We start from the raw sequence: 115,343 nt of genomic DNA on the forward strand, positions 1-115,343 counted from the left end.
GCCGAGAGCGGAGCCGCCTTCGGCAAGGACAACCGCCTCACCAGCCTCGGCGGCCGCTCCTTCACCTACGACCAAGACGGCCAACTGCAGTCCGACGGCCTGCGCGACTACACCTGGAACGCCCGCGACGGCGAGTGCGAGCACCTGGTGGGCACCCGACACCCCCGAGCCGCAGTAGACGCCGACTTGCGCGCGGGAGGTCGCGCCCAGCGCCTCGAAGCGGCCGGCCAGCTCCGCGGCGGGCAGGAAGCCGCCGGTCGCGGTGACGTTCTCCGCGGTGGGGGCGCTGATCGCGCCCGGGATGTGGCCGCCCACCCGGTCGATCGGCTCGACCTCGCCCCGGTAGCGCTCGGCCGCGCGGGCGTCGAGGAGCCGGCCGGTACGGGCCAGCGCCGCCGCGTCGTCCGCGGTGAGCAGCGGCAGCGCTCCGGGGGCCGGGACGAAGTCGCCCCCGGCCGGGGTGACGCGAGCGGTGGACAGCGCGCCGCCGGCCGCGGTCCAGGCGGCGAGGCCGCCGTCGAGGACGCGTACGTCGGGGTGCCCCGCCCAGCGCAGCAGCCACCAGGCGCGGGCCGCCGCCCAGCCCTGACCGCCGTCGTACACGACGACCGGGCGGGCCGCGCTCACCCCCGCGCGGCGCATGGCCGCGCCGAAGGCGGCCGGGTCGGGCAGCGGGTGCCGGCCGGCCGGTCCGGGCGGGCCCGCGAGTTCGGTGTCGAGGTCGACGTAGGCCGCGCCGGGGAGGTGCCCGGCCTCGTACGCGGGCCTTCCGGGAGGACCCCCGTGCTGCCAGCGGACGTCCAGCAGGAGCGCGCTCGAGTCGCTCTTGAGTTCGGATGCGGTGATGATGGCGTTCATGGGGCCTATCTTTGCGTAGTGGCGCAGGTGCTGAGTGTGTTGCCGGGTATCCACCATTTGGCGGAGCGGCAATGAACAGCAATGAGGCCGAAACGGATGCGAAATGTGAAACCGGACATTCTCCTGCGGCGACGCGGGAAATGCGGCGCGGCCGGGGGGCGCGGCGCGGCCGGTGGTGCGAGCATCTGCACGGATGCCCCGCCCCGCAGATCGGGGCGTGGTCCGCACGACCACCCCGATGGTCCGAGGAGAGAGTGACGATGACCGAGGCAGCGACTCGGCGCACACCGGGCACACCCTGCTGGGTGAGCCTGATGGTGCACGGACTGTCCGCCACCCAAGACTTCTACCACGCGCTGTTCGGCTGGGAGTTCCAGCCGGGGCCGGAGCATCTCGGCCCGTACGTACGCGCGTTGCTCGACGGCCGAGAGGTCGCCGGGATCGGTGAGCTGGCCCCCGACCGACACCTCTCGGTCGCCTGGACCACGTATCTGGCGACCGACGACGCGGACGCCAGCGCGGAGCGGATCAGGTCGTGCGGGGGCACCGTCGGCGTCGGCCCGCTCGACGCCGACAACGCGGGGCGGATGGCTCTCGCGTCCGATCCGCAGGGGGCGTTGTTCGGCGTCTGGCAGGCGTGCGGGCACGGCGGCACGAAGGTGTTCGGCGAGCCCGGCTCGCCGGTCTGGAACGAGTTGGTGGCCCGCGAGACCTCGATGGTCGGCAAGTTCTACGAGGCGGTGTTCGGCTATGAGTCGGAGACCGTCGTGTCGGCCGACTCCGACCACCTCACGCTGCGCCTCGACGGCCGGCCGGTGGCCGCGATCCACGGGGTGGGCCGGGCGCTGCCGCGCGACCGGGGCGCGCACTGGATGACGTACTTCGAGGTCGCGGACACCGACGCGGCGGCCCGGCGGGTCGTCGAGCTGGGCGGTCAGGTGCTGCGGGCGCCGCGCGACGAGGCGACGGGGCGGCAGGCCGTCGTCGCGGACCCGGAAGGCGCGGTCTTCAGCGTGGTGCGGTCGAGTCCCCGGCCGGACTGACCCGCGCGTCGACCGGCAGGACGTCGGGTGACAGCGCGGCGGCGCGGGCCGCCGCCGCGGTCATCCGGCGGCGGTGGTGACGGCGGCACAGGACTTCGTAGCCGATGTCTGCCCCGAGGTCGGCCGCGCCGGCGTCGAACGAGTTGACGTCGCCCACCACGACCTGGGCCCCCTCGACGACCATCCGCCCGCCGGCCGTCCGCGCGTTGTGGGTCGCACGGGCGCCGCACCAGCAGAGCGCCTCGACCTGGAGCACCTCGACCCGGTCGGCGAGTTCGACCAGCCGCTGGGAGCCGGGGAAGAGCTAGCTGCGGAAGTCGGTGGTGATGCCGAAGGCGAAGACGTCGAGGTCCACGTCGTCCACGATCCGGGCCAACTGGTCGATCTGCTCGGGGGCGAGGAACCGGGCCTCGTCCGCGATGACGTAGTCGGCCCGGCCGCCGGCGGTGAGATGGCCGACGAGGTGCGCGTAGAAGTCGAACGCGTCGTCCGCCTCGATCGCCTCGGTGACCAGGCCGAGCCGGGAGGAGAGCTTGCCCGCGCCCGCCCGGTCGTTCCGGGTGAAGATCATCCCTTGCAGGCCGCGCGCCGAGCGATTGTGCTCGATTTGCAGAGCGAGAGTGCTCTTTCCGCAGTCCATCGTTCCGGAGAAGAACACAAGCTCAGGCATGAGAGCCGCGGGGCCTTTCGTACGGCGGGTGAGGCGGGCAACGGTGGTGCGCGGGGGCGGTCGGGACGGGTGGGGGCGGAGCGTCAGGAGCGTACTTCGAGGAGCGGCACGAGCTGCTCGCCGGGGACCATCGAGCCGTGCAGCCCGACCATGCTGGACTCCCCCGGCTCGGTGCGGCTCGCGATCACCGCGATGTCGTCGCGGGCCACCGCGATGACGTCGCCGATCCGCCCGAGCACCCGCGCGTCGACCCGCGGGCCGAACCAGCCCAGGTCGACGGCGTCCTCGCGGGTGGCCACCCACATCTGCTCGCCGAGCACCTCGCTCCAGACGGTGAAGACATCGGCGGCGGCCCCCGGGACCGCGTAGACGTGCCGCGCGCGGGCCTCGCCGCCGAGCAGCGCTACGCCCGCGCCCAGTTCCCAGTCGTCGTCGTAGTCGATCCGGGAATCGGGGTCGAACGGTATGTCGATCATGCCGTGGTCGGCGGTGATGTAGAGCGCGGAGCGCGGCGGGAGCTGCTCGGCGAGGCGCTGTGCGAGCCGGTCGACCATCATCAACTGGCCGCGCCAGGCGTCCGAGTCCACGCCGTAGCGGTGGCCCATCGAGTCGAGTTCGCTGTAGTACGTGTACACCAGCGTGCGGTCGGCGGCGCCGAGCCGGTCGGCGGCCAGGTCCATCCGCTCGTCGCCGGTCAGCCGCCCGTGGAAGGCGCCGCCGGACAGCGCGACCTTGGTCAGCGGGGTGTGCTGGAAGGTCGGCGCGGAAACCTGGCAGGCCGCGACCCCGGCGGCGTCGGCCAGTTGGAAGACGGTGGGGTGCGGCTGCCAGACGTGCGGGTCGGTCCAGGGCTGCCAGCGGAGCTGGTTCATCAGCCGTCCGGTGGCCGGGTCGCGGACGGTGTAGCCGGCCAGGCCGTGGCTGCCGGGCGGCAGGCCGGTGCCGACGGAGGCGAGGGAGGTCGCCGTGGTCGACGGGAAGCCCGCCGTCATCGGGCGGCCCGTGCCGTTCATCGACGTGTGCATGAGCGAGGTCAGGAAGGGGGCCTCGTCGGGGTGCGCGCGCAGCAACTCCCAGCCCATGCCGTCCACCAGGAAGACGCACACCCGGTCGGCCGGCGCGAGCTCCAGGCCGGTGGCGGGCATGCCGGGCAGCGCGAGCCCGGCGGCGGCGGCCGGGATCAGGTCGCTGAGCGAGCCGCTGCCGTAGCTCGGCACGGGTGCGGTGCGCGGGTCGAGCGGGGCCGGGTCGTGCGATCCGGGGCCGACGGTGAGGGGCTGGGCCATCGGTCAGCGGCCGGTGGCCGCGGTGGCCTCGGAGAGGGCCTGCGAGAAGGCGAGGGTCTGCCGGACGCTGTCCGGCCCGTCGCCCGCCTCGCTGACGCGCAGCGAGAGGTCGTCGGCGGTCGAGGAGCCGGTGTAGCCGTGGTCGGCCTCGCAGTTGGGGTCGCCGCAGGCGGCGGGCTCCAGGTCGAGGCGGCTGACGGCGCCCCAGCCGATGGTCAGCACCACTTCGCGGGGCAGCGTGCCCGGGGTGTACGACTCGGGGTTGGCGACGACCCGGCTCAGCACGACCGAGGAGATCCGCCCCAGCTTCACGGACTCGGTGGAGGTGGTGGCGTACGGCGAGGGCGAGGTGTCGTCGGCCGCCTGCTCGTCGGTGTGGCTGACGATGAAGCGGTTCTCGGTGATCACCAGGACCGTGACATGGCGGCGGACCTCGTTGGAGTCGAAGGTCGTCTCCTGATGAACCAGGTACGAACTGACCGGCTCACCTCCCACGGCGGCCTCCACCGCCTCGGCCACGAGGGTGGGGTAGTAGCCACTGCGCTCGATAGCCGCGCGCAGCCCCTGGGTCGTCGTACCGGTCTTCGCCATGACTCCCATCCTACGGGGCTTATGGGGCAGAGCCTCCGGGTGTGGAGACGGAACGCTGAGCGGGACGCTGCGCGGGGCTTGGCCGGGACATAGGGGGTGTGATGGAGCGGGTCGGGGCTGGGGGTGGTGGTCTGGGCAGCCGCGAGCGGCGGGCAGCGGGCGCGGGCAGCCCGGCGGGGCGGCGTTCCGGGCCGGCGGGGGCGGTTCCGGGCGACTGCCCGGCGGGGGCGGGGGCCTTACGGGCCGACGCGAGCGGCGGACGCGGGCGCGGGCAGCGGCGGACGCGGGCGCGGGCAGCGGAGGACGGGCGCGGGCAGGCGGCCGGAGCGCGGCCGAGCGCCAAGGCGTCAGTAAGCCGGCAGGCGGCGGGGGCCGAGGTCGTCGCGGGCCGGGGGGCGGGCCAGTCGGACCGAGGCGCCGAGCACGGCGACGCCGTGCGGTGCGACGACCACCGGTTCGAGGTCAACGGTGACCACCTCGGGGTGGTCGTCGACCAGCCGGGAAACCCGCAGCAGCAGTTCTTCCAGCGCCGCCGTGTCGACGGGCTGCGAGCCGCGCCAGCCGAAGAGCAGCGGGGCAGTGCGGATGGAGCGGATCAGCTCGGCCGCGTCCCGGTCGGTGGCCGGGACCAGCCGGTGCGCCGTGTCGCCGAGGAGTTCCGAGGGGGCTCCCGCGAGGCCGAAGGACAGCACCGCGCCGACGGCGGGGTCGATCGCGGCCCGTACGACGGTGTCGACGCCGCGCGGGGCCATCGCCTGGACGACCGGCCGCAGCTCCTCGGGCTTGCCGAGGTGCTCGGTCAATTCCAGGTACGCGCGGCGCAGTTCCGCCTCGCTGGAGAGGTCCAGCCGGACGCCGCCGAGGTCGGCGCGGTGGCGCAGGTGCGGAGCGGTGGTCTTGAGGGCGACCGGGTAGCCGAGGCGCGCGGCGGCGCGGGCGGCCGTGTCGGCGTCGGGGGCGGGCAGTGCGGTCCGTACCGCGATGCCGTAGCGGCCGAGCAGGGCGGCCGTCTCCTCGGTGGACAGCGGGACCGTGCGGCGGCCGGTGCCGTCGGCGGGCAGATCGCTGTCGGCCGTGGCGGGCTCGCCGTGCACGCCGAGCATCGCGATGATGTCCGCCGCCGCGGCCTGCTCCTCGATGTCCTCGTACTCGGGTACCCGCCCCGGTTCGGCGGAGTGCCTGCGCCACTGGGCGTAGCGGACGGCCTCGGCGAGTGCCCGTACGGCTCGCTCGGCGGCCGGATAGGCGGGGATCGGCGGCAGGAACGCGCCGCGCCGCGCGGGCGGGACCTGCGGCATGGGCGGGAACGCCGGATTCGGAGGCATCGGCGGCAGACGCGGCATCGGCGGCGTGACGGGCTGCGGCCTCGCGGCCGGAGTGCGGTCGGCGGGGCCGGGGTTCGCGTCCCGGGTGGGTGCCGGCTCCGGAGCGCGCGCGGGTTCCGGGACCTCGGGGGCCGCCGCCGGGGCGGCGAGCGCTTCCGCGAGGCCGTCGATGGCCAAGTGCACGACGGTCACCGGCTTCGCGGACCAGGCCGCGGCTGCGCGCAGGGCGGCGGCGAGGACATCGGGCGTGCCGGTCGCCGCCGCGCTGCCCTCGGCGACCATCGGGATGGCGTTGACGACTACGGCGTCGCAGGCGGTGTTCGCGAGGGCCTCGAAGAGCGCCGCGCGGAAGTCGTCGGGGGTGGCCGCCACGTCCAGGACGTGCGGCGGCAGCGGCCGCAGCCCGTCCGTGAGGCACGCGTCGTAGGTGAGCAGGCCGAGCGACTCGGAGTTGCCGAGGATCGCGACGCGCGGCCCGGCCGGCAGCGGCTGGCAGCCGAGCAGCAGTCCCGCGTCGACGAGGGCGGTGACGGTGTCCACCCGGATGACGCCGGCCTGCCGGAACAGCGCGGAGACGGTGGCGTCCGGGATCCGGTTGGCGGGCACCGCGTGCCCGGCCGGGGCGCTGCCGCTGTGCCGGGCGCCCTTGACGACGACGACCGGTTTGACGGCTGAGGTGCGCCGGGCGAGCCGGGTGAACTTCCTCGGGTTGCCGATGGATTCGAGGTACATCAGGACGACATCGGTGTGCGGATCCTCGTACCAGTACTGAAGGAGGTCGTTGCCGGAGACGTCGGAGCGGTTGCCTGCGGAGACGAATGTCGAGATGCCTGCGATGCCGGCGAGGCCCGCGTCGTCGGCGTCGTCGGCGAGGCCGACGGGGGCTGCGGGGGCAACGGGGGCCGGGTCGCCCGCAGCGCCTAGGTCGCCCGCGCCACCTGGGTCGGCCAAGGCACCCGCACCGGCCGGGTCGCGCGCAGCGCCCGGGTCGCCCGCAGCGCCCGGGTCGCCCGCAGCGCCCGGGTCGCCCGCGCCACCTGGGTCGGCCGGGGCTCCCCCGCCGGACGTCCCGGCCGCGCCGCCCGCATCCCCCAGATCACCCGCGCCGGACGTGCCGCCCGCACCGGCCGGATCGCCCGCATCCCCCAGGTCCCCCGCGCCGGCCGAGGCGTACGCGCTGCCCCAGCCGACAGCCACCGCTTCCCCGGTGCCCGCCGTCCCCGTAGCGCCCCCGGCCCTCGTGCTCCCCGTGGCTCCCGCAACCCCCGTGAGTCCTACTGCCCCCTTGAGCCCCACCACCCCCACGGTGCCCACGCTCCCGCTGGAGCCACCAGAACCCCCGGGGCCGCGTCGTTGGAGGCCGCTGAGCAGGGCGATGCCGATCGCGCCGGACTGGGTGAAGAGTCCGATGCGTCCGGCCGTCGGCATCTCGGGCGACAGTGAGGCGTTGAGCCGGGCCCCGGCCGCCGTGTTGATGACGCCGAAGGCGTTGGGGCCGATGATCCGCATGCCGTACGAGCGGGCCTGGCGGAGCAGTTCGCGCTGGCGGGCGCGGCCCTCGGGGCCGGATTCGGCGTAGCCGGTGGAGACGATGACCAGGCCCTGGACGCCGTGCTCGCCGCAGTCGGCGACGACGGCTGGCACCTGTTCGGCGGGGACGGCGATGACGGCGAGGTCGACCGGTTCGGTGATCTCGCGGACCGAGCGGTAGGCCCGCGCCCCTTCCGGGTCGAGCCGGGTCAGCCCTTCGGGGAAGGCCCGGTTGACGGCGTGCGCAGCGCCGGTGAAGCCGGAGCCGAGGACGTTGCCGAGCATGCTGCGGCCGACGCCGCCGGGGGCCCGTCCGACGCCGATGACCGCCACCGAGCCGGGCGCGAGCAGCCGCTGGACCGAGCGGGCCTCGGCGCGCTGCTCACGGGCGCGCATCACGGCGAGGGACTGATCGGTCGGTTCGAGGTCGAATTCGAGGTGGACGACGCCGTCCTCGAAGCTGCGCTTCTGGGTGTACCCGGCGTCCGTGAACACCTTGATCATCTTGCTGTTGGCGGGCAGCACCTCGGCGACGAAGCGCCGGATGCCGCGCTCGCGGGCGACGGCCGCGATGTGTTCGAGGCTGGCGGACGCGACGCCGCGGCCCTGGTGGGCGTCCTGCACCAGGAAGGCGACCTCGGCGTGGTCGGCGGGCGCGGGGGCGGGGCGTCCGTTGCCGTCGATGCGGTCGAAGCGGACGGTCGCGATGAACTCGCCGCTGATGGTCACCGCGAGCCCGACCCGGTCGACGTAGTCGTGGTGGGTGAAGCGGTGCACGTCGCGGTCGGAGAGCCGGGGGTACGGTGCGAAGAAGCGGTAGTACTTCGACTCGTCCGACACCTGTTCGTAGAAGCTGACCAGCCGTTGGGCGTCGTCGGCCGTGATGGGCCTGATCCGCGCGGTGCCGCCGTCGCGCAGCACGACGTCGGCTTCCCAGTGAGTCGGATAGACGTGCTCCGCCGGGGTCTGCATGGTGCCAGGGTACGGGCCGAGGCCGCGCGGGCCGGGCTCGCGGAGCCGGGTACGGCGGGGCAGGGTGGGGGCCGAGGCCCCTGCCGAAGCACCGCGTCGGCCGTGAGAAGCTGGTCTAGACAACTGATACGACCTGAAGGGTTACACCATGGTTGAGCGCCGCGTCACCGTCGGCTGGGCCGAGGGCCTGCACGCCCGGCCCGCCTCGATCTTCGTCCGCGCGGCCATGGCCGCCGGCGTCCCCGTGAAGATCGCCAAGGCCGCCGACGGCACCCCGGTCAACGCCGCGTCGATGCTCGCGGTGCTCGGCCTGGGCGCCCAGGGCGGCGAGGAGATCGTTCTCTCCACCGAGACCGAGGGCGCGGACGCCGCGCTCGACCGGCTGGCGAAGCTGGTCTCCGAGGGGCTGGAGGAGCTTCCGGAGACCGTCTGAACCACGGGCCTCCCCGAACACATCGTCTTCGAACACGGCGTCTTCAAACACAGCGTCATCCGCGGCGGGACCGCGGCAACCGGTTGAGCAGTCATCGCATCCGGTCGCCGCGGTCCCGTCGTTCGCGCGGACGGAGACCTTCGCGCGGACGAAGACCGAGGCGGCCCGTCGCTTCTCCGCCGGCCTCGCGGCGGTCTCGTTCTTCAGCCGGCCCTCGCGCCGGTCGCGATCCGGGCCCCGCCTTCCGGATCTCCCGACGTGCTCTTCCGCGCGGCCCGATTCCCCGCCCGGCCCGCTTTATCGCCGGAGCCGCCACCGCCGCCGCCATCGCATTCCGTATTGCGCGCGCGGGAATTGCCGAAAGAATTCCCCTCCCGCTGTATACGGGACCGCTGTTAAATTCGGCCGCGTCCTGTGTGTGCGGAAGGTTTCAAAGAACTCACCGCCGCCCGCCGGGGCCGGTACGCGGCGAGCGAGCGCTCCAGCCGCGCGCTGACGACCGCGCGGGCCCGCGCCGCGTCGCCCCGGGTCACCGCGTCGACCAGCGCGCCGTGCTCGTCCCAGGTCCCGACGGCTCGCGCCGGCGGCTCCGGCGGGTACATCCAGTCGGCCTTGCGCCGCAGTTGGGTGAGCAGCGCGGCCAGGCCGGGACTGCCGGACGCCCCGGCCAGGGTCTCGTGGAACCAGCCGTCCAGGGACCGCAGATCGCTCAGCTGCCCCAGCCGCGCCCGTTCCCTGCCCAGCCGGACCAGCCCGCGCAGCACCTTGAGGTGCGCCTCGGTGCGCCGCTGAGCGGCCCGTGCGGCCCCCAGCGGCTCCAGCAGCGCGCGGACGTCCAGCAGGTCGGCGGCCTCGCGTTCGGTCGGCTCGGCGACGCAGGCGCCCACATGCCGACGGGACGTCACGAAGCCCTCGGTCTCCAGGACGCGCAGCGCTTCGCGCACCGGGACCCGCGAGACGCCGTAGCGCCGGGCGAGCAGTTCCTCGACGAGACGGCTGCCGGGGGGCAGGGTTCCGGAAACGATATCGTCGCGGATCGCGCCGCACACCGAGTGTGCGGAAATACCGCGGCCGGCCATCGCGAACCTCCGTCTTAATCCCCGCGAAACGCGGTTGATCAGCGCCAGTTCACCGACTCTATGACACGCGGCGGGAAATTCCGATAGCGCAGTGGAATTGACGGCTCCATGGAGAAACGCCGAAGCCCCGGCCGGGGCCGGGGCTTCGGTGTCGCGATCGCTGTCGCGGACTCTTCGGTCGGACGAGTCCGACGGTCGTACAAGTCATGCGGGCCGTACGGTCAGACGCTGACGCCGTGCGAGCGGAGGTAGCCGATCGGGTCGATGTCCGAGCCGTACTCCGCACCGGTGCGGGCCTCGAAGTGCAGGTGCGGCCCTGTGGTGTTGCCGGTGTTGCCGGACAGGGCTATCTGCTGGCCGGCGGTGACGCTCTGGCCGACCGTGACGCTGCTGGACGACAGGTGGCCGTACTGCGTGTACGAGCCGTCGTTCATCTTGATGACGACGTTGTTGCCGTACGCGCCGCCCCAGCCGGCCTCGACGACGGTGCCCGCGCCGACGGCGTGCACAGCGGTGCCCGACGCGGCGTGGAAGTCGATGCCGGTGTGGCTGCCGGAGGACCATGCGCCGCCGGATGCCTTGTACTGGGTGGAGACGTACGAGCCGGAGATCGGCGAGACGTAACCGCTGCCGTTGGGCTTGATCGCCGTACGGCCCTCGGAGCGAGCGGCGCGGGGCTCGGCCTGACGCGCCTTCTCAGCCTTGGCCTCGCGGGCTTCCTTGGCCTTCTCCGCCTTCTCGGCGGCGGCCCTGCGCTTGGCCTCGGCGGCCTTCTTCGCGTCGGCCGCCTGCTTCATGGCGTCGGCCTCGGCCTTTTCGCGGGCCTGGGTCACGTCCGCGGCACTGTGCTGGACGGTGGCCTGGTCGTCGAGGTTCTGAGCCAGCGTGCCGTCGATGACGATGGCCTGCTGGAGGCCCGTCTGCTCGACCTTCGGCACGGAGTTCTCGGCCGCGATGGCCGGAGAGGCGACGGCGCCGACGACGCCGGCTACGGCGAGGGTCGCGATGCCCGCGGCGTTCGCACCGGTTCGCACGGCGCGGTTCGGGCGGCGGTGCTTGCCGTTGGCACGGATGAATGCCATGAAGTGGCGGTTCCTTTCCTTCCTTCTCGCCTACCGGGTTAGCTGACGGGTTCGGAGCAGGAAGGTCTCCTACGGGCCCCTCCGGAGAGGCGCCCGATTCACCCCAGGGACTGATTGGGTCCCCGGCTCCCCAGGCTCGCGCCTTCGGGGGACTCGGCGATGACTGCCCGGTGCCGCTGATGCGACGGGGGTCTGACGGGCAGCCGCACCGACGCTAAACGGGACATCTTTCAAACGGCAAACAAATCCGGGTTTTTGTCGCGCACGCCACACATGTTTGACACAACCGACCCCAACAAAGCGGACAAAAGCCCGGATCCCGGCAAGCCGAGGGCTCGCCGGGATCCGGGGGCGCGACGGCTTCACAGCCGCACTTTCACCGCTTTACGGTGATTCGCACCCTTAGCCGGTGACCACCCGCACATCGCCGATGCCGAGCTGCTTCACCGGCTCCTCGATCACCGAGGCGTCGCCGACCAGGATCGTCACCAGCCGGTCCACCGGGAACGCGTTGACCACGGCCGCGGTCGCCTCGACCGTGCCGGTCTCCACCAGGCGCGCGTACAGCTGCGCCTGGAAGTCGTCCGGGAGCTGCTGCTCGACCTGGTCCGCGAAGGTGTTCGCGACGGCCGCCGCGGTCTCGTACTTGAGCGGGGCGACGCCGACGAGGTTCTGCACCGCGATGTCCCGCTCGTCGTCGGTCAGCCCGTCGGCGGCGAGTCGGCGCAGCACCTGCCAGGCGTCCGCGAGCGCCGGTCCGGTGACCTCGGTAGCCACCGAGCCGCTGATCGCGAGCATCGCCGCGCCGCTGCCGTCCGGCGCCGAGCGCAGCACCTGGCCGTACGCCCGTACGCCGTAGGTGTAGCCCTTCTCCTCGCGCAGCACCCGGTCCAGCCGGGAGGTGAGGGTGCCGCCCAGGCAGTAGGTGCCGAGCACCTGGGCCGGCCAGACGCGGTCGTGCCGGTCCGCGCCGATGCGGCCGATCAGCAGTTGCGTCTGGACCGCTCCGGGACGGTCCACGATGACCACCCGGCCGGTGTCGTCGGCGGTGACCGGCGGGGCCGGGCGGGGCTCGGCGGTGTCCCCGGTCCACTCGCCCAGGGTGTCAGCGAGCGTCACGTCCAGATCCACACCCGTGAGGTCGCCGACGATCACGGCGGTCGCGGTGGCGGGCCGCACATGCGCGTCGTAGAAGGCGCGCACCGCACGCGCGTCGATCCGCTCGACGGTCTGCTGGGCGCCCTGCCGGGGGCGGGACATCCGGGACGTCTCGGGGAACAGCTCGGCGGACAGCGCCATCGCGGCCCGCCGGGCGGGGCTGGCCAGCTCGTGCGGGATCTCGTCGAGCCGGTTGCCGACCAGCCGCTCGATCTCGCTTTCGGCGAAGGCGGGGGCGCGCAGGGCGTCGGCGAGCAGGCCGAGCGCCTTGTTCAGCCGGGAGACCGGGACCTCCAGGGAGACCCGGACCGCCGGATGGTCGGCGTAGGCGTCGAGCGTCGCGCCGCAGCGCTCCAGCTCGGCGGCGAACTCCTCGGCGGAGTGCTTGTCGGTGCCCTCCGTGAAGGCGCGGGACATGATCGTGGCCACGCCGTCCAGGCCCTGCGGCTCGGCGTCGAGCGGCGCGGCGAGGCTGATCTCGACGGCGGCGACCTGCTGGCCGGGGCGGTGGCTGCGCAGCACGGTCAGGCCGTTGGGCAGGGTGCCGCGCTCGGGGGCGGGGAAGGCCCACGGGGTGGGCGCGCCGGCCTGCGGGCGCGGGTGGAACGTCATCGTGTCGCTGCCGGGCACGCCGGCCGCGCTGGTGCTGGTGCTGGTCGTAACGTCGCTCACTGACCCGCCTCTTCCTGCTCGTTCTCGTTCCCGTTCCCGTCGGAGGCGGCGTCGGCCTCGGCGGCGCCGGTCGGCTCGTACGCGAGCACCGCGCGGTTGTCCGGGCGCAGCCGGGCGGCGGCGACGGCCTGTACCTCGTCCGCGGTGATGTCCAGGACCCGGCCCACGGCGGACAGCGCGAGCTGCGGGTCGCCGAACAGCACGGTGTAGCGGCACAGTTCGTCGGCGCGGCCGGCGACCGTGGCGAGCCGGTCCAGCCACTCGCGCTCCAACTGCGCCTGGGCCCGCTCCATCTCCTCGGGGGTCGGTCCGTCGGCCGCGAACCGGGCCAGCTCCTCGTCGACCGCCGTCTCGATGTCGGCCACCTCGACGCCGCCGGACGCCTTGACGTCCAGCCAGCCGAGCGAGGGGGCGCCGGCCAGCCGCAGCAGGCCGAAGCCGGCGGCGACGGCCGAGCGGTCGCGGCGCACCAGCCGGTTGTGCAGCCGGGAGGACTCGCCGCCGCCGAGCACGGTCAGCGCCAGGTCCGCGGCGTCGGCCTCGCGGGTGCCGTCCTGCGGCAGCCGGTAGGCGGACATCAGGGCGCGGGCCGGGACGTCCTCGCGCAGCTCCTCGCGGAGCTCCTCGCCGATGACGTCCGGGAGCGAGCCGTCGCGCGGCGGCTGCTTGCCGTCGTGCGAGGGGATGGTGCCGAAGTACTTCTCGACCCAGGCGAGGGCCTGCCCGGGGTCGATGTCGCCGACGACCGAGAGGACCGCGTTGTTGGGCGCGTAGTACGTACGGAAGAAGCTCCGCGCGTCCTCCAGGGAGGCCGCGTCCAGGTCGGCCATCGAGCCGATCGGGGTGTGGTGGTAAGGGTGGCCCTCCGGGTAGGAGAGAGCGGTCATCTTCTCGAACGCCGTGCCGTAGGGCACGTTGTCGTAGCGCTGGCGGCGCTCGTTCTTGACGACGTCCCGCTGGTTCTCCATGCCCTCGTCGTCGAGCGAGGTGAGCAGGCTGCCCATCCGGTCGGCTTCGAGCCACAGCGCCAGCTCCAGCTGGTGCGCGGGCATGGTCTCGAAGTAGTTGGTGCGCTCGAAGCTGGTGGTGCCGTTGAGCGAGCCGCCCGCACCCTGCACCAGTTCGAAGTGGCCGTTGCCCGGCACGCTCGCGGAGCCCTGGAACATCAGGTGCTCGAAGAGGTGAGCCAGACCGGTACGGCCCTTGACCTCGTGGCGGGAGCCGACGTCGTACCAGAGGCAGACGGCGGCGACCGGGGTCAGGTGGTCCTCGGAGAGCACCACGCGCAGACCGTTGGCGAGCCGGTGCTCGGTCGCTGTCAGGCCGCCGGAACCGGCCTGTTGCGTGGCCGTGTGACCCATGGGCATGTACGTCCCTTCGATCGCGTGCTGAGAAGTCCTGTCACTGTATGCAAGCGTGCCGACATCTGGCGAAGTTCCCGTACGGTACGGGGCGTAGACCGCCTGCCGCCCCGCGCCGCCCGCCGTCCCCGGGGACGGCGCACGGTGCTGCCCGCGAGGGCTTGTCGCCGGGTCGCGGTCCGCCCTGTCAGTGCGGCGGTCCACAATGGTCCCCGTCAGTTCCCCGCCTCGGTAATTGAAGGAGCCGCAGCAGCGATGGCCCGCCGCAGCACGAAGACCCCGCCGCCGGAAGACTTCGAGGAGCGCATCCTCGACATCGACGTCGTCGACGAGATGCAGGGCTCCTTCCTCGAGTACGCCTATTCGGTCATCTACTCGCGGGCTCTGCCCGACGCCCGTGACGGTATGAAACCCGTGCACCGGCGCATCGTCTACCAGATGAGCGAGATGGGGCTGCGGCCCGAGCGCGGCTATGTGAAGTGCGCCCGCGTCGTCGGCGAGGTGATGGGCAAGCTCCACCCGCACGGCGACTCCTCGATCTACGACGCGCTGGTCAGGATGGCCCAGCCGTTCTCGATGCGGCTGCCGCTGGTCGACGGGCACGGCAACTTCGGCTCGCTCGGCAACGACGACCCTCCGGCCGCGATGCGTTACACCGAGTGCAGGCCGGCCGCCGCCGCCGCGCTGATGGTCGAGTCGATCGACGAGGACACCGTCGACTTCGCGCCGAACTACGACGGCCAGGAACAGGAGCCCCTGGCGCTCCCCGCCGCGTACCCCAACCTGCTGGTCAACGGCGCCTCCGGGATCGCGGTCGGCATGGCGACGAACATGCCGCCGCACAACCTGGGCGAGGTGATCGCCGCCGCCCGGCACCTGATCAAGCACCCGGCCGCCGACCTCGAAACGCTGATGCGCTTCATCCCCGGCCCCGACCTGCCGACGGGCGGCCGGATCGTCGGTCTGACCGGCATCCGGGACGCGTACGAGAACGGCCGCGGCACCTTCAAGATCCGCTCCACCGTCTCGGTCGAGACCGTCTCCGCGCGCCGCAAGGGCCTGATCGTCACCGAACTGCCCTTCACCGTCGGCCCGGAGAAGGTGATCGCGAAGATCAAGGACCTGGTCGGCGCGAAGCGCCTCCAGGGCATCGCGGACGTCAAGGACCTCACCGACCGCTCGCACGGCCTGCGGCTCGTCATCGAGATCAAGAACGGCTTCAACCCGGAAGCGGTGCTGGAGCAGCTCTTCAAGCTGACGCCGATGGAGGAGACCTTCGGCATCAACAACGTGGCGCTGGTCGACGGCCAGCCGCTCACGCTGGGCCTCAAGGAGTTGCTGGAGGTCTACCTCGACCACCGTTTCACCGTGGTGCGGCGGCGCAGCGAGTTCCGCCGCGGCAAGCGCCGGGACCGGCTGCATCTGGTCGAGGGGCTGCTGACCGCGCTCATCGACATCGACGAGGTCATCCGGCTGATCCGGTCGAGTGACAACTCCGCCGAGGCCAAGCTGGCCCTCGTCGAGCGCTTCTCGCTCTCCGACATCCAGACCCAGTACATCCTCGACACTCCGCTGCGCCGGCTGACCCGCTTCGACCGCATCGAGCTGGAGTCGGAGCGCGACAGGCTGAGCGCGGAGATCGCCGAGCTCACCCGGATCCTGGAATCCGACGCGGAGCTGCGCAAGATGGTCTCCACCGAGCTGGGCGCGGTGGCCAAGCAGTTCGGCACCGACCGGCGCACGGTGCTGCTGGAGTCCGGCGGCTCCTCGGTCTCCGCCGTCCCGTTGGAGGTTCCGGACGACCCGTGCCGGGTGCTGCTCTCCTCCACGGGCATGCTGGCGCGCACGGCCAACGGCGCGGCGTTCCCGGCCGACGGGGAGACCAAGCGCGTCAAGCACGACGTGATCGTCTCCGCGGTGCCGGCCACAGCCCGCGCCGAGGTGGGCGCGGTGCTCTCGACCGGCCGGCTGCTGCGGCTCCCGGTGATCGACCTGCCCAAACTCCCCGAGACGCACGCCGCTCCCAACCTGTCGGGCGGCGCGGCGGTCTCCGAGTTCCTCTCACTGGCCGACGGCGAGCGGCTGATCTGCCTGATCACCCTGGACGAGTCCTCGCCGGGGCTGGCGATCGGCACTGAGCAGGGCATCGTCAAGCGGGTGGTCCCCGACTACCCCGCCAATAAGGACGAGTTGGAGGTCATCGGCCTGCGGGACGGTGACCGCATCGTCGGCGCGGTCGAGCTGCGCACCGGCGAGGAGGACCTGGTCTTCATCACGGACGACGCGCAGCTGCTGCGCTACCCGGCAGGACAGGTACGGCCGCAGGGCCGCCCGGCCGGCGGCATGACGGGCATCAAGCTGACCGACGGCGCGAAGGTGATCTCCTTCGCGGCGGTGGACCCGGCGTCGGACGCGGTGGTCTTCACCGTCTCCGGCTCGCACGGCACCCTCGACGACTCGACCCAGACGGCCAAGCTCACCCCCTTCGACCAGTACCCGCGCAAGGGCCGGGCGACGGGCGGCGTGCGCTGTCAGCGCTTCCTGAAGGGCGAGGACTGCCTGATCTTCGCCTGGGCGGGCGCCACTCCGGCCCGCGCGGCGAACGCGAACGGCGTCCCGGCCGAACTGCCGGTCCCCGACCCGCGCCGCGACGGCTCGGGCATCCCGCTGGACGCGCCGGTCTCGGTGATCGCCGGGCCGGTCTGACCGGTAGGGCATGCCGGTGCGCTGCGCCGGCGCCGGTCCGACCGGTACGGAAGCGAGGGCGGGCCGGGCGAGCGGCTCGCCGTATGAGCTGTGGTCGTACGGACTATGGCTCGGCCGGGGAGAGGTGCGCGACGGCGGGATGCTGTCGCGAGCCTCTCCCCGACCGCTCACGGCACCGGCTGCGGCGGGGGCGGTCCCGTGTAGCGCGCGGCGGGGCGGATGATCTTGCTGTCCTCGGCCTGTTCGAGGATGTTGGCGCACCAGCCGACCACCCGGGCCGCCGCGAAGGTCGGTGTGAACATCTCGCGGGGCACCCCGCACAGCTCCATGACCACGCCCGCGTAGAACTCCACGTTGGTGTGCAGTTCGCGGCCCGGCTTGAGTTCGGCGAGGATCGCCTCGACGCCGGGATCAGGCGCCGTACGCCTTGGCGAGGCCGTCGTCGCCGCTGTTGCGCACATGCGACTGGGTGACCGAGGAATTGGTGACGCCCTTGCGGAAGTTGAGGCCGTCCGCGGTGACATCGCGCATCCGGGTTCCGGTGATCCTCAGGTTGTCGAACGGCCCGTCCAGCCAGAAGGCGCGCTTGGTGTGCTCGATCCACAGGTTCGAGACGGTCGAGTCGCTCAGCGCGCCGCCGACCCCGTTGACCTGGTCGCTGTCCACCCGTTCGGTGGTCTCGCCGAAGACCGCGAAGTCCGAGAGATGGACGTTCCTGCTGCCACCGCCCTCCTCCGCGTACTTGCCGTAGAAGCCGCGCCCTTGCCGGTCACCGTCGGGTACCAGAGGCCCGCGCCGTTGCGCATTCTGCGTATTTCCGCATATTTCTGCGTCTTTCCGCCGAACCCATGCGCCCCGGCGCCGACGCGCACGGTTGCGACCACCCCGCGGGTTAGGCTCGCCTTCGTGAGCACGTGTGCGACCACCTCCCGGGAACTGTCCGAATCGCTGGCCGGCACGGCGGCCGTCGCCCGGACCTGGCTCCTGATCGAACAGTCCGGCCCCTGGGGCGCCAAGGCGCTCACCTCCAGCCACCTGGACCCCGCCGTCGGCCGGGCCCTGGAAGCCGCCGCGGACGGCACCGGCGTACGCGTCGCGCTGATCCGCCGCCCCGGCCGACACGCCGACCGCCGCACCCCGGCCCGGCACCGCGCCTTCCTCGCGCACACCCTCCCCGGCCGCTCCTGGATCCGTACGACCGTGCTCCGCGACCCCGGCGAGCTGCCGGCGCTCGACTTCACCGCGCTCGGCGCGGGCCGGCACGGCGGCCTGTGGAGCGCCTACACCGGCGACCCGCTCGCCCTGGTGTGCACCAACGGCAAGCGCGACCGCTGCTGCGCGCTGCTCGGCCGGCCGCTCGCCGCCGAGCTCGCGACCGGCGGCGGCGCGGAGGTGTGGGAGGTCACCCACCTCGGCGGCCACCGCTTCTCCCCCACTCTGCTCGTCCTGCCGCACGGCTACGCGTACGGCCGCGCCGACGCGCGCGGCGTCAAGAACGCCCTCGACGCCGCTCGTCAGGGCCGGGTCGTCATAGACGGCTGCCGGGGGCGCTCCGCATGGGACCGCCCCGCGCAGGCGGCCGAGCTGGCCGTCCGGGAGCTGACGGGCGAGGACCGGGAGGAGGCGGTGCGGGTGGCGGTGTCGGTTCCGGCGTCCGGCCCGGTGTCCGGCCCGGTGTCCGGCCCGGTGTCCGGCCCGGTGTCCCTTACGGGGCCTGACCCTGTGGCCGGCGCGCCGTCCGTCCCGCCGTCTGCCGCGCCGTCCGTCCCGATGTCCGCCGCGCGGCCCGTCGGGGTGGCTGGGGTGCTGCCCTCGGCGTCCTCCGCCGCGCCCGCCTGGACCGTCACCGTCGAGCACACCGACGGGCGCGCCTGGCACGTCACCGTCGCCCAGGGCGCCGCCGAGCCGCCCCGGCCGGAGAGCTGCGGCGCGGCTCTGGGCACCCCGGCGCGGATGGACGTCCTCACGGTCCGGGCGACGGCCGGGACGTCGGCGGGCTCATCGGCCGACAGCCCGTCCTGACCCGCTCCTTCCGATCTACCCGCCCTGATCCCCTTCCGGCCCCCCGTCCCGCCCCTGCCCCGATCCGCTCGGCCGCGCCCCCTGTCGTGCGCGTTCCACCCGCGCTACGACAGCGGGGGCACCAGGAGAACGGGGCGGAACCGCAGGAGCGCCGACACGGCTCGTGACAGACAGCTCGTGACAGAAAGTCGGAATGTCGCTCCACTCCCTTTACCCTTCGTTCACATGAGCGAATCGGAATCCACCGTTCCCAGCCGGGACGGTGCGTGGCGCGGCGACGAAAGAGGCAGCAGGATGCGCATCGGCTGGCCCCGTCGTGTGTTCTCGCAGGTCCTGCTGATGCAGCTGGCCATCGCCACCGGCGTCACCGCGCTGGCCACCGGTCTGTTCCTCGCCCCGCTCAGCGCCCAGCTCGACGACGAGGCCATGCGCCGGGCGCTCGCGATCGCACAGACCACCGCCGCGCGGCCCCGGCTCGCCGAGACCCTGCGGGGCTCCAGCCCCACCCCCGAGGGGCCCGTCCAGGCCGAGGCGGAGCGGATCCGCCGCACCACCGGCGCCGAGTACGTCGTGATCATGGACGAGCACGGCGTCCGCTGGTCGCACACCGACCCCGGCCAGATCGGCCGGATCGTCTCCACCGACCCCACCGACGCCCTGGCCGGCCGGCAGATCATGCAGATCGACAACGGCACGCTGGGCCGCTCGGCCCGGGGCAAGGTCCCGCTGCGCGACGACCACGAGCGGATCGTCGGCGCGGTCTCCGTCGGCATCGCCTACGAGAGCGTCCGAGACCGGCTGCTCTCCGCCGTCCCCGGCCTGCTCGCCTACGCGGGCGGCGCGCTCGCGGTGGGCGCGCTCGCCGCCTACCTGGTCTCCAGGCGGCTCCAGCGCCGGACCCACGACCTGGCCTTCTCAGATATCTCCGCGCTGCTGGCCGAGCGCGAGGCGATGCTGCACGGCATCCGCGAAGGCGTCGTCGCGCTCGACCGGCGCGGCCGCATCCGGCTGATGAACGATGAGGCGCAGCGGCTGCTGGACCTGCGCGCCGAGGACACCGGACGGCGGCTGGACGAGGTGCTGCCGCCGGGGCGCACCACCGACGTGCTGACGGGGCGGGTGACCGGCGCGGATCTGCTGACCGTCAGCGGCAGCCGGGTGCTGGTCGCCAACCGGCTGCCGACCGATGACGGCGGCGCCGTCGCCACCCTCAGGGACCGTACCGAGCTGGAGCGCCTCGGCCGCGAGCTGGACGGCACCCGCGGGCTGATCGACGCCCTGCGCGCCCAGGACCACGAACACGCCAACCGGCTGCACACCTTGCTGGGACTGCTCGAACTGGGCCTGTACGAGGAGGCGTCGGAGTTCATCACCGAGACCGTCGGCGTACACCGGGCCACCGCTGAACAGGTCGCCGAGCGCGTCCATGACCCGCTGCTCGCCGCCCTGCTGGTCGGCAAGGCCGCCGTCGCCGCCGAGCGCGGGGTCGCGCTGCGGATCGGTACGGACACGCTGCTGCCCGACCGGGTGGTGGACCCGCGCGAGCTGGTCACCATGATCGGCAATCTGGTGGACAACGCGCTGGACGCGGCGGCCGGTTCCGCCGAGCCGCAGGTCGAGGTCGAACTGCGGGCGGAGGGGCGCACGGCGGTGCTGCGGGTCCGCGACAGCGGCCCGGGAGTCCCGGCCGACCACCGCGAACTCGTCTTCGCCGAAGGCTGGTCCACCAAGGAGCCGCCGGCGCACGGGCAGCGCGGCATCGGGCTGGCCCTGGTGCGGCGGCTCGCCGAGCGTCAGGGCGGCAGCGTGCGGGTCGGCGACCGGGAGGGCGGCGGCGCGGAGTTCACCGTCGTCCTGCCAGAGACGCTGGCCGAGGCCGCGACGGGGGGTGGGGGCGGGGGTGAGGACGGGTCCGGGGCCGGCAGCCTGACGGCGATACTGGACGGCACTCCGCCCGAAGCCCTCCCCGCAGCACGGGCCGAGCCCCGCACCGACCGACGGACGGACCGGCCGACCGGGCCTCTCGACGAGCCGCCGCTCACCACCCCGGGAGAATCACGATGATCCAGGTACTGGTCGTGGACGACGACGTACGGGTGGCCGAGATCAACGCCGCGTACGTCGCCAAGGTCGCGGGGTTCCGGGTCGCCGCCCGCGCGCACTCCGCCGCCGAGGCGCTGGCTGTGATCGAACGCGAGCCGGTCGACCTCGTGCTGCTCGACCACTACCTCCCGGACGAGACCGGGCTGGCCCTCGTCCAACGGCTGCGCCGACAGGGCCACCACACCGACGTGATCATGGTGACGGCCGCCCGCGACATCGCCACCGTCCAGGCCGCGATGCGCTACGGCGCACTCCAGTACCTGGTCAAGCCGTTCACCTTCGCCGGCCTGCGCTCCAAGCTGGAGGGCTACGCGACGTTGCGGCGCACCCTCGACGGCGGCGGCGAGGCCGAACAGTCCGAGGTGGACCGGATCTTCGGGGCGCTCGGCGGCTCGAACGCCGAACCCGCGGAGCTGCCCAAGGGCCACTCCGCGCTCACCGCCGACCTCGTGCGCCAGGTGCTGCGCGCCGCCGAGGGCCCGCTGTCCGCCCAGGAGGTCGCCGAGTTGTCCGGGCTCAGCAGGCAGACGGCCCAGCGCTATCTGAAGCTGCTGGAGCGGGCGGGGCGCATCCGGCTCTCACTCAAGTACGGCGACACCGGCCGCCCCGAACACCGCTACGTCTGGGGCGCGTCGGGCAGATGACGCCGCTGGGACCGGCGGGCACAGGCCCGGCCGGCGGGCCCAGCGGGGTCAGGCCGCCTCGTCGGATCAGGCCGCGCCGGCTCCCGTCAGCGCCCGCACCTCGGTCTCCGCGTGCTTGGCCACGTCCGCCCGCTCCCGCGAGGTGACCGTGCCCAGCCACCCGGCGAAGAAGCCGAGCGGCACGGAGACCAGCCCCGGGTTCTGGAGCGGGAAGAGGTGGAAGTCCAGGCCGGGGAAGATCGCCTCAGGGGCCCCGGAGACCACGGGTGAGAAGACCACCAGCAGCACGGCCGGGATGAGCCCGCCGTAGACCGCCCACACCGCGCCGCGCGTGGTGAAGCGCCGCCAGAACAGCGAGTAGAGCAGCGCGGGCAGATTCGCCGAGGCGGCGACCGCGAAGGCCAGGCCGACCAGGAACGCCACATTGAGGTTCTGCGCGAGCAGCCCCAGACCGATCGCGGCCCCGCCGATCCCCACTGCCGAGACCCGCGCGACTGCGACCTCGCTGCGCGGCTCGCGGTCCGTACGGCGGTGGAACGAGGCGTACAGGTCGTGCGCGACCGAAGCCGACGAGGCGAGGGTGATCCCGGCGACGACCGCGAGGATGGTCGCGAAGGCGACCGCCGCGACGACCGCGAACAGCACGGTCCCGCCGGTCGATCCGGCGCCGCCGCCGAGGTCGAGGGCGAGCAGCGGCACCGCCGTGTTCCCGGCCGCGTTGGAATTGCGCACCGTGTCGGAGCCGAGGATCGCGGCGGCGCCGAAGCCGAGCACGATCGTCATCAGGTAGAAGCTGCCGATCAGGCCGATCGACCAGACCGCCGAGCGGCGGGCGGCGCGCGCGGTGGGCACCGTGTCGAAGCGGGACAGGATGTGCGGCAGCCCGGCGGTGCCCAGGACGAGCGCGAGGCCCAGGCTGATGAAGTCCAGCCGGGCCGTCCAGTCGCCGCCGTACCGCAGCCCGGGTGCGAGGAAGGCCCGCCCGTGGCCGCTGCGGTCGGCAGCCGCGCTGAGCAGGGCGTTGAAGTCGCCGTGGAAGCGCAGCAGGACGAGCACGGTGAGCGTGACCGCGCCGCCCATCAGCAGCACGGCCTTGACGATCTGGATCCAGGTCGTCGCCCGCATGCCGCCGAAGGCGACGTAGACGACCATCAGCGCGCCGACCCCGATCCCCGTCCAGGTGCGGGCGCTCGGGCCGGAACCGCCGAGCAGCAGGGCCACCAGACTGCCCGCGCCGACCATCGGCGCGACCAGATACAGGACCGAGACGACGACCGACGAGGACCCGACCGCGATCCGGACGGGACGCTCCCGCATCCGGGCCGCGACGACGTCGGCCAGGGTGTACCGGCCGCAGTTGCGGACGAGTTCGGCCACCAGCATGAGGACGACGAGCCAAGCGACCAGGAAGCCGACGGAGTACAGCAGCCCGTCGTATCCGAAGAGCGCGATGAGCCCGGAGATGCCGAGGAAGGAGGCGGCGGACATGTAGTCGCCCGCGATGGCGAATCCATTCTCCATCGGGGAGAACAGCCGCCCGCCCGCGTAGAACTCCTCCGGCGAGCCGTGCCGGTTCCGGCTCACCCAGGTGGTGATCCCCAGGGTGACGGCGATGAACGCGCTGAACAGCAGCAGCGCCAGGGTCTGGTGGTCACCGGTCAACGGAGTTGCTCCCCTGTCGTCGGCGCGCTCGCCCGCGCGGTCGTCTGCTGAGCCGCCGCCTGGTGAGCCGCGAGCCGCGCCGACTGCTGGGCCGACTGACGCGTGTGCATGGTCACGACCCATCGGAGATCGAGCGCCGCCCGGTCCCGACGCAGCCGCGCGTGGCGCGCGTACGCCCAGGTGAGCAGGAAGGTGGTGGCGAACTGGCCGAGCCCGGCGAGCATCGCGACGTTCACCACGCCGGTCACCGGACGGGCCATCAGGCCCGGAGCGGTGGTCGCCGCGATGACGTACGCGAGGTACCACGCGAGGAAGCCGATGACGGTGGGGACGACGAAGCGGCGGTAGCGGCGGCGCACTTCCTGGAAGGCGGCGCTGTTGTGCACTTCGAGGTAGATATCGGCGGCGGAGTCCGGGGCGGAGGGCGCGGGAGCGTGCGCGCCAGTGTGCGTACGGACGTTCGCGCCGGAGTTCGCCGGGGAGTTCGGGCCGGCGGCCGGTCCGGTGTGAGCGGCCGGGCCGGCGTGAGGAGCGGGCTCCATACGGGCGGCACCGCCCCCGGCGGCGGCCCGGTACACGGCAGGCGCATCCGACCAGGAGGCCCCTGCGACGGGCTCGGAGGCCCGCGAGGTCCCGGACGGCTCCGCAGCGGCGTCACGGCGCCGTTGGGGCGCGGGCAGGGGGGCCACCACGAGGCCCGGCACCGGGGCAGTCGCCCAACCCGGCACCGGAGGAGCCCCGGACGGGGCGGACGGCGCGACCGCTGCGGATTCACCCGAATCCGCCACCTGCGACGACTGCTCCACCGGTGACGGCTGCGGTACCTGCCGCGTCCTCGGCAGCAGCGGCTGCTGCTGCGACTGCTCCGATTGCGGTGGTTGTGGCGGCTGAGCCCCTTCGTCGGCGGGCTCACCGACGGACTCGCCCAGCCCCGAGGCGATCACGTCGTACCAGGGATCGTCCAGCCGAACCGTTCCGGCATCACGCCCGTCGTGCTTCTCCACCGAACTCTCCTTGTTCCGCGGCCTCATTGGCCGCGTGCTCAAGGATGGACAGAGCGGGAAGATCCAGGACTCTTCAATACCTCGGCTTCACCCCATTAGGTGACGGACGTACCGGGCGGTTGTGCGAGGCCGTGCAGATACGCGTAACGCATCGCCTGGGAGCGGTCGCGGACACCGGTCTTGGCGAAGAGTTTGTTGATGTGCGTCTTCACGGTGGCGACGCTGACATGCAGCGCCCGCGCGATCTCCGGGTTGGACAGTCCCTCGGCGACCAGCGACAACACCTGCGCCTCGCGCGCGGAGAGCCCGTCCGGCAACTCTCCCGGCAACCGCCCGGCGGACGGCGCGGACGGACTTGCGGCCAGTGCGTTCACTCCGGCCGGGGCGTCCGGACCGGAGAGCCGCTCCAGCAGCAGCCGTTGGATCCTCGGCGACAGCCCGCCCTCGCCCGACATCACGGCCGCCACGGCCCGTACGATCTCGTCGCCGCCGGCGTCCTTGGTCAAATAGCCGCGCGCACCGGCCCGCAGCGCGGGGAAGATGGAGTCGTCGTCGGCGTAGGTGGTCAGCACCACGACCTGGGTGGCCGGGTACTCGGACCGGATCCGGCGGGTCGCCTCGACGCCGTCGCAGCGCGGCATCCTGAGGTCCATCAGCACCACGTCCGGGGCGCGTTCGGCGACGAGCCGCACCGCCTCCTCGCCGTCCGCCGCCGCCCCGACGACCTCGATGCCCGGCAACAGCCCCAGCAGCATCACAATCCCCTCGCGGACCACGGTCTGGTCATCGGCCACGACCACACGCGCCGTCTTCGCCACCGTCATGCCGGCACCCGCAAGCGCACCACGAGACCCTCCTCGGCAGGGCCGGACTCCAGCGATCCACCGAGCAGTTCGGCGCGCTCCCGCATCCCCAGCAGACCGTACCCGGCTCCGGACGATCCGAGATCACCCGGCGTTCCGTCACCGCCCCAGTCCCGCACCTCCAGGCTCACTTCGCCGTCCAGGTAGTCGAGCCGCAGTTCGGTGCGGGCTCCCGGCGCGTGTTTGCGGACGTTCGTCAGCGCCTCCTGCGCGACCCGCCGCACCGCGAGCCCCGCCTCCGGCGGCACCCGACGAGGCTCCCCCACCGCCGCGAAGGCCACCCCCTGGGACTCGGTCAACTCCCGGAGGAATTCCTCGACCGGGGTCATCTCACCACGCAGCGCGGACAGCGCCTGCCGGGTCTCGGCCAGCCCCTCGCGCGCCATCCCGCGCGCCGCGACCACCCGCTCCAGGATCTTGTCCCGATCCGCGCCCCGCTCGATGAGCAGCCGCGCCGCCTCCAGGTGCACCATCTGCGCGGACAGGCTGTGCGCGAGCACGTCGTGGATCTCGCGGGCGATCCTGGCGCGCTCCGCGAGCGCCGCCGACTCGGCCTCGGCGGTGCGCGCGGCCCGCTCCTGGACCAGCATCCGCATCGTGTTCCCGCGCGCCTCCGCGTCGAGCCGCAGGACGTATCCGGCCAGCGCCAGTCCGGCGGTGGTCGTCAGCGTCGTCAGCCAGGCGTCCGTGTCGACCAGTGCGTAGGCCGACAGCGCCACCAGCGTGCAGGGAATCGCCGCGGCGATCGGCAATCGCTCCATCGCCGTGATCGCCAGCGCGCACCAGAGCACGGTCGCCACGAGTACCGCGTCCGCCTGCTGCGCGGCCAGCGCCGCGCCCATCAGCAGCGCCAGCAGCGTCACCGAGGGCCACAGCCGGTGTTCCACCGTGAACCGGTAGAAGCCCCAGGCCGCCGCCGCGCAGCCGATGATCACCAGCGCGGAGACCGCAGCGTGCCACCCCTGGAACGCCACGCCGGACAGCGCGCTCCACAGCACCCCGCCCAGCAGCAGGACCCGCACGGCCCAGCTGATCGCGCGTCGGGAGCGCGCCATTCCCGCCCGGGAGAGCGCCTCCCGGGAAGGCCACTCGGTCCAGATGCTCGTGGGCACGTACGGTCCCTCCGCCTCTGCCATCCCGGCTCAGCCGACGGCACTGACACGGTACGACGGCGTGGCCGAGCGGGCCCGCCGGAGCAGCAGGCCGGTGCGCACCAGCAGTGTCGCGGCCAGTGCGAGCAACATCCCACCGCGGCCCTGCTGAATCCCCGCCAGCACGCCGAGCCCGTACGTCCCCGCCCGCACCGCTATCCCGCCGAGCCAGACCGCCGCGGTCGCTCTGGTCCCCCGCGACCACACGGCGCCGTCCGGCGTGGTCCACACCCTGGCGCTCCACGCCCAGGCCGCCCCCATCGCCACGCCCGTCAGCACCTCGGCGGCCAGCAGCCCGACCGCCCACGCCTGCTGCCCCGGGTCGATCAGCCCCGGCTCCCGGACCGCCAGGAAGACGAGGACGGCCGGCAGCACCCACCAGCGCTTGTCGTCGGCCACCAGCTGCGGCTTGAACTGCCGCGCGAGCACCAGCCCCACCACTGCGACGATCACCAGGACATCGGTCATACCGGACATGAGCTGGGCCTCCACAGCGCGACGAACAGCGAGAGCGAACTACGCATTCGACGTTATGGGGCCCGGCCGCCGGGCGAATCGGCGCAGGGGTTGGCTCCGGGTGGATCACGGGTGGAAAAAGCCCCTCCACCCACGGGTGGAGGGGCTTTCACCGACCCGACAGAACGGACCCAGGGGACCCGGAGACCCGCAGGCCCGGCGGACCCTCAGGTCCCAGTGGACTCAGACGTCGATCCGGGACCGGTCCAGGCTCGCGGCCGAGCTGGTGATGAACTCCTTGCGCGGCGCCACCTCATTGCCCATCAGCAGGTCGAAGGCGCCCTCGGCGGCCTCCAGGTCGCTGATGTTGATCCGGCGCAGCGTGCGGAACCGCGGATCCACGGTGGTCTCCGCGAGCTGGTCGGCGTCCATCTCGCCCAGGCCCTTGTAGCGCTGGATGCTCTCCTTGATGCGGACGTTCTTGCGCTGGAGCTCCAGCAGGGTCGTCCGCAGTTCGGCGTCGGAGTAGGTGTAGATGTACTTGTCCACACCCTTCTTCGGGTTGGTCAGCTCGACCCGGTGCAGCGGCGGCACGGCCGAGAAGACGCGGCCCTGCTCGACCATCGGCCGCATGTAGCGCTGGAACAGCGTCAGCAGCAGACATCGGATGTGCGCCCCGTCCACATCGGCGTCCGCCAGGAAGATCACCTTGCCGTAGCGCGCCTGGTCGATGTCGAAGGTCCGGCCGGACCCGGCTCCTATGACCTGGATGATCGCTCCGCACTCGGCGTTCTTGAGCATGTCGGAGATGGACGACTTCTGGACGTTGAGGATCTTGCCGCGAATCGGCAGCAGGGCCTGGAACTCCGAGTTCCGCGCCAGTTTGGCCGTACCGAGCGCCGAGTCGCCCTCGACGATGAACAGCTCGCTGCGCTCCACATCGTCGCTGCGGCAGTCGGCCAGCTTGGCGGGCAGCGAGGAGGACTCCAGCGCGGTCTTCCGGCGCTGCGCGTCCTTGTGCTGCCGGGCCGCGATGCGGGTGCGGGCCGCGGCGACGACCTTCTCCAGCACCGCCCGCGCCTGCTGCTTGGTGTCGCGCTTGCTGGAGGTCAGGAACTCCTTGAGCTCCTTGGCCAGCACATTGGCGACGATCCGGGCGGCGGCCGAGGTGCCCAGCACCTCCTTGGTCTGGCCCTCGAACTGCGGCTCGGCCAGACGCACGGTGACCACCGCCGTCAGCCCCTCCATCGCGTCGTCCTTGTTCACGTCGTCCTCGGCGACCCGCAGCAGCTTGCCGGCCCGCAGCGCCTCGTTGACGGTCTTGGCCAGCGAGCGTTCGAACCCGGAGACGTGGGTGCCGCCCTTGGGGGTGGCGATGATGTTGACGAAGGACTTGAGGTTGGTGTCGTAGCCGGTGCCCCAGCGCAGCGCGATGTCGACGCCCAGTTCCCGGGTGACCTCGGTCGCGGTCATGTGCCCGCGGTCGTCGAGGACCGGGACGGTTTCCTTGAAGGAACCCGTTCCGGACAGCCGCAGTACGTCGCAGACGGCCTTGTCCTGCGAGAGGTACTCGCAGAACTCGCTGATGCCGCCGTCGTAGCGGAAGGTCTCCTCGGTCGGCTTCTCGCTCTCCAGGCCGCGCTCGTCCCGTACGACCAGGGTGAGCCCGGGCACCAGGAAGGCGGTCTGCCGGGCGCGCCCGTAGAGCGTCTCCAGGGCGAGCTTGGCGTCCTTGAGGAAGATCTGCCGATCGGCCCAGTAGCGGACCCGGGTACCGGTGCGGCTCTTCGCCACCTTGCGGCCCTTGAGGAGTCCGCTGTTGGGGTCGAACGGCGCGTCGGGGCCGGATTCGGTGAAGATGCCGGGGGTGCCGCGGCGGAAGCTGATGGAGTGGGTGTGGCCGTTGCGGTCCACCTCGACGTCGAGCCGCGCGGACAGCGCGTTGACGACGGAGGCGCCGACGCCGTGCAGACCGCCGGAGGCCGAGTAGGAGCCGCCGCCGAACTTGCCGCCGGCGTGCAGCTTGGTCATCACCACTTCGATGCCCGACAGTCCGGTCTTGGGCTCGATGTCGACGGGGATGCCCCGGCCGTTGTCGCGCACCTCGACGGAGCCGTCCTCATGCAGGACGACGTCGATCCGGTCGCAGTAGCCGGCGAGGGCCTCGTCGACGGAGTTGTCGATGATCTCCCAGAGGCAGTGCAGCAGGCCGCGGCTGTCCGTGGAGCCGATGTACATGCCGGGCCGTTTGCGGACCGCTTCCAGCCCCTCCAGGACGAGCAGGTGCCGCGCGGTGTAGTTGGAACCGTCACGGTCTGCTCCGGTAAGCAGCGCACTGGACGGCACGGACGTCTCGGCGGTCACGCGTTTCGCTCCTCGCTGAATTTCTGGCTGGCCCGCGGAGTGCGATTCACCTGCGTGTTTCGCCCGACACGGGCTCGGTCGTGGCTGGTTCCCCGGTCAGAGGGTACCGAGGCCGAACGGGGCCGCTGCCACGCGACCCGTGGAGACGCCTCACGCCAGTCCCTTTTTAGCATGTATGTTCGATAAACCGAAGGGGTGAAGCACACATCACGTTCCCTTCGAGGCATGAACCATTTAGGCTCCGGGCACGTCCTCTTTAACAACCCGGCAAGCCGGCCGGGGGGACGCCACCCACACAAGCAACGCGAAACCGTAAATCGACGCACTACGGCACATTCGCCGCCAACCGGCATCATCCGGCCACCTCGGGAAGAAGTTTCGAGGAAAAGCCACGAGCGGGAACGTTTTCGGCCTGGTTGGATGTTGACCCTGGTACGACAGCTCGTCGAGCTAGAGAAGAGGCGACGTGACTACTGTTCTGACCCCCGCGAGCCCCCTGACGGCCGCTGACCGCTGCGACCGGTGCGGCGCCCAGGCATACCTGCGCGTTGTACTCGTGAGCGGCGGCGAACTGCTCTTCTGCGCCCACCACGGCCGCAAGTTCGAGCCAGAACTCAAGAAGATCGCCGCGGAAATACAGGACGAGACGGAGCGGCTCACCACACGCCCGGCGTCATCGACCGAAGAGGAACACTGACACATCGCATCCACGACGAGCGAGAACCGGCCCAGGGCCGGAAAGCGGGCGGCCACCCCGGCCAAACGAGGGTGACCGCCCGCACTCGTACGCTCCGTGGCGCCCTGTGAGGGTGCTCACACTCCTCCAGGGGTCGCCGGCGGAATGTCGTCAGCCGCTCGCGACCACCTCGTCGGCCACCGCCGAGAACCGCGTGTAGACCCCGGGACTGCCCGCTTCACCGCAGCCGCTCCCCCAGGAGACCAGGCCGATCAGCCGACCTCCCGCGATCAGCGGTCCGCCACTGTCGCCCTGACAGGCGTCGCTCCCGCCGCTCCGTAGCCCCGCGCACAGCATCGTGCCGGCTCCGTACGTGCCCTCGGGGCCGCCCGGATAGGCCCGCGCGCAATCGGCGTCCGGGAGGACCCGCACTCGCGCTTCCCGGAGCGTCTGGGCGTAGTCACCGCGGCCCGTCCTGTCTCCCCAGCCGTACACCGCCGCGGCGGTTCCCGACCGCTCCGCCGGGTCGCCCCGCCGGGCCACGGGGATCACATGGCCGGCCGACACCGGCTCGGCCAGCGTGAGCACAGCCACGTCCCCAGCGTTGGTCACGCTGTCGTACTTCGGATTGACCCGGACCCGCAGCACCGCCAGCTCCTGGCCGTCGGCGCGCCGCAAATCACCGCGGTCGACCAGCACCCGCAGGTCCGGCACCTTGGACGGGTCCGCGCCGAGCACCTCCCGGCCCATGCAGTGCGCCGCCGTGACCACCTTGGTCGGGGCGACCACGACCGCCCCGCAGAACTGGCCCGAGCGGGGCTTCCCGAAGTGCGCCCGACTGGACAGCGCCACCACCCAGGGGTGGTCGGCCACCCGAACGGGGTGCCCGCCGACGACGACCCGGTCCGCCACCGCCGTACCGGGCGCGGCGAGCACCAGACCGAGGACCGGCGCGAGCACTCCGAGCAGCACGCGGGAAATGGGTCGCATGGAGCCTCCTGACTCTGTGATGCGGTATGCATACCCAGAGTGAGACACTATCGCCCGCGCCGCACCCCGAAACACCTCGGGCTCGCGATCTCCGAGGAGTCCGCGAGCCCGAGGCGTCGTCGTGCAGCAGTCAGGTCTAGTCGAGGTAGTCCCGCAGAACCTGGGACCGGGACGGGTGCCGGAGCTTCGACATCGTCTTGGACTCGATCTGGCGAATACGCTCACGCGTCACGCCGTAGACCTTGCCGATCTCATCCAGCGTCTTGGGCTGGCCGTCGGTGAGACCGAAGCGCATGGAGACCACGCCCGCCTCGCGCTCACTGAGCGTGTCCAGAACCGAGTGCAGCTGCTCCTGGAGGAGCGTGAAGCTGACCGCGTCGGCCGGGACGACCGCTTCGGAGTCCTCGATGAGGTCACCGAACTCGCTGTCGCCGTCCTCACCCAGGGGGGTGTGGAGGGAGATCGGCTCACGGCCGTACTTCTGGACCTCGATGACCTTCTCGGGGGTCATGTCGAGTTCCTTGGCCAGTTCCTCCGGGGTGGGCTCGCGGCCCAGGTCCTGGAGCATCTGGCGCTGGACGCGCGCGAGCTTGTTGATGACCTCGACCATGTGCACCGGGATACGGATGGTGCGGGCCTGGTCGGCCATCGCGCGGGTGATCGCCTGCCGGATCCACCAAGTGGCGTACGTGGAGAACTTGTAGCCCTTGGTGTAGTCGAACTTCTCGACCGCGCGGATCAGACCGAGGTTGCCCTCCTGAATGAGGTCCAGGAAGAGCATGCCGCGGCCGGTGTAACGCTTGGCCAGCGAGACCACCAGGCGCAGGTTCGCCTCGAGAAGGTGATTCTTGGCGCGCCGGCCGTCCTCGGCGATGATCTCCAGCTCGCGCTTCAGCTTCGGCGCGAGCTTGTCCGCGTTGGCGAGCTTGTCCTCGGCGAACAGGCCGGCCTCGATGCGCTTGGCGAGCTCGACCTCCTGCTCCGCGTTGAGGAGCGGGACCTTGCCGATCTGCTTGAGGTAGTCCTTGACCGGGTCGGCGGTGGCGCCGGCCACCGCGACCTGCTGCGCGGGCGCGTCGTCATCGTCGTCGTCGGAGAGCACGAAGCCCTCGGACTCGGGCTTGTCGGCGGCGGCCTTGGCGGGGGTGGTCTCCTCGTCCTGCTCTTCGCCGTCGTGCTCGTCGGCCTCCTTCGAGGCCGCCTTCCGCCCGGCGGTCTTCTTGGCCACGGCCTTCTTCGCGGTGGCCTTCTTGGCGACAGTCTTCTTCGCGGTGGCCTTCTTGGCCGTCGCGGCGGACTCGTCGGTCGCGCCGTCGGCGACCTCGGTGTCAGCGGTGTCCGCGCGGGGGGCGGCCGTCTTTGCGGCGACAGTCTTGGTCGCGGTGCGCTTCGCCGGGCTCTTGGCTGGGACGCTCTTCCGGGTGCGCTTGGGTGCCTCCGCGGCACTGACCATGAGCGTCACACCCTCTTCGTCGAGGACTTGGTTGAGGCCGCGCAGAACGTTCTTCCACTGGGTTGGCGGAATCTGGTCAGCCTCGAAGGCCCGGCGCACGTCATCGCCGGCGATCTGCCCCTCAGCCTTTCCCCGCTCGATGAGCGCCATCACAGACTCGGATTCGGCGATCTCCGGCGGGAGCGTACGGGATGTGCTGGCCGACACGAACAACCTCTCGGAACGATGGAAACGGCTTCCGGCCCCGTCCATGATGGACCGGAGCCGACGACCACCGGCAAGGATGAACCGGCGGCGCGGGTGGAGCCCCGGAAAAGAAACAGCGTCGCGAGCGACACCGGCATTCCCTTCGCGGCTACCACCTCTTAGGTCATCGCGCTGCCCGGAAGAGTGTTACGCCCAATCCGCGTGGCCCGAGTCACACCGCATATCACTACAGACAGTATGAAAACAGAAGCTATCCCCCGACAACGCCGTCGCCGGACCCCCGCGCCAGGGCCCGGCGACACCACACAGGACGGCCACGGCGCGCGGCCGGTGTGCAGTCAGTGCTCGCGCGGGGCGGGCACCACATGATCGGCGGGACCGGCGCCGGCGGCCTCGGGGTGTGCGACGAGGAGTTGGCGCATAGCCGCCTCCGCGCCCGCCGCGTCCCCGCTGCCGACCGTGTCCACGATCCGCAGGTGGTGGCCGACGACCGTCTCGCTGGGGCGCTCGCACCCGGCGGTCGGGGCGCCGGAGACCTGGAGCGCGGACGAGACGATGGCGGACAGGTGCTCCAGCATCCGGTTGCCGCCGACCTGCAGCAGCAGCGAGTGGAACTCGGCGTCGGCGCGGGAGAAGGTGAGCGCGTCGCCCTGCGCCACCGCGTGCCGCATGATCTCGGCCATGTCGGCGAGACGCTGCTGAACGTCCTCCCGGCCGTGACCGGCCGCCAGCCGGGCCGCGAGCGGCTCGATCGTCCAACGCAGCTCGCACAGCTCGCGGCGCTGGTCGTCACGCTGCGGCCCGAAGGCCCGCCACTCGATGATGTCCGGGTCCAGCAGATTCCAGTCGCTGACCGGCCGGACCCGGGTGCCCACATTGGGCCGGGCACTGACCAGGCCCTTGGCCTCCAGGACACGCAGCGACTCACGGACGACGGTGCGGGAGACCTCGAAACGCTGGCCGATCTCCTCGGGTACGAGCGGTCGGTCGGCGCCGAGATCGCCGGAAACGATCATCTGACCGAGCTGCTGGACGAGTTGGCCGTGCAGGCCGCGTCCGCGGCTGCCGGTCGAGCGTCGGCCCATTCGGCCCAGATCCGCGTCGGCGCCGTCCCAGGAAGGGGCGCCCGCGCGGCCGGCGCCGGGGGCGCCCGCGTAGGGGTAGCGGTCAAGCTCGCCCGAGCCTGCGAGGCCGGAGTCGGCGGGGCGAGCCGAGGTCATCATCGTGTGCGCAAGGGTACTCACGCATCCTTTGTCGGCGACACCTTGCGGACCCTTGAGGTCTTTGCTGAAAAGCACACGAAAGGGTGATCGCCCATCACCTCACAATTGACGCTTTATCGCAAAGAACCGGGCGTTCCTCGGGTTGTTGTGGACACCTGGGCGTATGCGGCATCCCCCGCCCCGCGGCCCCGCTAGCATGCCCCGCCGCGCAGCGCGGTGAGGACGTACGCGCAGAGCAGCGCGGTGAGCGACAGCGCCATGGCCCCGCCCACGGGCTGCGAGGCGAACCGGGCCGCGACGGACACCCCGTCGTCGAGACCGGACGGCCACTGCACCAGGGCCGCCGACCGGAGTCGTGCGGGCAGTCCGATCAGCGGCTCGGCGGCGGGGCCCGCGAACCTCCGCACCGCGGGGACCACCAGGACCGGCACCGCCATCACGGCCGCCAGCCCCAGCACGGTGGAGCGGAAGACGCCTGCGGCCAGCAGGCCCGCCCAGCCGCAGCATGCCGGGATCCGGGCCGGGGCCAGCGCCGGTGCCGGGCCGCGGCGCGGCCGTCGGTGCGGGTGAGCGATTCGGTGCGGCAAGTGTCACCGATCTCGTCGGCCAGTTGGTGCACGAGGACGCTGCGCCGGTAGGCGGCGTCCCCGACAGCCGCGCAGCTGCTGCCGTAGACGACGATGCGGCTGTCGCCGTCGCGTACGACTTCCAGCGGGCGCTCGGCGGCGCGCGACTCACTGGTCAGCAGCGCGGCGAGCCGGTCGGCGTGCGGGGTGCTGACCGCGACGCGGCGGCGCAGCCGGGTACGAGCGAAGTCGGCAGCCTCCTGGTCGGCGACGAGCCGGCCCGCATCGATGGTGACGACCTGATCGGCCAGGCGGACCGCGTCCCGGGAGTCGCGGGCGGTGATCAGGACGGCACCGACCTGGGCCGCGTAGCCGCGCAGCAGCCCGTGCAGCCAGGCCGTCTCGCGGGGCGAGAGGTCGTGGGCGGGTTCGTCGAGCAGGAGGGTGTGCGGGTCGCCGAGAAGGGCCGCGGCCAGACCGAGCCTGCGGTCCATGCCGAGCGAGAAGGCGCCGAGGCGGTGGTCGGCGAGCTCGCTGAGGCCGACGAGTTCGAGGACGTCCCCGGCCCGGCCGGCGGGGATGCCGGCGGCGGCGCTGAGCATCCGCAGGTGGCCGCGCGCGGTGCGCGCCGGGTTGCCGGGGACGTCACCGAGCAGCACGCCGAACTCACGCGCGGGGTGCGGCACCCGGCGCAGCGGGCGGCCGTCGAAGAGTGCGACGCCGCGGCCGGCTGGAGTCGCAGCATCAGCCGCAGGGCGGTGGACTTGCCCGCTCCGGGAGTGCCGTGCAGGACGGTGACGCGGCCGGGACGTGCTTCGAAGGTGAGGTCGTTCACGACCGGGGGACGGCCGCGGCGGAGCGTACTGGTCAGTCCGATGGCCTGGATCATCGCTTCTCTCGCAAGGCGTGAGACCGCTCGGGGGAACGTGCGGACGCGGGGAGTAGGGGGACGACGGGATAAATATAGCCCCATATGTACCGATTTCCACGCAGTGCGCGTCGCCCTGGCAACCCCTCGTGTCACACCTCGGGGCGCAGCATCGGCGGATTGAGCAGCGTCGCGCCCCCGGCCTGGAACAACTGGGCCGGACGGCCGCCCTGACGTGTCGTCGTACCGCCGGTGGGCAGCAGGAATCCCGGTGTGCCGGTCACCTTGCGGTGGAAGTTGCGCGGATCGAGCGCGACGCCCCACACCGCCTCGTACACCCGGCGCAGCTCGCCGACAGTGAACTCCTGCGGGCAGAACGCGGTGGCGAGCGAGGAGTACTCGATCTTGGAGCGGGCCCGCTCCACACCGTCCGCGAGGATCCGGGCGTGATCGAAAGCGAGCGAGGCCGCCTGCTCGCTGTCCCGGCCGGGGCCGCCGTCCTGAACGAGCAGGGTCTCCACCGGAGCCCAGCGCGCGCTGTTCGCATCGCCGCCCGCCGTGGGGGCGGGCAGGTCGGGAGCGAGCACCAGATGGGCGACGCTCACCACCCGCATCCGGGGATCGCGCTTCGGATCGCCGTAAGTGGCAAGTTGTTCGAGATGGGCGCCGTGGGCGGCGACCGGGCCGCTCGGCGGGTGGGCGTGGAGTCCGGTCTCCTCGGCCAGCTCCCGGCCGGCGGCGGCGGACAGGTCTTCATCAGCCCGCACGAAACCACCGGGCAGCGCCCACCGTCCCTGGAACGGCGCTTCACCACGGCGGACGGCGAGCGCGCACAGCGCGTGCCGTCGCACGGTGAGCACGACCAGGTCGACGGTGACAGCGAAGGGCGGGAAGGCCGACGGGTCGTAGGGCGGCATGGCGCGATCATAGTCGTCCGCCTGACGATAAACAGGCCCTTGGACACCACGGGGCGGGACCAGGAACCCCGGACGGTTCCGTCCACCACTTCACACCCCAGCCGTCTGCCACTTCACACCCCCAGTTGCAGGCCGTCGGCGGCCTCCTCGACCATGCCCATACCGAGCCGGCTGATCCGTACCGCGAACGGCTGCTCGGCCACCCGCAACTCGGTGAACTGCAACGCGCCCAGCGGAGTGCTGCCCATCGGCCGCACCGCGACCGTCCCGCCGGGCACATCCGGGCGGATACCGGCGGGCACGGTGAGCAGTTGGACCGCGCCGGCCGCCGCCACCGCGGCCGGACGACAAGCCGCGGGATGCGGTAACGGGGCGCCCCCGGAGACCCGCTGCTCTCCCGCGTACATCTCCGGCAGCCGGTGGCCGAACGCCCCGGCCGCGTCGAGGACCCCGTGCAACAGCGCGCCCGCCTCCTTCTCGTAGCCGGCGACGGCCAGCCCCGCGACGGCGACGGCCGTCTCCTGAACCCGGACCGCGCCGCTGCGATGGCCGAACGGGTTGTACCCGGCCTCCTTGGCGCCGAGGCTTCGCAGCCCCCAGCCGGGGTCCAGGGCCGGACCGCCGAGCAGCCGGGCCAGTTGTCCGGTCCGCACCGTGCCGAGCAGCCCCTCGGCGAACACGCCACCGCCCAGCAGCCCGGTGTCGAGAAGCTGCGCGGCCGTGGATCCCAGTTGCGCCACCGGTCTTCCGTCAGGTGTCCTGAGCGCCGCCGGCCGGCCGCCACCGCGGTCCTCGACCCAGAGGTCCGCACGGAAACGGTCCCGCAGCGCCGCCGCCCAATCACGCCAGCCCGACGCTCCCGGACGGCCGTAGGCCGCGAGCAGGTCCGCACCGAGCAGCGCCGCCCGGTGCGCGTGGGCCAGCACCTCGCAGCGGTAGGGGCCGCCGGGGGCCGGGTCCGGGAGGTAGCCGCCGTCCCCCGGTACGGTGCGCAGCCAGCGCAGACAGCGCTCGGCGACCGGCAGCAGCCGCTCGGTCTCGTGCTCCGGCAGCCCCCAGCGCCGGGCCTCGGCCAGCAGGACGGGGAACAGCAGGGTGGCTTCGACACCCGTGCAGCTCGGCGGGGCGTGCGGCCCGGTGTGCCGCAGCGGGCCGGGGACGCGGCCGGCCTCCGGCCCCGTCCCGGCGACCTGGGTGCGGGCCAGGGCGCGGAGCGTGCCGGCCGCGAGGCGGGCGCCGAGCGGCAGCATCATCCTGGCGGCCCACAGCGCGTCCGCGGGAGCGAGGCCGCAGCGCCAAGGCGCTCCTGCGGCCAGGTACGCGTCCGCCGGGTATCCCGGGGCCCTGAGCAGCAACGCCCGCAGGTCGTCGAGGCTTTCGACGGGGCGAGGGGGTAGAGGGGTGGATGCCTGGCACTCGCTGCGCTCCCTGGGAGGATTTCGGGCTCGGGCGGATTCCGCCATGTAGGTGAACGGCGGGGCCGGTGCCCAGGACACGGCGGGCGGCCGTCGGGGCCGGGATCCGTCATCGCGGGCTCCGCACTCCGCGCGGCCCCGGACGACGCCGCGCGCGGTCCCCCGAGCCGGGCCCGGTCCGGGCCCGCGGACCGGACTGCCCGCCGGGCCTTCCGTGTCCACCTGGCTTTCCCGGTGCTGCCGGCCCACTCTGCCTCCGCGGTGGCCCGGCTGCCCCGCAGGAGGCGCCGGAGGAGGCGCCGGAGGAAGCCTCGCCGAGGGGCGTCACGGCCGTTGTGCGGCCCTCGGGGTCCGTCTCGGTCACCGAGGTCGGGGGCTCCTCCGCGCGGCCTTCGGCGGCGCGCGCCTGGCGCAGGCAGCGGCGCAGCGGTTCCGGGTCCAGACCCTCGTTGCAGGCGGTGTGCAACAGACGGGCGAAGACGTAGTCCGGGTCAGCCCGCAGAGCGCGGCCGAGAGCCACCCGCGCCGCCGTCTCCTCCCCGGTCGACCTTCTCTGCACTAAACGAGTGGTAGCTGGTGCGGGATAGATCAGTGGTGGGGGAAGTGCGTCAGCAGGAAGAGCGCGAGCCCTGTCACCAGTTGCATGCGGATACGCGCTTCAAGGGCATTCGAGAATCCTGGGTGGGATCCACCGGTATGAAGGATGTTCCAGATGCCAGCCAGCATGCGACCACCATCCCCCGCGGGCAACGGATTACCCAAAGTCACATCGGGTTGCGGGTTCTTCTCATCGATCCAGAGGGTCTGGAGAGCTCTACCCCCCTGGCCCGCGTGTGCTGTGGGCTGGTAGTCGGTGTGATCCGCCGCCAAGCAGACGAGAAGGCTTTCAAAAGCACTGCGCAGTTCTGCATTCGCCGAGGTGGGCACCTGGTCCGCCAGGTGACGAATAGCCTGCGTGTAGTGGGCTTCGGCAACATCGTAGCCGCGCCGCCTGAGCTCTTCTTGGAGGACGGTCATCTCCTCGTGGAGCGGAGCAACGGCAGAGTCGTATGGCCGGATCTCTCCGACGTAGCCAAGATCTTCTCCGGGCTGCATCATCAGCTCGTAGCCGTCGCTGCGGAGGCTCTCCTTGAGATCCTGCCAAAGCTCGTGTTCCCAGCAGTAGCGGACGAGACCAGCGGTGAAGGCGAGGAGGGCTTTGTGGGCCTCGTTGTCACCGTGGTTCGCTCGCTTCTGTGCCGCGAACAGGGTTTTGGTCAAAATTGCATGCCTGGTGGGCCTGAGGTCGGGGGCTTCGCTGCAGACCTCCGAGTCCAGCAGCAGGTCCTGGAGGTTGTTCTTGCTGACCTCACGAGCAATCTGGATCAGTCGGCCAATGGTTTTCCCAGACAAGGTGTTCATGCCGTTCAGTTTCGACCTTGCGGAACGACAGCGCATCACGATTCAGGGAGAGGGCCTCGGCGAAGGAAAGCCCAGGTTCACGGGGCCCCCGCGTTCGACGCGCCGGGTTTGCTCGCGCTTGCCCCGCAGGAAGGTCAGGGTGAGGTCGAGCCCTTCGATCTCACCCTGCCACCCCTCCTCGACGGCGCGTTTGCGGCGGGCAACCAAGTCCTCCTCCAGCTCATCGAGGCGAGGCAGCATCTTCGGGTTGATGCTGAGCATCGGGCAGCGGATGCAGGCGTGCTCGTGCGCGCAAGGAGTGCCGTAGGGCCGTCCGCAGGAGCCGAGCTCGACCCGCCGCTTGTCGAAGTGTTCCTGGAAGTCGTCCCACTCCTCGGTCGTGGGCTTTCGGTATTCCTCCTGCGGCCGGGCGGACCGGCGACGAGCGAGGAACTGCTGATAGTGGCTGATGACGTCCTCATCGAAAACAGCGACGTAACCACGAGTCGTCCGGATATCGAGGTGGCCGAGCAAGGCCGCTCCGATGTGGATGGGCAGGCCGTTGTTGACGAGTTCGGTGGCGAAGAGCCTTCGGAAGTCGTGGGGTGCGAACTTCACCCCGTCGAACTGCGGGTTCGTGACTGCGAGAGCCTTGCAGGCCCGGCGGATCACGCGCCAGACCGTCGTGCCGGACATCCCTCGCTGGGTCCCGCTGTGAACGGTCTGGAACAGGTAGGGAAGTTCATCGCTCCAGACCTTCTCGTGCAGGTCATAGCGGACGCAGACCGGAACGGTGCCGTGCTCGTTGCGGTGCCGGCGGATGATCTGGGCGATGACGTGGAAGAGCTCCGCCGACATCGGGACCACCCGTTCCCGGTCGCTCTTCGAAGGGCTGATCACCAGCAGGGCCACGACCTCGCCACTGGAACGCTGGTATTGCCGGACGCTCAAGTGCGAGAGCTCAGCAAGTTCCTCCGCCCGAAGTCCGGCCAGCCGGAGCGTCTCCACGACTGCCCACTGCCAGAACGCCAGATTCTCTTCCTGCGTGATGCGGACGAGTTTCCCGGTGAGGCGGTTGACGGCCCGGACCGGCGGGCGCCCGTGCTTGGCATCCTCCTTGATTGCCACTCGCAACCACGCGGTCCCGTCCAGGGTGAAGTCCTCGCCCGGGGTGACGCTTTCGGCGACTTCGAGCAGGGCTCGCGCCTGGTGCCAGGTGTCGTTGACGTGCTGGGAAAGGATCGGCAGCAGGGGCTGACGGTCGCGGGTGCGGTTAGCCATGCGCTCTTGGAGGCGTCGGCGTCGCAGGTGGAACCAACGCAGGTCAGCGTCGCGGACTGGGCAGGGGGCGACCCAAATTGCCCAGCGTTCCGGCTCGGCAACCGCCCACGTGTGCAGATCGAGGTAGAGCGCGCGGACCGACATGAGCGGGCCGTCGACGTCCAACCGCGGGCTGCCGTCAGCCTTGACCAGCAGCTTTTCCTTCCACTGAGTGAAGGTCTCTTCCGAAAGCCGCAGGTCAGCCTGCTCGGGGTTGATCTCCTCGATTCTCTTCCAGAACAGCTTGGCCAGGTGGTGCGCGAGCCCGCGCAAGGTCGAGTAGTCCAGATCCGCGGAGCGTCGGCGGATGTAGTCGACCAGCAGGTCCCGGACCGCCTGATTTCTCAGCTCGTGGCGGTCAACGACCTCCTCGACGGAGAGCTGTCCGCGGGTGACCGCGGCCCGCAGGGTCTTCGGCGCGGAGGCGGGGAACTGTCCCATCTCGTGCAGGACTGGCCAGGCCAGCGTGGCGGCGAAGGTTCCCGAAGCCCTGCTCTCGCCGGCCAGGCCGTGGGTGCGGGACTCGACGGCGTAGTGAAGCAGGGCTTCGGGAGTCAGGTCTTTGAGGTCGATGCCGAAGACTGTCAGCGCGCAACAGACATCGAACCGGGCCTTGCCGCGTCGTGCTCCGCTGACCGGCATCTTTTCGAGCCGTGCGCAGAACTCCTCCAGCCGCGGGTCCTTCGCGACGTCCCGGAACCAGCGCGGGTAGTTCCAGAGCGGGTTGGAGCGGAAGGACAGCAGGTCCGGGCGGATGAGCCGCATGGCGAATGCGTGGCCGGCGGCCGCGTTGAGCCGGTTGCGCTGGAGCTTGTTGCCTTCCTCGGCGAGACCGCCGACCGGACGGCCTCGCTCATTGAGTCCAGAGGCTTCCCAGCGCTCCTGCCAGGTGTTCCCGGGGAACTGCGCGAGGTGCTGGAGAAGGTCGGACATCCCCTTGCGGGTCTTCCACTTGTAGCTGACGTGTGCCGAGAAGTGTTGGGCTGCGGCTTCGGCGACTTCCTCGACGCTGGCCGTACTGAGGTCGCCCAGCGACCGAGGAGGTCTGGCGGGAAGCGGCGGCGGTGCCGGGGTGAGGGCGGTCGGCGCGAAGTTGCCGACCGGCGCCCCGGGATTTGCGTCGTGCCGCCGGATGTAGTTGGTGGTGGGGCCCTTCATGCGCAGGCTGTCGCCGACCTTACTTCCCGGCACCGAACACCGCCTGGATGTCGTCCGCGGCGTACTGCGTCGGCCAGGCCACTGGTTGAGCAGGGCGGGAGTAGTGCTCAGCGAGCTTGTCGACCAGGTCCTCCAGCCCGACGACGGTGTAGAGGCTGGTGGTGGTGATATGCGCGTGCCGAAGGATCGTCTGCACTTCCACCAGCGTCAGTTCCGGATCCCGAGCGAGCCGGGTGGCGGCCGTGTGCCGCAGATCGTGCAGGGTCCAGTTCATGCCCAGCTTCTCGTCTGCCCGCTGGATGATCCGGCGGGCCGCCCAGTAGGTCAGCGGGCGACTCTCGCCCCGTCGAGTGCGCCAGATCGGGACCGCGGTCTCCGGCAGGCCGCTCTCGTCCAGATAGGCGGCGAGGTAGGCGAGCGCTTCCGGGGAGACCGGGACTGGCTGTCTGGCCCGGGTGCCCTTGGAGATCACCCAGAGCTGTCCCTTCTGCCAGTCGATGTCGCCGAGCTGAACACCCAGCAATTCGGAGGCACGGGCGCCGGAGGTCACGTAGCAGGACAGCAGAGCCCGGTCCCGGGCGCACTTCATCTGCTCGAACAGGACGTCCCACTGCTCGTCGGGCAGGGCCCGCGGCTGGCGGACCGGGACCTTGGGCCGCAGTCGGCCGCGCCGGTGCTGAGCGCGGCTCTCGATCGGAGACCGGTGGGACAGTGCGGCCCGGCGGGCGCGGTTCTCAGGCACCGGGTTGAGTACAGGTCCGCGGCCGAAGTGCATGTGGAACGCGTAGAAGCCGTGCACCACCGAGAGGTTGTGCGCGATCGTCGCCGGCGCGTACCCAGATCGCAGCGTCGGCTTCCCGGTTTGCGGATTCACCGTCCCAGCCTGATGAGCGGCTCGGGTTCGTTGCCGTTGCGGATTACGGGCGGCGCGGAGCCAGCCCACAAGCGCGACGACTTCCGCCTCGGTGACTTGCTCCCATCCGACGTCCAGGGCCCAGAGCACCCGGTACCACCGGAGCAGATCGAAGCCATAACTCCGGCAGGTCAGGGGACTGGCGTCGCCCAGTGTCCGGTCTCGCAAGTAGGCGTTGACCGGCTCAATCTCACGGTCGGCGGCGTCGATCACACGCCACGGCAGAGATGGCGTCGTACCTGGCACCACAGCCCCAACCCGGGGCAGCCGAGCACGTCCGTCAATCAGATCTCGATGAAGCGAAGGAGTCTCATGCACGTCCAAATGCTCACGAGTCACGGTCCCCGAGTCGAGTGGATCACCAAGTTGGTGCAGTTAACAGACCAGGCGACCCAGCCCGCCAGGGTGAGCGGGGCGGCCGCGTAGTCGCCGTACGAGCCGACGCAGCGCCGGGCCAGAGCCCGCCACAGCCGCAGCGCCGCTTCGCCGGGCGGCCCCTCCATCCATTCGGCGGCCCGGTCCCGCGCCTGGCGGTCCTGGATTCCGAGGATGATCGCGGCGGCCTCGTCGTGGGCGATGAGGGCGTCGTCGTGCGCGTCGGATTCGTAGCGCCCGCCGGTCGGCGGCGCGGCGCGGAAGCGGCCCAGCACCCTCCCCGCCAGATCCAGCGTCTCCCCGCGCACGGTCTCGGCGTTCGCGCCACCGAGGATGCGGGGCACGAGTTCCATGCTCGCCGTGTCCAGCGCCAGTTCCTGTTCCTCGGCGTGCGGCGCGGGCAGCGGGTCGAACCGCGCCTCCATCTCGCGGAGCGTGCCCCGCACCTGGAGGCCCGCGTAGGCCGCCGCGGCGGCGATCACCGAGGTGCCGGGCAGGGTGAGCGGGGTGCCGTCAGGCGGGCAGCAGCGCTGGTCGGGACAGACGTAGGACCAAAAGCGGCCGCCGGAGATGCAGAGCGCTTCGAGCACGGGCACCTCGAGCCCGCCGCAGGCGGTGCGCAGTCGCTGGACGAACGGCCGCAGCCGCTCCATCACGTCCTGCGCGGACTCGCCCTGCCCCGGGTCCTGGCACAGGAAGACGAGGATCCCCTCGGGCCGGTCGGCGCGCCGCCGGCTACCCGCCACCAGACACTCGGCGAGTTGATCGCAGACGTCGGGCCACTCCTCGCTGCTGAGCGGAATACCGAGCCGCAGCCGGCCTCCGAAGCGACCCCGGGCGCCGTGCAGCCCGACCATGACGACGCTGTCGGTCGGATGAAAACCCATGAGGTAGGGAAGCGCGTCGGCGAGCTCGGCCGGGCTGCGCAGCGTGATCTGTTCGTCGACGGAGGGGCGGGAGGCTTCGCTGTGATTGCTCATGGCCCGACGGTCCCGCGTGACCGCCCGACTCCACCAGCCCTGTGGATAACTCTGAACGCTCTTGTCATTTTGTCCTACCGACGTTGTGGAAAAGATGAGTTGTCCACAGCCCAGAAGGCTTCGTTGGCGCGATGTCACTGCCATCGGGTTGCATGGGGGCATGAGCAACGAAGACTTGCGTGTCGCGGCCGACGCCGTCCTGTCCCGCCTCGTCGGGGACGCCACCGGCGCCACCCGGCTGCGCGAGGGCCAGTGGCAGGCCATCGAGGCGCTCGTCGCCGACCACCGGAGGGCGCTGGTAGTGCAGCGCACCGGCTGGGGAAAATCGGCGGTGTACTTCGTGGCCACCGCGCTGCTGCGCGAGCGCGGCAGCGGACCGACGGTGATCGTCTCGCCGCTGCTCGCTCTGATGCGCAACCAGGTCGAAGCGGCCGCCCGGGCGGGCATCCGCGCCCGCACGATCAACTCCGCCAACACCGAGGAGTGGGACACCGTCCAGGCCGAGGTGGCCGCGGGCGAGGTGGATGTCCTGCTGGTCAGCCCCGAGCGGCTGAACAACCCCGACTTCCGCGACCAGGTGCTGCCCAAGCTCGCCGCGGCGACCGGCCTGCTCGTGGTCGACGAGGCACACTGCATCTCCGACTGGGGGCACGACTTCCGCCCCGACTACCGTCGGCTGCGCACGATGCTCGCCGACCTCTCGCCCGGCGTCCCGGTCCTGGCGACCACCGCGACGGCGAACTCCAGAGTGACCGCGGACGTCGCCGAGCAACTGGGCACGGGCGAGGGCTCCGAGCAGGCGTTGGTGCTGCGCGGGCCGCTGGACCGGGAGAGCCTGAGCCTGGCCGTGCTGCGGCTGCCGGACGCGGCGCACCGGCTGGCCTGGCTGGCCGAGCATCTCGACGACCTGCCGGGATCGGGAATCATCTACACCCTGACGGTGGCCGCCGCGGAGGAGGTCACCGCGTTCCTGCGGCAGCGCGGTCACACCGTCTCCTCGTACTCCGGCAAGACCGAGAACTCCGACCGGATGCAGGCCGAGGAGGACCTGCTCGCGAACCGGGTGAAGGCGCTGGTCGCCACCTCGGCGCTGGGCATGGGCTTCGACAAACCGGACCTCGGTTTCGTCGTGCACCTCGGCTCGCCGGCCTCCCCGATCGCCTACTACCAGCAGGTCGGCCGCGCCGGGCGCGGGGTGGAGCACGCCGAAGTGCTGCTGCTGCCCGGCCGTGAGGACGAGGCGATCTGGCGCTACTTCGCGTCGCTCGCCTTCCCTCCCGAGGAGCAGGTCCGCCGGACCCTGGACGTACTGGCGGCCGCCGGCCGGCCCGTATCGCTGCCCGCGCTGGAGCCGCAGGTCGAGCTGCGGCGTTCGCGTCTGGAGACGATGCTCAAGGTGCTCGACGTGGACGGAGCCGTGCGCCGGGTGCGGGGCGGCTGGACCGCCACGGGCCTGCCCTGGGCCTACGACGCCGAGCGGTACGCCTGGGTGGCCCGGCAGCGGGAGGCCGAGCAGCAGGCGATGCGGGACTACTCCACCACGACCGGCTGCCGGATGGAGTTCCTGCGGCGGCAGCTGGACGACGAGACCGCGGTTCCGTGCGGCCGTTGCGACAACTGCGCGGGCGCCCGCTTCACCGTCGACGTGTCCACCGTGTCGCTGGACGCCGCGCGCGGCGAGCTGGGCAGGCCCGGTGTGGAGGTGGAGCCCCGGCGCATGTGGCCGACCGGCCTCCCCGCTATCGGGGTGGATCTCAAGGGCCGCATCCCGGCGGGCGAGCTGGCCGCCTCCGGCCGGGCCCTGGGCAGGCTCTCCGACATCGGCTGGGGAAACCGGCTGCGACCGCTGCTCGCCCCCGACGCGGCGGACAGTGCGATTCCGGACGATGTCGCCGAAGCCGTGGTGACCGTCCTCGCGGACTGGGCGAAGGGGCCCGGAGGCTGGGCGTCCGGCGGGCCGGACGCCCCGGCCCGCCCGGTGGGCGTCGTCACCGTCGCATCGCGGACCCGACCGCGGCTGATCCAGTCGTTGGGCGAGCGGATCGCGGCCGTCGGCCGGATGCCCCTGCTGGGAACGGTCGGCCATGCGGACGATCTCGGCGGGGGCCCAGAATCCCGCGTCCCGCGCAGCAACAGCGCACAGCGGCTGCGAGCGCTGCACGGCTCCCTCGCGGTCCCGCCCGAACTGGCCGCGGCCCTGGCCGCAGCAGACGGTCCGGTGCTGCTGGTGGACGACTTCGCGGACACCGGCTGGACGCTGGCCGTGACCGCCCGGCTGCTCCGCCGGTCCGGAGCGCGGGGAGTGTTCCCGCTGGTCCTGGCCGTTCAAGGGTGATCGGCGGCATCAGGGGTCAGCGTGCCGTCCACGGGGCAGGGATATAGGCGGCGCACCAGCCGATACTGGGTGGAGCCAAGGAATTGCTCGTTGCCGCATACCGGTACGACCGCAAGAATTGGACTCGACCCGCACCGGCCGTCCCCGGTCCGGAAGAGCTGTCGCACGGTGCCCGCGCGCCCGCTCCCGATCGCCGCCCGATCAGTGGACGCGTAGACGAAGGGAGGACCGTGACCTCCGGCTTCGCTCCGCCCGCGACTGCGGCCATGATGGTGCCCGCCGACTCCGTCGCACGCATGGGACGGATACTCGAACCCGCCGAGTGGGCGGCCGCGGGCATTCCGCTGCTGCGCAATCCGCGTGAGGTCGTCACCGGCCTGCACGCGCGCCACCGGCCCGGTCCCACCACAGCGGCCGTCGCGGTGATCAACGCCGAGGGAAGGCTGACCGCGAGCGCGTCGTTCACCCAACGCGACGACGCCCCGGACGGCTGGCGGTACCGCAACGCCCTGCTCGCGCAGCTGCGGCTCGTCATCCCGCACGACCTGCGCCGCCGCGCTCCGGTCCACACCGCCGTGCTGCTCTACTGCCGCGAAGGCGAACCGCGCTGGACGGAGACGGACGGCGCCTGGATGTGGGGCCTGCGGGACGCCTGCACACTGCACGGGCTGCGCTGCGGCGCGTACATCACACTGACCCGCGGCGGCTGGCAAGTGCTCGGTGAGGGCCGCGGCGGCCGGCGCCCCTTCTCCGGGATGCGTGCCGAGCCGGCCCAGGACGGGCTCACAGCGGATGCGGTCACCGCGGACCCGGTCAACGGCAACGGAACCGCCGCCCGGAGCGGGGCGCCGACCCGTTCGGGTGTCGGGGCCGCCGTGGCGCTCCGTCACGCCGCGGCCCGCTGACCGGCGGCCGGAGCTGACCTGCGGGCCGGAGAAGCAGAAACCCGGAATCCGGACCCCTGAAACGTCGGCTGTCCCGCACCGACAACCGGCACGGGACAGCCGACGTCAAACGCTCGCGGTGACCAACGGGTTGATCCGCTCCGGATCGCCACAGGCGATCAGCAGCGCACCGGCCAGGCCGCTCGCCGCGGTCACGGCGCGGCCGACGACCTCGTCCGAACCGCCGTTGACGACGAGGACCACGACCGGTCGCCCTACGGGGCGTTCGGCCGCGGCATCGGCGTAGAAGACGTCGTCCGCGGCGTCGTGCTGCGCCCAGTAGGACGCCTCACCGAAGGACAACTCATGGACGGCCCAAGGGTGTTGGTCGCCAGTGGTGAGCACCAGGATCTCTTTGGGTGCGCGGCCGGCGTCCAGCAGCAGGTCGACCGCACCGTCGGCGGCTTCGAGCGCACCGTCGAAGGAGGCCGGAACGAGCTGGATCCGGGTGGCGGGGGCTGCCGTCACGGGCTCGGGGTGAGCCCGTTGCGGCGCGGCGGGGCCGCGGTTGGGGCCGGGACTTCCGGGCCGCGCGCCGGTCGCGGGCGCACCGCGCGGTGGCGCGGGACGGGGTGCGGCGGGGCGGGGACCGGGGACAGGTCGAGGGGTCTGCGCGGTACGGCCGACAGCCGGAGTGACGCGGGGACCCGGGACGCTCTCGTGAATCTGAGGCTCCTCGGGGGTGTGAGGCATGGACTGATGTCTATCAAACACCGGTGCGGTTCGCATCGGTGGGTGGCGCGAAAGCCGGTCAGAAGTCGAAACCGAGTTGGCCACCGGCTTCCAGTACGGCCGCTTCAGGACTGATGCGGATCTTCTTGAGGTGTCGCCAACGCGGCAGCGCGTCCAGATAGGACCACGACAGCCGGTGGTATGGGGTGGGGCCCAGCTCTTCAAGGGCCGCGCGGTGCACCGGGGACGGATAGCCGGCGTTGTCGGAGAAACGGAAGTCGGCGTGGTCCGCGTCGAGTTCGGCCATCATCGCGTCCCGCCGCACCTTGGCCAGCACCGAAGCGGCGGCGACCACGATGCAGGACTGGTCGCCCTTGATGACCGTGCGGACCTGCCAGGGGCCGCCGAGGTAGTCGTGCTTGCCGTCGAGGATCACCGCGTCGGGCCGGACCGGCAGGGCTTCCAGGGCCCGCACGGCCGCGAGGCGCAGCGCCGCGGTCATGCCGAGCGTGTCGATCTCCTCCGGCGAGGAATGTCCGAGGGCGTGTGCGGTGACCCAGGTGTCCAGCTGGGTCACGAGCGCGTTGCGGCGCTTGGGGCTCAGCAGCTTGGAATCCGTGAGCCCCGGGGGTGGCGTGCGCAGGCCGGTGACGGCGGCGCACACAGTGACCGGTCCGGCCCAGGCGCCGCGCCCGACTTCGTCGACCCCTGCGACGATCCTGGCGCCGGCGGTGGCGCGCAACGATCGCTCGACGGTGTGGGTAGGTGGCTCGTACGGCATAGCGCCAGTCAGGTTACGCCCCTTCCCGGGCGCGCCGCTCCCGGGGTGCGCCTCACGGGGTGTGACGCTCAACCCGAGCGCGGACTGAGCAGCGGCAGCATGACCTGGTCGATGACTTCGAGCAGGTCATGCTCGCGCAGATCGGCGCCGGTCATCTTGTGCCGGTACATCATCATCGCGGGCAGCACGTCGACCAGCAGTTCACCGGTGGCATCGGCGCGCACCTCGCCGCGCTCGATGCCGCGTCGCACGACTTCCGCCATGAGGCGCTTGCCGGGTTCGACCACGCCGCCCAGGATCAGCTCCACGAAACGCTCGGCCTCGGTGCGGTCGCACTCGTCGAGTACGGCGCGCAGCGCGTGGCCGGATCGGGAGTACATCGCTTCACGCATCCGCCCGCACAGTTCGATCAGGTCCGCGCGCAGACACCCCTGGTCGGGCGGCTCGGTCACCTCCGGCAGGCCGGCGCGCAGCGCGTCGGCGACGAGGTCGCCCTTCGACGACCAGCGACGGTAGACGGCCGCCTTGCCGGTCTGCGCGCGGGCTGCGACGCCCTCCATGGTCAGGCCGGTCCAGCCGACGCTGGCGAGCTGTTCGAGGGCCGCGTCGAGGATCGCGTGCTCCAGGACGGGGCCCCGGCGACGCAGCGAAACGGGCGTCGAGTCGTGGGCGGTCCGGCGCGAGGTGGCCATGTCGTCTCTTTCGTTGGAAAAACTTAGTGAACGCTTGCGTTCTCTGCGGCACGCTCACTACCGTGGACGCCTAGTGAACGCATCCGTTCTTTAACTCTGCTCTGGGGGACCGATTGTGGCAACTACTCACGTGACCAGCCCACGAGCACCGGGCGCCGCCCGCCGAGAGGGCCGTCCGGGGATCGCACTCACCGTCATCGCGGCCTGCCAGCTCATGGTCGTGCTCGACGCCACCATCGTGAACATCGCACTCCCCCACATCCAGAAGGCACTCAGCTTCTCCACCACTGATCTTTCCTGGGTGCTCAGCGCCTACACCCTGACCTTCGGCGGGCTGCTGCTCCTCGGTGGCCGTGCCGGGGACATCCTGGGCCGCCGCAGGGTCTTCATGTTCGGCATCCTGCTGTTCACGTTCGCCTCCCTGGTCGGCGGATTCGCCCAGGAACCCTGGCAGCTGCTCGCCGCCCGGGCCCTGCAGGGCGTCGGCGGCGCGATAGCCTCGCCGACCTCGCTCGCACTGATCACCACGACCTTTCCCGAAGGGCCGGAGCGCAACCGGGCCTTCGGGGTCTTCGCGGCGGTCTCGGCAGGCGGCGGCGCCATCGGGATGCTGGCCGGCGGACTGCTCACCGAGTGGCTCAACTGGCGCTGGGTGCTCTTCGTGAACGTCCCGATCGGACTGCTCATCGTGGTGCTCGCGCCGATCTTCATCAGCGAGTCGAAACGGCACCCGGGCCGCTTCGACATAGCGGGCGCTGTGGCCTCCACGGGCGGCATGGCCTCGCTGGTCTACGGATTCATCCGCGCTTCCGAGGAGGGCTGGCGCGATCCGCTGACCCTGGGTTCGTTCGGGGCGGCTCTGGTGCTCCTGGCGCTCTTCGCCCTGATCGAGAGCCGGGCCAAGGAGCCCATCACCCCGCTGCGGATGTTCGCCGACCGCAACCGCTCCGGCTCGTACGTGATCATGCTGAGTCTCGCGGCGGCGATGTTCGGGATGTTCTTCTTCATCGTCCTCTTCGTGCAGAACGTGCTCGGCTACTCCCCCATCGAGTCCGGCCTCGCCTTCCTCCCGGTCACCGTCGCGATCGTGACGGGAGCGGGCATATCGCAGCGGTTGTTGCCGGCGCTCGGGCCCAAGCCCTTCATGGTCGTCGGCTCGGCGATCACAGCGGCCGGCATGACCTGGCTGACCTTCATCGACCCCGGCAGCTCGTATCTGAGCGGGGTGCTGGGACCGATGCTGCTCTTCGGCTTCGGCATGGGGCTGAACTTCGTCACCCTGACCCTCACCGCGGTCTCCGGGGTCGAGCAACACGAAGCGGGCGCCGCCTCGGGGCTGCTCAACGCGACACAGCAGGTCGGCGGCTCGCTGGGGCTTTCCATTCTGGTGACGGTCTTCGGGACGGCCAGTCGAAACGAGGCGGAGAAGCAGCTGCCGGCGTTCATGGCCAAGGCGACGCCGGAGCAGAAGGCGGAGTTCACCCGCTCGCACGAGCTGCCCGCATCCTGGGGGCATCAGGTGCTCGCCCAGGGCATATCCACGGCCTTCATAGCAGCGGCAGGGCTGGTCCTGTTGGCCCTGCTCACCGCGTCGGTGGTGGTCAGGGTGCGCAAGAGCGACCTGGAGGCGCTCAGCGGGACGGCGAGTACGGGCGGACCTGCCGCCTGACGTTCACGCGGGCGGGGCGAGCGTCCAGGCGGGCAGGTCCTCGGTCCGTTCGAGCCAGTCGCCGGGCGGATCACCCGCCGGGCCGGCAGCCACGATGCCTCCGACGATGGCGCAGGTGGTGTCCACATCGCCGCCCGCCTGCGCCGTCTCCCAGAAGGCGTTCTCGTAGTCGTCGAGGTGGCGAGCCGCGGCCCACAGAGTAAAGGGCACGGTGTCGTGCGCACTGGTCCGGCGTCCGCAGCCGAGCACGGCGGCGACAGTTCCGGCGTCGTCGTAGTCGAGCATGTCGCGGGCCCGGCGCAGGCCGGCCTGCACGGCGCTGCGCGGTACGAGTTCGACGACCCCGTCCAGCAGTGCGACGGGGCCCGCGCAGCCCGCGGGGTCCGCTGCCAGCGCCGTCGCGGCGGCGACCGCCATCGCTCCGGCCACCGCCTCGCGGTGCTGGTGCGTGGTGTATGCCGAGATCTCCGCCTGATGCGTCGCCTGCTCCGGGTCGCCCGCGTACCAGGCGCCCAGCGGAGCGATCCGCATCGCGGCGCCGTTGCCCCACGAGCCCTGCCCTTTGAAGAGCCCCGAGGCCAGTTCGCGCCAGTCGCCGCCCTCCCTGACCGAGCGCAGCACCCGGTTCACCGCAGGACCGTAGCCACGTTCGACGTCATGGTGCTCGGCGAAGGAGCGCGCCAGTGCGTCCTGGTCGATGCGGCCGTGCGTGACCAGGGTGGCCAGTACCGAACAGGCCATCTCGGTGTCGTCGGTCCAGCGCCAGGGCGCGGACGGCAGTTCGCGCCGCTTGAGCGACGGATAGTTGGCGGGGACGAAGAACTGCGATCCGAGGGCGTCACCCACGGCCAGCCCGCGCAAGCTCGCCAGAGCTCGGTCCCAGCGTTCGAGGTCGAGCGGGTCAGCGGTCATCATCATGAACTCTAACCGGTGGCGCCGTAGGACTCCGGGGTGCACCAGTGCTCGAACGGCCGGTCCAGTGAATAGCGCCCGTCCGCGCCGAGGAGCAGCTCGCGGGAGACGGCGTTGCCCGGGTTCGACAGCGATTCGAACTCCGCCACGGTCCAGTGGAACCACCGGGTGCAGAACAGCCGCATCGTCAGTCCGTGCGTGATGATCAGGACGTTGGGCGGATGGCCGGGGTCCTCGAAACTCCGCCACAGGCTCTCCAGGAAAGAACCCACCCGGTCGTAGACATCGGCCCCGGACTCGCCCTGCGCGAAGCGGTAGAAGAAGTGCCCGTAGGCGTCGCGGTAGGCCTTCTGCCGCCGTACGTCGTCGCGGTCCTGCCAGTTCCCCCAGTCCTGCTCGCGCAGCCGGGGCTCCTCGCGGACCCGCACCCGGGAGGGGTCCAGGCCGAGCGCCTGGAAGGTCTGGTGGGTGCGGCGGTACGGCGAGACGTAGGCCGACACCCGCTCGTCCCCGAAGAGGGCGCGCATCCGCGCGCCCGCCACCTCTGCCTGCAGCAGTCCGGTCGGTGTGAGACTCAGCGCGTGGTCGGGCTCGCGCTCGTACACCGTGTCATCGATGTTTCCCTCCGATTCTCCGTGCCTGATCAGGACGATGCGCCTCGGCCGTGCCATCCGGCCACCCTAGATCGGGTACCGCGCCGCTGCCCGCTCGCCCCGCTTTGTCAGGCTGTCAGGCGTCCCTCACGCATCTCGTACCGGCGGCCCTCGAAGCGGTGGCGCAGCAGTCGGTCGTGGGAGACCACCACCAGGGCGCCGTGCCAGGCCGCCAGCGCCTGGTCCAGGTCTTCGACCAGGTCCAGCGCCAGGTGATTGGTCGGCTCGTCGAACAACAGCAGGTCGGCGGGACGGGCCAGCAGGCGGGCGAGGCCGAGGCGGCGACGCTGGCCGGCCGAGAGCGAGCCCACCGCGACGTGCAGGTCCCGCTCTCGGAAGAGTCCGTACGACAGGAGCAGTTCCGCCTGTTCCTCCGGGCTCCCGGACAGGCCGCGCCCGAAGGCCGACAGCAGCCGTTCGGCCGGCCGCGACAGCGGTATCTCCTGGGCGAGGTAGCCGATCCGGCCGCGCCTGGTCACTGTGCCCGAGTCCGGTTCCAGCACCCCGGCCATGACGCGGAGCAGCGTGGACTTTCCGGCTCCGTTGGCCCCCTGGATGAGCAGCCGCTCGCCGGTGCCGACCGTGAGCCCGTCCACCCGCAGCCGCCCGGCGACCCGGATCCCGTCGAGCTCGACCAGAGTGCGGCCGGCCTCGGCGGGGTCCGCAACACGGTCGGCGGCGCCACCGGCACCTACTCCCGGATCGACACCCGCACCCGCACCCGCACGCTGATCGCTGACGAAGACATCCGCGCCGTCCCCCGCCTGCGCCGGGAGAGCCTGCGCGGGAACCTTCACCGGAGCCGCCTGCCAGGCCGCCCCGGTGAAGCGCAACGGGTCGGGCGGGCGCGGTACGGGCTCGTCCCGCAACCGGCGCAGCCGCTCCTGGGCGTTGCGCACCCGGCTCGATATCGACGACTGGACCCGGCCCTTGGCGCGGTCATAAGCGAGCTTGTTGCCGTCCTTGATGCCGCGGTCCGGGGCGACCTGGTGCGCGACGGTGGAGGCGGCCAGGGCCAACCGGTCGATCTCCTCGCACCACTGGGCGTACCTCTGTTCCCAGCGGCTGCGGGCCACGGTCTTCGCGGCGACGAAGCCCGGATAGCCGCCGCCGTACCGCTTGACGGCACGGCGGTCGCCGTCCACTTCCAGAATCGCGGTGGTGACTCGTTCCAGGAACACCCGGTCGTGGGAGACCGCCACCACCGTGCCGGGGTGGGCACGCAGGGCGTCTTCCAGCCAGTCGAGGGCCACGTCGTCCAGGTGGTTGGTGGGCTCGTCGAGAAGCAGCACCTCCGGCGCGGCGGCCATCAGGCAGGCCAGCCCCAGCCGGGCCTGCTCGCCGCCCGACAGGCTGCCGAGCGGCCGGCTCCGCTCGATGTGCGCGAGGCCCAGAGCGTGCAGCGCCTTGTCGACCCGCGCGTCCGCCTCGTAGCCGCCACGCATCTCGAAGACGGTCAGCAGATCGCCGTAATCGGCCAGCTCGCGCGGCCCGGCGGCGCCGAGGTTCCGCTCCAGTTCGCGCAGCCGGCGCTCCATGGTCCGCAGTTCCACGAGCGCCGCGTCGACGGCCTCCTGGACCGTGCGGTCCGGGGGCAGCTCCGGGGTCTGGCCGAGGTATCCGCTGCCGCCGTCGGCGAGCACCGAGACCTCGCCGTCGTCGGGCCGGATGGCTCCGGCCAGGAGCCGCAGCATGGTGGACTTGCCCGCGCCGTTCTCGCCCACGATGCCGAGCCGTTCGCCGGGCCTGGCCGAGAACGACACGTCGTCGAGCAGCAGCCGGTCCCCGAAGCCCTTGGAGACGCCGCGCAAAGTGATCTGAGTAGGTATGGGGAATCCTCCGAATACTGTGGCCGACATGGCTAACGCAACCAGAGTTGCGTTACTATCAGCATGACATGAAGCGCCAGTTTAACGCAACAGGAGTTGCACTTGCCCGTGAAAGCTGCCGCACCGGCCCCCGGCACAGCCCGCCCCGGCGGCCGGACCGCCCGTATCCGCGCCGCCGTCCGCGACGCGGTCATCGCGGGACTGTCCGAGCACGGGTACCCCGGCCTGAGCGTCGAGTACGTGGCCGAGCGCTCCGGCGTGCACAAGACCACGCTGTACCGCCGCTGGGGCGGCATGGAGGGGCTGCTCGCGGACGCCCTCGTCCTCGCCGGTGAGGACGACTGGACCCCGCCGGACACCGGCTCCTTCGAGGGCGATCTCCAAGCCCTCGCTCTGGAGGTCGTGGCGTCCTTCGCCGGTCCCGCCGAGGCCGCCGCCCCCACCGCCTTCGTCGCCGCGGCCTTCCAGTCGGAGCGCGCCGCCGAGGCGCTGCGCGCCTTCTACTCGGAGCGCTTCACACGCTGCGCGGCCATGGTGACCCGAGCGATCACCCGCGGCGAAGCCCCCGCGGGCACCGATCCCGAAGCGCTCGTACGAGCCGTCTCGGCACCGATCTTCCTCCGGCTCTTCATCACCCGCGAGCCCGTGGACGACGCGGCGGGCCGCCAGGCGGCCTCAGTCGCGTTCGCCGCGGCCCGCGCCGGGGCGTTCATCCCGGCGGAGTGAGACTTCCCACGACGGTCACGACCCGGCGATCAAGCCGCTCCGCGATCACACCGTCCAGGACGGCTCAAGATCGACCACATCGCCCGCGAGCGCCGTCACATCGACGGCCATCTGCGCCCGCAGCGCCAGCCGCTCCACCCGCTCGGGCCGGTACTTCCCGCGTTCGGTCGCCGAGTCCCACATGGACAGCACCAGGAACTCGTCCCCCGGCGCCCGGCCGAACATCCCGCGCAGCATCCCCGGCGAGCCGGCCATGGCCGGATTCCACACCTTCTCCTGCATCAGCGTGAAGTGCTCCACCCGGTCCGCACGGACCCCGCAGTGCGCCACGCGCAGCACATCCGCGTCCGAGAACTGCGGGCGGAATCCGACTTTCACATCGAATTGGTACTCGAACAAACGGACCTGGGCGTCCTGAAAGGTGCCCGACTGAGCGGCCGCGAGCCGGTCGTGCGACCGGGCCATGAACGAGTCGTAGAACGCCCGGCTCTCCCAGAATCCAAAGAGATGCGCGACACCCGGCCGCGCCCGGCTCCAACCGCCGCCCTGTCCACGGAATCCGGGCTCACCGAGCAGCCCCGCCCACTTTCGCTGCCCGCGCTCGAAACCGCGGCGGTCTCCCACGGTGCAGCGAATCCACTTGACCAGCACCGCGCCATCGTACGGCCCAGCCAGGGGCCCGTATCACGTACGGGGCAGACTCCCGCCGCATCAAAGCGCGCCGCACCGGCGCGGGGACCGCCGACCACCCCGTCGGAGTGTCCGCGCAGCCGGCCTCGCGCCCCTCTACACGCCCCGCGCCCCGGCCCGCCCCGCGAGCTGGCTCAGCGCGCCCCCTGCGCCCCCTTCAGGCTCGCGCGCAGGTACTCCCGGTTCATCGTCGCGATGCTCTGCGGCGGGATGCCCATGGGGCAGGCGACCGTGCACGCTCCGGTGTTGGTGCAGCCGCCGAATTCACCGTCGAGGGCGGGGAGATGGACGCGGTGCTGGGCTTCGTACGCGCTGGGCTCGGCCTGGCGGTGCTGCCCGGCATGGTGGCCGCCCGCTCCGGCCTGCGGGTCACACCGTTCGCCGGACCGGGTCTGCAACGCACCATCTCCGTCGCCCATCGCAAGGACGTCGCCCCGCCGCGAGCGGCCCGCGAGCTGCGCCGGATTCCTCTGGAGCAACTGCGAGCGGACTCGGCGGAGGGGAGCTTGCCGCCGGGCACCCGGTCGTTGCTCGACGGATAGGGGGGTGGGCCGGGCGGCCCCTACGGCTACCGCCCCGCTCCCCCGTCCCGCCTCACTGTCAGTCGCTCAGATGACGCTCGGCATAGACCTTCATCGCGTCGCGGACGAACGCCGCGGTACCCACACCGTGCTGGTCGTGATTATCGGTGAAACGCGGGTCGGCGACATACATCTCGCCCAGCCCGACGAAATGCTCCTTCGTCGGATCGATGGTGACCGACAGCCAGTCGAATTGCCGCTGAGTGATCCGCTGGACCTCTTCGCTGTCGGCGGACTTTCCGGCGAGACGCGCCGCACCGAAGTCCTTCGCGATAGCGAGCTGCTGTTTCTGGAACGCCTTCTTCTCGGCATCGCTCAGCGAGCGCCACCACTGGTCGCTCTTCACGTAGGCGTCCCGGCCCCAACGCTCCGTGACCTCCGCCTCGTACCGGGTGTGGTCGAACCCGTCGAATACTTCCTCTGCCATGAGCTGTCCGCCCTCTTCCGTCTTGCGCAGCGTGGTTTTCACCGACTCGATCTGCCGTCCAAGGCGCAGGCGTTCCCGCTCCAACAGCTGGAGGTGGGTGTGGAGCGCGGCGGCGGTGTCCCGCTGACCGGCGAGCACCTCGGCGATGGCCGGGAGGCCGAGGCCGAGTTCCCTGAGCAGCAGAATCCGCTGCAGGCGCACGAGTGCGCTCTCGTCGTAATAGCGATAGCCGTTGCTCCCCACCCGACTGGGTACGAGCAGCCCCAGCTCGCCGTAATGGCGCAAAGTGCGACTCGTGGTCCCGGCCGTGCGCGCGATGTCCTGGATCGACCATTCCATCGGACTTTCCTCCGGATCTCGTTCGGTGCCACCACGCTAAAACTTGACGTTACGTGAAGGCAAGCCAGAACCCTCCAGGCGAGACGAAAAGGTATGAATGGCTTGATTAGGGGAGATTCGGCCAGGCGGGCGCGCGCCCTGGTGCAAGACGCCGAGCGTGACAACATGGTCAACCAACGTGAAAACTCGGCCAGTTAAGGAAGGGAAGCCTGGTGAGCAGTCTCAACAAGGGGATCGGGAAAGTCGAGGTGACGCTCAAGTGGGATCCCAGCCCCTTTGGCACGCCGGCCAACGATCTCGACATCATCGCCGCGACCTATCCGGCGGACGCCCCGCACGGCAAGCCCGCGTACCTCGTACATTTCGACAGTCGGTCGCCCGACGGCACCATCACCCTCAACCGGGACAGCCGGACCGGCCAGGGCTTCGGCTACGACGAGGTCATGACCCTGGAGCTGGAGCGGCTGTCCTCCACGTACGGCCGGGTGGTGGTGGGTGTGGCCATCCAGCAGGGTGACGGGCGGAAGACGTTCGGCGGAATACAGAGCACCCGCGTCCGCATTCTGGAGGGCTACACGGAGCTGGCGGACAACGATTTCGCCGGCGTATCCGAATCGACGGCCGCGACGATCGCCGAGTTCACCCGTAACGACTCTGGTGTATGGGCGTTCCGCGAGATCATCCGGGGCTTCGACGCCGACGCGAATTCCTTCGCCAGGATGATGGGCGGCGATTTCTCCTGACCCGGCACATGTCCGGCTGAGCCCGCCGCCCGAATCAGGCTGACCGCGCGCCAATCCTCCTGACGGTGCGGGAAAGCCTGCCCGGGAAAACCGTTGAGGGGCGGTGAGCCAATCGGCTCGCCGCCCCTCATGCCCTGTCTCGATCGCACTACCCGCGAGCGATCAGACGCGGCAGCGGGCTGTCACCCCGCTCGGTTTCAGCTGCAACCGCTGGTTGAGCCGCAGCCCTCGCAGAGGTAGCAGCTGCCCGCACGGCGCATCTTCGTGCCGCAGGAGAAGCAGAGCGGAGCGTCGGCGTTGAGGCCGAGCTGCATCTCCACCAGCTCCATGGAGTTGTGCACCTGCTTCGGGGCGGGCACCGCGGCCGCCGCGGTGGTCACCGCAGGCGGCGCCTGGACCGGCGGCTCCTGCGCCGCGAGCAGCCGGGGCGCGGACTGGGACAGGCCCTCGACGTCGACCTCGTCCTCCGACGGCTCGTACGAACCGGTCTCCAGGTGCCGCTCGCGCTCGTCGGCGGAGTTGATGCCGAGTGCCGAGCGGGTCTCGAACGGCAGGAAGTCGAGCGCCAGGCGACGGAAGATGTAGTCGACGATCGACTGCGCCAGCCGCACGTCCGGGTCGTCCGTCATACCGGCCGGCTCGAAGCGCATGTTGGTGAACTTCGAAACGTAGGTCTCCAGCGGAACGCCGTACTGCAGACCGACCGAGACCGCGATCGAGAAGGCGTCCATCATGCCCGCGAGGGTCGAACCCTGCTTGGACATCTTCAGGAAGACCTCACCGAGACCGTCGTCCGGGTAGGAGTTGGCGGTCATGTAGCCCTCGGCCCCACCGACCGTGAAGGACGTGGTGATGCCGGGACGGCCCTTGGGCAGGCGCTTGCGGACCGGGCGGTACTCGACGACCTTCTCGGTCACCGTCTCGACCTTGACCGGGGCCTTGTCCTTGGTCTTCGCCGACAGCGGCTGGCCGACCTTGGAGTTCTCGACGTAGACCGCGAGGGCCTTGGTGCCGAGCTTCCAGCCCTGCAGGTAGATCTCCTCGACGTCCTCGACCGTGCTGCTGGCGGGCATGTTCACGGTCTTGGAGATCGCGCCGGAGAGGAACGGCTGGGCTGCCGCCATCATCCGCACGTGGCCCATGGGCGCGATGGAACGCTCGCCCATGGCGCAGTCGAAGACCTCGTAGTGCTCCGGCTTCAGGGCGGGGGCGTCGACGACATTGCCGTTCTCGGCGATGTGGGCGACGATCGCCTCGACCTGCTCCGGCTGGTAGCCGAGCCGCTTGAGCGCCTTGGGGACCGTGAGGTTCACGATCTGCATGGAGCCGCCGCCGACCAGCTTCTTGAACTTGACCAGCGCCAGGTCGGGCTCGACACCGGTGGTGTCGCAGTCCATCATCAGGCCGATCGTGCCGGTCGGGGCGAGCACCGACGCCTGCGCGTTGCGGAAGCCGTTCTTCTCGCCGAGGCGCAGGACGTCCTGCCAGGCCTCGGTGGCCGCCGCCCAGACCGGGGCGTCCAGGTCGTCCATCCGCGGGGCGGTCGCGTTCGCGTCCGCGTGCTGCTTCATGACGCGGTTGTGGGCGTCCTTGTTGCGGGCGTAGCCGTCGTACGGGCCGACGACCGCGGCCAGCTCGGCGGAGCGCTTGTACGACCGGCCGGTCATCAGCGAGGTGATGGAGCCGGCCAGCGCGCGGCCGCCGTCGCTGTCGTAGGCGTGGCCGGTGGCCATCAGCAGGGCGCCGAGGTTGGCGTAGCCGATGCCCAGCTGGCGGAAGGCGCGGGTGGTCTCACCGATCTTCTCGGTGGGGAAGTCCGCGAAGCAGATGGAGATGTCCATCGCGGTGATGACCAGCTCGACGACCTGGGCGAAGCGCTCGGCGTCGAACGACTGGTTGCCCTGGTCGTCGTCGCGCAGGAACTTCATGAGGTTGAGCGAGGCGAGGTTGCACGAGGAGTTGTCCAGGTGCATGTACTCGCTGCACGGGTTCGACGCCGTGATCCGACCGCTCTCCGGCGAGGTGTGCCAGTGATTGATCATGCCGTCGTACTGGATGCCGGGGTCGGCGCAGACATGAGCGGCCTCCGCCATCTTGCGGAACAGCTCCTTGGCGTCGACCTCCTCGATCACCTCACCGGTCATCCGGCCGCGCAGGCCGTACTTCGCGCCGCTCTCCACAGCCTTCATGAACTCGTCGTTCACGCGGACCGAGTTGTTGGCGTTCTGGTACTGGACGGACGTGATGTCGTCGCCGCCCAGGTCCATGTCGAAGCCCGCGTCGCGCAGCGCGCGGATCTTCTCCTCTTCCTTCACCTTGGTCTCGATGAAGGCCTCGACGTCCGGGTGGTCGACGTCGAGCACGACCATCTTGGCCGCGCGACGGGTCGCGCCGCCTGACTTGATCGTTCCGGCGGACGCGTCGGCGCCGCGCATGAAGGAGACCGGTCCCGAGGCGTTGCCGCCGGAGGAGAGCAGTTCCTTGCTGGAGCGGATGCGGGAGAGGTTCAAGCCGGCGCCCGAGCCGCCCTTGAAGATCATCCCCTCTTCCTTGTACCAGTCGAGGATCGAGTCCATCGAGTCGTCGACGGCCAGGATGAAGCAGGCGCTGACCTGCTGCGGCTGCTTGGTGCCGACGTTGAACCACACCGGCGAGTTGAAGCTGAAGACCTGGTGCAGCAGCGCGTAGGTCAGCTCCTCGTCGAAGACGTCGGCGTCCGCCGGGGAGGCGAAGTAGCCGTTGTCCTCGCCGGCCTTGCGGTAGGTCTTCACCACTCGGTCGATGAGCTGCTTCAGACCGGACTCCCGGTCCGGCGAGCCGACCGCGCCGCGGAAGTACTTGCTTGTGACGATGTTGACCGCGTTCAACGACCAGAAGTCGGGGAACTCGACGCCACGCTGCTCGAAGTTGATCGAGCCGTCGCGCCAATTGGTCATGACGACGTCACGACGCTCCCAGGCCACCTCGTCGTAGGGGTGCACGCCGGGGGTGGTGTGGATGCGTTCGATGCGCAGACCCTTGGCCGCCTTGCTCCCCTTGGGACGGGAACCTCGCGCCGGGTTGCTCGTCGTCTCTGTCATGCCGCCTCCCTGTACGGGCAAAACGCCCATATGTGCACACTTCTTCCCGTGGCACGGTCTTGTGTCTGGTAGATCCCCGGCCGCTCATCGCAGCCGGGGCAGGTCTGTACGGCGCCGCTCACTCAGCGGCGGTGGCGGGTCCGGGGACCGCGAGGTCCCCGCATCCGCAGTCCTGCGCGGGAGGCCGCACCTCGCGCAATTCGGCGATGGCGGCCTCGAAATCGTCCAGCGAGTCGAACGCCCGGTACACGGACGCGAAGCGCAGATAGGCGACGAGGTCGAGATCCTGCAGCGGGCCGAGTATGGCAAGCCCGACGTCATGTGTGGACAGCTCCGCGCTGCCGGTGGCGCGGACGGCTTCCTCGACCCGCTGGCCGAGCTGCGCGAGCGCGTCCTCGGTGACGGGCCGGCCCTGGCACGCCTTGCGCACGCCGGCGATGACCTTGTTGCGACTGAAGGGTTCGGTGACCCCGCTGCGCTTGACCACGATGAGCGACGCGGTCTCCACCGTCGTGAAACGGCGGGAGCAGTCCGGACACTGGCGGCGCCTGCGAATCGCGGTGCCGTCATCGGCGGTCCGGCTGTCGACGACACGGCTGTCGGGGTGCCTGCAGAAGGGACAGTGCATGATCCTCCACCCTCCTCACCCTGTGAACGGACGAGCGCCCGAAACGCCGCGCGCGACTAGCAGCCTCGACCGGCCGGAACCGGCCCGCGGAGCTACCTCCAGCATATGCGATGCCCCTGGTCGGCGAAGACCATGGACCACAACTTGTGGTGGACGCTGCATATCTAACCACTACATCTGGTGCCCGGCGGATATCCGTACCGCTCGCGTGTCACGCCGCCGCGGCACCCCCCGGGTGGCCCCTGAGGACCTGGACGAGGTTACGGGAAGCGCCCCGGCCACCGACCGGCCGGGGCGGGAATGGCAGACTGAGCGCCGGCACGGCGGCAACGGTCGCGAGCATCCACGAGCCCGACCTCCCCGGCTGCCACGACGGCCACGGCGGGGGAATGCCGCAAAAGCCCGAATCGACTTTCGACACATACACCCGATTGCTTGATCAGGGCAGTGCATCTTCGATTTTTCACTCGAACGTGTGTTTGGCGCAACCTTTCGAAAGCTACTACCGTTGTCCAACTAGGGAGAACATCTCGAGAGGGGCCTAAACGACGTGACCACCACCGCAGACAGTGCCACCATCACCGCCCAGGAACGCTCCCAGAGCCGACTCGACCAGACGACTGCGATGACTGAATCAGGTACGAACCCCGAGGGGCAGAAGCCCGGGCGCTCGCTGCCCGGCCGACCTCCGGGAATCCGGGCGGACAGCTCAGGGCTGACCGACCGGCAACGTCGGGTCATCGAAGTCATCCGGGATTCGGTCCAGAGGCGCGGTTATCCGCCGTCCATGCGTGAGATCGGCCAGGCGGTGGGGCTGTCGAGCACGTCGTCCGTCGCCCATCAGCTGATGGCCCTGGAGCGCAAGGGCTTCCTGCGCCGCGACCCGCACCGGCCGCGCGCGTACGAAGTGCGCGGCTCCGACGCGCCCAACACCCAGACGACGGACACGGCAGGCAAGCCCGCCGCGTCGTACGTCCCGCTGATCGGGCGGATCGCGGCCGGTGGTCCGATCCTCGCCGAGGAGTCGGTGGAGGACGTCTTCCCGCTCCCCCGCCAACTCGTCGGCGACGGCGAACTGTTCGTCCTCAAGGTCGTCGGCGACTCGATGATCGAGGCCGCGATCTGTGACGGCGACTGGGTGACGGTCCGCCGCCAGCCGGTGGCCGAGAACGGCGACATCGTGGCCGCCATGCTCGAAGGCGAAGCCACCGTCAAGCGCTTCAAGCGCGAGGACGGGCATGTGTGGCTGCTGCCGCACAACTCCGCGTATCAGCCGATCCCGGGTGACGAGGCCACCATCCTGGGCAAGGTCGTCGCGGTGCTGCGCCGGATCTGACACTCCCCGCACGACCGGGCCCCGGAACCACTGCGCCGGTTCCGGGGCCCTGCTGTATCCAAGGACAGAGCTGTCCCCAGGGCCGTCGCTGCTTCCAGAACCATCGCCCGCGTCCTGCTACGACTCGACCGCCTCAGCGACTTCGAGTATCCCGGACGTCTCAGGAACATCGCGGATCTCGGGAGTCTCAGGGACCTCGGGGATCTCCGAAACCTCAGGCTTCTCAGGGCCTTCGGCCGCTTCCCGCGCCTCGGCGGCGGCCGCGATCGAAGCGAGCGAGCGGCGCGCCTGATTGCGGTCCGTCGTGTACCAGAAGTCCGGCAGCGTGGCCCGCAGAAAACTGCCGTAACGCGCCGTCGCCAGCCGCGGATCGAGCACCGCGACCACCCCGCGGTCCCCCGACGCGCGCACCAGCCGGCCCGCGCCCTGCGCCATCAGCAGCGCTGCGTGCGTAGCCGCGACGGCCATGAATCCGTTGCCGCCGCGCTCCTCCACCGCCTTCTGCCGCGCGCTCATCAGCGGGTCGTCGGGGCGGGGGAACGGAATCCGGTCCATGACGACCAACTGGCAGTTGGAGCCCGGCACATCGACGCCCTGCCACAGCGACAGCGTGCCGAACAGGCAGGTGGGAGCGTCTCCGGCGAAGGTGCGGATCAGCTCGCCCAAGGTCTCCTCGCCCTGCAGCAGGATCGGCATGTCGAGCCGCCCGCGCAGTTCCTCGGCGGCGGCCTGGGCGGCGCGCATCGAGGAGAAGAGGCCGAGCGTACGGCCGCCGGCGGCCTCCACCAGCTCGGTCAGCTCGTCCAGCATGTCGCCACGACTGCCCTCGCGGCCGGGCTGCGCGAGGTGCTTGGCGACGTAGAGGATGCCCTGCTTCGGATAGTCGAAGGGCGAGCCGACGTCGATGCCCTTCCAGACCGGGATGTCCTCCCCCGTCACGCCTTCCGGAGAGAGGCCCAGCGAGGCCGCCACCCCGTTGAAGTCCGCGCCGAGCTTGAGCGTCGCCGAGGTCAGCACCACGGAGCGCTCGGTGAAGATCTTCTCCCGCAGCAGCCCCGAGACGGACAGCGGAGCGACCCGCAGCGATGCGCCGAACCGGTCGTGCCGCTCCATCCAGACGACGTCCCACTCGGAACCGTTCGCGAGGCGCTCCGCCACCGAGTGGACGTTCTCCACCGCGGCGAGCGCCTGCTTGCGCACCGCGTCCTCGTCCTGGACGGACTTGTCGCGGGTTCCGGCCATCGCGGAGATGACCGTACGGGCCGCGTCGCGCAGCGCCATCAGGGCGTACCCGAGGTCCTCGGGGATCTCCTCGATGCGGCCGGGGAGCGCCAGCTCCATCAGCCGCTCGAAGCTCTCCGCCGCACTCAGCAGTCCGTCGGCGGCCTTCTCGTTGACGAGCTTGGAAGCGCGCCGCACCGCACGGTTGACCCCGCCGGGGCTGAGCTCGCCGGTGGCGACATTGGTGACCCGCGAGACCAGCTCGTGGCCCTCGTCGATGATCAGCACTTCATGGCTGGGCAGCACCGGCGCACCCTCGATGGCGTCGATCGCCAGCAGGGCGTGGTTGGTCACGACCACATCGGCGAGCTTGGCCCGCTCGCGGGCCGCCTCGGCGAAGCACTCCGCGCCGTACGCGCACTTGGACGCGCCCAGGCACTCGCGCGAGGAGACCGAGATCTGGCCCCAGGCCCGGTCGGAGACGCCGGGGGTGAGGTCGTCGCGGTCCCCGGTCTCGGTCTCGTCGGCCCAGTCGCGCATCCGCAGCAGGTCCTTGCCCAGCTTGCTGGTGGGACTGCTCGCCTTCACCGCCTCGAACGGGTCGAAGAGGCCGTCGTCCTCCTCCTGCGGCACGCCTTCGCGCAGGCGGTGCAGGCAGAGGTAGTTCGAGCGGCCCTTGAGCATGGCGAACTCGGGACGGCGGCGCAGCAGCGGCTGGAGCGCGTCGACGGTGCGCGGCAGGTCGCGCTCGACGAGCTGGCGCTGCAGCGCCAGCGTGGCCGTCGCGATGACGACACGCTCGCCGTGGGCCAGCGCGGGCACCAGATAGCCGAGGGACTTGCCGGTGCCCGTACCGGCCTGCACCAGTAGATGGGAACCGTCGTCCACAGCGGTCTCGACGGCTTCGGCCATGGTGACCTGGCCGGGACGCTCGGTGCCGCCCACAGCGGTGACGGCGGCGTGCAGCAGGTCGGGGAGTTTGGGCTTCGTCATAGCGGTTCCACCCTAAGGGGCCGCACTGACATCGTCCGCCGTCACAGCTGGTGGAGGGGGTTGCGCACGGTGCCGTGGACGGCCGCGTGCGGGCGTTCGGGCCGGTCACGGTAGCCGTCGAGATGCAGCCGGTTCCGGTTGAGGCAGAGCCGTTCGATCCGAGGGGTCAGCAGGTCGAAGGTCTCGAACCGGTTCTTGAGCTCCGGAAAGAGCTCGTGGTGCCGCAGGATTTCTGCCCGCAGGAGTGACCAGAACTCGTTTTCGGTGACGCCCAGTTGATCTTCGTACAGGGGCGCGAGATAGCGGAAGACTCCGATGAAGAGGCCGGAGTGAATGAACTGGGTCAGGAAGGCCGGGGCCTCGGTGAGCAGCACGGCGCGTACGTCCTCGGACATGGCGGCGTGCTCGGGCAGCGGCTCCGCGCTGACGTTCATGTCGTCGACGAAGTCCTTGACCGCGAGCCGTACGGGCACGTCCCGCTCGTCGAAGACGACGATGGCGTTCTCGCCGTGCGGGGAGAAGACCGTGCCGTACTGGTAGAGGAAGCGCAGCAGCGGTGGCATCAGAGCGGCGAAGAGGCTGCGCAGCCAGATGGCCGGCGCGAGTCCGGAGCGGTGCACGAGTTCGGCGGTGAAGGACCGCCCCCGCGCGTCGGTGTGCAGCAGGGAGGCGAGCGTACGGGCCCGCTCCCCCGGGTCCAGCTGAGGGGTCAGGGGCTCGCGCCAGATGCAGCCGAGCAGTTCCTTGTACTGGTACGGGACGCCGGGCAGCCGGTCGTACAGCGGGTGCCGGACGGTGACGGAGGCGGTCTCGCCGAGCAGGATCACCCGGGTCTCGTCGTGCAGAAAGGAATCAGCATCGCGCAGCCGGTGCACCCAGGCGGTGACGGCGGGGGCTGCGAGCGTGCGCTCGGTCGGCAGTCCGCGCCAGACGAGGGTGTTGAGGATGGAGAGCGGGAGCTTGACCGTGCGGCCGTTCGGCCGTGCGAGGTTGAGGAAGGTGCGGATGGACTGCTGGGGCAGTCTGAGGTCGCCGTCGGTGGGCAGCGGGATGACGGCGTGGTCGGCGACCTGCGGGGCGAAGAGCGGCGCGATGGTCTCGTCCCACTGCCAGGGGTGGACGGGCAGCCAGAGGTAGTCGGCCGGGTCCTGTCCATGGTCGGCGACGGCGCGGGCGAAGACGGCGCGGGTCTCGGGGGTGAGCTCTTCGGCGTAGAGCCGGTCCGGGGTGGCGAGTACGGCGACGCCCCGGTACTGCGCGAGGTCCCGGCGCACCGCCAGCCAGGGCAGCTGATGCGCCGTGCGGGCCTCGGGGGCCCAGCGGCCGGCGTCGGCGGCGGAGAAGCCGAGCCTGCCTTTGTTGGCGACGAGCCAGGGGTGACCGCTCTGGTGGCCTTCGAGCGCGGCGTAGCCGAGGTCGGCCATGGCCGCCGCGCTGATCGCGGTGTCGTCGAGCCGGGCGTCGGCGGCGAGCGTGGCGGTCAGCTCGCGGATCAAGTGTCCGGTGGTGTCACCGGTCAGGCCGAGCACGGTGTCGTGGGCGAGCGCGAGGAAGTGGAACGGGTCTCCCGAGGGGGTGATGGAGCCGGGGTCCACCCGCCAGTGCCCATAGGCGCCGCGACGGGCCTCGAAGCGGTAGGTGACCTCGCTCGTGACGGGGAGCCGGTAGGCGGAGGGCGTGCGGGTGGGGGTGTCGGGGCCGCCGGGACCGGTGCTGGCGGCGGAATCCGGGTCGGTGTCGGGCTCGGGCGTGATGACGCCTTCGTACGCGAACTCGCCGAGCATCTTCGCGAGCAGGCGGCGGGCGGCGCGCCGCCAGGTGGTCTGCGAGGGGCTGAGTGAATCGGGCACTACCTGAATCCTTGGGGAGGGAATCTGCTGGGGCGGAATCTGTGGGCGGAACCCGCACGGGGTGGGCGGTGTACAGGAAGTAGGCGTTCGCGAATCGAAGGCGGTCAGAGCAGATGACGCAGAGCACGGTCCCGGATCATCAGCGCCGCGCGCTTGTCGGGGAGTTCGACCTCGACGGAGAAGCGGAAGCCGGCGCTGAGGAAGGCCGCGACGGAAGGGGTGTTGCGCAGGTCGGGTTCGGCGATGATCCGGCCGCAGCCCGGGCGGCTGTCGAGGACGAGATCGGCGACGGCCCGGAGCAGCGTGGTGCCGACCCCGCGGCCGCGGTCGGACACACCGCCGATGAGCAGATGGAGCCCGGTGTCGTGGGGGCGCGCCGGGTAATAGCGGGCGACCGGGTCGAGGTCGGCGCGGTAGACCTCCCAATAGCTCATCGGGAGGCCGTTGAGCACGCCCAGACACGGCACACTGCGGCCGTCGCCGCCGAGTTGGCTGCGCAGATGCGCTGCCGTGGCCTCCGGAGATCCCGCGAGTTCCCAGAAGGCGGCGACAGCTGGATCATTCATCCACCGGACGATCAGGGAGAGATCGCGCGCGATCCGTACGGGTACGAGCCGGAAGACGCCCACACGCGTTTCGGCCGGCTTCCAGCCGGCCACGCCGTCGAGCAGATCCGGCCGGGGCGGGGCTCCGTCGGCCGGGTCGATGTCGGCCGGGTCCATCGCGGCGGGCAACGCGGCTCCGAGAGGTGCGGTGGACGCCAGATCGAGGAGTTCATCGGGCAGCTGTAGATCGAGGGTGTCATCGGTGCTGGAGCCGGTGCTGGTCCCGGTGCTGCTGGTGCTGAAGTCGGTGGGCGGCACGGCGACTCTCTCCTCTCGTGGATCTCATGTGTCATGTCGCCCGGGCGACAAGGGGGTTGGTGATGGTGACGTAGACGGACTGGGTGTCGACCGGGCCGACCAGCTCGTCGAGGCCGTGCAGCCGGGTGAGGAGATTGGCCTTGCAGCGCAGGGTGGGGGTCTCCAACAGCTGTCCGGGCAGCCCGGACCGGATCTTGGCGGGCCCGGAGGCTGCTTCGTGGAGGAAGCGCCGGAAGGCGGCGAGCAGCACGCCCTCGTCCGCGAGCCGTTGGGCGCCGAAGGCGCCGATCAGACCGAGGACGTTGTTGATGCCGAGGTAGTAGGCGAGGCGCTCGTCGGCGACGTCATCGGCGACGTAGGTGTCGCTGGCGGTGCCGACGCCCGGCAGTCGCCGGTCGAGGTCGGCACGGCGCGATTCGCGGAAGTAGTAGCCCTGGTTGTCGCGATAGCGGCCGCCGGCGGGCCAGCCGTCGCCGTCGAGCACCACCAGGGTGTTCTGCTGGTGGGCCTCCAACGCGATGCCCACCTCGCCGTCGAGCCACAGCACGGGGCGTACGACCGCTTCGAGGTAGCGCAGGAACCACTCCGTGGCGACGGCGCCGGTGGGCCGTCCGGTCCGGGCGGCCAGCCGGCCGACGACCTCCTCAAGCCGCGAATGCAGCCCGGACTTCCCCGGCCAGGGCCGGAGGGACACCAGTCCGGCGACGCAGACGGCGTCGTCGCCCGGCCTGATGGGGTTGTGCCGGATCACGGTGTCGAGACCGGGTACCGGCTCGCCGTCCGGTCCGGTCAGGGCGAGCCAGGCCGGGTCGCGCACGATATCGAAGCCGGGGTGCGCGGCCCTCCACTGCGCGCTGAGCCCGGTACGGAGCAGCCGGTGCACCTCGACGCCGCGCTGGAGCTCCTTGCGGAGGTTCTCCCGGCGGGAGTTGGTGATGCGCAGGGCCAGCGAGAGCTTGAGCATCGCGCTCGCACCGGGCCGGTAGACGGTGCGGACCGAGGAGGTGGGGTTCCAGGGTTCGCCGTGCGGGCCCAGGTCATGCAGCAGGCCGGCGTCGAGGAGTCCGGCCACGGCCGGCCGGAGCCGCAGTTCGCGGACCTGCCAGGGGTGCAGTGGCAGGGCCGCGGTGCCGACGGGCAGGTCCAGACCCGCCCCGGCCAGGCCGGCGGTGAGCCGGTCGGCCGGTACGGCCCGGCCTCGTTCGGTCCACGCCGAGTCCGAGGCGAGGACCGAACGGTCGACGGCCATCCAGTGCAGCACGAACGAGCCGCGCAGTTCCGGCGAGTAACCGAGGGACTCGGCGTCGGAGAGCCCCTCCCTGCTCTTGGGCGTGGGGTGCAGGGGGTGGCCGAGGATCAGCGACTGCTCGGCTTCGAGAAAGCGGTCGCCTCGGCTGTTAGCTGCTTCGTCCGGTGCGGGCTGCGCCCGGCGGTGGCTCAGGAAGTCCGCGGTGCGCCGCACCGAGTCGGCGACTCGTCCCACAAGGTCCGCGCCCTCGCCGCCCGGGGCCATCGCAGTGCTGTAGGCCGCTTCCCGGCCGAGCAGCGCGGCCAGGGTGACCGAGTCGACGACGGGAGCGTCCTGAGGCCCGTCCTCGAGGACGGGGGGCCCGAACCGGTGGCAGCCGGTGGCCGACCAGTAGTGCACGGGGACCTGGAGAGCCGCGCCGCTGGCGGGAAGCGGGAGGTGCAGCGCCTGGCCGTCCGGCCGTGGGGTGTCGGTCTCCCGCACCCAGCAGCGCAGCAGATTCTCGACGGCGGCCGCGTCCGCGGCGAGCAGCGGGTCCGGGTGTTCCAGCCGGTCGAGGGGGTCCGAGGGGCCCTCCGGCAGCTTCGGGCCGATGGCGGCGGGGCGTGGCTCACCGGGGCGAGCCTGTCGCGGCACCGCGGGCTCGATCAGCCGGGCGAGCCGACTGCGGACCGTTGCCCGCCCGTCGGCCGGCTCGGCGTGGGATCCGGAGTGTGCGTTCATGGTGCGTGCGGCGCGCAGATCCTGGCGGTCAGGCCGAGGAGACGGCGCCTCCCTCCTTCGACGGATGACCGTGTGCGGGTGTCGGCGACAAGCGGCGGGCGGTGCGGTGCGCGCGGTGGCCCACGCGGTGGTGAACGAGACCCCGGCGGTGGTGAACGAAGCCCACGCGGTGGTGAACGAAGAGGTCAGCTGAACGATCAGCGGACCCGGGGGCGGATCGGTGCGCGGAGCGATCGGCGGACCGCGCCGGGCGCGGACGGCGTACCGGCCGATCGGTCCGCGCTGTCATCGGCGGGCCCCCGACGGCGGTCCTGGCAGCGACCCGGAGGGGGCGGGGGATCGCCGTGCCGCGGCGTCGATCGCGTCGGCCAGTCGGTCCAGGATCGCTTCGGCCTGTTCGTCGGTGATGGTGAGCGGCGGCAGGAGCCGGACCACGCTCGCGTGCCGACCGCCCAGTTCGACGATCAGGCCGCGCCGCAGGCACTCCTGCTGCACGGCTTCGGCGAGGGCCGGAGCGGCCTGTGCCGGACGCGGGCCGTCGTCCGCCCAGGCCCCGCCGGCCGCGCCTTCACCGACCGGGGCCCCGGCCCCGGTGCCGGCTCCGCCCCCCGGGGACTGTGGGTCGACGAGTTCGACGCCGATCATGAGCCCCCTGCCGCGCACATCGCCGATGCAGCGGTGTTCGCCTGCGAGCCGTCTCAGCCGCCGCAGCATCGACTCGCCGAGAGCGGCGGCCCGTTCGGCGAGCCGGTTCTCCCGGACGTACGCCAGAGTGGCGGCCCCGGCTGCCATCGCGAGCTGGTTGCCGCGGAAGGTTCCCGCGTGCGCGCCCGGTCGCCAGGCGTCCAGCTCCTCCCGGTAGACGACGACGGCCAAGGGCAGGCTGCCGCCGATCGCTTTGGACAGCACCATCACGTCGGGCACGATGCCGCTGTGCTCGACCGCCCAGAAGGCACCGGTCCGTCCGACGCCGGTCTGCACCTCGTCGGCGATGAGCGGGATGCCCCGCGCGGCCGTGACCGCGCGCATCCGGCGCAGCCAGCTGTCGGGGGCGGGAATCACCCCTCCCTCGCCCTGCACCGGTTCGAGGATCATCCCGGCCGGTGCGCCGACTCCGCTCCTGGGATCGTCGAGCAGGCTCTCCGTCCATCGGGCCGACAGCTCCGCGCCCCGTTCCCCGCCGACTCCGAACGGACAGCGGTAGCCGTACGGGTACGGCAGCCGGGCGACGCGTACCTCCGGAGCACCGCCGGACGCGGCGAGCGCCCCCGAAGTCATCCCGTGGTACGCGCCGGTGAAGGCGAGCAGACCGTCGCGCCCGGTCGCGGTCCGTACGAGCTTGAGGGCGGCCTCGACGGCGTCGGTGCCCGCCGGGCCGCAGAACTGGACCCGCGCCCGGTCCGCGAACGCCCGCGGCAGGGTGGCGAAGAGTTCGGTGGTGAAGGCGTCCTTGACCGGAGTGGCCAGGTCCAGGACGTGCAAAGGGGCCCCCGAGTCAAGGACTGAGCGGATCGCCTCCAGCACGACCGGGTGATTGTGGCCGAGGGCCAGCGAGCCCGCCCCGGATAGGCAGTCCAGATAGCGCCGCCCGTCGGCGCCTTCGATCGTCAGCCCGCGCGCCCGCACCGGCACGATGGGCAGCGAGCGGGCATAGGTACGGGCAGCCGATTCGCGCAGCGACTGCCGCCGCAGAATGCCCTCATGAGCTGCGGGCAGCGCCGCCGGCTGGGTCACGGCCACGGTCGAGAGTCCTCCCACTGAACTGAGCGAGTTGCACCGGGCTGAACGCTGACGAGCCGTCCCCCGTACGTACCAACGATGCGGCGGGCGGCGGATCACGGTCCGGGACAAGATCCTTGACGGCGCGGAACCACAGCCCCTGCCGCAGCCGTCTCCAACGGCACCCGGCATAGTGGGGCCCGCCCCCTCGCCGGGGCGGTGCATGACAAGTTCAGAACGGAACCCGAACACCTTCAGGGGGAGTCCACCCAATGCCATCCAACCGTCGGCCAGCGCTCGTCGCGGCCGCTCTCGCCGCCGTGCTGGCGCTGGCCGCCAGTGCCTGCGGCCCGACCGACGACAACGCGGACGACAAGCCCAGCGCCTCGGCGGACCAGCAGGGCACGGACGACGTGGCCCTCCCCAAGGACCTCGACTCCCGCTTGAAGGAGCTGGGCCTCGACCCGGACAAGTGGAAGCACGGGGAGTGGAAGAACTGGGACCACGACAAGTGGCTGCGCGAGGCACGGGAGTTCGTCAACCCGATCATCGACGACCTCTGGAAGCCCAAGCGGATGCAGGAGGCGGATACTCCTGACAAGACCGTCGAGCAGGACATCTCCGGCGACCAGGGAGTCACCGACCGGGAGCCGCCTCCGGTCCGCGCCCAGGCGGTCAAGACGCCGTACCACTCCAACGCCGCTCCGGTCGGCAAGGTCTTCTTCGACAGCCCCGAGGGCCCGATGGTCTGCTCGGCCACCGTGGTGAAGGACCCGGCCCACCCCGGCAAGTCCAACATGGTGTGGACAGCGGGCCACTGCGTGCACGCGGGCAAGAAGGGCGGCTGGTACCGCAACATCGCCTTCGTCCCGTCCTACAACGACAACGGCAAGACCGCGGCGCAGGCCAAGGGCGCCGGCCAGCAGGAGATGACGCCCTACGGCGTCTGGTGGGCGGACTGGGCCCAGACCTCCCCGCAGTGGATCCGCACCGGCGCGGCCACCGGCGGCTCCGGCGCGCCGTACGACTTCTCGGTGCTGCACGTGAAGCCGGAGAAGGCGACCGGCAAGTCCCTGGAGGAGACCGTCGGCGCGGCGCTGCCGGTCGAGTTCAACGCTCCGAAGGCTCAGGAGATCAAGAGCATGGGCGCCTGGGGCTACCCGGCCGCGCCGCCGTTCGACGGTGAGCGGATGTACGACTGCGTCGACAAGCCGGGCCGGCTCTCGCTGGACGCCGCTCAGCCCACGATGTACCGCATCGGCTGCACGATGACGGCCGGCTCCTCCGGCGGCGGTTGGTTCGCCAACGGGGCGGACGGCAAGCCCGCGCTGGTGTCCAACACCTCCATCGGCCCGGTGACCGCCACCTGGCTGGCCGGCCCGCGGCTGGGTGACGAGGCCAAGACCGTCTACAACTCGGTCAGCGACAAGTTCACGAAGAAGTAGACGACGTAGCACAGGTAGAAGTAGCGGAACCCCGGCCGACGACAGTCGGGGTTCCGCACATGCGAAGGCCCGCCCCCAGTAATCGGGGGCGGGCCTTCGCATTGAGCCGGTCAGTGCACCGGTGGCACGCGCGGCACGGTCGTCACCGCCGCACGAGCACCGCCAACCGCTACGGTGACGGCCTCCGTTACGGCTGTACGACCGCGACCGGAACGAACGGCAGTAGTTCGGCCGCCAGTTCCGCGTGCACCCGGGCCTTGAGCAGTGTGCCCTCCGCGAGGTGCTCCTCGGAGATCACGTCGCCGTCGGCGTGCGCGCGCGAGATGAGCGCGCCCTGTGTGTACGGAACCAGCGCCTCGATCTCGACCTGCGGCCGGGGCAGCTCCTCGTCGATCAGCGCGAGCAGTTCGTCGATGCCCGCACCGGTCCTGGCCGATACCGCGATGGCGTGCGGCTCGACGCGCAGCAGTCGCTGAAGGACCTCGGGGTCGGCCACGTCAGCCTTGTTGATCACCACGATCTCGGGCACGTCCAGCGCGCCGACCTCGCGGATGACCTCACGCACGGCCGCCAGCTGCTCTTCCGGCACCGGGTGCGCACCGTCCACCACGTGCACGATCAGGTCGGAGTCACCGACCTCTTCCATGGTGGAGCGGAACGCCTCGACCAGGTGGTGCGGCAGGTGCCGTACAAAACCGACGGTGTCGGCGAGGGTGTAGAGCCGCCCGCTGGGCGTCTCCGACCGTCGCACGGTCGGGTCGAGGGTGGCGAACAGTGAGTTCTCCACCAGCACACCCGCGCCGGTCAGCCGGTTGAGCAGCGAGGACTTCCCCGCGTTGGTGTAGCCGGCGATGGCGACCGACGGCACCTTGTTGCGACGGCGTTCCTGTCGCTTGAGGTCGCGGCCGATCTTCATGGCCTCGATCTCCCGGCGCATCTTCGCCATCTTCTCGCGAATCCGTCGCCGGTCGGTCTCGATCTTGGTCTCACCGGGGCCGCGGGTGGCCATACCGCCGCCGGATCCACCGGAACCGGACGATCCGCCACCACCCATCTGCCGGGACAGCGACGCGCCCCAGCCACGCAGCCGGGGCAGCATGTACTGCATCTGTGCCAGCGAGACCTGCGCCTTGCCCTCTCGGGACTTGGCGTGCTGCGCGAAGATGTCGAGGATCAGCGCGGTGCGGTCCACCACCTTGACCTTCACGACGTCTTCGAGATGGATCAGCTGGCCGGGGCTCAGCTCACCGTCGCAGACGACGGTGTCGGCCCCGGTGTCGAGAACGATGTCGCGCAGCTCCTGGGCCTTGCCCGAGCCGATGTACGTCGCGGGGTCGGGCTTGTCGCGGCGCTGGATGACACCGTCGAGAACCTGCGCACCCGCCGTCTCGGCGAGCGCGGACAGCTCCGCGAGAGAGTTCTCCGCGTCCTTGACCGTGCCTGACGTCCAGACGCCGACCAGCACCACGCGCTCCAGGCGCAGCTGCCGGTACTCGACCTCGGTGACGTCTTCGAGCTCGGTGGAGAGACTGCCGACGCGGCGCAGCGCGGCGCGATCGGAACGTTCGTGCTGGTCGCCGTCCCGCTCGCCGTCCCGATCTCCGTCGATCTCGTTGCTCCAGGAGACGTCCTCTTCCATCAGGGCGTCGGCCCGAAGGCCATCCGGGAGGTTCTGCCGGTCCTGCGGAATGGAAGAAGAGGAGGTCATTTGATCCTTAATGTCGTAGGTAGCTCTCGGTGGCTTCAACGTCCGGCTCTCCGGAAGGATTCCCGGGGCGCTCGTCGAACCGACCCAATGATGGTCGCATGGCGCACCGGGAGCGTCACACAGTTTTCCGTCGGACGGTCCCCCTCGGCCCCTGACCTGCGGCACCGCCTATCGCCGATCTTCCGGTGCGCCCTTCGTCCCGACTCCGCCGCCTTCCGGTCCGCTCCTGGAGCGGGTGTGCGGAGCGGCCTTCTGCGGCGCGGCGGGACGCCAGTCGGCGTGGCCCGGCATCGGCGGGGTCTTCGCTCCGTAGAGCCATTTCTCGAAGAATTCCGAAAGATCCTGGCCGGAGATCTCGGCGGCGAGCGCCGTGAAATCGGCGGTGGAGGCGACGCCGTCGCGGTGCCGGCTCACCCAGGTGCGCTCCAGCCGGTCGAAGGCCGGCTGGCCGATCCGCTCCCGCAGCGCGTAGAGGACCAGTGCGCTGCCGTCGTAGACGACGGGGCGGAAGATGCCGATCTTGCGGCCGTCCTTCGGCGGCTTCGGGGCGGCCGGCGGGCCTCCCTGGGCGCGCCAGCCGTCGGAGCGGGCGTACGCCTCCCGCATCCGGCGGGTCATCGAGATCTTCGACTTCTCCTGGGCGTACAGCGCCTCGTACCAGGTGGCGTGGGCCTCGTTGAGCCACACGTCGGACCAGCGGCGCGGGCTGACGCTGTCCCCGAACCACTGGTGCGACAGCTCGTGGACCATGACCGAGTCGACGTACCACTCGGGGAAGCCGGGCTCGGTGAACAGCCTGTGCTCGAAGAGCGAGAGGGTCTGCGTCTCCAGCTCGAAGCCGGTGCTGGCGTCGGCGATGAGCACGCCGTACGTCTCGAAGGGGTAGCGGCCGATCTTCCCTTCCATCCAGGCGATCTGGTCCGGCGACTTGGCGAGCCACTTCTCCATGTCCTCGCGGTCCCGCGTCCGGACGACGTCGCGCATCGGCAGTCCGTTCGGTCCGGTGCGGACGGGGACGGCGGAGCGGCCGATGGAGACCTGGGCGAGTTCGGTGGCCATCGGGTGCGCGCTGCGGTACTCCCAGGTGGTGGCCGCCCCGCTCGGGGTCCGCTCGGTGCGCGTGCCATTGGCGACGACCGTCAGATCCTTGGGAGCGGTGACCCGGAAGGTGAAGATCGCTTTGTCGGAGGGGTGGTCGTTGCAGGGGAAGACGCGGTGTGCGGCGTCCGCCTGGTTGGCCATCGCCAGGCCGTCGCTGGTGCGCAGCCAGCCGCCGTCCGCGGTGTCCCCGGCCCCGCCCGCTCCCCCGCTCGTGGTCTCGCCCTTGGTCCCGGCCGCGGCGGGGTCGCTGGTGTGCCGGACGGTCACCCGCATCGCCATGCCGGGCAGGATCGGCATATCCGGGGTGACGACCAGGTCTTCCCGCGCCGTGGCGAACCGCGCCGGTCGGCCGTTGACCTCCACGGAGTGGACGGTCCCGCGCGCGAAGTCGAGGTTGATGTGCTCCAGGGGCTCGGTGACGCGGGCGTCGATCTCGGTGACGGCTTCCAGCGGATCGGTGTTCCGTCCCAGGTAGTCGAAATCGAGGTGGTAGGCGAGGACGTCATAGCCGGGATTCCCCAGGTGCGGGAAGATCCGGTCGCCCAGTCCCAGCGGACCGGGCGGCGGCGTCGAGGCCGCGACGAGGGCGGTCGTGGCGATCACCACCAGGGCGGCCCTGCCGTACGGCAGGCGCCGGGACCTCGGTCGGCGGAGTTGCGGTTGCTGGAGTGTCGGTTGCCGGGAGTGCGGTTGCCGGGGCTTGGGGGGCCGCACGGCGTCGGCCGCGGAGGTCTCGTGGGAGGTCTCGTGGCCGGGAGTTTGCGACATGCCATACCGCTATCAGCGCCCGTCACCCCTGCGGCGGCGACTCGGCAGTGATCCACTCGAACGAGCGGTCGCCGGGGCACTCCCCAGCCCATACACCCCAGTCCATGCGCCAGGCGCACGCCTCCCGCGCCACCGTCGCCGACGCGCCCCCGCGCACGGGCACGCCTCTCACGCCCCCCGCCCCGCCGTTACGCCCCCGCCGCGCTCACCGGCCGCCCCGCCCGGGTGACGTCGAAGACGCCGGGCACCCGGCGCATCGCCCGCATCAGGGCGGGCAGCCCCAACGCGTCGGGGAGCTGCAGCGTGTAGGTGTGCCGGACCCGCTGCTCGTGGGGCGGCTCCACGGCGGCCGACACCACGGTCACCCCCTCGGCCGCGATGGCCTCGGTGAGGTCCGCGAACAGGTGCGGGCGGCCGAACGCCTCCGCGAGCAGGGTCACCCGGCAGTCGCCACTGGGGCCGCCCGCCGAGCCGCCCCACCGGACGACGACCGGTTCACGGCCCGATCCGATCATCCGGGCGACCGCGTCACACTGCGCCCGGTGGACGGTCACCACGCCGCCCCTGACCGCGAAGCCGGTGACCTCGTCGGGCGGCACCGGGGTGCAGCAGCGCGCGAGGCGTACGGAGGCGTCGGGGAGCCCGGCGGCGACGGGCACCGGCCCGATGGCGCACGGCCCCCGGCGATCCGTACCGGGAGCCGGGGCCGGCGGCCCGCCGGCTCCCGCGCCGGAGTCCGGCCCCGAGGCCGCCCCGGACGGCGGCGGGCCCGTCTCAGGGCCGCCGCTGCTCGCCCAGCCGCTGTCGTCCGGCGTGGGCCCGCCGGCCGACGTCGTCGGGTGGGCGGTCAGCCAGCGGGCGATGGCGAGCCGCGCGGAGGGGGTGCGGGCATGGTCGAGCCATTCCGGCGAAGGACCCGAGGTGCCTTCGCCCGCCATCAGCAGGTGCAGTGTGTCGCCGTCGCGCAGCACCGTGGAGAGGCTCGCGAGACGGCCGTTGACGCGGGCGCCGATGCAGGCGTGCGCGAGTTCGCCGTGCTGCGCGTAAGCCGCGTCCACGCAGCTCGCGCCCTCGGGCAGGCCCAGTGTGCCGCCGTTGGCGCGGAAGACGGTGACCTCCCGGTTCTGGGCCAGGTCGTCGCGCAGCGAGGTCCAGAAGGTGTCGGGGTCGGGCGTGATGCGCTGCCAGTCGAGAAGCCGGGAGAGCCAGCCGGGCCGGGTCGGGTCGGCCCGCTCGCCGTCCGATGCCTCGGACCCGCCCGAGCCGCCCGCTCCCGCAGCGCCGGTCCCCGCCGCCCCGATCCCCGTCTCGGCCGCGTCGGCCGCGTACGGATTGCCGAGCGCGATCACCCCGGCCTCGGCCACCCGGTGCATCTGCCCGGTGCGGATGAGGACTTCGCAGACCTCGCCGCCGGGCCCGGAGACGGCGGTGTGCAGCGACTGGTAGAGGTTGAACTTGGGGGCGGCGATGAAGTCCTTGAACTCGGCGATCACCGGCGTGAAGCAGGTGTGCAGCTCCCCGAGGACCGCGTAGCAGTCGGCGTCCTCCGCGACGAGCACCAGCAGCCGGCCCAGGTCGGAGCCGGTCAGCTCGCCGCGCTTGAGGCGCACCCGGTGGACGGATACGAAGTGCCGCGGCCGGATGAGCACTTGAGCGTCGATCTCGGCTTCGCGCAGGACGGACCGCATGCTCCGGGCGGTCGCGGCGAGCGGGTCGGGGCGGCCCGCGTGTTCCATGACCAGTTCGCGGGTGCGGCTGTACTCCTCGGGGTGCAGGATCGCGAAGACCAGGTCCTCCAGCTCGCTCTTGAGCGCCTGCACCCCGAGCCGCTCCGCGAGCGGGATCAGCACATCGCGGGTGACCACGGCGATCCGGGCCTGTTTCTCCGGCCGCATCACGCCGAGGGTGCGCATGTTGTGCAGCCGGTCGGCCAGCTTGATGGACATCACCCGTACGTCGTCGCCGGTGGCCACCAGCATCTTGCGGAATGTCTCCGGCTCGGCCGCCGCGCCGTAGTCCACCTTCTCCAACTTGGTGACGCCGTCGACGAGATAGCAGACCTCCTCGCCGAACTGCTCGCGCACCTGATCGAGGGTCACATCGGTGTCCTCGACCGTGTCGTGCAGCAGCGATGCGGTCAACGCGGTGGTCTCCGCGCCGAGTTCGGCCAGGATCAGCGTGACGGCGAGCGGGTGGGTGATGTACGGCTCGCCGCTCTTGCGCGTCTGGCCGCGGTGCGAGGACTCGGCCAGTACGTAGGCCCGGCTCAGGATGTCGAGATCCGCGGCCGGATGGTGTCCGCGGTGCGCCTTGGCGACGTGTTCCAGCGCGTCCGGCAACCGGCCGCGCGGACTTGGGCCGAGCAGGGCCGCCCGGCCGATCCTTCTCAGGTCCCTCAGGTCGATGCGGGGGCGGCCGCGCTTGCGGCCGACAGCGCCTGGGTTCGTAACCTCTGCGCTCATGGGCACCTCCGGCTCATCGGCCGGCGGCGGCTGTGCTGCCGGGGGTATCCCCCGGCTCCCCAACGGGCGTCCGCGCCGGTGCTTGATGCTACCGACCCCATCACGCGCTGCTGTCCAGCTATCGCCCAGCGTGAAACTGATCACCCATTCGAGCGAAAATACAGCCGAATTCAGCCGAGAGCCGTGTCCAACCAGACGGGCTCGATCTCACCGCTCGCCACGATCACGGCGGGCCCGGTCATCTCGACGGAGCCGTCCGGGTTCTCGGTGATCACCAGGCTGCCGCCCGGCAGGTCCACGGTGTACGCCACCGGGCCGCCGGTGACGGCCGGGTCGACGCCGTCCCGGCGCGCGGCTGCGACCATCACGGCGCACGCGCCCGTGCCGCACGAGCGGGTCTCGCCGGAGCCGCGCTCGTGGACGCGCATCGCGACGTGCCGGGGGCCCCGGTCGACGACGAACTCCACATTGACGCCGTCCGGGTACGCGGCGGCCGGCGAGACCGGGGGCGCGGCCGACAGCTCGCCCGCGTCGGCGAGGTCGTCGACGAACGCGACGGCGTGCGGGTTGCCCATGTTCACGTTGAGCGCGGGCCACCGCCGGTCCCCGACCGTCACGGTGACCTGTCCTTCGGGCAGGACCGCGTTGCCCATCGAGACGGTGATCTCACCGTCCGAGCCGTCCGCGCCGGCTTTGGCGATGTGGACGCGCCGGACCCCGGCGCGAGTGGCGACCGCGAGGTCACCGGCCTCGGCCAGTCCGGCCCGCTGGAGGTAGCGGACGAAGACGCGGACGCCGTTGCCGCACATCTCGGCGATGCTGCCGTCCCCGTTGCGGTAGTCCATGAACCACTCGGCCTCGGCGGCCATGCCGAGTGCCTCGGGGTGCGCTGCGGACCGTACGACCCGCAGCAGACCGTCGCCGCCGACGCCGGCACGCCGGTCGCAGAGCCGGGCGACCGCGGCCGGGGGCAGGTCGAGCCGTCCGTCCGGGTCGGGGACGATCACGAAGTCGTTCTCGGTGCCGTGGCCCTTGAGGAAGGCGAGGCTCAGTGCGGTGCTCACGCTTCGATCGTACGGGGCGCGGGGCGCCGGCTGCGGGCGGCGTCGCGACGGGGACGCGATCCGGCGCGGGGCGCTCGACGCGGGCGCGGCGGCGCGGGCGGGGGCGCGCGGCGGGGTGACGCACGCGGGCGCGGCAGGGGGCACTGCACGGGGGTGCGAGACGGCGGCGCACGCGGGGCGCGGGAGGGGTCGAGGTGGGGCGCGTACTCAGGGATCAGCGCGCACTCGGCGCTCCGCGCTCCCCGATCTGCGGCCTCCGGAGGCCGCCGTCCGCCGCGGTTCAGCGCAGGCGCGCCACGCGCCAGATGGCGAGGACGGCGACCAGCGCGCACACCAGCGTGTACGCGGCGATGACGCGCCAGTCCGGGCGACGGCCGGAGCCGCGCGGCCGCAGGCCGGGCCAGGTGTGGCCCACCCGGCGGGCGGCCATCATGCCCCAGCCCGCGGCGCAGCTGCTGATCAGCAGACCGAGCATCGCGACGACCGCGCCGCCGTCGCCGAATTCGAAGGCGAGCGGGAAGGCGAACATCAGCGAGCCGAGTGCGGCGAGCACCACGATCGGCGCCAGCTGCCACAGCCGCAGGCGTCGCGGCGGGCGCAGCTCGCGGAACGACTCGGCGGTGGCGGCGGAATCCGGTGCGCCGGTGTCGCCGTCGAGCGCGCTCAGCGCGTCGGGGCCGTCCGTCGCGAGCGGCTCGGAGAGCGGGTCGGGCAGCGGCTCGGAGCGGGGTTCGGGCAGCGGCTGGGTTCCGCGGCTGTTCCGGGGCGGCTTGTCACGAGGGCCGGCTTCCATCGCCACACGCCCTCCCAGCTCCGACAACACAGCGATCGATGGTCGATGATGGCACGTCGGCCGGGACCTCGATGACGGCCTGAGCGTCCCGATGCCATGACGTGATCAGGCTGTGACCGCTCGTTCGAGCAAGGCCAGTGCCTGGTGCGGGAGTTCCGCTCTGACGTCCGCCGCGCCGTTGAGCCAGTGCACGCGCGAGTCGCGGCGGAACCATGAGTCCTGGCGGCGCGCGAAGCGCTTGGTGGCGCGTACGGTCTCGGCGCGCGCCTCCCGGTCGGTGCTCTCGCCCGCCAGCAGTGAGAGCACCTGCTGATAGCCGAGGGCTCGTGCGGCGGTACGCCCTTCGCGCAGCCCGGCGCCCTCCAACTCCCGCACCTCGTCGACGAGCCCGGCCGCCCACATCCGGTCCACCCGCGAAGCGATCCGCTCGTCGAGTTCCGGCCGCGCGACGTCGACGCCGATCTGCAGGGTGTCGTAGACGGCCCGCTGGCCGGGCAGGTTGGCGGTGAAGGGGCGGCCGGTGATCTCGATGACCTCCAGCGCGCGGACGATGCGCCGGCCGTTGCTGGGCAGGATGGCGCGGGCGGCCTCCGGATCGGCCGCCGCGAGCCGGCTGTGCAGTGGCCCCGAGCCGTGCTCGGCCAGCTCGCCCTCCAGCCGGGCGCGGACCTCCGGGTCGGTGCCGGGGAACTCCAGCGCGTCGATGGCGCCCTTGACGTACAGCCCGGAGCCGCCCACCAGCACCGGGATCCGCCCTTTCGCCAGCAGCCGGTCGATCTCGGTGCGGGCCAGCCGCTGGTACTCGGCGACGCTGGCCGCCTCCGCCACTTCCCAGATGTCGAGCAGGCGGTGCGGCACGCCCTTCCGTTCCTCCATCGTCAACTTGGCGGTGCCGATGTCCATACCTCGGTAGAGCTGCATGGAGTCGGCGTTGACGACCTCGCCGTCGAGGGCCTGTGCGAGGGCGACGCCCAGATCGGACTTGCCTGCCGCGGTGGGCCCGACGACGGCGATGACCTGCGGTCCGGGGAGGGGGGGGTTCAGGGGTTTCACAGGATCAGTCTCGCAAACCTTGGGGCCCGTACTCGAACGAGCGACGTGACAACCCGCATCCAGGTTCGTTGCCTGTTGCGAGGTGCCGCGGGCCGGTTTACGGGCCGGTGTGCCCGAGCGACGCAATGGGACGCTCCGGGCTGCGCGGGATTTCGCTCACACGAGTAGGATTTGGAGCGGATATGGGCGTGTTTGCAAGGTTTCGCCGGAGTTCAAAAGAGGCTAGCAGTTCATCCGAGGAGTCAACGACGGCCGCGGCGACTGCGACTCTGACGGCTGAATCGGCGGAGGCCGAGGCCGGCACGGAAGAGTCCGTCAGCTCCGAGAAGTCGGCGCAGACGACGGAGTCCGGTGCGAAGGCGGAGGCCGGGAGCGGGACCGCGGTTGTGGGCGAGGGAGTCGAGATCCCGAAGCAGCAGTCCGCGGAGGCCGCAGCCGACAGTGAGGCCGGTGAAGGCGCCCGTAAGTAGTCTCCCGACGAGGAGGTGGCCCATGGGCCTGCTGGACAATCTGAAGGCCGGGTTCAGCCCGCTGAAGGACAAGGCGGGCGACCTCGCGCAGCAGCACGGGGCCAAGATCGAACACGGTCTGGACAAGGTCGCTTCGACGGTCGACGCCAACACCAAGGGCAAGTACAGCGGCCCGATCAAGTCCGGGACTGGCAAGGCCAAGGACGCGCTCGGCCGCCTCTCCGACAAGTCCGGCAAGGCCGACGAGGGCAAGGCCCACGGCGGCGGCGCCTGAGCACCGCGTGGAGAACCGGAAACGGCCGCGAAGCACCGAGCTTCGCGGCCGTTCCCGCGCTCTGCCGCGCAGCGGCTGTCAGGGGCGGCGTTCGCGGGGCGTGTCGCGGCAGGCCGGAGACCCGGTCCGGTCCGGCCCCCACTACTTTTTTCGTGGCTCTGAAACGGGGCTCCTGGTCCCTGCTCCCGAGCCGCGCCCTACGACCAGGCCGCCACGAAATAGCCCACGCCGTACGGAGCCTCTTCGCGGAGCAGCGCCCCGCTCAGGCCCGCGCCCGCCGCGGCCCCGGCCAGCACCTGCCAGCAGGCCCGGCCCGAGGACTTGAGGTCGTACGCGAGATCCTGGTCCAGTGCGGCGAGCGCGTCCGTGTCGGCGGCGCCGAGCGCTCGCGCGACCTCCGCGTCGAAGCCCTCGGCCCGCTCGTCGAAATACCCCGGCGCCTTCACCGTCCGGCACGCGCTGCCGTCCCCCATCACCAGCAGCGCGACCCGCTCCGCACCGGCCACCAGTCCGCTCCCCGTCTCCATACACCGCTCGCCCGCCAGCGATTCCCCGACGCCGAGGCCCGCGACGGGTGCGGCCGCCCATTCCATGCGCTCCAGCAGCCAGGCGGCGACGGTGAGCGACGGTGACAGCTCCCGGTCCGCCAGGGTCTCGGCCGTGGCCTTGCCCAGCCGCACTTCGAGATCCACGCCGAAGGCCCGGAAGGAGCCGACCGTGCCCTGTGGGTGGGGGCCGCGAGCGGCCTGTTCGGCGGGGCCGATCACCACCAGGCGATCCGGTCGTGAGGCGGCGAGCACGCCGAGCGCGTCGAGACACGCGGCGCGCAGTTCGTCCAGCTCAGGGGCTGCGCCGGCAGCGACCTCGGGGACGAGCAGCGGCGGGCAGGGACAGACGGCGGCGGCTACGAGCATGGCTCGACGTTAGCGCGTTTCGCACCCGCGCCGGGGGCGCGGACGGGGCGTCGCACCCGGTCGGCCGCACTGGTTCCGTCACAACCGCCCGGTGCCCCGCGGGGCGTGCGACGCGCCCCGCGCGCCCCATCCGAGCGCTACGCGCCGCAGCCGCCCGTAACGGCGGGCAGCGGCGCCGGGACTCCGACGACGGGCAGGCCGAGCATGACGCCGGGTCCCTGCGCCGACTGGGGCGCCGCGTTGCGCTGCTCCCACGCGTCACCCGCCCGGGTGCGCCGGACCGCCTTCGCCGGGTTCTCGGCGAGCAGGTGGTGCGGGGCGGCGTAGGTGATCTCGACGGTCACCACATCGCCGGGCCGCACCGGCTCGGCCGGCCGGGCGAAGTGGACGAGGCGGTTGTCGGGGGCGCGGCCGGAGAGGCGGTGGGTCGCGTCGTCCTTGCGGCCCTCGCCCTCGGCGACCAGCACCTCCAGGGTGCGGCCGATCTGCTTCTTGTTCTCGGACCAGCTGATCTCTTCCTGGAGCAGCACGAGACGCTCGTAGCGCTCCTGCACGACGGCCTTCGGCACCTGTCCGTCCATCTCGGCGGCCGGAGTGCCGGGCCGCTTCGAGTACTGGAAGGTGAACGCCTGGGCGAAGCGCGCTTCGCGGACCGCGTGCAGCGTCTGCTGGAAGTCCTCCTCGGTCTCGCCGGGGAAGCCCACGATGATGTCGGTGGAGATGGCGGCCTCCGGCATCGCGGTGCGCACCTTCTCGATGATGTTGAGGAAACGCTCCTGCCGGTAGGAACGCCGCATCGCCTTGAGGACCGCGTCGGAGCCGGACTGCATCGGCATGTGCAACTGCGGCATCACGTTGTCCGTCTCGGCCATGGCCGTGATGACGTCGTCCGTGAAGTCGCGCGGGTGCGGGGAGGTGAAGCGGACCCGCTCCAGGCCCTCGATCTCGCCGCACGCGCGCAGCAGCTTGGAGAACGCCTCGCGGTCGCCCATGCCGGAGCCGTACGCGTTGACGTTCTGCCCGAGCAGCGTGATCTCGGTGACGCCCTCGGCGACGAGGGCCTGCACCTCGGCGAGGATGTCGCCGGGGCGGCGGTCCTCCTCCTTGCCGCGCAGCGCGGGGACGATGCAGAAGGTGCAGCTGTTGTTGCAGCCGACGGAGATGGACACCCACGCGGCGTACGCGGACTCGCGCCGGGTCGGCAGGGTCGAGGGGAACGCCTCCAGCGACTCGGCGATCTCGACCTGCGCCTCTTCGGCGATCCGGGCGCGCTCCAGCAGCACCGGCAGCGAGCCGATGTTGTGCGTGCCGAAGACGACGTCGACCCAGGGGGCCCGCTTCACGATGGTGTCGCGGTCCTTCTGCGCGAGGCAGCCGCCGACCGCGATCTGCATCCGGGGGTTCTTCGTCTTCATCGGCGCGAGCTGGCCGAGGTTGCCGTACAACCGGTTGTCGGCGTTCTCCCGCACGGCGCAGGTGTTGAAGACGACGACGTCGACCTCACCCTTGGGCGTGCCCTCGGGCGGGCGGACGTAGCCCGCGTCCTCGAGCAGGCCTGACAGCCGCTCCGAGTCGTGGACGTTCATCTGGCACCCGTAAGTGCGGACCTCGTAGCTCTTGATTCCCTCAGCGCTTCCCACGCCCCCAGGGTAGGCGACCCGCCGGGAGCTTCTGTGCGGGCTGCCGCTCTGGTCCGCGGGGGGCATCAACTGGCAGGATCCGTTCCATGGTCCTGGGGCTCCCGCACATCGGCAGGCGTCGCGCCGTGCAGAGCGCCCTCGCGGCGGCGCTCGCGCTGGCGCTGCTGCTGTGGTGGCTGCTGCCGCTCGGCGGCGGCCCGCAGCCCAGGGGCACGGTGACGCTGGCCACCGGCGTGCCCACCGGCGTCTACGAGCGGTACGGGAAGCTGCTGCGCGAGGACCTGGCGCGCGAGCTGCCGGACGTCGGCGTGCGGCTCCAGCACAGCGAGGGATCGGTCCAGAACCTCCAGCGGCTGGCCTCGGGGAAGGCGAGCTTCACCATCGCGACGGCCGACGCCACCGCCGCGTACCTCGACGGGCGCCGGAAGGACGCGGGCCGGCTGCGCGCCTGCGCGCGGCTGTACGACGACTACATGCAGTTGGTGGTGCCGGCCGGGTCGAAGGTCGAGTCCGCGAAGGACCTGCGGGGGCTGCGGGTCGGGGTCGGCCAGCGCGGGTCGGGCGTGAACCTGATCACCCGGCGGCTGCTCAAGGCCACCGGGCTCGACCCGGCGAAGGACCTGGACGCGGTGCCGATCGGCATCGACCGGGCGCCGCGGCAGCTGCGCGAGGGGCGCATCGACGCGTTCTTCTGGTCGGGCGGGCTGCCGACGGCCGCGATCAGCGATCTCGCCGCGGCCTTCCCCATCGAACTCGTGCAGCTGGGCGACCTGGTCACGCGGCTGCACGCGCAGGGCGCCCCGACGCGCTACTACCGGGCCGCGGTGATGCCCGCCGACGCCTATCCGACCGTCCAGCGGGGCCGCGCCGTCAAGACCATCGCGGTGGCGAACCTGCTGGTCACGACGGACCGGGCGGCGGACGACCTGACCGAGGGCGTCACCCGGACCGTGATCCACAGCCGGGACCGGATCGGGCGCAAGGTGCACGCGGCGCAGAAGGTGGACCTGCGCACCGCGATCTTCACCGACCCGCTGCCGCTGCATGAGGGTGCTCGGCGGTATTACCGGTCGGCGAAGCCTTAGCCCTGGCGGGCGGCGGGCGGGCGGGCTGACTGGCCGCGGCGGGCGGGCGGCAGGCGGTCGCGGGCGCACGGGGCGGTGGGCCCGGACTTGAGGTCGTACGCGAGATCCTCGTCCAGCGCGGCGAGCGCGTCCGTGTCAGCCGCGCCGAGCGCTCGCGCGACCTCCGCACGGGCCGCACCGAGGCGTCGGGCGGGACGGGGACCGCCGCCCGGCGGGGCTCGGGCGCGGCTCCTGGCGCGGCTCCTGGCGCGGCGAAACCGCAGGCGGACCGCCGTGGCGGACGGCGGGCCAGGCCGCGGGGCAGGCCATCGTGGGTGATCCGACGGAGCCGGACGGCGGGCCGCCGGCGGCGGGCGGAGCCGGTCACAGCCGGCAGCGCGCGACGGCGCGGCCGTTTAGCGGCGGGGCCGCGCGGCGAAGCCATAGCCGTAACGCTTCTTCGCCAGCCCCCTCCAAGCTCCACCCAAGCCCCCCTCCCCAAAGCCTCGGAGCCGCCGTCATGCATGACGACCGCAGCATCGTCGAGGACCGGCTGCGCCGCGTCCTCGCGGAGCGCATCCGGCCAGCCGTCCACTCCCGCCCCGAGCCGCTGACCGTCGAGCGCTGGGACGCCCCGGGCGAGCCCGTGCCGGTCGCCGAGGGGCTGGCCGCCCCGTACGCCCCGGCCGCGACGGGGGACGCCTGGGGGCCCGCCTGGGGCACCACCTGGTTCAGGGTCGGCGGCCGGGTTCCCGCCGGGTGGGCGGGCCGTACGGTCGAGGCCGTGCTCGATCCCGGCTTCGACCGGACGATGCCGGGGTTCCAGTGCGAGGGGCTGGTCTACCGGGCGGACGGCGAGGCGGTGAAGGCCCTCAACCCGTTCAACGACTGGGTGCGGATCGGGGACGCCGTCGAGGGCGGCGAGCGGGTGCTGCTGTACGTCGAGGCGGCGGCCAACCCGGTGCTGAACGGGCAGCACCCGACCTACGAGGGGGACCGGCCGACCGCGAGCCGGGAGCCGCTCTACCGCGTCGCGCGGATGGACCTCGCCGTCTTCGAGACCCAGGTGTGGGAGCTGGTCCAGGACCTGGAGGTGCTCGACGGGCTGATGCGGCATCTGCCGGTCGGCGACGCCCGGCGCTTCGAGGTGCTGCGGGCCGTCGAGCGCGCTCTGGACGCCCTGGACCTCGCCGATGTGCCGGGCACCGCGGTCCGCGCGCGGGAGCGGCTGACCGCGGTGCTGGCCTCACCGGCCCGCGCCTCCGCGCACCGGATCAGCGCGGTCGGGCACGCGCACATCGACTCGGCGTGGCTGTGGCCGCTGCGCGAGACGGTGCGGAAGGTCGCGCGCACCTGCGCCAACATGGTCGCGCTGATGGACGACCACCCGGAGTTCGTCTTCGCGATGTCGCAGGCGCAGCAGCTGGCCTGGATCAAGGAGCACCGTCCCGAGGTCTACGCGAAGGTCAAGAAGAAGGTCGCGGCCGGGTCGTTCGTGCCGGTCGGCGGCATGTGGGTGGAGTCCGACACGAACATGGTCGGCGGCGAGGCGATGGCCCGTCAGTTCCTGTACGGCAAGAAATTCTTCCTGGACGAGTTCGGGATCGAGACCAGGGAGGTGTGGCTGCCGGACTCCTTCGGCTACACCGCCGCGATGCCGCAGCTCGTGAAGCTGTCCGGGTCCGACTGGTTCCTGACCCAGAAGATCTCCTGGAGCCGGACCAACACGTTCCCGCACCACACCTTCTGGTGGGAGGGCATCGACGGCACCCGCGTCTTCACCCACTTCCCGCCGATCGACACCTATAACTCCGACCTGGGAGGCGCGGAGCTGGCGCACGCGGCGGACAACTACCGCGAGAAGGGCCGGGGGTCGCGCTCGCTGGCGCCCTTCGGCTTCGGCGACGGCGGCGGCGGGCCGACCCGCGAGATGCTCGCGCGGGCCGCGCGGGTACGGGATCTGGAGGGCTCGCCCAGAGTCACCGTCGAGCGGCCGTCGGCCTTCTTCGAGGCGGCGCACGCCGAGTATCCGCACGCCCCCGTGTGGGCGGGCGAGCTGTACCTGGAGCTGCACCGCGGCACGTACACCTCGCAGGCCGGCACCAAGCAGGGCAACCGGCGGAGCGAGTCGCTGCTGCGCGAGGCGGAACTGTGGGCGGCGACCGCCGCTGTCCGGGCCGGGGGCGACGAGTCGAGTGCGCGGCGGGGGCTGCCGTACGCGTACCCGTACGAGGACCTGGAGCGGATCTGGAAGACGGTGCTGCTGCACCAGTTCCACGACATCCTGCCCGGCTCCTCGATCGCCTGGGTGCACCGGGAGGCGCGCGCGACGTACGCGCGGGTGCGGGCCGAGCTGGAGGGCCTCATCAGGACCGCTCAGACGGCGCTGGCGGGCGGCGGGGAGCACGTTGGGGAGCCCGGCGGCACTCTGGTGTTCAACGCCGCTCCGCACACCCGTAACGGCGTTCCGGCCGGCGGCGCGGCTCCCGCGCCCGGCCGCGTGGGCGCGGCGGTCACCGTCGCGGAGCGGGACAGCGGCGGCTTCGTGCTCGGCAACGAGTTCCTGCGGGTGGAGGTGGACGGACGCGGCCTGGTCGTCTCCGCGTACGACCTCGCGGCCCGCCGCGAGGCGCTCGTGCCGGGACTGGCCGGCAATCTGCTGCAGATCCACCCGGACGTTCCCAACATGTGGGACGCCTGGGACGTCGATGAGTTCTACCGCCACAACGTCACCGACCTGGTGGACCTCGACGAACTGACGCTCGCCGAAGCCGCCGGCGACCGGGTGACCCTGCGCGTCGTGCGGTCCTTCGGCGACTCCTCGGCAGCGCAGCTGCTCACGCTGCGCTCCGGCGCGAAGGTGCTCGACATCGACACCGAGATCGACTGGCGGGAGAGCGAGAAGTTCCTCAAGGCGGCCTTCCCGCTGGACGTCAAGGCCGACCGCTCCGCCTCCGAGACCCAGTTCGGGCACGTCTTCCGCGCCACGCACACCAACACCTCGTGGGAGGCGGCCAAGTTCGAGATCTGCGCGCACCGCTGGATCCAGGTCGAGGAGCCGGGCTGGGGCGCGGCCGTCGTCAACGACGCGACGTACGGCCACGACGTCACCCGCGACATCCGCGCGGACGGCGGGCAGACCACCACCGTGCGCCTCTCCCTGCTCCGCGCGCCCCGCTACCCGGACCCGGAGACCGACCAGGGCGTCCACCGGCTGCGCTTCGCGCTCGCGCCCGGCGCGACGGTGTCGGACGCGGTCCGCGAGGGGCACTGGATCAACCTCCCGGAGCGGTCGCTGCCGGGCCGGAGCGCGGTCGCTCCGCTGGTCTCGGTCGACAACGACGACGTCGTGGTCGAAGCGGTGAAACTCGCCGAGGACCGCAGCGGCGATGTGGTCGTGCGCCTGTACGAAGCGGCCGGCGGACGCGCCGCCGGCACGCTCACCGCCGGCTTCCCGGTGGCTGTAGTGAGCGAAACGGACCTCCTGGAACGCCCGCTCGCTGAGGCCCTGCCGTACGAGGTGTGCCCGGGGGGCGCGATCGCATTGGCCCTGCGCCCCTTCCAGATCCTCACGCTCCGGCTCTCGACGGGCGGCGCGCGCGGGTGACCGGGCGCGGAGGCGCGCGGGGTTGCGAGCCGGGCGTGCGGGCGGTCGGGCGCGCCCCGGCTCATAGCCCTAGCCCTGCGGCGCCGATCGCGGCAGCGTGATCGTCACCCGCAGCCCGTGATGCTCGTTCGGGCCGAAGGCCATCTCGCTGCCGCCCGCCGCGAGCAGCGCGCGGGAGATGGAGAGGCCGAGACCGGAGCCTGAGATGTTCTGGTCGCGGTTGCTGCGCCAGAACCGGTCGCCGACGCGGGCGAGTTCGTCCTCGGTGAGACCGGGGCCGCCGTCGGCGACCTCGATCACCACGGTTTCGCCGCTGCCGGTGACCGTGACCGTGACGGTCTCGTCGGCGGGGGTGAACTTCACCGCGTTGTCGACCACCGCGTCCAGCGCGCTGGAGAGCGCGATCGGGTCGGCCCAGGCCGTCACCGCCGCCGGGCCGGCGGAGACCAGCCGTACGCCCTCCCGGTCGGCCAGCGGGCGCCAGGACGAGACGCGCTCGGCGGCCAGCGCGGCCACATCGGTGAGCCGCAGGTCGGCGGCGGTGTGCTCGGCCAGCGCGAGGTCCAGCAGGTCGTCCAGGACGCGGGCCAGCCGCTTGCCCTCCGTACGGACCGAGGCGATCTCCTCGTGGCCCTCCGGCAGGTCCATCGAGAGCAGTTCGATGCGCAGCAGCAGCGCGGACAGCGGGTTGCGGAGCTGGTGGGAGGCGTCGGCGACGAAGGCGCGCTGCTGTTCGAGCACGTCCTCGACGTTGTCCGCCATCTCGTTGAACGAGCGCGCCAGCCTGCGCAGCTCCGGCGGGCCGCCGGAGGCCGCGACGCGGGACTTCATCCGGCCGGTGGCGATGTCGTGGGTGGCCGCGTCCAGGATCCGTACCGGCCGCAGCACCCATCCCGTCAGCCGGAAGGCCGCCGCCACCGCGACCAGCATCGCGGCCACCTCGCCCGCGCCGAGCAGCAGCCAGCCGTGCAGGATGCGCGAGCGCAGCTGTCCGGTGGGCGAGTCGGTGAAGACGACCGCGACGACGTCGCCGTCCCGGACGACCGGCGAGGCGACGGCGAGCCGGCCGCGCTGCCAGGGCCAGACCTGTTGCGGATCGTGGCTGCGGCGGCCCGCCAGGGCTTCGTCGAAGGCTTCCGCGCCCTCTCCCTGGGCAGGCGCCCGCCAGCCCTCCGGGGCGGACGCCATGGCCCGGCCGTCGCGGTAGAAGACGCCGACCCGGATGCCGTACAGGTCGTGGTAGCGGGCGAGTTCATGGCGCAGCGTCGTGCGCCGCTCGTCCTCGCCCTCCAGCTCGCCCCGCTCCTCGGCGTCGGCCTTCGCCTCCGCCGCGGCCCGCGCCCGGGCGTCCGCGCCGCGCGGCCGGCCGGGCGCGCCACCGCCCTCGGCCGTGTCGCCGCCGGCCGTGTCGCCGCCCCCGGCCGCCCCGCCGTCCGTCACGCCGGCCGAGGACGACGCGCCGCCGGAAGCGGAGGCCCGGGCGGTGACGAACTGTGCGAGGGCTGAGAAGCGCGCCGTGTCATCGATCCGGTCGACCACCACCTGCTGCTGCTCGGCCCCGGCCAGGCTCGCGGCGAGCGGAAAGCCGAGCGCGAGCAGCACGCCTGCCATGAGGACGATGAGCAACGGGAGGAGTCGGGTGCGCACGGCTACGTACGGTACTTCCGCGCCGGGCCGTCAGGCGGCGGGCGCGACGAGCCGGTAGCCGACCCCGCGCACCGTCTCGATGAGGGCGGGCATCCCCAGCTTGGAGCGCAGCGAGGCGACGTGCACCTCAAGGGTGCGGCCGGTGCCCTCCCAGCTCGTGCGCCACACCTCGCTGATGATCTGCTCCCGGCGGAAGACCACGCCGGGCCGCTGCGCGAGCAGCGCCAGCAGGTCGAACTCCTTGCGGGTGAGCGGGACCGTGGCGCCGTCCACCGACACCTGGCGGGTGGGCAGCTCGATGACGAGCGGGCCCATCCGCAGCACCGTCTCGATCGCGCCGGTGCCCGCGGCCTCGTCGGCCGCGCCGTCCCCGGGCGCGGTGCGCCGGCTGACCGCGTGGATGCGGGCCAGCAGTTCACCGGTGTCGTACGGCTTGACGACGTAGTCGTCGGCGCCGAGGTTGAGTCCGTGGATACGGGAGCGGACGTCCGCGCGGGCGGTCACCATGATCACCGGGGTGGCGGTGCGCTTACGGATCTTGCTACAGACCTCGAAGCCGTCCTGGTCGGGCAGCCCCAGGTCGAGCAGGATCGCGTCGAGCGGCGCGGCGTCGTCGGGCAGCAGCGCGTCGAGTGCCTCTTCGCCGTTGCGGGCGTGCGTGATGGAGAAGCCGTGCCGGGTGAGCACCGCGGACAGGGCCGCGGCGACATGGTTGTCGTCCTCGACGAGCAGCAGTCTCATCGGGCCCTCCTCTTTCGGTGTCCGGTCCGGCCGCGGGGGCGGCGCGGTATCAGGCCGGGTCGGCCGGTCCGTCCGGTTGGTCCGTCCGGTTGGTCCGTCCGGTTGGTCCGTCCGGTTGGTCCGTCCGGTTGGTCCGTCCGGCTGACGTGCCGTCCGGTGGTGCGTGTGGCTCCAAGGCATCCACGCCGATGCCCGGTGCTCGCGTCAAGGGGTCCGGGTCACCTGGTGGTTTCCGTTACTCACCCGGTATCGGTGGCTCGGGTGCCGCGGTACGGCGGCCGTCCGCCTCCGGTGGCCGACGCCCGGATGTCCTCTTCACCCAGTGTGTCCGATTGCGGTCGGATCGTTATGCTCAATTCTCGCTCAGATGTAATGACGCTGGTCGCAGGGGCTCATTAGGGTCCTCCCAACCGACGAGGACGGAGCTAGACGCCGATGAGCGAAGTATCGGTGACCAAGGACGCCGTGCCGGCAGCGGACAACTTGGTCGTACTGGACAACGTCAACAAGCACTTCGGTGCGCTGCATGTGCTCCAGGACATCGACCTGACCATCGCTCGCGGCGAGGTCATCGTCGTCATCGGGCCCTCCGGGTCCGGAAAGTCCACGCTGTGCCGCGCCATCAACCGGCTGGAGACGATCGACTCCGGAGCCATCAGCATCGACGGCAAGCCGCTGCCCGCTGAGGGCAAGGAGCTGGCCCGGCTGCGCGCCGACGTCGGCATGGTCTTCCAGTCCTTCAACCTTTTCGCGCACAAGACCGTGCTCGAAAACGTGATGCTCGGTCAGATCAAGGTCCGTAAGACGGACAAGAAGGCGGCCGAGCAGAAGGCCCGCGCCCTGCTCGACCGGGTGGGTGTCAGCAACCAGGCGGACAAGTACCCCGCCCAGCTCTCCGGCGGCCAGCAGCAGCGCGTCGCCATCGCCCGCGCGCTGGCGATGGACCCCAAGGTGATGCTCTTCGACGAGCCGACCTCGGCGCTGGACCCGGAGATGATCAACGAGGTGCTGGAGGTCATGCAGCAGCTCGCCCGGGACGGCATGACGATGGTCGTGGTCACGCATGAGATGGGGTTCGCGCGTTCGGCGGCGAACCGTGTCGTCTTCATGTCGGACGGCCGCATCGTCGAGGAAGCGCAGCCGGACCAGTTCTTCAACAACCCCCGGAGCGACCGCGCCAAGGACTTCCTGTCGAAGATCCTTCATCACTGACCGTTAGGTCACCCGACCGTTCGGTCACTACTGTTGCTCGCCAACGCCCACCGATGTAAAGGATGTTCCATGAAGCTCCGTAAGACAGCCGCCGCGGCCTCCGTGGTGCTCGCGCTGACCCTTTCCGCCACCGCGTGCGGCGGCGACTCCGGGTCCGCGGGCGACGAGCCGGGCGGCGGCGCGGCCTCCGGCAAGAACGCCCCGAAGCTGCCGACGTACAAGGCCGCGACGGACGTCAAGCTGGACTCGAAGGTCTTCAAGGCGGCCCAGAAGCGCGGCAAGATCATCGTCGGCGCCAAGGCCGACCAGCCGTACCTCGGCTTCCAGGACACCTCCAAGAAGCGCTCCGGCTTCGACATCGAGATCGCCAAGATGGTCGCCGCCGACCTCGGCTTCGACGCCAAGCAGATCGAGTTCAAGACGGTCGACTCCGGTGTCCGCGAGACCTCGATCTCCAAGGGCCAGGTCGACTTCTACGTCGGCACCTACACGATCAACGACGAGCGCAAGAAGCAGGTCGGCTTCGCCGGTCCGTACTTCATGGCGGGCGCCGACCTGCTCGTCCGCAAGGACGAGAAGTCGATCACGGGCACCGACAAGCTCAAGGGCAAGAAGGTCTGCTCGATCGTCGGCTCCACCCCGCTCCAGGAGATCAAGAAGCCGAAGTACGGCGCCGACATCCTCGAACTCGGCAAGTACTCGGACTGCGTCAAGCAGCTCGTCGACGGCCAGGTCGACGCCGTCACCACCGACGACGCGATCCTCAAGGGCTACGCGGCCCAGCGCCCGACCAAGCTCAAGGTGGTCGGCCACCCGTTCACCAAGGAGCCGTACGGCGTCGGCATGAACAAGGACGACAAGGCGCTGCGCGACGCGATCAGCGACGCGCTCGAAGCACACGAGAAGAACGGCGACTACAAGAAGGCGTACAACGCCACGCTCGGCCTCTCCGGCTCCGAGTACACCGCGCCGCCGGCCCTCGAGCGCTACTGACCCACGCCGCACCGCCGGTCCTCGGCTGACGTGCCCCGTACGCCCTCCGCCCCGCCCGGCGTGTAGGGGACCCTCGCCCCGGCGAGGTGTACGGGGCACGGTGCCTCATGCCCGCCCGCTGCTGCCCGCTACCGCGGAGAACTCATGAACGTACTCCTCGACCACCTGCCGCAATTCCGCGAAGGGTTCATCGGGACCATCTCACTGACCGCGGCCAGCGGGCTGCTCGCCCTGGTACTGGGCATACTGATGGCCGGCTTCCGGGTCTCCCCGGTGCCGCCGTTGCGCGCCGTCGGGACGACCTGGGTCACCCTGCTGCGCAACACCCCGCTGACGCTGCTGTTCCTGGTCTCGATCTTCGTCGTACCGCAGATCCTCTTCCCCGGTACGAGCCCCTATGTGCTCGCCATGCTGGCGCTCGGCTTCTACACCTCCTCCTTCATCTGCGAAGCGGTCAGGTCCGGCATCAACACGGTCTCGCTCGGTCAGGCCGAAGCCGCCCGCAGCATCGGCATGACCTTCACGCAGACCCTGCGGATCGTGATCCTGCCGCAGGCGACCCGTACTGTGCTCCCCCCGCTGAGCAGCATCTTCATCGCGCTCACCAAGAACTCGGCCATCGCCGGCGCCTTCGGTGTCCATGAGCTGTTCGGGGTGCAGAAACTGCTGAGCGACAAGGGCTTCGCGATCGGCTGGATCTTCCTCTGGGTCGCCCTCGCGTACCTGGTCATCACGTTCACCATCAGCGGCGCCTTCCGGCTGCTGGAGCGCCGTCTGGAGGTCGCGCGATGAGTTCGAGCGTTCTCTACGACGCACCCGGGCCCAAGGCCCGGATCCGCAACCGCCTCTACACCGTGCTCGGCTCCGCAGCCGTGCTCGGCCTGATCGTCTTCATCGTGATCCGGCTGGCCGACAAGGGCCAGTTCGATCCGGACCTGTGGAACATCTTCAACAACGCCGGCGTCCGGATCCGCATCCGCGACGGCATCCTGACCACGCTCCAGGCCTTCGCGGCCGCCGCGGTGCTCTCGCTGGCGCTCGGCGTGCTGCTGGCCGTGGCCCGGCTCTCCGACCACCGGCCGGTGCGCTGGCTGGCCACCGGATTCATCGAGTTCTTCCGGGCCGTCCCGCTGCTGATCACCATCTACGTGCTGTGGGTGCTGTTCCTCACCTACAAGGGCGACCTGGGATTCGTCGGCGAGAGCAGCACCTACTGGGCCCTGGTCATCGGCCTCACCATCTACAACGGGTCGGTACAGGCCGAGGTGCTGCGGGCCGGCATCAACTCGGTACCCACGGGGCAGCGGGAAGCGGCGTTCGCCCTGGGGCTGAGCAAGACCCAGGTGATGACCTCCGTGCTGATCCCGCAGGCCGTCCGGGCGATGCTGCCGACGATCATCAGCCAGCTCGTGGTCACGCTCAAGGACACCTCGCTCGGCTTCATCATCACGTTCGAGGAGCTGCTCTACGCCACCCGGCAGATGGCCACGACCATCCTCGTCAACGGCGAGGACCCGTACGTCCCGGTGATCATCGTGGTCGGCACCATCTACGTCGCGATGTGTCTGCTGCTCTCCTCGCTCGCCACCTGGATCGAGAAGCGCGGCCGCCGCGCCAAGACCGGTATCGCGGTGGCCCCGGCCGCCGAACCGGCCGAGGCTCCCGGCGTGCTCGATGTGACCGATGGGCCGAACGGGCCCGTTGACAAGAAGAACTGACGGTATGGCGGGCAGCGGCGCGCGCGCCGCTGCCCGCGTCACTTGACGCAAGCACCCGCAGTGGGTTGCATACGTTCTGTGATCGCGCACCGGGTTCCAACCGCCAGCTCCCTCCAGGACCTCCAGGTCGAAGGAGCCGCGCCGTGGACCCGGTGATCGTCGTCGGGGCGGGGCCGGTCGGCCTCACTCTCGCCCTGGCACTCGCGCACCACGACGTTCCCTCCGTCGTCCTCGACGCGGGCGCCGGACCCGAGCCGCAGCGCCCCGCCAGGACCGTCGTCCTGCGCCCCGACACCGCCGAATTCCTCGACCGGCTGGGCTGCGGCGAACTGCGGACCGGCGGCGCGCGGTGGACGGCCTGGCGCACGATGCGCCGGCACCAGCTGCTGGCGCATGTGCCCTTCGCGGACGACGCCTCGTACGGGTCGCTGTCCGGGCCGCTGCCGGGGCCGTTGTCCGGGTCCTCGCACGGGTCCCGGTACGGGGCCCCGTACCGAGCTTCGTCTCGGGGTGAGGCCGCCGAGGACGCGACGGACGCCGCCAGGGCCGGGGGCGAACCGCTGGGCATCGCGGGGCCGGCCGCCGGGTCCGCCGGGTCCGCCGGGGATGACGTCTCCGGGGCCGGCGCGGAGCAGGACGCCGCACCCGTCGCCCGGTCGCCGCTGCACGTCAGCCAGCACGCGCTGACCCGCGCCCTGCGGGCCGCGCTCGCCGGGCACGACCTCGTCCGGATCGTCCCGGGCAGCCGCCTGGACAGCCTGGAACAGGACGCCGCCGGCCTCACCGCGCACACCCGCGGCCCCAACGCCACCTGGTGGCGCGGCAGCTATCTGGTCGGCTGCGACGGCCCCAGGTCCACCGTTCGCAAACTCCTCGACGTGCGCTTCCCGGGCCGGACCGCCGTCGAACGGCACGCCGTCGCCGCGCTGCGCACGTCGCTCCCCTGGCCCGGCGAAGCGCTGCTGCACCGCTCCCCCGCGCGCCGGGGCGCCGTCGGGCCCGGCGGCGAGGTCTCGGCCCGGCCGCTGACCGGCGGCGTCTGGCGGCTCGACTGGCTACTGCCGCCGCGCGGCGACCTCGTGACCCCCGAAGCGCTGCTCGGCCGCATCCGGGACACCCTCTCCGGCTGGTGCGACCCCACCGGCGACACGGGCGGCGTGCCGCCGTACGAGCTGCTCGACACCGGCGTGCACACCGTCCACCACCGGCTCGCCCGCCGCTGGCGCGAGGGCCGCGCCTTCCTCGCCGGGGACGCCGCGCATCTGCTCGGCGCGCTCGGCACCCAGGGTCTCGACGAAGGGCTGCGCGACGCCGAGAACCTCGCCTGGAAGCTGGGCCTGGCCTGGCACCACGGCGCGTCCGACACCCTCCTGGACAGCTACCAGGCGGAGCGGCGCGGAGCGGTCGCCGCCCGGTTGCGCGCCGCCGATCAGGTACTGCCGATACTGCGCGGCACCAGCGGCTGGCGCACCGTGCGCCGCTCCGTGCTGCCGGGCGCGGTGCGCGGGCACGCGACCCTGCTCACCGACGGACACCTGGGGCGCGGCCCGCTCGGCGCTCCGCCCCGGTACGGCCGCTCCCCGCTGGCCGCCTCGACGGATCTGCCGAGCTTCACACTGGTGGGCACCGCGCCGGGCGCTCCGGTCGAGGACGTGCCGGTGACCTGCCCGGACGGGTCCGCCGACCGGCTGCGCGAGCGGCTCGGGCGCGATCTGCTGGTGCTGCTGGTCGCTCCCGGCACCGGCGTCTGGGAGCGCAGGCACTGGCTGACCGCGGGTGTGATGCCGCGCCTCGCGGCGGCCGTGACGGCGCTGCCGGTGCGGGCCGAGCTGCTGGTCGCGGAGGGCTATCCGGGGGCCGCCGCGCACACCGTGCTGCTGATTCGGCCGGACGGCCACCTGGTGGCCGCGCTGTCCGGGGTCCGCCCGGCGGAGCTGTACTCCTGCGCGGACGCCGTGCGGGGCGGCCTGGTGGAAGCCCCGGCGCGCACGCCAGGCTGACGGGCCGCTACCGGGCGCTGCCCGTGCGCCGCCCACTCGCCGCGCGCGGGCCCCGGTTCGTCCGCAGGTCGGCCGACAGGCACTGGTGTTCTGCGGAGATCACTGTTGACCCCCCGGCGAGCCCCGTGGTTCACTCCGGAACATGACTGATACCGGCTCGCACTTCTGGCGGAGGGTCCATCTGGACCTGCTCCGCTATGCGGGCTGTGTGTGTCGACCGTCCTTCTGATCCGCATGTTCCCCGCGCGGCCCTTGGCCGCGCTCCTTCGCGATCACTCAGGACGGCACCCATGTCAGACGTACGGACTCCCGCGCTCTCCGCCCCCGCGACGACCGTGACAGCGCTGCCGACCGCGCCCCTCACAGCGCCCGTTCCGGCACCGGAGACACCTCCGGCAGCAGCCTCGGCGACGGCTTCGGCACTGGCCTCGGTACCGCCACCGGCGACAGCCCCGCAATCGACCGAAGCCCCGAGGACCGCGCCGCCGACGGTCGCCGAGCTCCTCGACTTCGCCCACCGCGTCGCCGCGGACACCGAGTTGATCGGCTCGCTGCCGCTCGATCCCGAAGGCCGCACCTGGATGCGGCTCGACGGTCCCGCCGGAAGCGAGGCGTGGCTGATCAGCTGGCCGCCGGGCACCGGGACGGGCTGGCACGACCACGGCGGCTCGCACGGCGCTTTCGCCAGCGCGGCCGGCGACCTCACCGAACAGTCGCTGACGGCTCAGCTCCCCACCGAGGGCTGGCGGACCCTCGAACTGGCCGAGGACGTCGACCGCGAGCGGCTGCTGAGCCCCGGGCGCGGCCGGGCCTTCGGCCCGCACCATGTGCACCAGGTGCTGAACCTCTCGGCGGAGCACGCGATCTCGGTGCACGCGTACTACCCGCCGCTGCCTTTGATGCGGCGCTACAGCAGGACCGGCCTGGTGCTGCGGCTGGAGCAGGTCGAGCGCGCGGAGGAGTGGGCATGAGCGAGCCGTACGGACCGGGGACGGCCGGCGGCGACGCGAACCGAACCGCGTCCGGCATCGACGCGCTGCTGGCGCTGGCCCGCAAGGGACTGGACCGGCTGGAGCCGGACGGCGCCACCGAGGCGCAGGCCGCGGGGGCGCTGCTGGTGGACATCCGCTACGCGGCGCTGCGCGACCGGGACGGGCTCATCCCCGGTGCGCTGGTCGTGGAGCGCAATGAGCTGGAGTGGCGGCTCGACCCGCTGTCCGATCACCGCGCCGCCGAGGCGACCGGGCATGAACTGCGGGTCGTGGTGGTCTGCAACGAGGGCTACGCCTCCAGCCTCGCGGCGGTCTCGCTGCGGCAGCTGGGGCTGCGCAACGCGACGGACCTGGCGGGCGGTTTCCAGGCATGGCGCGCGGCGGGACTGCCCGTACGGCCGCCGGGCGAACCCGTACCCGTACCGGCCCCGGGAGGCTGAGCACCCGCAGCGGCCTGACGCCCCGCAGGGCCTGAACCGCCACAACGGCTGAGCCACCCGCGGGAGTTCGCCTCCCTCGACGGCTGTGCTCCTGCAGCGGCCGTCCCCCGACGGCAGCTTCGAGCGGCGACTCTCACCCCTGCTGGACCCCGCGCTCGGGAGTCCACGGGCCCCGCGTTCCCGGGCCCGTGCGGTGGACCCCGAAAGCGGTGGACCCTAGAAGTGGTGCTCCGGCAGCTCGGGGTCCTCGCCCTCCTCCTCCAGCGCCCGCCGGACGACGCGCAGGGCCAGCCCTTCGGAGTAGCCCTTGCGCGCCAGCATCCCGGCGAGCCGGCGGAGGCGTTTGTCCCGCTCCAGCCCGCGGCTCGCGCGCAGCTTGCGCGCGACCAGTTCGCGGGCGGTGTCCTCTTCCTGATCGGCGTCGAGTTGCCCGACGGCGTCCTCGATCACCGCGGAATCCACGCCCTTGGTGCGCAGCTCCTGTGCGAGCGCACGGCGGGCGAGGCCCCGGCCGTGGTGCCGGGACTCCACCCAGGCGTCGGCGAAGGCCGCGTCGTCGATCAGCCCGACCTCCTCGAACCGGGCCAGCACCTCTTCCGCGACCTCCTCGGGGATCTCGCGCTTGTACAACGCGTCCGCCAGCTGCTTGCGGGTGCGGGGCATCCCGGTGAGCAGGCGCAGACAGATCGACCGCGCCTGCTCGGCCGGGTCACGCGGCGCCCCTTTCTCGGCCCTCGACGAGAAAGGGGGGCCGCTGTCCATACGGTCCGCACCCGGGTCGCCGCTGTCCTCGACAGCGGATTCAACGGGCCAGCCGCTTCGCCGCGTCACGGGCTAGCTCTTGGCGACGGCGGTCTTGGCTGCCTTGGTGGTCTTGGCCGCCGGGGCCGGAACGGTCTTGACCGGCTCGGCGGCCACTGCCACGCCCTCGGCGTCGAGAACCGGCTCCGGGGTCACGGCCTCGGGCAGCTTCACACCGATCCCCAGCTTGTCCTTGATCTTCTTCTCGATCTCGTCGGCGAGGTCGGGATTGTCCTTGAGGAAGTTGCGGGAGTTCTCCTTGCCCTGGCCGAGCTGGTCGCCCTCGTAGGTGTACCAAGCGCCGGACTTGCGGACGAAGCCGTGGTCCACGCCCATGTCGATCAGGCCGCCCTCGCGGCTGATGCCGTGCCCGTAGAGGATGTCGAACTCCGCCTGCTTGAAGGGCGGCGCGCACTTGTTCTTGACGACCTTGACGCGGGTGCGGTTGCCGACCGCGTCCGTGCCGTCCTTGAGGGTCTCGATGCGGCGGATGTCGAGCCGCACCGAGGCGTAGAACTTCAGCGCGCGACCACCGGTGGTGGTCTCCGGCGAGCCGAACATCACACCGATCTTCTCGCGGAGCTGGTTGATGAAGATCGCGGTGGTCTTGGACTGGTAGAGAGCACCGGTGATCTTGCGCAGGGCCTGGCTCATCAGACGGGCCTGGAGGCCCACGTGCGAGTCGCCCATCTCGCCCTCGATCTCGGCTCGCGGCACCAGGGCGGCCACGGAGTCGATGACGATGAGGTCGAGCGCGCCGGAGCGGACCAGCATGTCCACGATCTCCAGCGCCTGCTCACCGCTGTCCGGCTGGGACAGGATCAGCGCGTCCGTGTCCACACCGAGCTTCTTCGCGTACTCGGGGTCGAGGGCGTGCTCGGCGTCGATGAAGGCCACCGCGCCGCCCAGCTTCTGGGCGTTGGCCACGGCGTGCAGGGTCAGAGTCGTCTTTCCGGAGGATTCCGGGCCGTACACCTCCACCACTCGGCCGCGCGGGATGCCGCCCACGCCGAGGGCCACGTCCAGGGCGGTCGATCCCGTGGGGATGACCTCGATGGGCTCGTTCGGCCGCTCGCCCATGCGCATCACTGCGCCCTTGCCGAACTGTCGTTCAATCTGTGCGAGTGCGGCGTCCAGCGCCTTATCGCGGTCGGTTCCTGCCATGGGTTCCACCCGATTTGCTTGAGTCGATCGCTTCACGTCCCCGACGCTAACGCGTGCCACTGACAATGCGCCCGGGCGTCGCCCCGACCTGTGGAAAAGTGGGCCGGATCTCCTATGAGAATGGATGTTCGATTTCAGTGTCAAGCGCACCACGCCGCCCTGTTTTAGCCCGGTGCGCGGCATATCCTCCGGGCGCGACAGGCCCCTTCCGCGCCGCGGGTGGACAGGCCTCCGAGCGGGTCACAGGGGCGTACAGACGCGAAGAGGCCGTACGCCTCCTTCACGCCCCCGTCAGTCCTCCTCGCGCCCCTCCGGGTCGGACGGCGTGGGGTCCACCGGTGCCGCCGGCGCACCGCGTCGTTCGTCGCTCAGCACCCGGCGCATCCGGCCGAGGGCGGACGCCCCCCGTCTGCGCCGTGGCCGCCCCTGCATCCGCGGGTCGTCGGTGACCTCGTACCGCTTGACGTACGCGCTGAGGAACGCCTGCATCGTCGCGGTCACCGGGATCGCGATCAGCGCGCCGATCGCGCCCAGCAGCGCGGCGCCCGCGATCACCGAGCCGAAGGCGACGGCCGGGTGGATGTCCACGGTCTTGGCGGTGATGCGCGGTTGCAGCACGTAGTTCTCGAACTGCTGGTAGACCACGACGAAGCCGAGCACCCACACCGCGTACCAGGGGTTGACCGTGAACGCGAGCAGCGTCGGCAGGGCGCCCGCGAGGTAGGTGCCGATAGTCGGGATGAACTGGGAGACCAGCCCCACCCAGATGGCGAGCGCCGGCGCGTAGGGCACCCCGAGGATCTCCAGCAGGATGTAGTGCGCGACGCCCGAGATCAGCGCCATCAGGCCGCGGGAGTAGATGTAGCCGCCGGTCTTGGCCACCGCGATCTCCCACGCGCGCAGGACTTCGGTCTGCTTCGCGGGCGGCAGTACGGAGCACAGTGCGCGGCGCAGCCGGGGGCCGTCAGCGGCGAAGTAGAACGAGAACAGCAGCACGGTCAGCGCTTTGAAGAGCCCGCCGAGGACGGTGGCCGACACGTCCAGTACACCGCTCGCGCTGTTCTGGACGTACTTCTTCAACCAGTCGGACTTGACCAGGCTGTCCTGGATCTCGACGCGCGACAGGCTGGTGTGGAACGTCGAGTTGATCCACTTGATCACCGAGTCCAGATACTGCGGGAAACTCTCGACCATGGTGACGATCTGGTCGGCGAGCATCGAGCCGAGCAGCGTGAAGAAGCCCGCCACGGCGACGACGATCCCGAGGAAGACCAGCGCGGTGGCGAGCCCGCGGCGCATGCCGCGCGCGGACATCCGGGCCACCGCCGGCTCGATCGCGAGCGCCAGGAAGAACGCGACCAGGACGTTGAGCAGGAACCCGAGCAACTGGTGGAAGGCCCAGACGCCGAGTTGAAAACAAGCCAGCAGGGCGAGCGCCAGCACCATGGCCCGGGGCAGCCAGCGCGGCATCCGGATGCCGAACGGATCCCTGGGGGCGGGCGGGCTCGTCCGGCCACCGCCTCGGCCCCTGTCGCCCGTGTTCTCGTTCGGGGCGCTGTCGTCGTCCTGTGCGCTCTCGGCGGTCTCGTCTGTGGCTGACACGGGGCAAGTCTCGCCTACCGGCCGGGGGCCTCCCGTACCGACCCTCTGACCGGCGACCGGGGCAGCGCTCGGCGAAGGGATCCGGTCCGCTCGAAAGGGGCCGGTCCGCGCACCGGATTCAGCGTTTGTCCGCCGGGACGTCCATCGCCGCGCACACTCCCCGCCACACGTCCTTCGCGTTCCAGCCGGCGTCGAGCGCCTGCCGCACGGTCCGTCCGCCCAGTTGGGACATCACATGATCGCGCGCGAAAGTCTCGGCGTAGGCCTCGCCGAAGTAATCCGCCATCCGCTGCCAGAAAGCCGTCAACCGCATGCGCCCAGTATCGCGCCCCTGAGAGTGCACCCTGCACGAGCCGCTGTCCCGCCGCCCGTTCCGCCCTACGGTCGGGGCATGGCCGAATCCGACACCCCCGCTCGTCTCTCCGCCGCCCCCTCGACGTCCCCCCCGGCTGCCGCGCCCGCTCCCGCCGTGCCCCTCCCGGCGGCGTCCGGCTCGCCCCTCGCCCGCGCCGAGCACTTCATCTGGCTGACCGCCCGGGTACTGGAGCAGCGCCGCTTCGCCTACCACTTCCTGGAGGGCGGCCCCGGTCCCGTCGAGACCGCCCTGGAGGCGTACCGCAATGACGACGGCGGCTACGGGCACGCCCTGGAGCCCGATCTGCGCGGCCCGGTCAGCCAGCCGTTGCACACGGCGCACGCGCTGGGCGTACTCGATCTGCTCGGCCGCTGCGGCGGACAGCGGGTGGACCGGATCTGCCGCTATCTGACCGGGATCTCGACGGCCGACGGCGCGCTGCCCGCGCTGCATCCCTCGCTGCGCGGCTACCCGGCGGCGCCGTGGATCCCGGTGCTGGACGATCCGCCGAGCGATCTGCTGGCTACCGGCCCTGTGGTGGGCGCGCTGCACCGCAACGAGGTGTGGCACGCGTGGCTGTTCCGGGCCACGGACTTCTGCTGGGCCGCGGTCGAGGCGCTCGCGGGCGGAGCGAAGACCCACCCCTACGAGGTGAAGGCCGCGATCGCCTTCCTCGACGGCGTCCCGGACCGCTCCCGCGCACAGGCCGTCGCGGACCGGCTCGGCAGGAGCGTGCGCGAGCAGCGGCTGGCCGTACTGGAGCCGGCGCGCGCCGCGGAGTACCCGCTGCCCGAGGGGTACGCGCCCGGCGAGCACCACTACGCCCACGACTTCGCGCGGACCCCCGATTCACTCGCCCGCCAGTGGTTCACCGACGAGGAGTCGGCGCGGTCCCTGGACTTCCTCGCCGGCTCCCAGCGGGAGGACGGCGGCTGGCCGATCAACTGGCGCGAGTGGGCGCCGGGCACCGGCCTCGAAGGCCGGCCGATGGTCACCCTGGAGGCGCTGCTGACGCTGCGGGCGTACGGCCGGAAACTGTGACCGCCGATCGCAGCCGGTCGCACCGCTGATCACCGCCGGCTGGGCAGGGCAGGGGCGAGTACGCCCGACCGCGCGCTATCCGCCCAGGGCCCGTACCCCGGCGGTGACCGCTACGGCCAGCGCGATGACCACCAGGAAGGGGGCGCGCAGCACCAACGCGAGCGCCGCCGCCGCGACCCCGGCCGCGCGGGCGTCCAGCAGGAGCGCGTGCCCGTCGCTGAAGGTCTGCTGCGCGGTGAGGCCCGCCAGCAGCGCCACCGGCAGCAGCGCGGCCAGCCGCTTCACGAGCGGCCGCTCCAGCATGCCCGCCGGCACCATCAGTCCCAGCAGCTTGACCAGATAGCAGCCGACGGCGGTCCCCGCGATGGCGATCCAGACACTCATCGGGCCCCGCCCTTCGTCTCGTCGCCGCCGGCGCTCTCGGCGCTGTCCGGGCTCTCACTGTTCACCGCGCTGTTCCCCGCGCTCCTGGCGGTGCCGGCCCTGCGCCCCTCCAGGAACAGCACGGCAGGCGCGGCGAGCGCGGCGACGAGCACCGGTACCCCGGCGGGCAGCAGCGGCAGCAGACCGAGCGCGAGAACGACCGCGAGGCCCGCCGCCACCCGCTCGGTGGCGGTGCGCAGCATCGGCGCCAGCAGGGCGAGGAATACGGCGGGGCCGGCCGCGTCCAGCCCCCAGGCGTCGGTGTCGCCGAGCGCCTCCGCGCCCAGCGCCCCGGCCAGCGTGGTGATGTTCCACAGCACGTAGAGGGTCAGTCCGGTCACGGTGAAGCCGAGGCGCGCCGAGCGCCGGTCGGGCTGGGCGAGCACGACCGCGGAGGTCTCGTCGATGACCCACTGGGCGGCGAAAGGTCGTACGGAACGGGGCAGAGCGAGCAGCCCGGACAGCCGGAGCCCGTAGAAGGCGTTGCGTACGCCCAGGAAGAACGCCCCGGCCATGGCGGTCATCGGATTGCCGCCCGCCGCGAGGGCGCCGACCAGCGCGAACTGCGAGGCGCCGGTGAAGACGAGCAGGCTGAGCGCGCAGCTCTGCAGCACGCTGAGGCCGGCGCCCGCCGAGGTCACCCCGAAGGCGAAGCCGGAGAGCCCGACGGCGAGGCCCACGCCCAGCGCGTCCCGGACGACGGCCGAGTCGGCCTTCCGTCCCGGTTCCGCGGGAGCCCGTGAAACCGGCGGCTCCGCTGTCCCCGCGTGGATCTCCGCGTGGGTCACCCCGTCCGTCCCCGCGCGTGGCTGCGCGGATGCCGCACGCGTCTGCGCGGTTCTCTCTGCTGTTCCCTCGGTACGGATACCCATCTGTTCTGGCACGTCCCGCACGTTACGAGCCGGGATCCGCCGCTGTCTTGTACGTTCTTGCGCGCTCGCGCCGGTAGGCGCCGGGAGGTACCCCCACGATCCGGGTGAAGTGCCGGTTCAGGTGCGGCTGATCGCTGAAACCGACCGCGGCGGCCGCCTCCGCGGGCGCGGCCCCGGCGTCCAGCAGCGTGCGCGCGCTCCGCACCCGGGCGTCGGTGAGCCAGGTGTGCGGCGGCATCCCGTACGTCTCCCGGAAGGCCCGCAGCAGGGCGAAGGGGGTGGCTCCCAGCCCGGTGGCGAGCTGCTCCAGGGACGGCGGATCGGCCATCCGCTCCAGCAGCACGGCACGGGCGCGCCGCGCGTTGTGCGCGCCCGCGGAGTGCGCGGTGCGCGCGGGGAGCGCGCCGCCATGGCGGCGCAGCAGCCGCGCGACGGCGATGCGCAGCAGGCTGTCGGCGGCGAGCGCGTCGCCCGCCTCGGCGGCCCGGTGCACCTCGGTGATCAGCCGCCCGGTGGACGGATCGTCTATGACGCTCTCGGTGAACCCGACCGTGCCGCGGATCGACGTCGTCTCCGCGGCGATGTCGGCGATCACCTCGGCGGACGGATAGAGCGTCGAGTACGTCCAGCCCTCCGGGACGCCGGCGCGGGCGCTGTGCGGCACCTCGGGGTTGATCAGAATGAGGCTGCCGGCGCCGACCCGCTCCGTGCCCCGCGGCAGCCCGACCTCTTCGATGCCACTGGTGACCGCGCCGAAGACATAGCCCTCGTGGGTGTGCCGGGGGAAGGAGTGCCCGACGTAGCGGGCGCGCAGCAGATCGAGGCCGGGCAGCGCGGAATAGCGCCAGTGCCGCGCCCACTCGCCGTCCGCCATGGCCCCATTGTCCCCCGGCGTTCCGGCCGCCGCTCCGGCGCGATCGGCGCTGACCTGCGGGTCCGGCCCGTTGTCAGTGTCCCGGTGCACGATGGGGGGCATGGCGAGGACACCGAAGCCCAGCGCGCCGCGGCCCGACGGCTCCGGCGGTACGGACGGCCGCGGCGGCCCGGACGGCACCGGCGGCCCGGACGGCACCGGCGGCCCGGACGGCACCGGCGGCCCGGACGGCACCGGCGGCCCGGACGGCACCGGCGGCCCGGCGCGCGGCGCGGCCTCGCCGCCGGACGCCCACGGCGGCCGGAGTGATCAGGACACCCGCGGCGCCATCGGCGCCCTGGACGGGTTCTCCCCCGCGACCCGCGCCTGGTTCACCGGTGCGTTCACCGCGCCCACCGACGCGCAGGCCGGCGCCTGGCGGGCCATCGCCGAGGAATCCGACGTGCTGGTCGTCGCGCCGACCGGCTCCGGCAAGACGCTCGCCGCCTTCCTCGCCTCGCTCGACCGGCTGGCGAGGACACCGCCCCCGGCCGACGTGAAGAAGCGCTGCCGGGTGCTCTACATCTCCCCGCTGAAGGCCCTCGCGGTGGACGTCGAGCGGAACCTGCGCAGTCCGCTCACGGGTCTGCGGCAGGAGTCGCTGAGGCTCGGGCTTCCCGAGCCTCAGGTGCGGGTGGGCATTCGCTCCGGCGACACCCCGCCCGCCGAGCGCCGCTCGCTGGTGACCCGGCCGCCGGACATCCTCATCACCACCCCCGAGTCGCTGTTCCTGATGCTCACCTCCGCGGCCAGGGAAGCGCTGTCCGGAGTCGAGACGGTCATTCTCGACGAGGTGCACGCCGTCGCCGGCACGAAGCGCGGCGCGCACCTGGCCCTGTCCCTGGAGCGGCTGGACCAGCTGCTGGACCACCCGGCCCGGCGCATCGGCCTGTCCGCGACCGTCCGCCCGGTGGACGAAGTCGCCCGCTATCTGTCCCCACAGCGCAGGGCCACCATCGTCCAGCCGCCCTCGGGCAAGCGCTTCGACCTGTCGGTCGTGGTCCCGGTCGAGGACCTGAGCGAGCTGGGCAGCGCCCCGGCCCGGCAGGGCGAGGACGGGCAGGCCGAGAAGCCGTCGGTCTGGCCCCGGGTGGAGGAGCGGATCGCCGACCTCGTCCAGGCCCACCGCTCGACGATCGTCTTCGCCAACTCCCGCCGTCTCGCCGAGCGGCTGTGCAACCGGCTCAACGAGATCGCGTACGAGCGCGCCACCGGCGAGACGCTGCCCGAGCACCACTCCCCCGCCGAGCTGATGGCCCAGTCCGGTGCGGCCAAGGGCGCCCCGCCCCTCATGGCGCGCGCGCACCACGGCTCGGTGTCCAAGGAGCAGCGGGCGCTGGTCGAGGAGGACCTCAAGGCGGGCCGGCTGCCGGCCGTGGTCGCCACCTCCAGCCTCGAACTCGGCATCGACATGGGCGCGGTGGACCTCGTGATCCAGGTCGAGTCGCCGCCCTCGGTCGCCTCCGGCCTGCAGCGGGTCGGCCGCGCCGGGCACCAGGTGGGCGCCGTCTCCACCGGCGTCGTCTTCCCCAAGTACCGGGGCGACCTGGTGCAGGCCGCGGTCGTGACCGAGCGGATGCGTACCGGCTCCATCGAGTCGCTCAAGGTCCCGGCCAACCCGCTGGACGTGCTGGCCCAGCAGCTCGTCGCCATGGTCGCCCTGGAAACCTGGGACGTGGACGAACTCCTGGCCGTGGTCCGCCGGGCGTCCCCCTTCGCCTCGCTCCCCGAGTCCGCGTACACCGCGGTCCTCGACATGCTCGCCGGCCGCTACCCCTCCGACGCCTTCGCGGAGCTGCGGCCGCGCGTGGTGTGGGACCGCGTGGCCCGTACGGTCACCGGCCGGCCGGGCGCGCAGCGCCTCGCGGTGACCTCCGGCGGCACCATCCCGGACCGCGGCCTGTTCGGCGTCTTCCTGGTCGGCGCGGACCCGAAGAAGGGTGGCGGCCGGGTAGGGGAGCTGGACGAGGAGATGGTCTACGAGTCCCGCGTCGGCGATGTCTTCACGCTCGGCACCACCTCCTGGCGGATCCAGGAGATCACCCGCGACCGGGTCCTGGTCTCGCCCGCGCCCGGCGTCCCCGGCCGGCTCCCGTTCTGGAAGGGCGACCAGCTCGGCCGCCCGCTCGAACTGGGCCGCGCCCTGGGCGCGTTCCTCCGCGAGATCGGCTCGCTGGCCCCGGAGGCCGCGCGCGAACGGCTCGGAGCCGCCGGGCTGGACCGATGGGCGAGCGACAACGTCCTCAGCTATCTCGACGAACAGCGCCGCGCGTGCGGCCATGTGCCGGACGACCGGACGATCGTCGTCGAGCGCTTCCGGGACGAGCTGGGCGACTGGCGGGTGGTGATCCACTCCCCGTTCGGCGCCCAGGTGCACGCGCCCTGGGCCCTCGCGCTCGGGGCCCGGCTCGCCGAGCGGTACGGCATGGACGCCCAGGTGATGCACGCCGACGACGGCATCGTGCTGCGGCTGCCCGACGCGGACATCATGGGCCTCGACCTCCTCGACGGCCCCGTCAGCAACAGCGGCGGCCCCGGCGCGGGCACCGGATCGGACCGGCAGGGCACCGAGTACGACACCGAGCAGTCCCCGGTCGGCACCGCCGACGTCGTCTTCGACAAGGCCGACGTGAACCAGATCGTCACCGACCAGGTCGGCGGCTCCGCCCTCTTCGCCTCCCGGTTCCGCGAGTGCGCCGCCCGCGCCCTGCTGCTCCCCCGGCGCAGCCCCGGCAAGCGCACCCCGCTGTGGCAGCAGCGCCGGCGTGCCTCGCAACTTCTCCAGGTCGCGAGCGAGTTCGGCTCCTTCCCGATCGTCCTCGAAGCCGTCCGCGAATGCCTCCAGGACGTCTTCGACGTCCCCGGCCTGACCGAGCTGATGGGCGACATCGAGGCCCGCCGGGTCCGGCTCGTCGAGGTCACCACCCCAGAGCCGTCCCCCTTCGCCCGCTCCCTGCTCTTCGGCTACGTCGCGCAGTATCTGTACGAGGGCGACTCCCCGATCGCCGAGCGCCGCGCCGCCGCCCTGTCCCTCGACTCCCGGCTGCTGGCCGAACTGCTCGGCCAGGCCGAGCTGCGCGAGCTGCTGGACCCGGACGTCCTGGCCGAGCTGGAGCGGGAGCTCCAGTGGCGCACCGACGACCGCCGCTCCAAGGACGCCGAGGGCGTCGCCGACCTGCTGCGGCTGCTCGGCCCGCTCAGCACCGCCGAGCTGACCGAGCGCGGCGCGGACCCGCAGTGGCCGCAGGACCTGGAGTCGGCCCGCCGGGCCGTGCGGGTCCGCATCGCGGGCGCTGAGCACTGGGCGGCGATCGAGGACGCGGGCCGGCTCCGGGACGCCCTGGGCACGGCCCTGCCGGTCGGCGTCCCCGAAGCGTTCACCGAGCCGGTCAAGGACCCCCTCGGCGATCTGCTCTCCCGCTACGCCCGCACCCACGGCCCCTTCACCTCCGCCCTGGCCGCCGCCCGCTTCGGCCTCGGCACGGCGGTCGCCGACGGCGCGCTGCACCGCCTCGGCGCCGACGGCCGGGTCGTCCAGGGCGAGTTCCACCCCGCGGGCATCGGCCAGGAGTGGTGCGACGCGACGGTGCTGCGCCGGCTGCGCCGCCGCTCGCTGGCCGCGCTCCGGCAGGAGCTGGAGCCTGTACCGCCCGCCGCGCTCGCCGCGTTCCTCCCGCAGTGGCAGCATCTGGGCACGCACAGCCTGCGCGGAATCGACGGGCTGCTGCGCGCCGTCGAGCAGTTGCAGGGCGCGCCGGTCCCGGCCTCCGCCCTGGAGAAACTCGTACTGCCCGGCCGGGTGGGCGACTACACCCCGTCGATGCTGGACGAACTCACCACCACCGGCGAGCTCCTGTGGGCCGGAGCGGGGGCGCTGCCCGGCAAGGACGGCTGGATCTCCCTCCTCCTCGCCGACACCGCCCCGCTGCTCCTCCCGGCCCCCCGTCCGCTCGAAACGACGCCCCTGCACCAAGCGGTCCTCGACGCGCTGTCCGGCGGCTACGGCCTCTTCTTCCGCCAGATCGCCGACCAGGTCCGCGCGGCGGGCCAGGACACCTCGGACGTCCAACTCGCCGACGCCGTCTGGGACCTGGCCTGGTCCGGCAGGCTCACCAACGACACCCTCGCCCCGCTGCGCGCGCTCCTCGGGTCGGGCCGCACCGCGGGGGCCACCGCGCACCGCGCGAAACGCTCCGTCCCGCGCGGCCGCTACGGCTCCCTGACCGGCAGGACGGCCCGCCCCACCGCCTCCCGCAACGGGCCCCCCACCGTCGGCGGCCGCTGGTCCCGGCTGCCCGAGGCCGAACCCGATCCGACGCACCGGGCGCACGCCCTGGCCCGTACGCTCCTCGACCGGCACGGTGTGGTGACCCGCGGCGCGGTCGCCGCCGAAGGCGTCGAGGGCGGCTTCTCCGCCGCCTACCGCGTGCTGGCCGCGTTCGAGGAGAGCGGACAGGCCCGCCGCGGCTATGTCGTCGAGGGCCTGGGCGCGGCCCAGTTCGCGATGGACGGCGCGGTCGACCGGCTGCGCGCGGTCAACACGGCCCGCGAGCGTACGGCCGCCGCGGGCCCGCTGGGCGCCGGCGGCGCGGCGGGCGCGCCCGGCAGTGCGCCGCGCGCCGTGGTCCTCGCCGCCGCCGACCCCGCCAACGCCTACGGCGCGGCGCTCCCATGGCCCGAGCCGCCCGGCGGGGCGAGCCACAAACCCGGCCGCAAGGCGGGCTCCCTGGTGATCCTCGTCAACGGCGAGCTGACGCTCTACATGGAGCGCGGCGGCAAGACGCTGCTCGCCTGGGCCCCCGGCCCCGCCGAGGCCGAGTCGGCCGACGACGACCCGCGGCTGCGCACAGCGGTGGACGCCCTGACCGAGGCGGCCCGCGCGGGCGCCCTCGGCACCGTGACCGTGGAGCGCGTCAACGGCTCCCCGGCGCTCTCCTCCCCCATCGGAGCCGTCCTCGAAGCCTCCGGCTTCCACGCGACCCCCCGCGGCCTGCGCCTACGGGCACCTTGAGCGCCTGCCCGGACCGCAGCCTGCCCGCGCTGCGGTCTCGCCCTCGCCCCGCACTCGCACCCAGAACCAGCCCCTGGCAAACCCCTGCCCGCACCCCCAACCCCGACCCGAAGGCGCGCCCCGCCCGCAGCACGACCGCAGAGTCAGGTCGCGACCGCCGCCTGTGGGTCTACGGGCGGCCGGGCAGACCCTGCTTGCGCTGCGGCTCCCCGATCCGCGGTGCCGACCAGGGAGCGGCCGGCCGGGAGCGCAGCACGTTCTGGTGCCCGCGTTGCCGGTCGGGCCCCGTTCCGCCCCTCACTACCAGTTGACGCACCGTCAGATCCAGCCGTACCGTCGCGCCATGCCAGTCAAGGCGTACGACCTCACCGGCCGCACCGCTCTGGTCACCGGAGCCGCGAGCGGCATCGGCCGGGCCGCGGCGATCCTCCTCGCCGAGGCCGGCGCCGCCGTGCACTGCGCCGATCGCGACGAGAAGGGCCTGCGGCAGACGACCGAACGGATATCGGCGGCGGGCGGCACCGCCCGCGCCCACCCGCTGGACGTCACCGACCGCGCCCAGCTCGCCGCCGCCGTCGACGAGGCCGTACGTACCGACGGCAGCCTGGACGTGATGGCCAACATCGCCGGCATCATGCACAGCAGCACGGTCCTGGAGACCGACGACGCCGACCTCGACCGGGTGCTGGCGGTCAACTTCAAGGGAGTGCTGTACGGCTGCCAGGAGGCGGCCCGCGCGATGATCGCCCAGGGCGCCGGCGGCAGCATCATCACCATGGCCTCCGGCGCGATCGACACCGGAGCCCCCGGCCTGCTCTGCTACGGAGCCGCCAAGGCCGCCGTGGTGCAGCTGACCAAGACCCTCGCCTCCGAGGTCGGCCGGCACCGCATCCGGGTGAACGCGGTCGCCCCCGGCTGGATCCGCACCCCGATGACCGATCACCACAGCGAGCGGGATGACTCCCGCGACCCCGGCAGGGACCCCGCCGGCGACCCCGGCGACCGCCCGCGGTCACGGATCGAGGAAGCGATGACCCATGCCGCCCCGCTGGGCCGGGTGGGCGAGCCGGAGGACATCGCGCACGCCGTGCTCCACCTGGCGTCGGACGCCTCGTCCTTCACCACCGGCCAGATCATGCGTCCGAACGGCGGGGTGGCGATGCCGTGGTAGCGGCGCGGTCCGCTCGGGCGGACGCCGTGCCGCGCCTGGTCCAGGGCACGCAGTGCACGGGGAGCAGGCTCAGCCCCCAGCCGCCCACCGCGAGCACCCCCTCGACCGGCCCGGCCCGCGAGGGCTGCACCGCGAGCCGCAGCACGGCCCCCCACCACAGGCAGCCCAGCGCGATCGCGATCACCCACCGGACCGGCCCGCGGACCCGGAAGTCACGCCAAGCCATGACTGTCTCCTCCGACCGACGCTAACGGGCTGCGGCCGCACCGCGGGAGGGCGCACGCGGGGCACCACCGGCGTGCGCCGGACGCCCGCACGCCGGAAGTCCGCGCCGCCGCGCCCCGCGCCCGGGACCCCCGAATCACTTGACCGGCGTACGCCCCCCGCCGGCGTTCTCCGCTTGAAACATCCAGTGGTGCTTCTCAAGATCGCCGGTGATGCCGATGAAGATGTCCTGGCTCACCGGGTCCGGGTCGCCGGTCGCCGCGATCCGCTCCCGCATCCGTACGACGACCGCGTGCAGCGCGGCGACCAGCCCCTGCACCGCGTCCGTGTCGTCGATCCAGCCGCCCTTGACGGTGCCGATGCCGCTCGTCTTGGCGACCGTCGCCGCACGGCCGTCCGGGGACACCCCCATCGCGGAGGCGCGCTCGGCGACGGTGTCGGCGTGCAGCCGCGCCGTGTCCACGACCTCGTCGAGCTGCAGGTGCACGGAGCGGAAGCGCGGGCCCACGACGTTCCAGTGGACCTGCTTGGCCACCAGCGAGAGGTCCACCAGGTCCACCAGGGCGCCCTGCAGGGCCTCGCCCACGATCCGGCGGTCGCCATCCGACAGCGGGCTCTTGACCACAGACATCCGGTTCTCCTCTTCATACGACTGCATGCGACCACATGCGACGAGTTTCATACGACGAGTTCTCGATCAACCATCGCACAATGGGTCGATCCAGGCTGAAACGGGAAATCCGGACGATGGCCACGCAGACAGCCACAGACAAGCCCAACGACCACAGACACCCGCAGACGACTGGAGCCCCGGTCGATTGTGCCGACCGGGGCTCCAGTACGTATGAGATCGAAGAGTCGAGCTATCAGGCCGCGACGACGTCCACCGCTTCGGCGGGCGCCTTGATCGTGACGCGTTCCCCGGGAACCCCTGTGACGGAGGTCGTCGAGACCGAATTCAGCATCGGCCGCATCGCCGCGGACATCGCATCGCTCGCCTGAGTGGACCGCGCCAGCTCGGCCAGCGACAGATCATCGCTCACCTCGCGCATGACCTGGGACATTCGTACGTCCAAGGCGTCGCAGATCGCTGAGAGCAGTTCAGAGGATGCCTCCTTCTGCCCCCGCTCAACCTCTGAGAGATAGCCGAGGGAAACCCGTGCGGAGGAGGAGACCTCGCGCAGAGTTCGCCCCTGGCGCTGGCGCTGCCGACGCAGCACGTCACCCAGTAGGCGACGGAGCAGAATCATCGGTGGCTCCCTCCTAGGACCGCGGATCCGGATCCTTCACGCCCCACCGTACCGCCTCGGGCTGCACCCGTGCGGGGAGCGATGTCGTGTTCACTCAGGGCTGCAAACATCAATTCCCCCCGCTGTGTTCCGTATGCTGCGCCCGCACATTCTCGTTCAGTTTGCCCAGCAGCTGCTCGAGTGACGCTTGAGCGCTGTATGCGCGGATCGCCGCCCGGTCCCCATCGAGCCGCAGCGACGCCACCGCGGTCACGCCGCCCGGCCCCGCGAGAGCCGTGTAGACCGTCCCGACGCTCCGGCCGTCCTGCGGGGCGGGTCCGGCGACCCCGGTGGTCGAGACACCCCAGTCGGCGCCCAGCAGCCGCCGGACACCCTCGGCCATCTGGCGCGCGACGTCCGGGTCGACCGCGCCGCGCACGGCCAGCAGGTCGGCGTCCACGCCCAGCACGGCGTGCTTGAGCTCCGTCGCGTAGGCCGTGAGGGAGCCGCGGAAGCAGCGGGAGGCGCCGGGCACCGCGGTGAGCTCGGCGGCCAGCAGGCCGCCGGTCAGCGATTCGGCGACGGCGAGCGTCTGCCCGCGCGCCGCCAGCAGCTCCAGCACCTGGGCCGCCGTGCCGGCCGCCGTCCGGGCCTCGCCGCCGGACGAGCCGCCGGCGCCGTTCACCGTACGGAGTCCGCATCCGCCCGCTCGCGCTGGGCGGCCAGGCCGGCCCGGCGCAGCGTGACGGCCTGCTTCACGTAGTCCAGGCCGGTCAGCACGGTCAGCGCCACGGCCACGGCCATCATCCAGAACCGCAGGGTCGCGAGCGGGCCGGTCAGCGCCAGGACGTACATCCCGACCGCCGTGCCCTGCGCCAGGGTCTTCATCTTGCCGCCGCGGCTGGCCGGAATGACTCCGTGCCTGATCACCCAGAAGCGCATCAGGGTGATGCCGATCTCCCGGAAGAGGATGACGCCCGTCACCCACCAGGGCAGATCGGACAGCGCGGAGAGGCAGACCAGCGCCGCGCCCATGATCGCCTTGTCCGCGATCGGGTCGGCGATCTTGCCGAAGTCGGTGACCAGGTTGTACCGGCGGGCCAGATGGCCGTCGAACAGGTCGGTGATCATGGCGACGGCGAAGGCCGCCCAGGCGAAGGAGCGCCAGACCGGGTCATAGCCGCCGTTGTGCAGCAGCAGCATCACGAATCCGGGCACCAGGAACAGCCGCGCCATGGTCAGGATGTTGGCGATGTTCCACAGGCTGACCTGGTGGACGGCCGCCACGGGGCCGGAACC

Annotated in this window: 89 protein-coding genes, 6 pseudogenes and 1 riboswitch (1 of these 96 running past the window's edge); of the genes and pseudogenes, 29 read left to right on the forward strand and 66 right to left on the reverse strand. The window is 71.8% G+C overall.

Annotated features, from left to right (window positions below; genetic code table 11):
* Positions 1–858 (reverse strand): sulfurtransferase (locus QMK28_RS05735; RefSeq protein ID WP_326435892.1); only part of this gene is annotated, 858 nt, incomplete at its 3' end.
* Between the two features lie 260 nt (positions 859–1,118).
* On the opposite strand from QMK28_RS05735, the gene QMK28_RS05740 reads away from it, so the two are divergent.
* The gene (locus tag QMK28_RS05740) at positions 1,119–1,901 is read left to right on the forward strand and encodes a VOC family protein (protein ID WP_326435893.1); all 783 of its coding nucleotides are present in this window, start codon (positions 1,119–1,121) and stop codon (positions 1,899–1,901) included.
* Here QMK28_RS05740 and QMK28_RS05745 read toward each other — a convergent pair.
* From QMK28_RS05745 to QMK28_RS05760, 4 genes and pseudogenes are all read right to left on the reverse strand, one after another.
* Positions 1,867–2,571, reverse strand: a pseudogene (locus QMK28_RS05745) (thymidine kinase). The gene QMK28_RS05740 and the pseudogene QMK28_RS05745 overlap by 35 nt on opposite strands.
* Positions 2,572–2,654: 83 nt before the next feature.
* Positions 2,655–3,857, reverse strand: a complete 1,203-nt coding sequence (locus QMK28_RS05750; protein ID WP_326435894.1) for an alkaline phosphatase family protein — start codon at positions 3,855–3,857, stop codon at positions 2,655–2,657.
* Positions 3,858–3,860: 3 nt separating this feature from the next.
* Entirely contained in the window at positions 3,861–4,448 is a 588-nt protein-coding gene (locus QMK28_RS05755; protein WP_326435895.1) for a DUF5998 family protein, read from the reverse strand.
* 347 nt (positions 4,449–4,795) lie between these two features.
* Positions 4,796–8,275, reverse strand: a complete 3,480-nt coding sequence (locus tag QMK28_RS05760) for a bifunctional acetate--CoA ligase family protein/GNAT family N-acetyltransferase (RefSeq protein WP_326435896.1) — start codon at positions 8,273–8,275, stop codon at positions 4,796–4,798.
* A 148-nt stretch (positions 8,276–8,423) separates the two neighbouring features.
* Between QMK28_RS05760 and QMK28_RS05765 the strand changes: the two genes are divergently transcribed.
* Complete coding sequence (locus QMK28_RS05765; RefSeq protein ID WP_326435897.1) at positions 8,424–8,708, forward strand: HPr family phosphocarrier protein; 285 nt, start codon at positions 8,424–8,426, stop codon at positions 8,706–8,708.
* 395 nt (positions 8,709–9,103) lie between these two features.
* Here the strand turns inward: QMK28_RS05765 and QMK28_RS05770 are convergent, their stop codons facing one another.
* From QMK28_RS05770 to QMK28_RS05785, 4 genes are all read right to left on the reverse strand, one after another.
* Positions 9,104–9,787, reverse strand: coding sequence for a GntR family transcriptional regulator (locus QMK28_RS05770; protein ID WP_326435898.1), 684 nt, complete (start codon positions 9,785–9,787; stop codon positions 9,104–9,106).
* Positions 9,788–10,008: 221 nt separating this feature from the next.
* Positions 10,009–10,869, reverse strand: coding sequence for a M23 family metallopeptidase (locus tag QMK28_RS05775; RefSeq protein ID WP_326435899.1), 861 nt, complete (start codon positions 10,867–10,869; stop codon positions 10,009–10,011).
* A 13-nt stretch (positions 10,870–10,882) separates the two neighbouring features.
* A riboswitch (cyclic di-AMP (ydaO/yuaA leader) is annotated at positions 10,883–11,038 on the reverse strand.
* Between the two features lie 233 nt (positions 11,039–11,271).
* Positions 11,272–12,639 carry a M16 family metallopeptidase gene (locus tag QMK28_RS05780; RefSeq protein WP_326435972.1) on the reverse strand — a complete coding sequence of 456 codons (1,368 nt, stop codon included), beginning with the start codon at positions 12,637–12,639 and terminating at the stop codon, positions 11,272–11,274.
* A 56-nt stretch (positions 12,640–12,695) separates the two neighbouring features.
* Positions 12,696–14,060: a M16 family metallopeptidase gene (locus QMK28_RS05785; protein WP_326435973.1), complete on the reverse strand. Its 1,365-nt coding sequence runs from the start codon at positions 14,058–14,060 to the stop codon at positions 12,696–12,698.
* Positions 14,061–14,315: 255 nt separating this feature from the next.
* Here QMK28_RS05785 and QMK28_RS05790 point away from each other — a divergent pair, with 255 nt between their 5' ends.
* Positions 14,316–16,766: a DNA gyrase/topoisomerase IV subunit A gene (locus QMK28_RS05790; protein WP_326435900.1), complete on the forward strand. Its 2,451-nt coding sequence runs from the start codon at positions 14,316–14,318 to the stop codon at positions 16,764–16,766.
* 167 nt (positions 16,767–16,933) lie between these two features.
* On the opposite strand, the pseudogene QMK28_RS05795 reads toward QMK28_RS05790, so the two are convergent.
* Positions 16,934–17,170 (reverse strand): annotated as a pseudogene (locus QMK28_RS05795) (citrate/2-methylcitrate synthase); the annotation flags it as partial.
* A 7-nt stretch (positions 17,171–17,177) separates the two neighbouring features.
* Positions 17,178–17,432, reverse strand: a complete 255-nt coding sequence (locus QMK28_RS05800; protein ID WP_326435901.1) for a hypothetical protein — start codon at positions 17,430–17,432, stop codon at positions 17,178–17,180.
* 240 nt (positions 17,433–17,672) lie between these two features.
* On the opposite strand from QMK28_RS05800, the gene QMK28_RS05805 reads away from it, so the two are divergent.
* The 3 genes from QMK28_RS05805 to QMK28_RS05815 all read left to right on the forward strand — a co-directional run bounded on the left by QMK28_RS05805 (position 17,673) and on the right by QMK28_RS05815 (position 21,535).
* Positions 17,673–18,788 carry a sucrase ferredoxin gene (locus QMK28_RS05805; RefSeq protein WP_326435902.1) on the forward strand — a complete coding sequence of 372 codons (1,116 nt, stop codon included), beginning with the start codon at positions 17,673–17,675 and terminating at the stop codon, positions 18,786–18,788.
* Between the two features lie 294 nt (positions 18,789–19,082).
* Positions 19,083–20,852, forward strand: coding sequence for a sensor histidine kinase (locus tag QMK28_RS05810; RefSeq protein ID WP_326435974.1), 1,770 nt, complete (start codon positions 19,083–19,085; stop codon positions 20,850–20,852).
* Positions 20,849–21,535, forward strand: a complete 687-nt coding sequence (locus tag QMK28_RS05815) for a response regulator (RefSeq protein ID WP_326435903.1) — start codon at positions 20,849–20,851, stop codon at positions 21,533–21,535. The genes QMK28_RS05810 and QMK28_RS05815 overlap by 4 nt, the downstream gene beginning before the upstream one ends.
* Positions 21,536–21,601: 66 nt before the next feature.
* On the opposite strand, the gene QMK28_RS05820 is transcribed toward QMK28_RS05815, so the two are convergent.
* From QMK28_RS05820 to QMK28_RS05845, 6 genes are all read right to left on the reverse strand, one after another.
* Positions 21,602–23,197, reverse strand: coding sequence for a solute symporter family protein (locus QMK28_RS05820; protein ID WP_326435904.1), 1,596 nt, complete (start codon positions 23,195–23,197; stop codon positions 21,602–21,604).
* On the reverse strand, positions 23,194–23,739 hold the full coding sequence (locus tag QMK28_RS05825; RefSeq protein WP_326435975.1) for a DUF485 domain-containing protein: 546 nt from the start codon (positions 23,737–23,739) through the stop codon (positions 23,194–23,196). Before QMK28_RS05825 ends, QMK28_RS05820 begins: the two co-directional genes overlap by 4 nt.
* A 557-nt stretch (positions 23,740–24,296) precedes the next feature.
* On the reverse strand, positions 24,297–25,025 hold the full coding sequence (locus tag QMK28_RS05830; RefSeq protein ID WP_326435905.1) for a response regulator transcription factor: 729 nt from the start codon (positions 25,023–25,025) through the stop codon (positions 24,297–24,299).
* Entirely contained in the window at positions 25,022–26,176 is a 1,155-nt protein-coding gene (locus tag QMK28_RS05835) for a sensor histidine kinase (protein WP_326435906.1), read from the reverse strand. Before QMK28_RS05835 ends, QMK28_RS05830 begins: the two co-directional genes overlap by 4 nt.
* 30 nt (positions 26,177–26,206) lie before the next feature.
* A complete protein-coding gene (locus QMK28_RS05840) occupies positions 26,207–26,692 on the reverse strand; it encodes a DUF1453 domain-containing protein (protein ID WP_326435907.1) in 486 nt (161 codons plus the stop codon).
* Between the two features lie 222 nt (positions 26,693–26,914).
* Entirely contained in the window at positions 26,915–29,035 is a 2,121-nt protein-coding gene (locus QMK28_RS05845) for a DNA gyrase/topoisomerase IV subunit B (RefSeq protein WP_326435908.1), read from the reverse strand.
* 466 nt (positions 29,036–29,501) lie between these two features.
* On the opposite strand from QMK28_RS05845, the gene QMK28_RS05850 reads away from it, so the two are divergent.
* Positions 29,502–29,732, forward strand: a complete 231-nt coding sequence (locus tag QMK28_RS05850; protein ID WP_326435909.1) for a DUF7455 domain-containing protein — start codon at positions 29,502–29,504, stop codon at positions 29,730–29,732.
* A 150-nt stretch (positions 29,733–29,882) separates the two neighbouring features.
* Here the strand turns inward: QMK28_RS05850 and QMK28_RS05855 are convergent, their stop codons facing one another.
* The 12 genes and pseudogenes from QMK28_RS05855 to QMK28_RS05905 form a co-directional block, all read right to left on the reverse strand.
* Positions 29,883–30,701 (reverse strand): S1 family peptidase, encoded by an 819-nt coding sequence (locus QMK28_RS05855; RefSeq protein WP_326435910.1) that lies wholly within the window; start codon positions 30,699–30,701, stop codon positions 29,883–29,885.
* Positions 30,702–30,837: 136 nt separating this feature from the next.
* Entirely contained in the window at positions 30,838–32,361 is a 1,524-nt protein-coding gene (locus QMK28_RS05860; RefSeq protein ID WP_326435911.1) for an RNA polymerase sigma factor, read from the reverse strand.
* A 338-nt stretch (positions 32,362–32,699) separates the two neighbouring features.
* On the reverse strand, positions 32,700–33,659 hold the full coding sequence (locus QMK28_RS05865; RefSeq protein WP_326435912.1) for a FadR/GntR family transcriptional regulator: 960 nt from the start codon (positions 33,657–33,659) through the stop codon (positions 32,700–32,702).
* A gap of 116 nt (positions 33,660–33,775) precedes the next feature.
* Positions 33,776–34,021, reverse strand: coding sequence for a hypothetical protein (locus QMK28_RS34170; RefSeq protein WP_443050550.1), 246 nt, complete (start codon positions 34,019–34,021; stop codon positions 33,776–33,778).
* A 107-nt stretch (positions 34,022–34,128) separates the two neighbouring features.
* A pseudogene (locus tag QMK28_RS05870) lies at positions 34,129–35,039 on the reverse strand (ATP-binding cassette domain-containing protein); the annotation flags it as partial.
* Between the two features lie 131 nt (positions 35,040–35,170).
* Positions 35,171–35,935, reverse strand: coding sequence for an NUDIX hydrolase (locus QMK28_RS05875; protein WP_326435913.1), 765 nt, complete (start codon positions 35,933–35,935; stop codon positions 35,171–35,173).
* A gap of 113 nt (positions 35,936–36,048) precedes the next feature.
* Positions 36,049–37,302 (reverse strand): annotated as a pseudogene (locus QMK28_RS05880) (glycogen debranching N-terminal domain-containing protein); the annotation flags it as partial.
* 157 nt (positions 37,303–37,459) lie between these two features.
* Entirely contained in the window at positions 37,460–37,909 is a 450-nt protein-coding gene (locus QMK28_RS05885) for a DUF4192 family protein (protein WP_326435914.1), read from the reverse strand.
* Positions 37,910–37,938: 29 nt separating this feature from the next.
* Positions 37,939–38,751: a hypothetical protein gene (locus QMK28_RS05890; protein WP_326435915.1), complete on the reverse strand. Its 813-nt coding sequence runs from the start codon at positions 38,749–38,751 to the stop codon at positions 37,939–37,941.
* A 42-nt stretch (positions 38,752–38,793) separates the two neighbouring features.
* Positions 38,794–41,241, reverse strand: coding sequence for a tyrosine-type recombinase/integrase (locus QMK28_RS05895; protein WP_326435916.1), 2,448 nt, complete (start codon positions 41,239–41,241; stop codon positions 38,794–38,796).
* A complete protein-coding gene (locus tag QMK28_RS05900; RefSeq protein WP_326435917.1) occupies positions 41,228–42,082 on the reverse strand; it encodes a tyrosine-type recombinase/integrase in 855 nt (284 codons plus the stop codon). Before QMK28_RS05900 ends, QMK28_RS05895 begins: the two co-directional genes overlap by 14 nt.
* Before the next feature lie 374 nt (positions 42,083–42,456).
* A complete protein-coding gene (locus tag QMK28_RS05905; RefSeq protein WP_443050551.1) occupies positions 42,457–43,476 on the reverse strand; it encodes a DUF4192 domain-containing protein in 1,020 nt (339 codons plus the stop codon).
* 160 nt (positions 43,477–43,636) lie between these two features.
* Between QMK28_RS05905 and QMK28_RS05910 the strand changes: the two genes are divergently transcribed.
* Both QMK28_RS05910 and QMK28_RS05915 read left to right on the forward strand, forming a co-directional pair.
* Positions 43,637–45,811: a RecQ family ATP-dependent DNA helicase gene (locus QMK28_RS05910; RefSeq protein WP_326435918.1), complete on the forward strand. Its 2,175-nt coding sequence runs from the start codon at positions 43,637–43,639 to the stop codon at positions 45,809–45,811.
* A gap of 230 nt (positions 45,812–46,041) precedes the next feature.
* On the forward strand, positions 46,042–46,716 hold the full coding sequence (locus QMK28_RS05915; RefSeq protein ID WP_326435919.1) for a hypothetical protein: 675 nt from the start codon (positions 46,042–46,044) through the stop codon (positions 46,714–46,716).
* Positions 46,717–46,821: 105 nt separating this feature from the next.
* On the opposite strand, the gene QMK28_RS05920 is transcribed toward QMK28_RS05915, so the two are convergent.
* The 3 genes from QMK28_RS05920 to QMK28_RS05930 form a co-directional block, all read right to left on the reverse strand.
* Positions 46,822–47,448 (reverse strand): hypothetical protein, encoded by a 627-nt coding sequence (locus QMK28_RS05920; RefSeq protein WP_326435920.1) that lies wholly within the window; start codon positions 47,446–47,448, stop codon positions 46,822–46,824.
* Positions 47,449–47,506: 58 nt separating this feature from the next.
* On the reverse strand, positions 47,507–48,208 hold the full coding sequence (locus tag QMK28_RS05925) for a ribonuclease HII (protein WP_326435921.1): 702 nt from the start codon (positions 48,206–48,208) through the stop codon (positions 47,507–47,509).
* Between the two features lie 68 nt (positions 48,209–48,276).
* Positions 48,277–48,900 carry a TetR/AcrR family transcriptional regulator gene (locus QMK28_RS05930; protein WP_326435922.1) on the reverse strand — a complete coding sequence of 208 codons (624 nt, stop codon included), beginning with the start codon at positions 48,898–48,900 and terminating at the stop codon, positions 48,277–48,279.
* 130 nt (positions 48,901–49,030) lie between these two features.
* On the opposite strand from QMK28_RS05930, the gene QMK28_RS05935 reads away from it, so the two are divergent.
* Entirely contained in the window at positions 49,031–50,569 is a 1,539-nt protein-coding gene (locus tag QMK28_RS05935) for an MFS transporter (RefSeq protein WP_326435923.1), read from the forward strand.
* Positions 50,570–50,572: 3 nt separating this feature from the next.
* Here the strand turns inward: QMK28_RS05935 and QMK28_RS05940 are convergent, their stop codons facing one another.
* The 3 genes from QMK28_RS05940 to QMK28_RS05950 are packed head-to-tail and all read right to left on the reverse strand — an operon-like array spanning position 50,573 to position 53,993.
* Positions 50,573–51,481, reverse strand: a complete 909-nt coding sequence (locus tag QMK28_RS05940) for an ADP-ribosylglycohydrolase family protein (RefSeq protein ID WP_326435924.1) — start codon at positions 51,479–51,481, stop codon at positions 50,573–50,575.
* Positions 51,482–51,492: 11 nt separating this feature from the next.
* A complete protein-coding gene (locus QMK28_RS05945) occupies positions 51,493–52,152 on the reverse strand; it encodes a histidine phosphatase family protein (protein ID WP_326435925.1) in 660 nt (219 codons plus the stop codon).
* A 50-nt stretch (positions 52,153–52,202) separates the two neighbouring features.
* On the reverse strand, positions 52,203–53,993 hold the full coding sequence (locus tag QMK28_RS05950; protein ID WP_326435926.1) for an ABC-F family ATP-binding cassette domain-containing protein: 1,791 nt from the start codon (positions 53,991–53,993) through the stop codon (positions 52,203–52,205).
* 72 nt (positions 53,994–54,065) lie between these two features.
* Here QMK28_RS05950 and QMK28_RS05955 point away from each other — a divergent pair, with 72 nt between their 5' ends.
* Positions 54,066–54,689, forward strand: a complete 624-nt coding sequence (locus tag QMK28_RS05955) for a TetR/AcrR family transcriptional regulator (RefSeq protein WP_326435927.1) — start codon at positions 54,066–54,068, stop codon at positions 54,687–54,689.
* A gap of 45 nt (positions 54,690–54,734) precedes the next feature.
* Here the strand turns inward: QMK28_RS05955 and QMK28_RS05960 are convergent, their stop codons facing one another.
* The gene (locus QMK28_RS05960; protein ID WP_326435928.1) at positions 54,735–55,340 is read right to left on the reverse strand and encodes a YdbC family protein; all 606 of its coding nucleotides are present in this window, start codon (positions 55,338–55,340) and stop codon (positions 54,735–54,737) included.
* Positions 55,341–55,636: 296 nt separating this feature from the next.
* On the opposite strand from QMK28_RS05960, the pseudogene QMK28_RS34175 reads away from it, so the two are divergent.
* Positions 55,637–55,921 (forward strand): annotated as a pseudogene (locus QMK28_RS34175) (LysR family transcriptional regulator substrate-binding protein); the annotation flags it as partial.
* Between the two features lie 58 nt (positions 55,922–55,979).
* Here QMK28_RS34175 and QMK28_RS05970 read toward each other — a convergent pair.
* Positions 55,980–56,726, reverse strand: coding sequence for a MerR family transcriptional regulator (locus QMK28_RS05970; RefSeq protein WP_326435930.1), 747 nt, complete (start codon positions 56,724–56,726; stop codon positions 55,980–55,982).
* Between the two features lie 197 nt (positions 56,727–56,923).
* Between QMK28_RS05970 and QMK28_RS05975 the strand changes: the two are divergent.
* A pseudogene (locus QMK28_RS05975) lies at positions 56,924–57,469 on the forward strand (TerD family protein); the annotation flags it as partial.
* A gap of 197 nt (positions 57,470–57,666) precedes the next feature.
* Here the strand turns inward: QMK28_RS05975 and QMK28_RS05980 are convergent.
* Together QMK28_RS05980 and nrdR are read right to left on the reverse strand one after the other, a co-directional pair.
* Positions 57,667–60,549, reverse strand: coding sequence for a vitamin B12-dependent ribonucleotide reductase (locus QMK28_RS05980; protein WP_326435931.1), 2,883 nt, complete (start codon positions 60,547–60,549; stop codon positions 57,667–57,669).
* A gap of 118 nt (positions 60,550–60,667) precedes the next feature.
* Positions 60,668–61,177, reverse strand: a complete 510-nt coding sequence (gene nrdR / locus QMK28_RS05985; protein ID WP_326435932.1) for a transcriptional regulator NrdR — start codon at positions 61,175–61,177, stop codon at positions 60,668–60,670.
* A gap of 550 nt (positions 61,178–61,727) precedes the next feature.
* On the opposite strand from nrdR, the gene lexA reads away from it, so the two are divergent.
* The gene (lexA, locus tag QMK28_RS05990; RefSeq protein WP_326435933.1) at positions 61,728–62,513 is read left to right on the forward strand and encodes a transcriptional repressor LexA; all 786 of its coding nucleotides are present in this window, start codon (positions 61,728–61,730) and stop codon (positions 62,511–62,513) included.
* Between the two features lie 117 nt (positions 62,514–62,630).
* On the opposite strand, the gene QMK28_RS05995 is transcribed toward lexA, so the two are convergent.
* The 5 genes from QMK28_RS05995 to QMK28_RS06015 all read right to left on the reverse strand — a co-directional run bounded on the left by QMK28_RS05995 (position 62,631) and on the right by QMK28_RS06015 (position 71,152).
* A complete protein-coding gene (locus QMK28_RS05995; protein ID WP_326435934.1) occupies positions 62,631–64,727 on the reverse strand; it encodes an ATP-dependent DNA helicase in 2,097 nt (698 codons plus the stop codon).
* A gap of 41 nt (positions 64,728–64,768) precedes the next feature.
* Positions 64,769–66,577, reverse strand: a complete 1,809-nt coding sequence (locus tag QMK28_RS06000) for an IucA/IucC family protein (protein WP_326435935.1) — start codon at positions 66,575–66,577, stop codon at positions 64,769–64,771.
* Positions 66,578–66,681: 104 nt separating this feature from the next.
* The gene (locus QMK28_RS06005) at positions 66,682–67,440 is read right to left on the reverse strand and encodes a GNAT family N-acetyltransferase (protein WP_326435936.1); all 759 of its coding nucleotides are present in this window, start codon (positions 67,438–67,440) and stop codon (positions 66,682–66,684) included.
* A 31-nt stretch (positions 67,441–67,471) separates the two neighbouring features.
* Complete coding sequence (locus tag QMK28_RS06010) at positions 67,472–69,412, reverse strand: IucA/IucC family protein (RefSeq protein WP_326435937.1); 1,941 nt, start codon at positions 69,410–69,412, stop codon at positions 67,472–67,474.
* A gap of 285 nt (positions 69,413–69,697) precedes the next feature.
* Entirely contained in the window at positions 69,698–71,152 is a 1,455-nt protein-coding gene (locus tag QMK28_RS06015; protein ID WP_326435938.1) for a diaminobutyrate--2-oxoglutarate transaminase family protein, read from the reverse strand.
* 251 nt (positions 71,153–71,403) lie between these two features.
* Here QMK28_RS06015 and QMK28_RS06020 point away from each other — a divergent pair, with 251 nt between their 5' ends.
* On the forward strand, positions 71,404–72,576 hold the full coding sequence (locus QMK28_RS06020) for a trypsin-like serine peptidase (RefSeq protein WP_326435939.1): 1,173 nt from the start codon (positions 71,404–71,406) through the stop codon (positions 72,574–72,576).
* A 187-nt stretch (positions 72,577–72,763) separates the two neighbouring features.
* Here QMK28_RS06020 and hflX read toward each other — a convergent pair whose 3' ends face one another.
* From hflX to miaA, 6 genes are all read right to left on the reverse strand, one after another.
* Positions 72,764–74,284: a GTPase HflX gene (gene hflX, locus QMK28_RS06025; protein ID WP_326435940.1), complete on the reverse strand. Its 1,521-nt coding sequence runs from the start codon at positions 74,282–74,284 to the stop codon at positions 72,764–72,766.
* Positions 74,285–74,452: 168 nt separating this feature from the next.
* The gene (locus QMK28_RS06030) at positions 74,453–76,153 is read right to left on the reverse strand and encodes a M1 family metallopeptidase (protein WP_326435941.1); all 1,701 of its coding nucleotides are present in this window, start codon (positions 76,151–76,153) and stop codon (positions 74,453–74,455) included.
* A gap of 188 nt (positions 76,154–76,341) precedes the next feature.
* Positions 76,342–78,615 carry a RelA/SpoT family protein gene (locus QMK28_RS06035; RefSeq protein ID WP_326435942.1) on the reverse strand — a complete coding sequence of 758 codons (2,274 nt, stop codon included), beginning with the start codon at positions 78,613–78,615 and terminating at the stop codon, positions 76,342–76,344.
* Positions 78,616–78,785: 170 nt separating this feature from the next.
* Positions 78,786–79,679: a diaminopimelate epimerase gene (gene dapF, locus QMK28_RS06040; protein WP_326435943.1), complete on the reverse strand. Its 894-nt coding sequence runs from the start codon at positions 79,677–79,679 to the stop codon at positions 78,786–78,788.
* Between the two features lie 280 nt (positions 79,680–79,959).
* Positions 79,960–80,472: a hypothetical protein gene (locus tag QMK28_RS06045; protein WP_326435976.1), complete on the reverse strand. Its 513-nt coding sequence runs from the start codon at positions 80,470–80,472 to the stop codon at positions 79,960–79,962.
* A 105-nt stretch (positions 80,473–80,577) separates the two neighbouring features.
* Complete coding sequence (gene miaA, locus QMK28_RS06050) at positions 80,578–81,516, reverse strand: tRNA (adenosine(37)-N6)-dimethylallyltransferase MiaA (protein WP_326435977.1); 939 nt, start codon at positions 81,514–81,516, stop codon at positions 80,578–80,580.
* Positions 81,517–82,017: 501 nt separating this feature from the next.
* Here miaA and QMK28_RS06055 point away from each other — a divergent pair.
* Positions 82,018–82,269: an antitoxin gene (locus QMK28_RS06055; protein ID WP_326435944.1), complete on the forward strand. Its 252-nt coding sequence runs from the start codon at positions 82,018–82,020 to the stop codon at positions 82,267–82,269.
* 197 nt (positions 82,270–82,466) lie between these two features.
* Here the strand turns inward: QMK28_RS06055 and QMK28_RS06060 are convergent, their stop codons facing one another.
* A complete protein-coding gene (locus tag QMK28_RS06060) occupies positions 82,467–83,183 on the reverse strand; it encodes a class III extradiol dioxygenase subunit B-like domain-containing protein (protein WP_326435945.1) in 717 nt (238 codons plus the stop codon).
* Between the two features lie 137 nt (positions 83,184–83,320).
* Positions 83,321–84,823 carry a tRNA (N6-isopentenyl adenosine(37)-C2)-methylthiotransferase MiaB gene (miaB, locus tag QMK28_RS06065; RefSeq protein ID WP_326435946.1) on the reverse strand — a complete coding sequence of 501 codons (1,503 nt, stop codon included), beginning with the start codon at positions 84,821–84,823 and terminating at the stop codon, positions 83,321–83,323.
* 86 nt (positions 84,824–84,909) lie between these two features.
* Here miaB and QMK28_RS06070 point away from each other — a divergent pair, with 86 nt between their 5' ends.
* Complete coding sequence (locus tag QMK28_RS06070; protein ID WP_326435947.1) at positions 84,910–85,908, forward strand: TAXI family TRAP transporter solute-binding subunit; 999 nt, start codon at positions 84,910–84,912, stop codon at positions 85,906–85,908.
* Between the two features lie 499 nt (positions 85,909–86,407).
* Positions 86,408–89,494, forward strand: coding sequence for an alpha-mannosidase (locus QMK28_RS06075; RefSeq protein WP_326435948.1), 3,087 nt, complete (start codon positions 86,408–86,410; stop codon positions 89,492–89,494).
* 69 nt (positions 89,495–89,563) lie between these two features.
* On the opposite strand, the gene QMK28_RS06080 is transcribed toward QMK28_RS06075, so the two are convergent.
* A complete protein-coding gene (locus QMK28_RS06080) occupies positions 89,564–91,141 on the reverse strand; it encodes a sensor histidine kinase (protein WP_326435949.1) in 1,578 nt (525 codons plus the stop codon).
* Between the two features lie 30 nt (positions 91,142–91,171).
* The gene (locus QMK28_RS06085; protein ID WP_326435950.1) at positions 91,172–91,882 is read right to left on the reverse strand and encodes a response regulator transcription factor; all 711 of its coding nucleotides are present in this window, start codon (positions 91,880–91,882) and stop codon (positions 91,172–91,174) included.
* Positions 91,883–92,317: 435 nt separating this feature from the next.
* On the opposite strand from QMK28_RS06085, the gene QMK28_RS06090 reads away from it, so the two are divergent.
* From QMK28_RS06090 to QMK28_RS06125, 8 genes are all read left to right on the forward strand, one after another.
* Positions 92,318–93,094, forward strand: coding sequence for an amino acid ABC transporter ATP-binding protein (locus QMK28_RS06090; protein ID WP_326435951.1), 777 nt, complete (start codon positions 92,318–92,320; stop codon positions 93,092–93,094).
* A 69-nt stretch (positions 93,095–93,163) separates the two neighbouring features.
* A complete protein-coding gene (locus QMK28_RS06095; RefSeq protein ID WP_326435952.1) occupies positions 93,164–94,087 on the forward strand; it encodes a glutamate ABC transporter substrate-binding protein in 924 nt (307 codons plus the stop codon).
* Between the two features lie 144 nt (positions 94,088–94,231).
* Complete coding sequence (locus QMK28_RS06100; protein WP_326435953.1) at positions 94,232–94,879, forward strand: amino acid ABC transporter permease; 648 nt, start codon at positions 94,232–94,234, stop codon at positions 94,877–94,879.
* Entirely contained in the window at positions 94,876–95,805 is a 930-nt protein-coding gene (locus QMK28_RS06105) for an amino acid ABC transporter permease (RefSeq protein WP_326435954.1), read from the forward strand. The genes QMK28_RS06100 and QMK28_RS06105 overlap by 4 nt, the downstream gene beginning before the upstream one ends.
* 143 nt (positions 95,806–95,948) lie before the next feature.
* Positions 95,949–97,805, forward strand: a complete 1,857-nt coding sequence (locus QMK28_RS06110; protein WP_326435955.1) for an FAD-dependent monooxygenase — start codon at positions 95,949–95,951, stop codon at positions 97,803–97,805.
* A 142-nt stretch (positions 97,806–97,947) separates the two neighbouring features.
* Positions 97,948–98,034, forward strand: a complete 87-nt coding sequence (locus QMK28_RS06115) for a putative leader peptide (protein WP_326435978.1) — start codon at positions 97,948–97,950, stop codon at positions 98,032–98,034.
* A 61-nt stretch (positions 98,035–98,095) separates the two neighbouring features.
* Positions 98,096–98,776 carry a cysteine dioxygenase gene (locus QMK28_RS06120; protein ID WP_326435956.1) on the forward strand — a complete coding sequence of 227 codons (681 nt, stop codon included), beginning with the start codon at positions 98,096–98,098 and terminating at the stop codon, positions 98,774–98,776.
* Positions 98,773–99,237, forward strand: coding sequence for a rhodanese-like domain-containing protein (locus QMK28_RS06125; protein ID WP_326435957.1), 465 nt, complete (start codon positions 98,773–98,775; stop codon positions 99,235–99,237). The genes QMK28_RS06120 and QMK28_RS06125 overlap by 4 nt, the downstream gene beginning before the upstream one ends.
* A 216-nt stretch (positions 99,238–99,453) precedes the next feature.
* On the opposite strand, the gene recX is transcribed toward QMK28_RS06125, so the two are convergent.
* From recX to QMK28_RS06145, 4 genes are all read right to left on the reverse strand, one after another.
* Positions 99,454–100,068, reverse strand: a complete 615-nt coding sequence (gene recX, locus QMK28_RS06130) for a recombination regulator RecX (RefSeq protein ID WP_326435958.1) — start codon at positions 100,066–100,068, stop codon at positions 99,454–99,456.
* A 3-nt stretch (positions 100,069–100,071) separates the two neighbouring features.
* Positions 100,072–101,202, reverse strand: coding sequence for a recombinase RecA (gene recA, locus QMK28_RS06135; protein ID WP_326435959.1), 1,131 nt, complete (start codon positions 101,200–101,202; stop codon positions 100,072–100,074).
* A 291-nt stretch (positions 101,203–101,493) separates the two neighbouring features.
* Positions 101,494–102,672: an AI-2E family transporter gene (locus tag QMK28_RS06140; RefSeq protein ID WP_326435979.1), complete on the reverse strand. Its 1,179-nt coding sequence runs from the start codon at positions 102,670–102,672 to the stop codon at positions 101,494–101,496.
* 250 nt (positions 102,673–102,922) lie between these two features.
* The gene (locus QMK28_RS06145; protein WP_326435960.1) at positions 102,923–103,117 is read right to left on the reverse strand and encodes a DUF3046 domain-containing protein; all 195 of its coding nucleotides are present in this window, start codon (positions 103,115–103,117) and stop codon (positions 102,923–102,925) included.
* A gap of 78 nt (positions 103,118–103,195) precedes the next feature.
* Between QMK28_RS06145 and QMK28_RS06150 the strand changes: the two genes are divergently transcribed.
* Complete coding sequence (locus QMK28_RS06150) at positions 103,196–104,200, forward strand: hypothetical protein (RefSeq protein WP_326435961.1); 1,005 nt, start codon at positions 103,196–103,198, stop codon at positions 104,198–104,200.
* A 75-nt stretch (positions 104,201–104,275) separates the two neighbouring features.
* Here QMK28_RS06150 and QMK28_RS06155 read toward each other — a convergent pair whose 3' ends face one another.
* The 3 genes from QMK28_RS06155 to QMK28_RS06165 form a co-directional block, all read right to left on the reverse strand.
* Positions 104,276–104,584, reverse strand: a complete 309-nt coding sequence (locus tag QMK28_RS06155) for an AzlD domain-containing protein (protein WP_326435962.1) — start codon at positions 104,582–104,584, stop codon at positions 104,276–104,278.
* Entirely contained in the window at positions 104,581–105,396 is an 816-nt protein-coding gene (locus QMK28_RS06160) for an AzlC family ABC transporter permease (protein ID WP_443050556.1), read from the reverse strand. The genes QMK28_RS06155 and QMK28_RS06160 overlap by 4 nt, the downstream gene beginning before the upstream one ends.
* Before the next feature lie 121 nt (positions 105,397–105,517).
* Positions 105,518–106,369 (reverse strand): AraC family transcriptional regulator, encoded by an 852-nt coding sequence (locus tag QMK28_RS06165; protein WP_326435981.1) that lies wholly within the window; start codon positions 106,367–106,369, stop codon positions 105,518–105,520.
* 100 nt (positions 106,370–106,469) lie between these two features.
* On the opposite strand from QMK28_RS06165, the gene QMK28_RS06170 reads away from it, so the two are divergent.
* Positions 106,470–111,419, forward strand: a complete 4,950-nt coding sequence (locus QMK28_RS06170) for an Lhr family ATP-dependent helicase (RefSeq protein WP_326435963.1) — start codon at positions 106,470–106,472, stop codon at positions 111,417–111,419.
* A 343-nt stretch (positions 111,420–111,762) separates the two neighbouring features.
* A complete protein-coding gene (locus QMK28_RS06175) occupies positions 111,763–112,590 on the forward strand; it encodes an SDR family NAD(P)-dependent oxidoreductase (protein WP_326435964.1) in 828 nt (275 codons plus the stop codon).
* Here the strand turns inward: QMK28_RS06175 and QMK28_RS06180 are convergent.
* The 5 genes from QMK28_RS06180 to pgsA all read right to left on the reverse strand — a co-directional run.
* Entirely contained in the window at positions 112,553–112,816 is a 264-nt protein-coding gene (locus tag QMK28_RS06180; RefSeq protein WP_326435965.1) for a hypothetical protein, read from the reverse strand. The genes QMK28_RS06175 and QMK28_RS06180 overlap by 38 nt on opposite strands.
* Before the next feature lie 135 nt (positions 112,817–112,951).
* Positions 112,952–113,446 (reverse strand): Dps family protein, encoded by a 495-nt coding sequence (locus QMK28_RS06185; protein ID WP_326435966.1) that lies wholly within the window; start codon positions 113,444–113,446, stop codon positions 112,952–112,954.
* A gap of 235 nt (positions 113,447–113,681) precedes the next feature.
* Positions 113,682–114,065 carry a helix-turn-helix domain-containing protein gene (locus tag QMK28_RS06190; RefSeq protein ID WP_326435967.1) on the reverse strand — a complete coding sequence of 128 codons (384 nt, stop codon included), beginning with the start codon at positions 114,063–114,065 and terminating at the stop codon, positions 113,682–113,684.
* Positions 114,066–114,174: 109 nt separating this feature from the next.
* Positions 114,175–114,666, reverse strand: a complete 492-nt coding sequence (locus QMK28_RS06195; protein ID WP_326435982.1) for a CinA family protein — start codon at positions 114,664–114,666, stop codon at positions 114,175–114,177.
* A 59-nt stretch (positions 114,667–114,725) separates the two neighbouring features.
* A protein-coding gene (gene pgsA / locus QMK28_RS06200) for a CDP-diacylglycerol--glycerol-3-phosphate 3-phosphatidyltransferase (protein ID WP_326435968.1) crosses the window boundary here: on the reverse strand, positions 114,726–115,343 show its 3' portion. The gene runs 30 nt beyond the window's last position; the window shows 618 of its 648 coding nt (coding positions 31–648); the start codon falls outside the window, past its right edge — the gene reads right to left on this strand; its stop codon occupies positions 114,726–114,728.

The organism is Streptomyces sp. H27-D2 (genome assembly GCF_035828615.1).
Taxonomy (GTDB): domain Bacteria; phylum Actinomycetota; class Actinomycetes; order Streptomycetales; family Streptomycetaceae; genus Streptomyces.

Excerpts from the sequence above, each read along its gene's own strand:
- QMK28_RS06120 (WP_326435956.1), top strand. The coding sequence starts at position 98,096 with ATGTCAGACGTACGGACTCCCGCGCTCTCCGCCCCCGCGACGACCGTG.
- QMK28_RS05765 (WP_326435897.1), top strand. The coding sequence starts at position 8,424 with ATGGTTGAGCGCCGCGTCACCGTCGGCTGGGCCGAGGGCCTGCACGCC.
- QMK28_RS06035 (WP_326435942.1), bottom strand. The coding sequence starts at position 78,615 with ATGAGCGCAGAGGTTACGAACCCAGGCGCTGTCGGCCGCAAGCGCGGC.
- QMK28_RS06085 (WP_326435950.1), bottom strand. The coding sequence starts at position 91,882 with ATGAGACTGCTGCTCGTCGAGGACGACAACCATGTCGCCGCGGCCCTG.
- QMK28_RS06070 (WP_326435947.1), top strand. The coding sequence starts at position 84,910 with ATGGTCCTGGGGCTCCCGCACATCGGCAGGCGTCGCGCCGTGCAGAGC.
- QMK28_RS06175 (WP_326435964.1), top strand. The coding sequence starts at position 111,763 with ATGCCAGTCAAGGCGTACGACCTCACCGGCCGCACCGCTCTGGTCACC.
- QMK28_RS05910 (WP_326435918.1), top strand. The coding sequence starts at position 43,637 with ATGAGCAACGAAGACTTGCGTGTCGCGGCCGACGCCGTCCTGTCCCGC.
- QMK28_RS05945 (WP_326435925.1), bottom strand. The coding sequence starts at position 52,152 with ATGGCACGGCCGAGGCGCATCGTCCTGATCAGGCACGGAGAATCGGAG.
- QMK28_RS05970 (WP_326435930.1), bottom strand. The coding sequence starts at position 56,726 with ATGGAATGGTCGATCCAGGACATCGCGCGCACGGCCGGGACCACGAGT.
- QMK28_RS05830 (WP_326435905.1), bottom strand. The coding sequence starts at position 25,025 with ATGACGGTGGCGAAGACGGCGCGTGTGGTCGTGGCCGATGACCAGACC.
- QMK28_RS05815 (WP_326435903.1), top strand. The coding sequence starts at position 20,849 with ATGATCCAGGTACTGGTCGTGGACGACGACGTACGGGTGGCCGAGATC.
- QMK28_RS06180 (WP_326435965.1), bottom strand. The coding sequence starts at position 112,816 with ATGGCTTGGCGTGACTTCCGGGTCCGCGGGCCGGTCCGGTGGGTGATC.
- QMK28_RS06165 (WP_326435981.1), bottom strand. The coding sequence starts at position 106,369 with ATGGCGGACGGCGAGTGGGCGCGGCACTGGCGCTATTCCGCGCTGCCC.
- QMK28_RS05875 (WP_326435913.1), bottom strand. The coding sequence starts at position 35,935 with ATGCCGCCCTACGACCCGTCGGCCTTCCCGCCCTTCGCTGTCACCGTC.
- QMK28_RS06060 (WP_326435945.1), bottom strand. The coding sequence starts at position 83,183 with ATGCTCGTAGCCGCCGCCGTCTGTCCCTGCCCGCCGCTGCTCGTCCCC.
- QMK28_RS05940 (WP_326435924.1), bottom strand. The coding sequence starts at position 51,481 with ATGACCGCTGACCCGCTCGACCTCGAACGCTGGGACCGAGCTCTGGCG.
- QMK28_RS06090 (WP_326435951.1), top strand. The coding sequence starts at position 92,318 with ATGAGCGAAGTATCGGTGACCAAGGACGCCGTGCCGGCAGCGGACAAC.
- QMK28_RS05785 (WP_326435973.1), bottom strand. The coding sequence starts at position 14,060 with ATGGGTCACACGGCCACGCAACAGGCCGGTTCCGGCGGCCTGACAGCG.
- QMK28_RS06145 (WP_326435960.1), bottom strand. The coding sequence starts at position 103,117 with ATGCGGTTGACGGCTTTCTGGCAGCGGATGGCGGATTACTTCGGCGAG.
- QMK28_RS06185 (WP_326435966.1), bottom strand. The coding sequence starts at position 113,446 with ATGTCTGTGGTCAAGAGCCCGCTGTCGGATGGCGACCGCCGGATCGTG.
- QMK28_RS34170 (WP_443050550.1), bottom strand. The coding sequence starts at position 34,021 with ATGGCGGTGCCGGTCCTGGTGGTCCCCGCGGTGCGGAGGTTCGCGGGC.
- QMK28_RS06030 (WP_326435941.1), bottom strand. The coding sequence starts at position 76,153 with ATGTCGCAAACTCCCGGCCACGAGACCTCCCACGAGACCTCCGCGGCC.
- QMK28_RS05855 (WP_326435910.1), bottom strand. The coding sequence starts at position 30,701 with ATGCGACCCATTTCCCGCGTGCTGCTCGGAGTGCTCGCGCCGGTCCTC.
- nrdR (WP_326435932.1), bottom strand. The coding sequence starts at position 61,177 with ATGCACTGTCCCTTCTGCAGGCACCCCGACAGCCGTGTCGTCGACAGC.
- QMK28_RS05760 (WP_326435896.1), bottom strand. The coding sequence starts at position 8,275 with ATGCAGACCCCGGCGGAGCACGTCTATCCGACTCACTGGGAAGCCGAC.
- QMK28_RS06100 (WP_326435953.1), top strand. The coding sequence starts at position 94,232 with ATGAACGTACTCCTCGACCACCTGCCGCAATTCCGCGAAGGGTTCATC.
- QMK28_RS05780 (WP_326435972.1), bottom strand. The coding sequence starts at position 12,639 with ATGACGTTCCACCCGCGCCCGCAGGCCGGCGCGCCCACCCCGTGGGCC.
- QMK28_RS06170 (WP_326435963.1), top strand. The coding sequence starts at position 106,470 with ATGGCGAGGACACCGAAGCCCAGCGCGCCGCGGCCCGACGGCTCCGGC.
- QMK28_RS06020 (WP_326435939.1), top strand. The coding sequence starts at position 71,404 with ATGCCATCCAACCGTCGGCCAGCGCTCGTCGCGGCCGCTCTCGCCGCC.
- QMK28_RS06075 (WP_326435948.1), top strand. The coding sequence starts at position 86,408 with ATGCATGACGACCGCAGCATCGTCGAGGACCGGCTGCGCCGCGTCCTC.
- QMK28_RS05775 (WP_326435899.1), bottom strand. The coding sequence starts at position 10,869 with ATGGCATTCATCCGTGCCAACGGCAAGCACCGCCGCCCGAACCGCGCC.
- QMK28_RS06190 (WP_326435967.1), bottom strand. The coding sequence starts at position 114,065 with ATGATTCTGCTCCGTCGCCTACTGGGTGACGTGCTGCGTCGGCAGCGC.
- QMK28_RS05750 (WP_326435894.1), bottom strand. The coding sequence starts at position 3,857 with ATGGCCCAGCCCCTCACCGTCGGCCCCGGATCGCACGACCCGGCCCCG.
- recA (WP_326435959.1), bottom strand. The coding sequence starts at position 101,202 with ATGGCAGGAACCGACCGCGATAAGGCGCTGGACGCCGCACTCGCACAG.
- QMK28_RS05980 (WP_326435931.1), bottom strand. The coding sequence starts at position 60,549 with ATGACAGAGACGACGAGCAACCCGGCGCGAGGTTCCCGTCCCAAGGGG.
- QMK28_RS05920 (WP_326435920.1), bottom strand. The coding sequence starts at position 47,448 with ATGCCTCACACCCCCGAGGAGCCTCAGATTCACGAGAGCGTCCCGGGT.
- QMK28_RS06150 (WP_326435961.1), top strand. The coding sequence starts at position 103,196 with ATGGCCGAATCCGACACCCCCGCTCGTCTCTCCGCCGCCCCCTCGACG.
- QMK28_RS06125 (WP_326435957.1), top strand. The coding sequence starts at position 98,773 with ATGAGCGAGCCGTACGGACCGGGGACGGCCGGCGGCGACGCGAACCGA.
- QMK28_RS06105 (WP_326435954.1), top strand. The coding sequence starts at position 94,876 with ATGAGTTCGAGCGTTCTCTACGACGCACCCGGGCCCAAGGCCCGGATC.
- QMK28_RS05770 (WP_326435898.1), bottom strand. The coding sequence starts at position 9,787 with ATGGCCGGCCGCGGTATTTCCGCACACTCGGTGTGCGGCGCGATCCGC.
- QMK28_RS05905 (WP_443050551.1), bottom strand. The coding sequence starts at position 43,476 with ATGAGCAATCACAGCGAAGCCTCCCGCCCCTCCGTCGACGAACAGATC.
- QMK28_RS06095 (WP_326435952.1), top strand. The coding sequence starts at position 93,164 with ATGAAGCTCCGTAAGACAGCCGCCGCGGCCTCCGTGGTGCTCGCGCTG.
- QMK28_RS06115 (WP_326435978.1), top strand. The coding sequence starts at position 97,948 with ATGACTGATACCGGCTCGCACTTCTGGCGGAGGGTCCATCTGGACCTG.
- QMK28_RS05810 (WP_326435974.1), top strand. The coding sequence starts at position 19,083 with ATGCGCATCGGCTGGCCCCGTCGTGTGTTCTCGCAGGTCCTGCTGATG.
- QMK28_RS06140 (WP_326435979.1), bottom strand. The coding sequence starts at position 102,672 with ATGCCGCGCTGGCTGCCCCGGGCCATGGTGCTGGCGCTCGCCCTGCTG.
- QMK28_RS06155 (WP_326435962.1), bottom strand. The coding sequence starts at position 104,584 with ATGAGTGTCTGGATCGCCATCGCGGGGACCGCCGTCGGCTGCTATCTG.
- QMK28_RS05840 (WP_326435907.1), bottom strand. The coding sequence starts at position 26,692 with ATGTCCGGTATGACCGATGTCCTGGTGATCGTCGCAGTGGTGGGGCTG.
- QMK28_RS05825 (WP_326435975.1), bottom strand. The coding sequence starts at position 23,739 with ATGGAGCCCGCTCCTCACGCCGGCCCGGCCGCTCACACCGGACCGGCC.
- QMK28_RS05755 (WP_326435895.1), bottom strand. The coding sequence starts at position 4,448 with ATGGCGAAGACCGGTACGACGACCCAGGGGCTGCGCGCGGCTATCGAG.
- QMK28_RS05950 (WP_326435926.1), bottom strand. The coding sequence starts at position 53,993 with ATGTCGGCCACAGTATTCGGAGGATTCCCCATACCTACTCAGATCACT.
- QMK28_RS06045 (WP_326435976.1), bottom strand. The coding sequence starts at position 80,472 with ATGGAAGCCGGCCCTCGTGACAAGCCGCCCCGGAACAGCCGCGGAACC.
- QMK28_RS05790 (WP_326435900.1), top strand. The coding sequence starts at position 14,316 with ATGGCCCGCCGCAGCACGAAGACCCCGCCGCCGGAAGACTTCGAGGAG.
- QMK28_RS05925 (WP_326435921.1), bottom strand. The coding sequence starts at position 48,208 with ATGCCGTACGAGCCACCTACCCACACCGTCGAGCGATCGTTGCGCGCC.
- QMK28_RS06010 (WP_326435937.1), bottom strand. The coding sequence starts at position 69,412 with ATGAACGCACACTCCGGATCCCACGCCGAGCCGGCCGACGGGCGGGCA.
- QMK28_RS05890 (WP_326435915.1), bottom strand. The coding sequence starts at position 38,751 with ATGAACACCTTGTCTGGGAAAACCATTGGCCGACTGATCCAGATTGCT.
- QMK28_RS05740 (WP_326435893.1), top strand. The coding sequence starts at position 1,119 with ATGACCGAGGCAGCGACTCGGCGCACACCGGGCACACCCTGCTGGGTG.
- QMK28_RS06055 (WP_326435944.1), top strand. The coding sequence starts at position 82,018 with ATGGGCCTGCTGGACAATCTGAAGGCCGGGTTCAGCCCGCTGAAGGAC.
- QMK28_RS05995 (WP_326435934.1), bottom strand. The coding sequence starts at position 64,727 with ATGACGAAGCCCAAACTCCCCGACCTGCTGCACGCCGCCGTCACCGCT.
- hflX (WP_326435940.1), bottom strand. The coding sequence starts at position 74,284 with ATGACCTCCTCTTCTTCCATTCCGCAGGACCGGCAGAACCTCCCGGAT.
- QMK28_RS05930 (WP_326435922.1), bottom strand. The coding sequence starts at position 48,900 with ATGGCCACCTCGCGCCGGACCGCCCACGACTCGACGCCCGTTTCGCTG.